This is a genomic window from Streptomyces sp. NPDC057702 (assembly GCF_042799315.1).
Taxonomy (GTDB): domain Bacteria; phylum Actinomycetota; class Actinomycetes; order Streptomycetales; family Streptomycetaceae; genus Streptomyces.
This window is the reverse complement of the sequence record NZ_JBHVJC010000003.1, coordinates 115,344-229,764: the sequence shown is the minus strand read 5'-3', so window position 1 is coordinate 229,764 and position 114,421 is coordinate 115,344. Positions and strand designations below refer to the sequence as shown.

Below are 114,421 nucleotides of genomic sequence, written 5' to 3'. Positions count from 1 at the left end.
GGCGCAGATGCGCCAGCCGCTGGGCGAACAGCGGGTCGGTCAGCACGCGGACCCCGGAGTCCACCACCGTCGCGGTGGCATGCCCCCACCAGGTGATCTCCACCGACACCCGGGCCTCCCGTCTCGCACGCTGACCGGCGTCAGCTCACCCGAGCGTAGTTCAGGCCCGGGGCGGCCCGTGGCCGGCTCCCGGGAGACCCCCGCCCCGGCGAGGGCCACACCCCGGGCCGGGCCCGACCCCGTCGCGGCTGGCCCGCGTGGCCCGCCCGGCCGGGCGGCGGTCGCGGGGTGCGCGGGCCGGGCGGTGGTCGCGGGCGTGTGGCCCCGCGCGGGCGGGGCGCCGGCTGTGCCCCGCGCGTCCCGGGGCGGGTGGGGCGCCGGTCGCGTCGTTCGAGGTGGGTGCGGCTGGGCGCCGGCCGCACGGTACGCCCCCGGGCCGGCCGGGCACTGGCCATGCCTCGCGCGCCTCGTCTCGCTGGCGCGTCGGCGTCGGCGTCGGGGCGCGGGCTGCGGGTCGTCGGCGGGTCAAGCGGGGGTCATGCGCGGGTCACGGGGCGGGCATGGGTGGGTGAATTCTGGGTCGGCCGGCGCCTGTGGGGGCGCGATGACCGTAAGGGGCGCAATGGCTAGGTTAGCCTTACCTAACTTGAGCCTCGGGGGTTGGTGGAAAGGGGAGGGCATGGCGCCGCGCGTCGTACAGCGGGTCTTCACCAGGGGCGGGACCTCGCGAGCTCCGGCAGGGCCCGGCGCGCGGGGCGACGCGCCGCCGTGGCTGCTGATGCTGCTGTCGTGTAGCGCGCAGTTCCTCGTCGTCCTCGACGCCACCATCGTCTCGGTGGCGCTGCCACCGATATCCGACGCGCTGGGCTTCGGCGGCACCTCGTCCGTCGGCTGGGTCGTCAACGCCTACACCCTGGCCTTCGCCGGCTTCCTGCTCCTCGGTGGCCGACTCGCCGATCTGGTCGGCACCCGCGTCGTCTTCCTCACCGGGCTCGGCGTCTTCACCGTGGCCAGCCTCGTCTGCGGTCTGGCCACCGCCCCCGCCCACCTGGTGATCGCCCGTGCGGTGCAGGGCGTCGGCGGCGCGCTGCTGATGCCCACCACGCTGACGATCGTCCACCTCGCCTACGCCGAACCCGCCCAGCGGGCCCGCGCGCTGGGCCTGTGGAGCATGGTCGGGGCGGTCGGCGCGGCGGCGGGCACCGTGTTCGGCGGGCTGCTGACCGACTCGCTCGGCTGGCGCTGGGTCTTCCTCGTCAAGGTGCCCATCGGCGTGGTGGTGCTCGTGGTCGCCTGGCGCGCGCTCGCCCCCCGGCCGCGTACGGACGCGCCGCGCGAGCCGCTGGACGTGGTCGGGGCGCTCCTGGTCACCGGCGGGCTCGCCGCCCTCGTCTACGGCGTCGTCGCCTTCGGCGAGCCGGACGGGGTGCCGCGCGCGGTGGCGTTCGTGGCCGCCGCCCTGCTGTCGCTCGCGCTGTTCGTGGTACGTCAGCACCGCTGGGCCCGCAGCCCGTTGATGCCGCTGCGGATCTTCGGGCGTCGCGCGGTCAGCAGCGCCAACGCCGTGATGTTCTGCCTGGGTGTCGGCTACCTCGCCAGCCCCGTGGTGCTCTCGCTCTACCTCCAGGAGGTGCTCGACTACTCGCCCTCCGACGCGGGCCTTGGCTTCCTGCCCACCGCGCTGGCGGTGATGGTCGGCGCGCGGGTCACCGGCTGGATGACCACCCACTGGGGCACCCGGCCCACCGCGTGCCTGGGGCTCGCGCTGGTCGCCGCGGGCTTCCTGCTGCTGGGCCGGATCGGCCCCGACACCGCGTACCTGCCCACCATCGTGGTGCCGCTGCTGCTGGTCGGCCTGGGCGCGGGCGTGGCGTTCACGCCGATCACCGTGGCGGCCACCAGCAGCGTCGAGCCGGCCCTGACCGGTCTGGCCTCCGGGCTGCTCAACACCACCCGCCAGGTCAGCACGGCACTGGGCATCGCGGTCCTGACCGCCGTGGCCAGCTCCCTGGGCGGAGCGCACGGGTACGGGGTGGCCTTCCTCATCGCCGGCCTCCTCGCCGTCCTCGCCACGGCCGGCGCGGCCACGCTCATGCCGCGAGGTCGCGGCTAGCGACGACCCCGACGTCGGGATGGGGCCGCGCCTCCCACCCTGATGTCGGGTGAGCCCCGCCTCACGCCCGCCCTGACGCCGGGTGAGCCCCGCGCCTCGCCTCCCGCGCCACCTCACGCCGGGTGAGCCCCGCGCCCGGTGCGCTCGCCCGCCGCGCGGGGCGCCCGCCCCGTACGCCCGTCCGCCGCCAAGCGCGCCGCCGCGTACCGCCGCCGCCGTACACCCCCACCCCGCTCCCCACCCCCGGGCGCGCTCCGCGCCTGTGCCGCCCCGCATCGGGCGCGCGCCCCGTGTCGGTCGCCGCGTCCGCCGTCGCGTGGGCCCGCCCGGTCGCCGGCGCGGGCGCCCGGTCCGGCGTCGGCCGACGCCGGCGGCTCCGACATGACAGGCTGGTCCGCGAGCCCGGGTACCAGGCGGGCGGGAACACGAGGTGGAAGCGCGTGCAGTGGCCCCGATGGAAGACCGTGGGCGGCACCCTGTTGCGGGTGACGGCGGTGTGGGCGGTCAGCACGCTGACCATGCTCGCCCTCGCCGGCATCCTGCCCGACTTCCGGCTCCAGTCCGCCGACGGTGACAGCGCTACCCGGATCAGCATCACCGCCGCCTCCGGGGCCGGCGCGTTCGGCCTGCTCAGCGCGCTGGTCTGGCCCGCTCTCGTGCGCGCGCTGCTGCTGGTGCCCGCCTTCGTCCTCGGCCTGCTCGTCTTCTTCCTCAACGGCTCGTTGCTGCTGGTCGCCCTCAGCCTGATACCCGACGGCCGGGGCTCGGTGGAACCGGAGACCGCCGTCGTGGTCGCCGCCGTCATGTCGGCCGCCTCCTCCGCGACCAGCACGGCCCTGGCCGTCCGCGACGACGGCGCCTACCGCCGCCGCCTGGCCCGCCTCGCCTACCGCAGGCACCGGCGCGGCGGCCTGGCCGGCGCCCCGCCCTGGCGCGGCCGGCCCGCGTCGGGCGCCAGCCGGCCGGGCGTCTCGGCCACCCCGCCCGGCACGGTCTTCCTCCAGCTCGACGGCATCGGCCACGACACGCTGCGGGCCGCCCTGCGCGACCGCCCCTCGGGCTGCCACGGCCGCACCCGGCCCCCGCTCATGGGCACCCTCGCCAGCTGGGAGGGCACCACCCACACCCTCACCCCGTGGCGTACGGACTGGTCCAGCCAGACCGGTTCCAGCCAGCTCGGCATCCTGCACGGCTCCAACGAGGACGTGCCCGCCTTCCGCTGGTACGAGAAGGACACCGGCGAGCTGATGATCAGCAACCGGCCCACCAGCGCCGCCGAACTCCAGCGCCGCGCCGCCGCCCGCGCCGGCCACCCGGGGCTGCTCGCCCAGGACGGCGCCAGCCGAGGCAACCTGTTCACCGGCGGCGCCGACCAGCTCGCGCTGGTCCTGTCCGTCGCCGGCCGGCGCGGCAAGCACAACCGCTCCCGGGCCGGTTACTTCGCCTACTTCTCCGACCCGGCCAACGCCAGCCGCACCGCCGGCTCCTTCGTCGCCGAGGTCTGCCGCGAGATCGGCCAGTCCACCCGCGCCAAGCTGCGCCGCGAGCGCCCCCGAGTGCGACGCGGCGGGCTCTACCCCTTCATCCGCGCCTTCGCCACCGTCGTCGAACGGGACGTGGTGGTGGCCGCCGTCATCGGCGACATGCTCGCCGGCCGCCGCGCCGTCTACGCCGACCTCGTCGCCTACGACGAGGTCGCCCACCACTCGGGACCGGCCAGCCGCGACACCCACCAGGTGCTGCGCCGGCTCGACCGCAGCATCAAGCTGATCGCCAAGGCCGCCCGGCACGCGCCCCGCGACTACCGCTTCGTCCTGCTCTCCGACCACGGCCAGACCCCGGGCGAGACCTTCGCGGCCCAGTACGGACTGACCCTGGAGGACCTGGTCCGCGCCGGCTGCGGACTGCCCGTCCCGCGCCGCGCCGAACGTACCCGCAGCGGCGCCGAGGCGCGGGCGGCGGCCCGCGTCGCCCTGCACCGGCCCGAGGAGACCCACGAACGCGAGCAGGCGCGCCCCGGCGCGAGCGCGGCCCGCTCCGGCCCGGCCACCCCGAGAGGGCACGGGCCCGCGCCCGGCGGGACCCGATCCGCGACCGACGTGACTTTCCGGGCGCCTTCCCGGGCGACCGCCGAGACGACCGCCGCTGCGCACGGCGGCACGGGCGCCACCTCGACGGCGACCCCGCCCGCCGAGCCGCAGCGCCGGCGCCGGCAGGGGCCCATCGTGCTCGGCTCCGGCAACCTGGGCCTGATCTCCTTCCCCGACGTGCCCCACCGGCTGACCCGCGAGGACATCGACCGACGCCACCCGGCCCTGTTGCACGCCCTGGCCGAACACCCGGGGATCGGGTTCCTGCTCGTCCGCTCGGCCGAGCACGGGGCGGTGGTGCTCGGCGCGCACGGCGGCGAACACCACCTGGAGACCGGACACGTCGTCGGCACCAGCCCGCTGACCCCCTTCGGCCCCGGCGCCGCCGAGGCCGTGCTGCGCACCGACGGCTTCCCGCACGCCGCCGACATCATGGTCAACTCCGCGTACGACCCGCGCACCGGTGAGGTGCACGCCTTCGAGGACCAGATCGGCTCGCACGGCGGGCTCGGTGGCGACCAGACCCACCCCTTCCTGCTGTGGCCCAGCGACCTGACCCCACCCACGGCCGACGGCGCCGAACTCGTCGGGGCCGAGCATGTGCACCGGGTACTCCGCCGCTGGCTCGACGAGGCGGACCGGTGTGCGCGACCCCTGGACGAATCGGTGGCCACACCGCAGGTGACCGGCGCTTTTTCCACCACAGAGCCCGTCGTACAGGACAAATCCCGCTGATTTGGTGTACCGCTCCCGGTCCCCGACCATATTGCGCGGTCCGCCCCGCCCGGCACCCTCGGGCGGCGGCGTGCGACCCGCACCCCGAGAGGCACACCCCCCATGCGCGACCGGCACTCCCGCCGCTTCGGCCTGCCCACGGCGACCGCCCTGGTCATGGGCAACATCATCGGCGGCGGCATCTTCCTGCTGCCCGCCCTGGTCGCCCCGTACGGCACGGTCAGCCTGGTCGCCTTCGTGGTGCTCAGCGCGGGCGCGCTCGCGCTGGCCCTGGTCTTCGGGCGGCTGGCCGAGCGCGACCCGCGCACCGGCGGGCCCTACGTGTACGCGCGGGCCGCCTTCGGTGACTTCGCCGGCTTCCTGGCCGCCTGGAGCTACTGGATCACCACCTGGGTCAGCAACGCGGCCCTCGCGGTCGCGGCCGTCGGCTACCTGGACGTCCTGGTCCCGGTGCACGGCGCGACCTGGCGTAGCGTGCTGGCCGCGCTGGTCGTCCTGTGGCTGCCCGCGCTCGCCAACCTGGCCGGCACCCGCTACGTCGGCGCGGTGCAACTCGTCTCGACCGTGCTCAAGTTCGCGCCACTGCTGCTGGTCGCCGTCGGCGGCCTCGTCTTCTTCGACCCGGCCAACCTCGGCCCCTTCCAGGCCCGTGACCAGGGCCTGACCGGTAGCGTCTCGGCCGCCGCCGCCATCTTGCTGTTCAGCTACCTGGGCGTGGAGTCGGCGGCGATGAGCGCCGGCGAGGTACGTGACCCGCGCCGCAACGTCGGCCGCGCCACCGTCCTCGGCACCCTCGGCGCGGCGCTGGTCTACCTGCTGGGCACGCTCGCCGTCTTCGGCACGGTCGCCCACGCGGACCTGGTGCACTCCACGGCGCCGTTCTCGGACGCGGTGGACGCCATGTTCGGCGGCGGTTGGGGCGGAGTGGCCATCGCCTGCGCCGCGCTGATCTCCATGACCGGCGCGCTCAACGGCTGGACGCTGATGAGCGCCCAGGCGCCGTACGCGGCGGCCCGCGACGGCCTCTTCCCGGCGGTGTTCCTCCGTAAGCGGCGCGGCGTACCGACGACGGGAGTGCTGGTCGGCACCGTACTGGCGTCCCTGCTCACCATCGCCGGCCACACCCTGGGCACCGGCGGCGCCTTCGAGACGCTGGTCCTGGTCACCACCTTCACGGCCACCGTCCCCTACCTCCTGGCGACCGCCGCCCAACTCTTCTTCCTCCTCTCCGGCCAGCGCGACCGCGTCCGCCCCGCCCGCCTGACCCGCGACGCGCTCCTGGCCCTGACCGCCTTCGGCTTCTCCCTGTGGCTGGTCGCCGGCGCCGGCTACGCGGCGGTCTACCAGGGCGTGCTGTTCCTGTTCGCCGGCGTCCTGGTGTACGTGTGGCTGGCGGCACGGCGGGAACGGGGGGTGGCACCGGTGGGCGGGGCCCCGGCCGAGGTGGGTTCGCCGGCCGGCGCCAGCGGGGGGCCCGCCGGCGCCGGCGTGGTGGCGGCCGGCGTGGGGCGGGCCGGCCCGCCCGCCCCGGCGACTCAGGCCGTGGAGCCGCCGTCCACGACCAGGTCCGCGCCGACCGTGGAGGCCGCGTCGTCGGAGGCGAGGTAGAGCACCGCGGCGGCGATCTCCTCGGTACGGGCCACGCGGCCGTTGGGCACCTGCTGGCGCATCCGCTCGGCCTTCGCCTCCGGGCTCTCGCCCGGCAGCGTGGACATCGGGGTGTCCGTCGAACCGGGGCTGACCGCGTTGATCCGAACGCCCTCGCCGATGTGGTCCAGCGCGGCGTTGCGGGTCAGCGCGCTGACGGCGGCCTTGCTGGCGACGTAGACGGCCATGTTGCGGCGGCGCGAGTGCGCGCCCAGCCGGGAGGCGATGTTGACGATGGCGCCGCCACCGTGCGCGCGCATGTGCAGCACCTCGTGCTTGAGGCTGAGCCAGACGCCCGTCAGGTTCACGTCCACGACCCGCCGCCAGTCCTCCTCGGCCAGGTCGGCGGCGGGCGTCGGGGGCAGGATGAGGCCGGCGTTGTTGACGGCGACGTGCAGCCCGTCGAACCGCTCCACCGTCTCCCGTACCAGCCGCTCCACGTCGGCCGCCCGTGTGACGTCCGCCGTGACGGCCGCGGCGGTGCCTCCCGTCTGCTCGACCAGGGCGACGGTCTCCTGGAGCGGCTGCGCCGAGCGGCCCGCGACCACCACCCGCGCCCCCTCGCGCGCCAGGCCCAGGGCGACGGCCCGCCCGATGCCGGTGCCGCCCCCCGTGACGAGCGCGGTCTTGCCGGCGAAGCGTGCGGTCATGAGATGACTCCTTCGTGAGGGTGTGCTCCGCGAGCACACCGTCAATTGCAGATCGATCGGTCTTGAATGAGGGTGTGTGAGAGTACGGCGCACGCGGGCGCCGGGCCTCGCGGTGGAGGTGGGGGCGCGGCGGTGGCCGTGGCGTGGGGGAGCCCGCGCGTCGACGGGGGTGGCCGCGTGGGGTGGCACGGCCGTGTCGGCGCTCGCCGCGTCGCGCGACGTCAGCTGGTCGTGGACTCCGCCGGGTCGAGCAGGGCCAGGGCCTGGGCCGCCGCGTCCGCGAGCCGGCCGGGTTGGTCGATGGACCGGCCCATCACCCGCAGCCCCTGGAGCAGTACCAGCAGCATGCGGGCGAGGGCGCGCGGATCGCGCTCAGGCGGCAACTCGCCCTGCGCCTTGGCCCGGATCAACGCCGAGGTCAGCGCCGTCTCGATGGAGTCCCAGCTCGCCCCCACCCGCCGGGCCATCGCCACGTCGTGCGGGGCCAGCTCGATCGCGGTGTTGGTGATGAAACACCCCCGTCGCTCGTCGTCGGTCGCCGCCTCGGCGGCGAACCGCCCCACCACCGCCCGCACGGCCGGCAGCGCGGGCCCCGGCTGGGACAACTCCTCCACCAGGTCCGGCCCGTGCTGCTCGCTGTACCGCTCCAGCGCCTTGGCGTACAGCTCGCGCTTGCCGCCGAAGGTCGCGTAGATGCTGGCCCGCGCGACGCCGAGGTGTGTCACGAGGTCGGCCATCGAGGTCGCCTCGTAACCCCGCCGCCAGAACAGCTCAAGCGCTGCCTGCAGCGCGGCATCCGGATCGAATTCCTTGGTCCTGGCCACGCGACGACCCTAGCCCGATCGAGAACGTTCGGTCAATAAAGGCCGAGGTCTGTGCGGGGCGGGCCTACGGTGATCGCCGACGTCCCTCCTCGGCCTGATCGCGGTGATCGACACGGAGCGGGGTGAGCTCGTCGTCCAGGTGTCGCCGTTCACGCGGGGAGAGGGTCGGCTGACGGGCGGACTGGGGGGCTCGTTCATGAAGATGTCTGGCTGCCCACTCCTCTGAGCCGTTCCCAGAGTCGTTGCATCTTCTCCACGCTGTCCCGTGGCTGTGTCCACTCGTTTCCCACGACCTCGACAGGGACGGCCGGGCACGAGCTCAGGAACTCCGCGAACTGGTCGTCACACCAACTCGGTACCCACCCACCAGAGCGGCAAAGGAAGACCGCGCTGAAGGTGGCCTCGGGCGCGTCGCCGGTGTCGATGCGCATGCTGACGGGAATCAGCGGTTCCTCGGTCGGCCGCGCCATGGACTCGCGCCACGGGGGGAAGTGGACGAAGACCTGTGAGCCGTTCCAGTAGTGGGCGAGTAACCAGTTCTCGGCGCTGATCCTCTTGCCCCCGGACAGGACCCCGATCTTCCAGTCCTCGAAGCTGCGGTCGTTCCGCTTGTACCCGCAGTCGTGGTGGGCGTCGTACAGGTGGATGCTCCGCCAGGGGCCGGAGCCGCCGAGGTCGGAGGGGAAGACCTGGGAGGCCCAGGCGTTCGAGTCGGCGTAGAAGACGGTGGCGTCGGGCGCGATGGTGAAGCGGTTCCAGAAGCCCTCGTACCGCTGGCATCGGGGGAGCGTGACTCCGGCATCCTCGAAGGCCCGGAGGCGTTTGAGCCAGATCGCCTCGACGTGCACCGCGTCTTCGCGTACTGGCCAGGCGTACAGCTCGGGGTGATCGCCAAGTGGCCCTCCGGCGGTGGGAGTCGGGAAGAAGTAGTCCCAGTCGACGACGAGCAGATCCATGGGGCGACCTATCTCCGGGTACGGACAGGCCCCCGGCCGCGACCGGGGGCCCATCAGGTGATTCAGCGGTCAGTGGCCGGGCGAGCCGCTGCCGCCCTTACCGTCACCGTCTTCGATGTCGGTGTTATCGGCGTCCTCGTCGCCGCCCTGCGCGGTAGCCTGACGGAGCAGTGCTTCCTTGAGAGTCACGGGCTTTCGCCTCCTCAAGCGCGGCCAAGGGTGCCTCCCTTGGCGGTCGTGCACCTGCGACCCGCCTCGGCCCTGGACCGGCCGGGGCGGGAATTCGTGTACGCGTGATCGCGTAGGCGAGGACGCACGTGAGGATGACGGCTGTTGCCAAACGCCCGGGGGTTGCTCACAGAGGGGCAGAAGGTTGTCCCCTGCCTGCACCGGCGGCGCGGCTCATGGGCTGGGGCGCGATCTCGGCCCGCGTAGCCGTGTCAGTACGGCCGATGAAGTGCGAGACCCTGGCCCCGTTGGGCCCCGACGTCATGCGCTACACGAGGTGCGGGCCCCGCCGGACTCGAAGAGGCCATCGACCTTCGCCTGGGAGGAGGGCGGAGACTCCACCGTGACGAGCGTCGCGGCTTCCCTGAGGGGGGTCCGCCGGGCTCGGGGGGCCGGGTCGTGCTTCCACTGATCGTCGCAGCCATCGCCTCGCCACCTTCAACAGTCGTCCGTGCGCTGTGATGTGAAGGTATGGAAGCGGGATGGCCCCGGTCCACGATGTTGCGAAGTGTTGCGAGCGACTTAGCCGAGGGAGTCAACCGCGGCACGAATGAGTGCCGCGGCGCGTGTGCCGTGGACGGCCTGTTGGGAAAGTTCCGCGAACGCGCGGGCATAGGTGGCGATGTCACTCGGCTGCGTCACGGTGACCTTGGCTGTCAGCAGCTCCACGACGACCCGCGTGTCATCGAACATCGTGAACGTCTCCTGGCCCCACACCGTGCGCCGGTCCGCCGCGCGAGGAACTACACCGAGCGAGACGTTCGGCAAGGGGAGTACATACAGGAGGTGCTCGAGCTGAGCAGCCATGGTGTCCCGACTGCCGTGGCGCTTGTAGAGAACGTCTTCCTCGATGACGAAGGCGAAGCTGCGACCGCCCTGGTACACCACCTGGGCGCGGTCCACTCGCGCTCGCGCGGCGTCTTCGGAGTCGTCGGGGATGCCTCGGAAGGTAGCGATCGTGGACATCAGCGCGCGGGCATAGTGCTGTGTCTGGAGAACTCCGGGCATGACGCGGGTGGCGTAGATCCGGAAGCGTCGAGTGCGCTCGTAGAGCGGCACCCCGGACTCCTGGAGGTGGCGTAGCCCGGTGCGCTGCAGCCGGCGCCACTCGACGTACATGGATTCCGCATCGCGAGAGGCGGCGATCAGGTCAGCGGTCTGCCCTGGTGCGCCGCAGGCGACGCACCAGATTCGGATGTCGGCGTCCTTCGGCGTTTGGTTCGCCGACTCGATCCGGGAGACCTTTGACTTGTTCCAGCCACACAGGTCGGCCAGCCCCTGCATCGTCAACTCCGCGTCTTTGCGCAGGTCGCGGAGCCGGTGAGAAACCGACTTCCTGGCGCCCTCGACGCTCGACAGGGGTGAGGAAGACATGGGCTGGCTGTGTATCCGTGCTTGCTACTTGACCTCGAACTCCTCGTGAGGAGTGGCTCGCTCCCACACGGCATCGAACGCGGACCTGCACAGCTCTACTACGGGAGGCTCGTCAACCACCTCGGGGCCGCCCGATCCGCCCTCGCCCGTGAAGTGGTTGAAGCGGACGATGCGATCATCGAACAGCCAGAAGTCGTTTCCCGGCAGAGGGATGTCCGAAGCCCGTCGCCTGGAGAGCCAGCGAATCTGTTCGCCGGCCTCGATGTTCAGGTGCGTTCCCGCGTGCTCGAACCGGATGTACTCCGACACGGGTTCCGAGACGACCCGCGCTCGCCGGAACCGCACGCCACGAGCAGTGGCGTTTCGCACCGTGCTGAGCCAGGCGCTACGACGCCCCGTACGGTCGTTTCGGCCACCGTCGTCACCTGCCTTCCACGCTTCGAACTCGTCCGCCTCAGCCGCGATGGCGTAAGCGTCGCGCATCTCTAGGTGAACGGCCGACTTGTGGCAGTCGGCCAGCATCTCAGTGAAGGTTGGCACTGAGTTGTTCTGCGGCATCGCACGCCTTTCGGATCTGCGGCACCATACGGGCCGGAAGGCGAATGATGCCCTCGGTGTCCGGCAGGTGTCCAAACTCCTGGGCCATGCCCCTGGTCTCCTCGTCACCCTTCCACCCCTGGAACACGAGATCAGCATTCCGATCATCCACCAGCACCGTCGGGCACTCGTCGCCATCTGTGTTGGGGTCCTTGCCGAAGAACAGTAGGGACATGGCTACCTCTCCCGCGTGGAGTCAGCTGCGACCTGTCGCACGAACATCGCCTCGGAGAGACACCGGCGTCAAGGGACCGACTGGTTTCAGCGCCATGATCAGGCCAGGACGCGAGGAAGCTCCCGCTCGAGCGATGGGCCCTTCGCCCATATCCGCCCATCGGAGGTCGGAGGGGAAGACCTGGGAGGCCCAGGCGTTCGAGTCGACGTAGAAGACGGTGGCGTCGGGCGCGATGGTGAAGCGGTTCCAGAAGCCCTCGTACCGCTGGCATCGGGGGAGCGTGACTCCGGCATCCTCGAAGGCCCGGAGGCGTTTGAGCCAGATCGCCTCGACGTGCACCGCGTCTTCCCGTACCGGCCAGGCGTACAGCTCGGGGTGATCGCCAAGTGGCCCTCCGGCGGTGGGAGTCGGGAAGAAGTAGTCCCAGTCGACGACGAGCAGATCCATGGGGCGACCTATCTCCGGGTACGGACAGGCCCCCGGCCGCGACCGGGGTTGCTGGCGGGGGGTGCGGAGGGAGTGTGGGGGCGGAGCGGGCTGGTGGGTTGTGGCCGCGTGAGTCGTCGTGCGTGGGCGCGCGAAGCGGGAAATCGGCGGCTGGTGGCGCGTGGTCGTCCGCCCCCGCTGTGCCTGGCCTCTCTCGGCCTCCCGACTTGTTTCGTCGCGTTGTTCGTCGCGCCACGCGACGTGTCATTTAGTGACCCGTGGTTCCCATTTCTCCGCGATCTCGGAACGCGCGCGTCTATGTCACTCGATCGGGCTAAGCGCCTTGCTGGGAAGGGATTTCCCGGTACGGTGACCACTCTTGCCGAAGAGACGTACTCGCGCACACATCACATGTCACCAACGGGCAACTGGTGACACGGATTTGGGGTTTTCATCAATGGAGCTGAACAACGAGGACGAGGGCAGACTCACACCTCAGGTCCTGATCGGGCGACGCCTGCGGCGCCTGCGCGAACGGGCGGGGGTCTCGCAACGCGCCCTGGCCAGCGCGGTGCACTATCCGCACTCGTACATCAGCCGAGTGGAGCGCGGCGAGCAACTGCCGTCGCAGACGCTGGCGGAGGCGTTGGACGCGTACTTCGACACGGATGAGTTGTTCGTCGAACTGCTCGCCACAGCAAGGGAACTCGCTATTCCCGACTACGGCAAAATGGTTGCGCGAGGCGAAGAAGTCGCTTCCCGTATCCAGGTGTTCAACAGCAGTCTGATTCCGGGGCTCCTGCAAACCGAGGATTACGCACAGGCACTCTTCCGTGCGTCACTTCCCGGGGAGTCGGCGGAGCAGATCGCAGCCTTGGTCGCCGCGCGCATGGCACGCAAGATGGTGTTCGAGAAGACGGAGAAGCCTTTCTACTGGGCCATCATGGACGAAGCCGCTCTTCGACGCCCGGTGGGAGGGTTTGGGTGTATGAGGAGCCAGCTTCACTCCGTGCTCACCGTTGCTCAGTCACCGCACGTCGCGGTGCAGGTGCTGCCGTTCACGCAGGGAGAGCATCCGTTGCTGGGTGGCAGTCTGAGCCTGCTGACGCTCGCCAACGGGACCACGATCGCGTATGTCGAGAGCTATGCCACGGGGCACCCCATCGAGTCGCCACAGCGCGTACTCGAACTCACCCAACGTTTCGACAAGGCACGCTCGCAGGCACTGCCCGAGGACGAATCTATCGACATGGTCCGCAGTTACCTGAAAGAGTATGAGCATGAACATGATTCCTGACGCGTCCGCCGTGTCGTGCTGGCGGAAGTCCAGTTACAGCAACGGCGAGCCCGGCGGTGAATGCGTCGAGGTCGCCGACGGCTACCCCGGTGCCGTACCGGTTCGTGATTCGAAGGACCCCAACGGTCCGGCGCTGGTCTTCGCCGCGCCGGCCTGGTCAGCGTTCGTCTCCGCCGTCAAAGCCGGAGCTTTCGTCAGCGGTTGAGGCCCCGACGTCAGCACGTACGCTCGGAAACCGCACGTGAGAGGCCCCCGTCTGGATGATGGGGGCCTTCGTCGTGCCCCGGTCCAGGCCCCCGCCGCCCGCCCGCCACGCACCCTGTGCCCGCCCGCCCCCTCGGCCTCACAATCGAGGAGCGGGGGCACCAGGGCCGCACACCGGCCGGCGACGGAAGGAATCCCCCATGGAGCGTGGGACCAAGGCCGAACGCGGCAAAGTCACCCGGCGCAGGCTGCTCGCCTACGGTGTCGCGGCCACCGGCACGGCCGCGACACACACCGCGCCCCTGCTCCCGTTCGCCCCGGCGAGCCTCGCGGCGGCGCACGCGTCAGCGCCCACAGCCGGCGGGCCCACCGGCCGGGCTGCGACCACCGCCGCCGCACGCGCGGAATCCCTGGAAGAGCGCGCCCTGGCGCTCACCCCGCCGGCGTTCCTGCTGGAGAGCGCCGTGCCGGAGGCGTTCACCGCCGGGCCCGGCAGCGTGTTGTCCATCGGCGGCGAGCACGGTTCGGTCTGCGGGCGACGCGCGTTGCGGTGGGACCACGGCCCCGGTGCCCAGTTCACCATCAGCGCCGACCTGGCCTGGGCCCCTGACCCGTACCGCGCCAAACCGCTCGCCGACCAGGCGTGGCAGGGCACCGTGGACACGTTCGCGGTGTGGATCCACAACGAGCGGGCCTCGGACGACGCGGTGCGGTTCGCGTTCGGGCGGGGCGAGCGGACGGACTGCTGGTTCGACTTCCGGCTGGACTTCACCGGCTGGCGTACGGCCTGGCCACGGTACGCCTACGACCTGCACGGCCGCCCGCGCCGGGACATGGACACCTGCCGGGTCACCGCCCCGCGCCGCGCCGGCACGCTCTGGCTCGACCAGATCCTGCTCAACGTCGCGCTGCGGCCCGACGCGCCCTGCCGTGACGCGCAGGTGGACCACATCGGGATCGAGGGCGACGGCTGGGACCAGCAGCACTGGCAGGCGCTCCACCTCTTCGACCGGCTGCTGACCCGCCACCCCATCGCCGCGCCGCCACCGACCGCCGCCGAACGCGCCGGGCTGCGTACCGTCCAACGCCGCTACCGCGACGACTACCTGTCCGGCGGGCCGCCGGTCACCGACGCGTACGTACGTCAACTCACCGACAGGGTCGTTGAGTTGACCGAGGGGCGGGCGGTGTTCTCCTTCCAGGGGCAGATCTACCCGCCCGAGATCGCCACCGATCTGACCGCCTACGTGGGCGCCGCCGACCTCAAGGAGGTCACCGGGCTGTTGCGGACGATCGCCCAGGCGCACGACGCGGCGGCCCCCGGGTCGGCGCACGCCGCCGCCCTTGGCGCGCTCTACGTACGCGTCGTGCGGCGGCTGCGCGAACTGGGTTGGACGTACGGCAGTTGCCAGGGCACCGTCCACCACCTCGGCTTCGCCGTGGTCGGCTACTACGACTCGGTCGTCCTGATGCGCGAGGTGCTGCGCGCGGCGGGCCTGCTGGCAGCGGTGCGGGCCGACCTGACCTGGCTGTCGGGCCTTGGACGGCTCCGCCGTGGCTTCGACTTCCGCAACGGGCACGGCTCCACGGCGGACATCCTCAACACCACCGTGCGCGGCATGTTCGCCGTGGCCCTGCTCCAGGAGGGTGAGGCCCGCCAGGTGGGCCATCTGCGCGCCCTCAGCGACTGGCTCAGCCGCTACCTGCTGCCCACCGACGGCATCCAGGACGGACTCAAGACCGACGGCACCACCTTTCACCACGTCGGCTTCTATCCCGACTACGCGCGCGACGGGTTCGCCGGCTGCGCGCCCATCGTCTACCTGCTCAGCCGTGGCCCGTTCCGCGTCACCACCGAGGCCCACCGGGCCCTGCGCCAGGCCGTGTTGACGCTGCGGATCGTCGCCAACACCCTGCACTGGCCGATCCCGCTCAGCGGTCGCAAGCCCGAGGGCACCACGGGCCTGGTCCCCACCCCGTACCAGTGGCTGGCCCTCGCCGGCACCCCCGACGGGCGCGAGGCCATCGACGCGGAGGTCGGCGCGGCCTTCCTGCGCCTGCTGCCCGCGCGCCCCACCGAGGCCCAGCGCGCGGTCGCCGCGCGCCTGACGGCGGCCGGCGTGCGCGCCGAGCCGGCGCCGTCGGGGGCGTGGGCGTACAACTACGCGGCGCTGGCCGTGCAGCGGCGGGACGACTGGCAGGTGGTGGTACGCGGCCACAACCGCTACCTGTGGTCGACCGAGGTGTACGAGGGCGCCAACTGGTACGGCCGCTACAACACCTACGGCCACATCCACGTGCTGCACCGGGGCGTTCCCGTCACCAACCGCGCCAGCGGTTTCCAGCAGGAGGGTTACGACTGGAACCGCCGCCCGGGCACCACCACGCAACACAAGCCGTGGGAGGCGCTGAAGGCCGACCTGACCGGCACCATCGAGGAGATGCTGCTCAGCGAGGAGGCGTTCGCCGGGGGGCACACCATCGACGGGCGCAACGCCCTGTTCGCCATGCGGCTGCGCGAACACCCCAAGCACGACGCGACCCACCGGGCCCGGATCTCCGTCTTCCTCTTCGACCACCGTGTCATCGCACTGGGCACCGGCATCGGCAACCAGGACCGCGAGCACGAGACCGAGACCACCCTCTTCCAGACCCACCTGGCCCACCCCGGGGCGCCCACCTACCTCGGCGACCCCGAACCGGTCACCGCCTTCCCCTACGAGCACCCCGACCGGCCGCTGGCCGCCGACACCTGGCTGGTGGACGACAAGGGCCTGGGCTACTACGTCCCGGCCGGTCAGCGCCTCGCGCTGACCCGCACCACCCAGCACTCCCGCCGGCACGGCAACGGGGCACCCACCCACGGCGACTTCGCGACCGCCTGGCTGCGCCACGGTCGGGCCCCGCACACCGCGCGCTACTCCTACGCCATGGTCGTCGGCGCCACCCCGCAGACCATGGCCGACTTCACCCGCCAGATGGCCCGCCCCGCCAGCGCCCCGTACACGGTGCGTCGCGCCGACGACGCCGCGCACGTCGTCACCGACCGGGCCACCGGCCTGACCGGCTACGCCGTCTTCACCCCCACCGACGGGCTGGACACCGACGGCGGTGTCGTACGCGCCGTGGACACCCCCGCGCTGCTGCTGTGCCGCGCCGACGGCCCCGACGCGCTCGCCCTGTCGGTCACCGACCCGGACCTGCGGCTGTACGAGGGCCGGGACCCGGACCAGTACGCGGGCGACCGGTACGTCGGGCACTGGAGCCCCTACTCCCGCCCCTGGCTCACCCACCCCAGCCGCGCCCACACCCTGCGGGTGCGGCTGCGCGGGCGGTGGCGCCTGGCGGCGGGGGAGTGGTCCCGGGCGCGCGTGCGGGGTGACGAGACGGTCCTCAGCGTGCGCACCGTGCACGGACGCCCGGTCCAGGTACGCCTGGAACCGGCCTGAGCCAGCGCGGGCCCTCGGGCCGCCGGCCACCTCCCGGGCCCCGGCTGGGCGCCAGCCGACCCACCCGGCCGATCTCGCGCCCACGCCGACCCAGACCCCGACCCAGACCCCGAGCCCCGCGCCCACGCCGACCCCCGACCGGCCCCGATCCCGGCCCCCGGCGGAGTCGGGCTAGCGTCCGCCGCGCGCCTCGACCAGCCCCGTCTCGTACGCGGCGATCACCGCCTGGGCCCGGTCGCGCACGTCGAGCTTGCCGAACACGCTGGTGATGTGGTTCTTCACGGTGGAGACGCTGATGTCCAGCGCCGCCGCGATCGCCGCGTTGTCCAGCCCCGTCGCGATCAGGCGCCACACCTCGCGCTCGCGCGGCGTCAGCTCGCCCACGGTCAGCGCGGGCGGCTCCGGGCGGTGCGGGGCCCGTACGTAGGTCGAGATCAGCCGGGTCAGCAGCCGGGGCGCCACCGCCGCCTCCCCGGTGTGCACCACGCGCACCGCCGTGACGAGTTCCTCCGGCGAGATGTCCTTGGGCAGGAACCCGTGCGCGCCGGCGCGCAGCGCGGCCACCACGTACTCGTCCATGTCGAAGGTGGACAGCGCCAGCACCCGGCAGGCGGGCAGCTCCCGGGCCAGCCGCTCGGTCGCGGCCACCCCGTCCAGGACCGGCATGCGGATGTCCATGACGACCACGTCGGGCCGCAGCTCGTGCGCCAGAGCCACCGCCTCGGCGCCGTCACCCGCCTCGCCCACCACCTCGAAGGCCGGGTCGGGCGTGAGGATCAGTGCCAACCCGCGCCGTACCAGCGGCTGGTCGTCGGTGATCAGCACCCTGATCGCCGGCTCGTGTCCACCCACGCTCATCGCAGCGCCCCCTCGTCCGCCGTCAGCGGCAGCCGTGCCCACACGCGAAATCCCCCCTCGTCGCCAGGCCCCGTCTCCAACGTCCCGCCGTGCAACACGACCCGCTCCCGCATGCCGACCAGGCCGTACCCGGACCCCGCCGGGTAGTCCGCGCCCACGCCCTCGCCGTCGTCCGCCACCTCCACCGCGACCCCGCCCGGCTCGTACGTCAGCCGCACCCGGGCCCGCGCGTCCCCCGCGTACTTGCGCGCGTTGGTCAGCGCCTCCTGGACGATGCGGAACACGGTCAGCCCCACGCTCGGCGGCAGCGGGCGCTCCGGGCCCCGCACGTCGAGCACGGCCGGCAACCCGGCCCGGCACGACTCGGCCACGACGCGCTCCAGGTCGCCGACGCCCGGCTGGGGCGCGGTCGGCTCCTCCTCCGCCTCGTCGCCGGCCCGCAGGACGTCCAGGAGCTGGCGCATCTCGCGCAGCGCCATCCGCCCCGAGCCCTCCAGGGTCACCAGCGCCTCCCGGACCACCTCCGGGTCCCGGCCCAGGTTGGCCCGCGCGCCGCCGGCCATGAGCTGCATGGTGGTGATGTGGTGCGCCACGATGTCGTGCAGCTCCCGGGCGATGCGCCGACGCTCCTCGGCCACCGCCCGGTCGGTGAGCGCCTGCCGGCGGGCCACCTGGTCGCGCTGCCAGTGGTTCATCACGGCCGCCGCGATCAGCACCAGCCCGCCGGCCGCCACGTTGGCCAGCGTGTCCACCAGGCTCGGACGCGGCCAGGTGTTGTGCGCGATCAGCGTCACCACCACGGTCACCGGCGCGGCGACCGCCGTCACCGCCGGCCGCCGGGCCCGTGCCACGGTGTAGAGGGCGATCGCGGCCGAGGCGTTGAAGTGCTGGGGGACCGGTACGGCGATGTTGAGGGTCAGCCCGATCAGCAGCACGGCCGCCAGCGTGAGCAGCGGGGCGCGGCGCCGTGCCAACAGCGGCACGGCGGCGCCCACCACCAGCAGACAGCCGAGCACCGGGACGCGCCCCAGGTCGGTCTGGGTGGTGATGGTGAACCCGAGCAGGTCGACCACGCCCACCGCGACGGCGACCAGGGCGTCGTTGCGCGTCCAGGGCAGGCCGTCGCCGCCCGGTGGCGCCGCCGGGGCGCCAAAGTCACGGCGTGCTGTCGACATGTCGCTCTTCCCTTCACAGGGCCCGGCCGACCTCGTTCGGTACGCCACGGCTGTGCTGTGTAGCCCATTTTGTCACCGGTCCCGGGGTCCTCGGCCGTCCGCCGAGCGGACCCCGCCCTGGGACCACGGTCCTGGTCAGCGGACCCGCCCGGCCCCCGCTCCCAGGTCGATTCTCGTCCCGTACTCGGACGATTCGGGCCCCGGGCGCTGGTGAGCTGGAGACGGCCGGGAGACCTCGGCACTTCCCTCACCATCGGAGGCCACCGTGATCCGGGCCCTGACCGGGTTCTCCACCCGCAACCCGTGGAAGGTCATCGCCCTGTGGGCGGTGGTCGGCATCTTCCTGACGTTGCTCAGCCAGGCGCTGATCTACCGCGTGACGCAGTCCCAGAGCGGCGACTTCCTGCCGGCGAAGTACGACTCGGCCGCGGCACTCAAGGTCGCCGAGGAGCGGTTCGACGTCAAGCCCGACGCCAACGCGGTGACCGTGCTCGTCGCCCGCACCGACGGCAAGCCCCTGACCGGCGCCGACGAGCGGCGCGTGGCGAGCGTCGCCAAGGAGCTGGCCGGCCGGCGCGTCGAGATGCCCGAGTCGTCGGACGGCCCCGCCTTCCTGGCCAAGGACTACACCCAGACGCCCCGGATCAGCCCCGCCATGGTCGCCCCCGACCGGGCCTTCGAGCTGCTGTCCGCGCAACTGACCGGCAACTCCACCGACCCCGGCATGCAGGACCTCTACCGCGCGTTCCGGGACGACACGAGGAAGGAGTTCGCCGAGGCCGGCCTGCGCACCGGCTTCACCGGCGGCCTCGCCGACCTGGTCGACACCGGCGAAGCCCAGGAGGACACCGAGAAGATCGTCGGCATGGTGATGATGGGCCTGATCGTCCTCATCAACGTGCTGGTCTTCCGCAGCGTGCTCGCCGCCTTCGTCCCGCTGCTCGCGGTCGTCATCGTGGGCGGCGCGGCGGCGGGCGCGGTCGTCGGCGCGGCGATGCTCACCGGCATCAAGCTCGACACCGGGACGCCCAGCATGATCGGCGTGGTGCTGATCGGCATCGGCATCGACTACTTCCTGTTCCTGCTCTTCCGCTTCCGCGAACAGCTGCGCGCCCATCCCGACCTGCCGGCCCGGGCCGTCGCCGGGGACGTCAGCGCCCGGGTGGGCACCGCGATCACCTCGGCCGCCCTGACCATCGTGGCCGCCTTCGCGACGCTGGCCGTCGCCAGCTTCGGACAGTTCCGGGTGCTCGGCCCCTCCATCGCCGTCTCCGTCCTGGTCATGCTGCTGGCCAGCCTCACGCTGATGCCCGCGCTGCTCGCGGTGTGCGGGCGCAAGATGTTCTGGCCCTCCCGGGCGCTGAAGCGCGAGCCGCGCGCGGGGCTCTCCGCGCGCGTCGGCGACCTCGTCGCCCGCCGCCCGCTGGCCCTGGTGCTGGCCTCCGTCGCGCTGCTGGGCGCGCTCTCGGCCGGGCTGGTCGGCATCCGGATGGACTTCGACACCAGCGGCGGGGACCAGGACACCCCGGCTGCCGTCACCGCCAAGGAGGTCTCCCGCGCCCTGCCGGCCGGCGTCTCCGACCCGACCACGGTCTACGTCACCGTGCCCGAGGGCCAGCGCCTGACGCCCGAGCGGATCGCCGCGCTGCCCCGGGCGCTGGCCAAGGTCGAGGGCGTCGGCCAGGTCGGCAGGACCGAGCTGAACAAGGAGCGCGACGCCGCCCGCCTCGATCTGTACCTCACCGTCGACACCCAGAGCCAGCAGGCCCGCGACCTGGTCTCGGGGCCGGTGCGCGACGCCGTCGCCCAGCACACCCCGAAGGGGCTGGAAGCCCACGTCGGCGGCACGGCGGCGATCTTCGCGGACGTCTCCACCGCCGTCGACCACGACCTGCGGATCGTCTTCCCGGTCGCGGCCGTGCTGATCTCCCTGATCCTGCTCATGCTGCTGCGCAGCCTGCTCGCGCCGGCCATGCTGATGCTCGCCGTCGGCCTCGGCTTCGCCGCCACCCTGGGCGCCTCCACGCTCTTCTTCCAGCACCTGCTCGACAAGCCGGGCGTCAACTTCGTCCTGCCGCTGGTGCTGTTCCTGTTCGTGGTCGCCCTGGGCACCGACTACAACATCCTCATCAGCGACCGCATCCGTGAGGAGATGGACCGCCCCGGCCCGGCCCGCGCCGCCGTGGCCCGCGCCGTGCGACACACCGCGCCCGCCATCGCCACCGCCGGCGTCGTCCTGGCCGCCTCCTTCGGCAGCCTGGCCGTCAACGCGGTGCCCTCCACCCAGCAGATCGGCTTCGCCACGGCCCTGGGCATCATGCTCTCCGCGTTCGTCCTCTCCATCGTGCTGGTGCCGGCGCTCGCCGCGCTCCTGGGCCGCGGCACCTGGTGGCCCGCCCGCTCGGGCCGGGGCCGAGGGCACGACCACACCGCCCCCGCCGCCCCGCCGTACGCCCACGCCCCGCACCAGCCGTACGCGCACCAGCCGCAGCCGTACCAGGCCCACCCGTACGAACCCGAGCGGTACGCGTACCCGTCGACGGCGGACCAGCCCTACGCGCCCCCGTCGCGGCCCGACCCCTCGTCCACGTACCAGCGGCCGACCCAACCGCCCCACGACGACGCGCACGCGCGCTGAGAACGGCCGGGCGCCCGGCCGAAGCCCCTTCACGGGCCTCGGCCGGGCGCCCTGGTCGCGGCCCCGCCGGTCTCACACGCGTTCGCGCACCGGGCGCTCGGTGCCCGCCAGCGACTCCTGACCGGCGACCTGGCCGGCGCTGACGGCCAGCGCCCGCTCCGGGGCCACCTCGCCCGCCTCCGCCGCCCGGCCGCTCTCGCCCGCCGCGGGCCGGTCGGCCTCGCCGGTCGTCGGGCGCGGGGCCGAGTAGCGCCGCATGTCGTCGATGCCCCGGCGCATCGCCCCGCGCAGCCACCTGCCCAGCGGCCGTTCGACCAGGCGGTGCAGCGCGTACGCGGCCACCAGCATCACCAGCACCACCGCGAGCACGATGTAGGGCGCCGGCAGCAGCCCGCGCAGCCAGTGGATCAGGGTGAGGCCGATGTACATGTGCACCAGGTACAGCGGGTACGTCAGCGCCCCGGCCGTGGCCAGCCAGCGCCAGCGCACCCGGTCGAAGGCGCCGAGCGCGATCAGCGCCATCACCCCGAAGGCGGCCAGCACGATCAGGTGCGCGGGCCAGTGCGCGATCGGGTGCTCGGGGTTGGCCAGGTTGTCGGAGATCCGCTCGCTGAGGTGGTGGTGGGCCAGCAGCAGCGAGACCAGCACGATGCCCCACAGCAGCGCCGTGGGCCGGAAGCGGTGCATCAGGTAGAAGGCGATGCCGGCCACGAAGTACGGCGAGTACAGCGGCATGGCCCACATGTCGAGCAGCGTGTTGTCCGCCGTCGGCGCGATCACGGCCGCCGCCGTCCAGATACCGCAGAACATGACGCACTTGCGGTACGTCACACCGGTGGCCACCACCACCGCGAACAGCGCGTAGAACTTGAGCTCGATGAACAGCGTCCAGTACACGCCGTCCACGTCGGAGACGCCCAGGCCCTGTTGGAGCATGGTCAGGTTGGTGAACACCTCGCTCCACCCGTCCACGTCGCGCACCTGCGGCCACACCGTGACGACGGCGGCGGTCAGCAGCACCGCCGCCCAGTACGCGGGGTAGACGCGCGAGACCCGGGAGACCACGAAGTCACCGAGCGAGCGCCCCCAGGTACTCATGCAGATCACGAACCCGCTGATCAGGAAGAAGACCTCGACGCCGAGCCAGCCGTAGCGGGCGTAGGAGTGCAGCGAGGGGAAGACCGCGCGCGGGTTGTTCTCCCAGCCGCCGTACAGCGCGACGTAGTGGAAGAGGACGACCATGAGAGCCGCGACGAGCCGCAGCCCGTCGAGGACGTAGAGTCTGGGCGCCGACCGCGGGTGGTGGGTCGCCCCGCCATCAATGTCGCCTCGGTCGGCGTGGCGCATAACGTCTTCCCCTCCTCGAAGCCCGGTCCGCCGGACGCGGAATCCCTTCCGGGCATGCTGACATGCCGGGCGCCTGGTCCGCCGCAGCCGGTCCGGAAGTCAGACATCCGATGTCGGGTGAGGTCGCCAGATCCATGGCGCGGCGCCTGCCCCCATGCCGGCCACGCACACCTGCTGATCCGCACCGGTCACCACCGCGCTCGCGCCCACCGCCGGTGGCCCCGCCGGCGCGCGCAGCGGCGCCGCCCCGCCCGTCAGGCCGCGCTGCGCCTGCACCCGGCCGTCCTCGGCCCGCCCGACCAGCACGACGGTGTCCCGGTGACCGCGCGCGGCCACCGCGTGGGCGTCGATCGACCCGTAGCCGGCGAACTGGCGCAACGGCGTGGCGCGTAGCGCGGTGGCGTCCACGGCCGAGCGGCGGGCCGCCGCCCCGGTGGGCGGCGTGAAGCGGTAGGCCACCGGGCGCGACGCGGCCGGCGCGCGGTAGACCACGGTCAGCGAGCCGTCGGGGGCCGCCGCGACACCCGGCTGGTGGCTCGGCTGCGGCAGCCCGATCAGTGGCTGGAAATACAGGGGCTCGCCGGGGGCGTCCTGCGTCCAGTGGTGGACGGTGTCCTGCCCCGCCGCGAAGACGTGCACCCGGTGCCGCGCGTCCACGACGGCGGACAGCCCGTCCTGTACGCCGTTGCCGCCCAGGTCCCGCCAGGGCCCCCACCGGCCGGCCGCCGAGCGCACCCGCGTCGCCAGGCCCTTGGTCGCCGTCCGCGCGAACAGGTGCACCCGCCCGTCGGGCGTGGCGACCGCGGTCGGCGTACCGACCCGGCGCCCGCGCACCGGGCGCTGCTCGGGCGTGCCCAGGCTGGTCCACCGCTCCCACCCGCCGCCGGGCGCGCGCTCCTGGCGGACGACGATCTCGCGGGTGTTGGCGCCGCCCTGGCCCTCCAGGCGCGCGAAGCGCAGCCCGACCAGGACCGCGCGCCCGGCCGCGTCGGTGACCTGCGTCAGGGCCGGCGCCAGCGGCCCGCCCCCCAGGTTGTCCGGCGCCGACCAGCGCCCGCTGCCCGGCGCCGTCTCCCGCCAGCGGGCGGCCTGGGTGCCGAGGACGCCGTAGGCCGTCAGCCGGCCCGAGCGGTCGGTGCTGAGCGCGAGCTGCGGGCCCGGGTAGCGGTGGTGGGTGGAGCGGATCCACGCCTTGCGGCTGCGCAGCGCCCGGCCGCCGCCCTGGCCGTAGTCGCCGCAGCCGGCCGTGTTGCCGCAGTCCCAGTGCGGGTCGCCGCCGTAGGCGTCCACCAGCCGCACCTTGCGCTCGACGACGCTCGGCGGCAGGTTGTACGGCCAGCGCTGGTTGTAGTAGCCACGGAAGGCGAGCGTGGTGAAGCCGGGCGCCCGGCGGTCGCGGCGGGTGGCGTCGGCCGCCCACTGGGACATGGCCTTCCAGGTGAACAGCGCGGTCGGGGTGTGGTCGCGGTGGTCGGAGCAGGAGCCGTAGTCGTTGTCCTTGGGGTGGGCGGCGTCGTGCGCCTGGAACTCGGGGTCGGGGTCCATCGTGTGGATCACCGTGGGCCGACAGCCGTCCATGATCGCGGCCAGGACGTCGACGAGCGTGTCGTGGTGGTAGGTGCTGACCTCCCGGCACGGTGAGCCGGCGGCCACCAGGGTGCGCATGACCGCCCCCGGGTCGGACCACAGCGCGGGGACGCGCACCTTCCCCGGCGAGAGCATCGCGATGTTCAGGAAGATCAGTTGAGCCCGGCGGTCGCCGCCCAACAGCACGTTGGACTCGGCCCGCACACCGCCGGGCAGGTCGAGCACCGACGCCCGCCAGGGGGTGAACGGGTCGAGGCCGAGCATGGTGGCGTACGCCTGGCGCAGCCCCTGGTGGCGGGCGGCGGAGTAGGCGGCCTTGTCCAGCACCGGCTTGGGCATGCCGGGCACCCAGTTCTTGCCGATCGCCTCGCCGGCCGTGACGTACACCGAGACCACCGGCACCCCCGCGCGCACGAGCTGTTCGGCGTCGGGGTTCATGAAGTACAGGTCGTCGTCCGGATGGGCCATGACCTGGAGCAACACGGGCTTGCCGGCGCTCGCGTACGCGTCGGTCGAGGTGGGGTCCACGGCCCGCACCGGCCGGTGGGCGGGGCGCGGCGTCGGCGAGCCGCCCCCCGCGCACCCGGCGACGGCGGCGCTGGCGGCGACCGCGGCGAAGCCGGCCAGCGCCGAGCGTCGCGCTATGCCCGTACGTGAGGAGTTATGCACCTGAGCGGCCCCGCGTCGTTCCGCGGTGGCCACCGCGCGGCCACCCTGACGTGTAGAGAGATGTCTCAGCGCACAACGGGGTTGCCTGCCCGGGGTCCCGTGGCGGTCACGTTTCGAATTCACGTGCGAGTGGGTGTGGGGCGGGGCACACTTCTCGGCAGTGTCGCGGCGCGGGGTGTGCGGCGGACGTGGCGGCCGGGAAGAAGCGGGGCGCCCGTGGTCGGCCCGTGGCCCGTGGCGCACCCCCACCGAGCGGAAGGCCCCGACATGACCAGTAAGTTCACCGAGTTGGCGATCGACTGCGCCGAGCCTCGCGCGCTCGCCCGGTTCTGGTGCGCGGTCCTCGGCTACGAGGTGCGCCGGGCGGACGAGGAGGTCGTCACCATCGGCTCGCCGGCGGCGCCGGAGGGCCGCGACCGGCCCGGCCCCGTCCCGCCCGTCCTGACCTTCGCGCGCGTGCCCGAGGGCAAGGCCGTCAAGAACCGGCTGCACCTCGACATCAACCCCACCGACCGGGACCAGGACGCGGAGGTCAGCCGCCTGCTCGGACTGGGCGCCCGGCACGTCGACGTCGGCCAGACCGGCGAGGAGAGCTGGGTCTGCCTGCTGGACCCCGAGGACAACGAGTTCTGCGTCCTGGCCACCCGCTGCCCCTGACACGACCCGCCCCGACCGCCCCACCCGTGGGCGGCCGGTGGGGCGTCGTACGCGCGGATGCCGGTGGCCCCCGACGCTCGTCGGGGGCCACCGGCATCCGGGGGCGGGGGGAGGTCAGCCGCGCAGGGCGCTCTTGGCCTGCCAGTCGGCCCAGCTCAGGTTCCACTGGCCGAACCCGTTGTTGGGCGCGATCAGCCCCTTGGTCTCCTGACCCTTGATCTCGAACGGGTCGCCCACGCGCACCTGCCCGTAGAGCGAGGCGGCGTCGGCGTCGCTCATGCCGATGCAGCCGGAACTGTGGTTGGCCCGGCCGAAGTAGGCGGCGTTCCACGGCGCGGCGTGCGCGTACGTACCCGACCAGCTCAGCCGCATCGAGTAGTCGACCATCTTGTTGTACGAGTTGCCCAGGCCCACCGTCTCGGAGTTCATGTTGATCGTGCCCTCCTTGGACATGAGCACCGTGGTGCCCCGCCAGGACGCCTTGTCGCCGCCCGGCGTGCCGCCCGAGATCGGGATCGTCCGCACCGGCTGGCCGCCCCGGGTGAGGGTGAGCTGCTTGGAGTCCAGGTCGACCGAGACCACCTGGCGCTCGCCGATCGTGAAGTCGGTGGCGTAGTCGCGGACGAACCAGCCGCCGCCCGCACCCGAGTTCACGCCCGCCAGTCGCGCCGACAGCTTCACCTTGGTGCCCGGCTGCCAGTACTCCCGGGGCCGCCAGTCCACCCGGTCCTTGCCCGACCAGTCCCGCATCCAGCCCCAGGAGCCCTCGGTGTTGTTCGACGTCTCCACCGCCAGCTGCTTCTCCACCTCGGCCTTGTTCTTCACCGGGTTGTCGAAGACCAGCGATATGGGCTGGGCGACGCCGACGGTGGCCTTCGCGCCGGGCCGCCAGTCCAACTTGTTGACCTTGTCGGCGGCCACCGTGCGGAACGTCGAGGTCTTCGCGCTCCGCTCGCCGCCGTCCCCCTTGGCGCGCACGGCGACGGTGTACTGGGCGCCCGGCGTGGTCCCGCGGTCCGAGGTCCACGAGCCGCCGTCCTTGGCCAGCCGCCCGGTCAGCTCGCCGCCCTTGGCGTCGGAGACCCGCACGTCGGTCAGCTTGCCGTTGCGGGCCGTGACCTTGACCTGCTCGCCGGCCGCGACCTGGGAGCCGGAGAGGTTGACCGTGACGGTGGCGGGCTTGTCGGAGGCGGTGTCGGCGTCCGCGCTGGAGCAGGCGGTCAGGGCGGCGGCAGCCAGCGCGGCCGTGCCGGCCAGGGCCGCGGTGCGGCGACCGTGGCGTGAGACGCGAGGCTGCGGGACTCGGGTGTGAAGCATGGGGTTCCTCCGTGCGCTGGCTGTCGAGGGGGAAGAGCGGATAGCGACAGCGACGGTTGCCAATCCGCCCGGAAAACTCCGTAACACCTCTGTGACAGCCATCGCGGGGCAAGCTCCGCGAATCGACCGCCGCCGGTCCATGCGGTACTCGACCAGAACCACCGCCCCCCGTCCGCTCGCCACGCCCAACCACCCGCCCCCACCGGCCGTTTCCGGGCAGCACTGACGGAGGGGGCAGCGCGGAAAGTGCATATAACTACCGTCCGTGCGGGCGAGCTCGCGAAACCGGCCGCGTGGCCCGTGGCCGCGCACGGGCGCGGCCCCCGGCGGGGGAACCGGGGGCCGCGGGCGCGGGCGGGCTTGGGGGAGCGCGGCACCCGCGGGAGGGGGTGGCGTGGGCGCGGGCGCTAGCGCGAGGTGAGCAGCCCGCGGTGGAGCCGGGTGATGATGCGCGACAGGAGTCGGGAGACGTGCATCTGCGAGATCCCGAGCCGCTCACCGATCTGGGCCTGGGTGAGCTCCTCGACGAACCGCAGGTGCAGGATGCGCCGCTCACGCTCGTCGAGCCCGGCGATCAGCGGGGCCAGCGACTGGAAGTCCTCGATCAGCTCCATGGCCGGGTCGTCGACACCGATGAAGTCGGCCAGGGCCGCCGCGCTGTCCTGGTCGTCGCCGTTGATGGCGGCGTCCAGGGACGCCGAGTGGTAGCCGTTGGCCGCCACCCGGGCCTCGATCACCTCCTCCTCGGTCATCGAGAGCACCTCGGCGAGCTCGCCGACCGTCGGCGAGCGCCCCAGCCGACCGCTGAGCTCCTCCGACGCCTTGGCCAGCTCGATGCGGGCCTCCTGAAGCCGTCGCGGCACGTGCACCGACCAACTCGTGTCGCGGAAGAACCGCTTGATCTCCCCCACGATGTACGGAACGGCGAAGGTGGGGAACTCCACCTCACGGGACAGCTCGAACCGGTCGATGGCCTTGATGAGGCCGATCATCCCGACCTGGACGATGTCCTCCATCTCGTCGGCACGATGGCTGAACCGCTTCGCGACGTACCGCACGAGCGACATGTTGATCTCGATAAGCGTGTTGCGCGCGTACTGGTAGCTGGCGGTGCCTTCCTCCAGCGTGGTCAGCCGGTCGAAGAACAGCTTGGAAAGTGACCGCGCGTCCTTCGGCGCCAGCTTGTGCGGCTCGGCGAGTTCCGGTAGACCCGCGTCCACGGCCGGGGCGTTCTTGCTGGTAGCCGTGGTCGGCATGGGCTCAACCGGTGCCGTGTTGATCGCTTTGGCCATGACCTGCGTCGTCATGAGTCCTCCCCGAAAATCCGCTGACGCTGGCCGCCGTTGTCGGCAGCGAGCGTCGCCTACCCAGCCGTAACCGAGTCATGCGCCCCGTTTTCACGATCATCTGTGCCGGCCCTCCGACGGCCGGAGAACCAGGGGACGACCAGGCGCGCGGGGCCCGGCGCGAGGCCGTCGCGGCGGCGCGGCGCGTGCGCGGTCCCGCACCGGAACCGGGATCGTCCTGATTGCGTCGGGCACACGAGGGCAATCGCACAACAACGGAAACAACGTGTGAGTTCGGGGGTGACGGTGTGGATGCCACACGAAGCAGGCTGACGGGGCCTCCCGCCCGCAGTCGGTTCGCCATTCCGCGCAGTGCCAGCGAGGCGCGGCACCTGGTCGAGGACCTGGTACGCGCGGAGTTCCCAGCCGGCTCGGAGGCCGAGCCCGCCGCCGAGACCATGGCCGACGTCCTGTTGGTGACCTCGGAACTGGCCACCAACGCGATCCGGCACGGCGGCGGCATCGTCGGCCTGTGGGCCAGGGTCGACGCCGACGGGCTACGGCTCGGGGTCCGCGATCGCAGCGACACCGTGCCCCACGACAGACCCCGCGCGGCCGGAGACGCGGTCCCCCTCGGCGGCTACGGATGGCCGCTGGTCCGGCGGCTGGTCAGCGAACTCACCGTCACCCGGTGTCCGGGCGGCGGCAAGGAGATCCGCATCACCCTCCCGCTGTCCTGACCGCGCGCGGCCCCCGCCCGCAGGCGCCTTCCCGCGTGGAAGCGACGCGCGACCGGGCCACCGCCCAGGGCGCACGCCCCACCGCGAACCCAGGGCCGGCACCCGCGCCCCGAGGGCCGCGCCCCGCCGCGGCTCGCCGCGACCCGTGCGGAGCCGGCGGTACACGGCGGCCCGGTCCCGTCCGCCCCAGTCGCCGCGTACGCCACCCACGGCACACCTCAGACGGGCAAGGGTGGACGCGAGGCGAGCACGGTCGCACTCTCCGCGGTCAGTTCCGAGCATCTGCCGTACGCGTCCCGAGACCCGGGGGCATGCTGAGGGCATGGCGGAGATGGGCGAGAACGTACCCGCGTACCGGATGATCAAGGTCACCGGGCCGCAGGGACCGGTAGAGGCCGTGGTGGACGTCGAGGCGTGGCGGGCACGCGCCTCGTATCCCGACATTCTCGGGCTCGGCGGCCCGGTGTTCGGCGTGTGCCGGGAGCACGAGGCGGGCGGCTGGGAACTGCTCGACGCGTTCTCCGGACTGGCCCCGCAGGAGAGCCGCGACGACATGGGCGCGGTGCTGCGCCTGCGCGGCAAGGAGGTGCGCGCGGCGGGGGACGTCGCGGGCCACGACGAGTGCCTGCGCGCGGCCGACCGCCTGGAGTGGGAGCGACTGGACGAGCTGACCGTCCTGGGCACGCGCTACCGCGTGGTGCGGGCCGAGCGCTTCATCCGCACGGGCCCCGACGGCCCGGAGCCGCCGCGCCCCTCCGACCCCGACCCCGCCGGACCCGGCGAGCACTACCGGGCCGACTGGGACGAGAACGGGTACATCATCGACCCGGCCCAGCCCACGGCCGCCGCCGAGGGCGCGCTGAAGATCGAACTGCTCTCCCTCATCTGCACGGCCGACGCCGTGCCGCCCGACGTGCGCCAGGACTCCGTGCGTGCCGCCACCACCCACCCGGGCGGCGTGCTGCTGCCCGCCACGTTCATGACGGCCGAGCGGACCGGTGGGCGCTGGGTGCCGGACTCCGCCGGCGTCGAGACCACCCCTCAGCAGGCCCGGGACGGCCTGGCCATGGGACTGCGCGTGATGATCCCCTGGCGCCTGGGGCTGACCGAGGAGGAGCGCGAGCCGTACCTGCGCGCGGCCGACCGCCTCGACGAGACCCGCGCCGACGAACTGGACGTCCTCGGGCGGCGCTTCCGGGTGGTGCGCGTCGAGCGGCTGGTGCGCGTCGGCCCCGACGGGCCCGAGGGCCCCCGCCCCTCCGACCGCGACCCGTACCCCCCGGTGGGTCTGCTGGGCGAGCCGGAGAGCGAGGCCGCCGCGAGCCAGCCCATCGAGCTCGACGAGGACACGCAGCGGCTGAGCGACATGCTCGACACCGAGCGGGCCCGCGACCGCACGCGGCGCGGCAACCGCACGAAGCGCCGCAAGCGCTGACCCCCGCGCCGGCGGCCCCCGCTGCCGGCCCGCCCCCCGCCGCCGGCAGCCCCGCGCGGGCCGCGTACCCGGTCTCGCACCCCGAGGGTGCCCACGAGGTCACCCCCCGGCGGCGTACGCCCGTCACGCGCCCGCCGTACGCCTGTCACACTCCCGTCGCACGCGGGGCCGGCGCTGTCGGGGCGGCCCGGACGGCCCGCGTGGCGTTCCGGCGGAACAGGTCACGAAGTGTGCCGTGGGTGGCCGGGCAAGTCAGAGCCGTTGAACATTACAGAAGAGCGACATACGCTCGCTGTCCCGACAACAACGTGGAACAGCCACCCGTGGACGGCGCCCGGGCGGCGCGGTCGCCGCTTTGCCGGCACACTCGTAAGCAACACGGCGGCCTGGGCGCGATGGGAGGCCAGCACGGTGAACGACGGCAGCCGCACTCGGCGTCTGACCAGTCGGCTGGCCACGCAGAGCGCCGCCCGTGGTCGGGGCGCGGCGCGCCGGCGCGTGCGCGTGAGCCAGGACCAGCGCGGGGCCGCCAGCCAGTTCACCACCCGCAGCAAGCTGGCCTGGCTCAGCTCGGCCAGCACCCGCATCGGCACCACCCTCGACCTGCAGCGCACCGCCCAGGAGCTCGCGGAGTTCGTCGTCCCCCGGTTGGCCGACGCGGTGGCCGTGGACCTGCTGGAAGTGGTGCTGCGCGGCGAGGAGGGCGACCCCGCCGCCGAGGGCGTCAAGCTCGCCACCCGGCGGGCGATGGCCGTGCGCGCCGTGGACGCCCTGACCAACCTGGAGCCGGACCCGGTCGGCGAGATCATCGTCCGCGACGAGAAGCACCGCGACACCCTGCTGACCAGCGTGTGTCTGGCCAAGCGGCAGTCCGTACTGGTCTCGCGGATGACCGACCGCGACTTCGCGCGCGTCGCCTCGACCGACAGCGCCGCGGACAAGATGCGGCGCGGCAGCGTCCACAGCTACATGGCCGTCCCGCTGATCGCCCGTGGGCTGCTCCTGGGCAGCGCCGACTTCGTCCGCGCCGGCGACAGCCCGCCCTTCACCCCCACCGACCTCGTCCTGGCCGAACAGCTCGCCTCCAAGGCCGCGGTCTTCATCGACAACGCCCGGCTCTACGGGCGCGAACGCGAACACGTGGTCTCGCTCCAGCGCAGCCTGCTGCCCCGCGCCGCCCCCCACACCCCGGGCCTGGCCGTGCACACCAGTTACGCGCCGGCGGCCGACGCCCGGGGGGTGGGCGGCGACTGGTACGACGTGATGGCGCTGCCCGGTGGGCGGACCGCGCTGGTGGTCGGCGACGTGATGGGGCACGGGGTGTCGGCGGCGGCCACCATGGGCCGGCTGCGCACCGTGGCGCGCACCCTGATGATGCTCGACACCGCGCCCGACCGCGTCCTGGCCCGGCTCGACCTGGCCACCCGCGACCTGGAGGACGACCAGGTCGCCACCTGCCTGTGCGCCGTCTACGACCTGGCCGACTCCACGTACACGCTGGCCAGCGCCGGCCACCCGCGCCCGCTGCTGGTCGACGGTGACGGCAAGCCCAGCTACGTGGACGTGCCCGCCGGCGCGCCGCTGGGCGCGGGCGTCATCCCGTACGACGCGCTGCGCGTGCGGGTCTCGCCCGGCAGTCGGCTGATCTGCTACACCGACGGGCTGATCAAGACCCGGGACGACGACCCGGACACGCAGTTCGGGCGGCTCCTGGAGACGGTGGCGCAGATGCCGCCGGGCCGTCTGGACGACGGGAGCCTGCTGACCGCGTTGCCCGGCAGCGACCGGCGCTTCGACGAGGTGGTCCTGCTGGCGGCGGCGGCCGACGCGGAGACGCCGATGCGGCTGAGCGTGTGGGACCTGCCGCCCGACGGCACCTCCGCGTCCAAGGCCCGGCGGCACGTGCGGGAACAGCTCGACCAGTGGGACCTGTCGGCGCTGGCCGACGTCGCCGAGCTCATCGTCAGCGAACTGGTGGGCAACGCCCTGCGTTACGGCCAGGGCCCGGGTCGGCTGCGGCTCCTGCTGGGCGAGCGGCTCATGATCGAGGTGTCCGACACGGGGCCCGACCTACCGCAGATCCAGCACGCCGACGTCAGCGACGAGGGCGGGCGCGGCCTCCAGCTCATCAACATGCTCTGTCGCCGCTGGGGTTCCTGTCGCACCTCCACCGGAAAGATCGTCTGGGCCGAGCAGGACATCCCGCGCTGACCCGGCCCACACGCCCCGCCGCACGTCCGCGTACCGCCGAGCCGCCCGCACGCCCGGTCGCCCCGCGAACGACCCGCACCACCCCAGGTCGTGGCCGCGCCGCGCGCCTCGGCCATGACCTCCGGGGTAATCGCCCCGACGGGCGCCGCCCGGCAGAGTGAGGGCAACGGGGCCGGGTCCGGCGCACTCCGGACCGGGCCCCGTGCCACCCCGAAGTCACTCAGGAGGACCGCCATGTCCCAGGCCGCGCAGACCACTCCGACCACCTCCGCCGCACAGCCGGCCACCGACCCGGGCGACGTCGCCTACGAGGCCGCCGTCGCTCGCTACTTCGCCGCCTGGAACGCCACCGACCCCACCGAGCGGGCGCACGCGGTGGCCGCCGCCTGGACCGAGGACGGCTCCTACACCGACCCGCTGGCCGACGTCAGCGGCCACGCCCAGCTCGCGGCCGTGATAGCCGGCGCCCAGGAACAGTTCCCGGGCTACGCCTTCCGCCTGGTGGGCACCGTCGACGGACACCACCACACCGCCCGCTTCCGCTGGGAGCTGGTCTCCACCGCCGACGGGTCGGCCCCGGTGGCCGGCTCCGACGTGCTGACGCTGGCCGAGGACGGCCGAGCCAGCGCCGTCTTCGGCTTCCTCGACCGGGTGCCCACCGCCTGAGGCCCCCCGGACGTGGGCGCGGCCCGACCGCTAGGGCCACGTCTGGTGCAGGAACCGGGCCGTCTCCGAGTCGGCGGGCAGGAAGGTCTCCACCGCCAGCTCGGAGACGGTCACGTCCATGGGCGTGTTGAACGTCGTGACCGTCGAGATGAAGGACAGGGCGCGCCCCTCGTGCTCGATGACCATCGGCAGCGCGAAGGGCGCGTGCACCTCCTCGGGCGTGGCGAGCTGGTCGCGCTCCGCCGGCAACGGATAGGCGCTGACCTCCTCGTACAGGACGCGCAGCGGCTCCGAACGGAGCAGCGCCAGCTGACGCTCCATCTGCTCCAGCAGGTGCTCGCGCCACTGCCGGTAGTTGAGGATGCGCCGCGCGATGCCCTCCGGGTGCATCGTCACGCGCATCGCGTTGACCGGCGCGCGCGTCAGGTGCTCGGGCAGGCCCGCCAGCAGCATCGCGGTGCCGGCGTTGGCGGCCACCACCTCGTACCGGGCGTTCATCACCAACGCCGGATACGGCTCGTAGGCGGTCAGCAGCCGCTCCAACCCTTCGCGCAGCCCCGACAGCGAGGGGTCGTCCAGGGAGGACTCCGGGTAGTGCGGCGCGTAGCCCGCCGCCACGAGCAGCGCGTTGCGCTCCCGTACGGGAATGTCGAGATGGTCCGCGAGGCGCAGCACCATCTCCTGGCTCGGGCGGGACCGGCCGGTCTCGATGAAGCTGATGTGGCGGGCGGACGAGTCGGCCCGCGACGCCAGCTCCAACTGGCTGACGCGGCGTCGGCTGCGCCAACTCCGCAGGAGGGCGCCCACGCCCGAACCAGCTATGGCAGTCGTCATCCCCAGACCGTAACCCGCGACGTGGCAGGCTGGTGCTCCGGTACTCCGCGTCCGCGCACCCGCGCGCCCACGCACCGGCAGTGACGAAGGGGAACGCCCGCATGGCCGCACAACCGCTGTCCCGGCAGGAGATCGACGAGCGCCTGGGCGAGCTGCCCGGCTGGAGCACCGACGGCGAGCGCATCACGCGCACCTACGCCTTCCCCGGCCACCCGCAGGGCGCCGCGATGGTCGTCCACGTCGCCCAGCTCCAGGAGGAGCTGAACCACCACGCGGACCTGCTGCTCAGCTACGACAAGCTGACGGTCACGGTGAACACGCACAGCGTCGGCGGCAAGGTCACCGACCTCGATCTCGAACTGGCCCGCCGCCTGGAGGCCATCGCCCCCGGCCACCGCGCCCACTGACCCGCGTCACCCCGCCCGACCCCCGCCCCCCCGCCGAGGTCCCGGACCCCTGTCCCCGGTCCGGGGCCTCGACGGCGTGCGGGCTCCCGCCGAGCCGTCGCCGAGTCGCCCGCCACGCTCGCCGAACCACCCGGCGCCCCACCCTGCCGCGCCCCCGCTCGCCCCGCCGCGCGCCGGAGCGCGCCGGGTCTGCCGCGCACCCCGTTCCGTACCTCCGCCCGTCCCCGGGACGTCACGCGAACGCCGGACCTCTGCCCCAGGATGTGCGCACCGTGGCGTGATCCAGGCCACGCGTGAGGGGTGAGCCGCCGCCGTGTCGAACCCGCAGAGCGGTGCGTGAGATAGCAGGCTGTAGCGGTATGGGACGGAGAGGAGCCAATGCGTGCCCGAACCCAGCGACAAGCTGCTGGCCGTACGGGCCGGGGAAGGCGACGAGGCGGCGTTCGAGGTGCTGGTACGCCGGCACAGCGGGCAGCTGCTCAGTCTCGCCACCCGGCTCCTCGGCAGTCGGGCGGACGCGGAGGACGCCGTGCAGGACGCGTTCGTGAGTGCCTGGCGAAGACTTCCGGAGTTCCGCGCCGACGCGGCCTTCTCCACCTGGATGTACCGCATCGTCACCAACCGGTGCCTGAACCTGCTCCGCGCGCGTCGGCCCACCCAGGACCTCAGCACGGTCCCCGAGCTGAGCGCGCCCGAGCACGCGGCGTCACCGGTACGGGCGGCCGAGTCCACCGAGGTGGTGCGGGCGCTCTCGGACGCGCTGGGCGGGCTGACCCCCGAGCAGCGCGCCTGCTGGGTGCTGCGGGAACTGCACGGCCTGTCGTACGAGGAGATCGCCGAGGTGACCCATATCAGCCAGCAGGCCGTACGCGGCCGGATCTTCCGAGCACGGCGCTACCTGACGGAGGCGATGGGCGCATGGCGGTAGACATGACCCCGGGTTCGCCCGGCGACGGGCCGGACCGGGACCACGAGAACCCCGAGCCGCACACGGACGAGGACGAGACCCTGCTGTGCGGGCGCTCGCTGTCGGCCGTCTGGGAGGCCGAGGAGGCGGACGAGCACACCGCCACCTGCCCTTACTGCCGCGAGGCGCTGGCCGGCCTCGGCGTGCTCGACCGGTACGTCCGGGAGGCCCGCGCGGAGCGGGAGCCGCCAGCGGAGGCCATAACGGATCGGGTGATGAACCTGGTCAGAGCCGAGCTGCGGCCCGGTCGGATGCTGCCGTTGGGCGAGCCCGTGGACGACGCGTGGATCGCCGAGGTCGCGGCGGCCAAGGTGTTCCGGGAGACGGCGGAGTCATTGCCCGGCGTGTTCGCGGGCAGTTGCAAGGTCATGCCGATCGACCCCGCGGCGGCCCGCCGCGCACTGCTCCCCGGGGCCCCGCGACACCGCGGCCCGATGCGCGTGTCGCTGGAGCTCACGGCGGCGCTGGAGTGGACGGTGCCGGACCTGGCCGCGCGCGTCCGCCAGTTGGTCGCCGACGCGGCGCGGGACGTGGTCGGCATGGACATCGCGGAGATCGACGTGTCCGTCGTGGACGTCCTGGGGGACGACCTCGGTGACGTACGGGACGGTGAACCGCCGCTCTCCGGTGACACCCGCGAAAGGAGAGAGTGGTGATCCCCTCGCACGAAGAGGCCAAGGAGCACACCGGCGTCCTAGAGGCCGCCGCCGACGCCGCCCGACGCACGCCCGGCGTCGCCTACCTGCGCCCGGGGTTCGGCGATCTGGTACGCGGCGCGGCGGTGCGCTACCGCTCGCGCGGAGCGGGCGCGCCGCCCGCGAGCCGGATAGCGGGCGTCCGCGCGCAGCGCACCGGACCCCCGCACGGCTGGAGCCTGCGCATTCACCTCGCGGTCGCCCGGGGGCACCGCGCGCTCGACGTCACCCGCGCGGTGCGCGCGGCGGTCACCACGGCCGTCCGCGAGCTCCCGACGGCGGGCGGCGCGCCCGCACCGCAGGTGAGCGTGACCATCACGGTCACCGACATCGTGTAAGGGCGTCCGGCCCGCCCCGCCCGACGAGCGCGTCCCGTACGGCGGGCCCGCCCCGGGCACCGGCGCCCGGCTCGACCGGCGCGCTCTGACCGTCCAGCGCACCTCGCTTCCGACGCGGACCGTCCGACGCGACGCGACCCTGTCCCCGGCTCGACCGGCCCACCTGCCGCGATCCGTCGGCGCCGACCCGCCGCTGGGACGCGACCGGTGCGGCCCCGCCGGCGGGGGTGGCCCGCTCGGCGCGGCCGGCCACTTCTCCCGGCGGGCGCGGCCCGTCGAGGTCGGCTTGGTCGCCGGTCGCTGACCGGTGGGGACCCGCCGTGGCACCACGTGGGCCCCTTCCGTGTGGGGGCCGGCGAACCCGTGGAGCCCCGGCCGGGTGGCGGCCCGCGCCGCCCGCCCTCGGGTGCGGGCCGTCCCGCCTACCCCTGCCGCGAGAGGTGGGCCCGGCGGTCGGGCCGGGGCGACGGGGGGCGTCGCTCCGGGCTGGTCGGCCGGCGATCGGGTGGCTCCCGGTCCCGAAGGGGCGACCCTGGACAAGTAGTTGACGCGTCATATAGAAAGATGACGCGTCAACCAGGTGAGGGGGGCGCGCCCGCACTCCTTGAGGAGATCTCTATGAGCACGTCGCCGAAGACCGGCCTCGAAGCCCTGCTGACCCCCGAGGAGAGCGTCCTGGTGCTGATCGACCACCAGCCGTACCAGTTCGCCAACCTGCACAGCCACGAGCCGACGATGGTCACCAACAACGTCGTGGGCCTGGCCAGGGCGGCCAAGGGCTACGGCGTCCCGACGATCCTGACCACGGTCGTGGAAGACCGCGGCGGCCTGCTGATCCAGCCGTTGCGGGACGTCTTCCCGGACCAGAAGCCGATCAACAGGACCTCCATCAACCCCTGGGAGGACCAGGTCGTGGTGGACGCCGTGAAGGCCACCGGACGTCGGAAGCTGATCATCGCCGGCCTGTGGACGGAGATCTGCGTGGCCATGCCCGCCATCCAGGCGGTGGGCGAGGGTTTCGACGTCTACGCCGTCACCGACGCGTCCGGGGGCGTGACCGTCGAGGCGCACGACATGGCGGTGCGGCGCATGATCCAGGCCGGGGTCGTACCGATCACCTGGCTGGCCGTGATGGGCGAGTGGCAGCGCGACTGGGCCCGGACGGACCGCATCACGCCGCAGGACCAGATGGCGGCCCTGGCGCACGCGGGCGCCACCGGGATCGCGACGGTCTGGGAGCAGCAACTCCTGAACACCCCGGTCGCCGAGACGGCCGGGGCGTAACCGGGGGGAGCGCCGGGGCGACCTCGTCGGAGCGTCGCCCCCGCTCCGCCCGTCACGGGACGGTCCGCGCGACGCCCGGCCGTCACGCGACGGTACGACGCCCAGTCGCCACCCGGTGGGGAGCCGGGACGTCCTGGGGCTGCCCCCCCCGGGGGGCGCGTCGCGCCGGTGGCCGGGACGCCCGGCCGGGCCGGTGACGCGTCAACCAGTTCACTACACTCGACCTCGTGACTGACGGGGTGAACTGGCTGACGGCGGAGGAACAGCACGCGTGGAGGAGCTTCGTCCGGCTGCATGAGCGGCTCATCGGCCGTCTGGCGCACCTGCTCCAGACGGAGTCCCAGCTGGCGGCGGCGGACTACGCGGTCCTGGTCAACCTGACGGACGTGCCCGAGGGACGCCGGCGGTACCAGGACCTCGCGCGGGCGCTGGAGTGGGAGAAGAGCCGGATGTCCCACCACATCACGCGGATGATCGGGCGGGGGCTGGTGACGCGCGAGGAGTCCCCCGACGACGGGCGAGCCGCCTTCGCCGTGATCACCGAAGCGGGACGCGAGGCCATCGCGGCGGCGGCCCCGCTGCACGTGCGGGCCGTCCGGTCCCTCTTCCTGGACCACCTCACCCCGGCGGAACTGCGCACCCTGGCCGAGATCTCCGCCCGCGTGGTAGGGAAACTGGACGAGGACGCCTGAACGAAGCGCGCCCGCCTGCCCGGCGGACACCCGCGCGCCCCGCCGACGGGGCGGCTTCTCGCCGATCCCGCGCTCGCTGCCCCAGGGCGCCCCGCCCGCCACCTCACCCGACACCCGGAGCGACATCCGGCCCCCGCGCGTTGCCGAACCGGCAACGATGTTTGCCGGCCGGGTGGGTGTGGAGGCAGGCTCGCCCCGGGTGGCCGCGCGAGGCCGCCGCACCGCGAGAACCGTGACGAGCCGAAGGCGGCGACATGACCCAGGCGCACTCCCACCCCCACGCCCACCCGCACACGGGCCAGCCGCACGGGCACACCCACCACGCGGACCTGGACTGGGCGACGGAGGGCCCGCGCCTGGTGCGCGAGGCCGAGGTCTACCAGCCGCTCACCGAGCAGGTGATCACCTGGCTGCACGAGCGCCTGGCCGCCACCGGCACCCGACCCGACGCGGTACGCCGGGTGCTCGACATCGGCAGCGGCGCCGGCATCGTCACCTGCCTGCTGACCGAGGCGTTCCCGCGCGCCGAGGTCGTCGCGGTGGACGCCGCCCAGCCGCTGCTGGACCTGACCGCCGACCGCGCCGCCCGGCACGGCGTCGGCGACCGCGTCAGCACGTTGCTGGCCGACCTCCCGGACGGAGTCGCGCGCGGCGCGAACGGCGACGCGGCCACCACCGACCCGGCGCCGGCCACCGACGCGGCGGGCCGGCCGGTCGTGGCCGGCATCGGCGAGGCCGACGTCATCTGGTCCCGCAAGGTCCTGCACCACGTCGGTGACCAGCGCGACGTGGTGAACCGGCTGGCCCGCGCGCTGCGCCCCGGCGGCCTGATCGCCCTGACCGAGGGCGGACTGCCGTCCCGCTTCCTGCCCCGCGACCTCGGCTTCGGCCGGCCCGGCCTGCAGGCCCGACTGAACGTGGCCACCGAGGAGCGGTTCGAGGGGATGCGGGCCGGGCTGCCGGGCGCCACGCGGGAGCGCGAGGACTGGGCCGGGATGCTCGCCGGGGCCGGGCTGCGCGAGGCCACCAGCCGTGGCTTCCTGCTGGATCTGCCGGCCCCGCTCGGCCAGGACGGGCGTGCCTACCTCGCCTCCGTCCTGTCCCGCTTCACGGAACACGCCCCGGAGCTGGTGGACGCGGCGGACCACGCCACGCTGGCGAAGCTGCTCGACCCCACCGACCCGGAGAGCCTCGCCCAGCGCGCCGACGTCTTCCTGCTGACGGCCGAGACCGTCCACACGGCGTACGCCTGACGCCCGGCCTACGCCGCCGGGTAGGGCCCGCGCGCGGACCCGGCCGGGCGAGAGCGGCACGGCACGCGGCGGCGGGGCGGCGGCCCGGCGCGCCCCTGACGTGCGGCCGTCGGGTGGCGCGGGCGTACGCCGCCCGGCGTGGGCCCGGACCCGCGTCGGGAGCCCATGCGATGCGCCCGGGGTGCGGTGCGGCGTGGGCCCGCCGCGCGGGCTTCGGCGGCCGGGCGCGGTGCGCGCACGCCAGGCGCCGCCGCCCCGGTGGGGGGCGACGGCGCCGGTGGGTCAGGGGACGAGCGGCGCGCGCGTGGGTCGCGTGCGCTGGGTGGTGCGAGGGCCGGTGCGCTGGCACCGGCCCCCGGTCGTACGGGGGCCGTCCGGTGGGCCGGTCGGCCGGTGCGGGCGGCGCGGGCCGCTGGGACGGCGCCGCCCGCCGGATCAGCCGGTGACCAGCGTCAGGCCGTACGCGCTGAGCAGCGGGTTGATGGGCTGGTGGTACGTGGTGCCACCGCTGCTGCAGTTGCCGGAGCCACCGGAGGTGACGCCCTGCGCCTGGCTGCCGGAGATGTACGAGCCGCCGGAGTCACCGGGCTCGGCGCAGACGCTGGTGCGCGTCACGCCGGAGACGGTGCCCTGCGGGTAGCTGACGCTGGTGTTGTGCTGCTGCACGGTGCCGCAGTGCCAGCCCGTGGTCGAGCCGGAACGGCAGATGGAACCGCCGACGGCCGTCTGCTGCGAGCCGGAGACGGTCACGTTGCCACTCTGGCCCTTCACCCACGGGCGGGCCGTCCACTGGCTGTTGACGGCGACCCAGGCGGTGTCGGCGCCGGGGAAGCGGGACGCCTGGAAGGAGCCCTGCGCCACCCGGTTGAAGCCGGTGGTGCTCTGGCCGGCGGTGCCGCAGTGGCCGGCAGTGGCGAAGCCGCTCTGGCTGCCCTTCTTCACCGAGAAGCCGACGGAGCAACGCGAGCCGCTGCCGATGTAGTACGCGTCGCCGCCACGGACGTCGTAGAACGTCTGCGGCTGCTCGGCGGACTTCACCACGCGCACCAGCGCGCTGTCGGCACCGCTCCTGGCGATCAGGGCGCGGGCGGCGGCCGGGTCGGAGGCGCGGACCACGACGCTGTTGGACTTGACGTCCACGTACCACACCGGCGCGGCCTGCGTGGAGTTGGTGCGGGCGGCCCGGTCCAGCGCGCTCTTGGCGGCGTCCAGTTCCTTCAGGCTGTGCTTGACGACCTGGGCCTTGGCGCCGGCCGCGGCGATGGGGGCGCTGTCGGCCGGGTCGGTGGTGGCGATGACCAGGCGCGCACGGTCGCCGGTCAGCCAGGAGCCGCCGAAGTCGGCGCCGACGGTGCCGCGCAGGTCGCTCTCCAGCGTGGCGGCCCGGTACTCGTTGGCGATGCGCTCCTTGGCCTCAGCGGGGGACAGGCCAAGGTCGCGCTCCATGGCCTTGAGCATGCCGGCCGGCAGCTCCGACACGGCGGCCGAGGACACGGGGGAGGCGGGGCCGTTGTCGGCCACCGCCGGGAGGGTGGTCAGGGAGAAGGCGCTCATAGCGATGGCGCAACCGGCGATCAAGCCACGTCTGCGGAGCATCTGGTGTTCTCCTCATGTCGGGGGTGGCGTCACCGTAATCCGGACGGCACTCGTCGTGGACCTGTCAAGTAACCCATATCGCGGCGCTATGGCATCGATCACGCCGCGGGGCCGTATCGGCCCCATCGCGCGACATGGGTGTCCGCGATGCCGGCCTGGCCGTGGCGGTGCGGCGACGGTGACGGGGTGATGGGGGCATAACGGTCGACCCGTGCCCCGGAGGCGGGGCACTAGGCGGTCGCGGGTCCGGCCGCGACCGTGCCGAAGTCCGAGGTACATCGCGCGTGGGACTCCAGCCACGTCGCGTACGTCTGGCTGCGCCGCACCGCGTCCGCGTGCGCCGCCCTGGCGTGCCCCGCGACGGCGGGGGCGGTGTCGGCGGCCGGCGCGCCCGGGTGGTAGCCGACCATGTGCCGCCAGCTCAGCGGCGCCCCCGCCAGCGGTCGTACGACCACCCCCGGGGTGGGCGGGAAGGTGGCCCGGCACAGGCCCACGGCGCGGCCCACCTGGACCAGGTGCACGCACGAGGCCGTGTCCGTCTCGAAGACGGACACGGGGGTGAAGCCGGCGCGCGTGCACGCGGTCGCGAAGCAGTCCCCGAAACATCCGTCGCCGGGTACGTTGGTCCACGACTCCGAGGCCAGCGCGCTGAGCTTCAGCTCCACCTCGCCGGCCAGCGGGTGATCCTCCACGAGCATCACGAACACCGGGTCGGTGCCGATGAGTTGCCAGGTCAGCTGGTCGTTGACGGGCGGCGCGCTCTGCCCGCACACGCCGATGAGCGCGTAGTCCAGCCGCCCTTCGACGACCATGGTGCTCAATTCCTGTACGGACCAGGACGTATAGGTGCTGACCGGGGCGGACGGGTGGGCGGTGGCGAGTCGGTCGATCAGGCCGCCGAGGAGCGGCCCGTGGGTGCCTCCGATACGGAAACGTTGGATGTGCGCCCACGCGTTCGCGAACCGTACGGCCTCCTCCTGGAGCTCGCGCACCGCGGGCAGCAGCACCCGGGCCCGGTCCAGGACCAGTTCGCCCAGCGGGGTCGGTCTGGCCCCCGTGCGGTCCCGGATGAACAGTGGCCCGCCCAGCGCCCGCTCAATCCGCTTGAGTTGGGTGCTGAGGGCGGGCTGGGCGAGTCCGAGTGAGGCTGCGGCCTTGGTCAACGAGCCCGTGTCGGCTATCGCGCGTATCGCTCTGAGGTGCCGCAACTCAAGCTCCATATGCGAAAGCTATGGCGGCTTTCGCGCGGCAGCAATACACGTGCCTGACCTTCTCGCGTAACCTTCCCCGCCGCCGACGCGCCGCGCGGGGGCGTCGACGGGACGGGGAATTTATGCGCCCCTTCCCCTAGTTGGCACCTGCGAACCCTGATCACGGGGGTGGGCGGCCCCCGCGCGGGGGCGTGTCGACCCCTCGCGCCACCGCCGAAAGGACATCGATGTCAACCTCAGGCACGACCCCACCCGCCTTCACGTCACCGCTCGCCGGCCGTACCGTCGTCATCCTCGGCGGCGGCTCGGGCATGGGACGCGCGGTGGCCCGCCGCGCGGTGGCGGCCGGGGCCACGGTGGTGCTCGGCGGACGCACGGCCGACCGACTGGCCGCCGTGGCGGAGGAGTTGGGCCAGGCGGTGAGCTGGCGCACGGTGGACACCACCGACCAGGAGTCGCTGGCCGCCTTCTTCGCCCCGCTGGAGCGCGTGGACCACCTGTTCACACCGGCCGCCTCGTACCAGACCGGCCCCATGCTGGAGCTGGACGACGAGGCGGCGGAGAGCCCCTTCACCTCGAAGTTCTGGGGCCAGTACTACGCGGTCAAGCACGCCGCGCCCAAGCTGGCCCGCGACGGTTCGGTGGTGCTGGTCTCGGGCGCGGCGAGCGTACGCCCCTTCGGTTCGGCCCCGGCCTACGTCGCGTGCAACGCCGCCGTCGAGGGCCTGGCCCGTGGTCTGGCCGTCGAGCTGGCTCCGGTGCGGGTCAACGTGGTCTCGCCGGGGGCCATCGACGGCGACCTGTGGGGGCGCCGTCCGGCCGAGGTGCGTGAGGAGGGCTTCACCCGCTACCGCGAGGCGACCGTGCTGGGCCGGATCGGCACCGAGGACGAGGTGGCCGACAGCGTGGTGTTCCTGTTCGGCAACGGCAACATGACGGGCTCCACGCTCTACCCCGACGGTGGCTACGCGCTGCGCTGACGTCTGACGGGGCGGCAAGCGACGCCCCGGCCGAGACGCGGAAGCCGTCGTCGCCCGCCCCACGCGGGGCCGGGCGGCGACGGCGGTGTCCGACGGGCGTGCCGGCCGGCGGCACGCGTCTCACCCGCTCCGCGCGGAGCGGGGCGGGTGGGCGGTCAACAGCGGGCGGGTCAGCCCACGTTGAAGGTGTCCGGGTCGGGGCCGGTACGCCGACCCGCGTCCAGGGTGGCGAGCGTCGCCAGGTCGTCGGCGTCCAGCTCGAAGTCGAACACCTCGATGTTCTCGCGGATGCGCGAGGGGGTCACCGACTTGGGAATGACGACGTTCCCGAGCTGGAGGTGCCAGCGCAGCACGACCTGGGCCGGCGACTTGCCGTGCTTGGTGGCGATGGCGCCGATCTTCGGGTCGTCCAGGAGGCCCTTGCCGGAGCCGAGCGGGGACCACGCCTCGGTGGCGATGCCGTGTGCGGCGTGGAAGGCGCGCAGGGGGCCCTGCTGGAGCTGCGGGTGCAGTTCGATCTGGTTGATCGCCGGGACCACGGAGGTCTCGGCCAGCAGCCGCTCCAGGTGGACCTGGTGGAAGTTGGACACGCCGATCGCCTTGGCGCGGCCCTCGGCGTGAATCTTCTCCAGCGCCTTGTAGGTGTCCACGTACGCGTCCTTGGCGGGCGCGGGCCAGTGGATCAGGTACAGGTCCACGTAGTCGAGGCCGAGCTTGGTCAGCGAGGAGTCGAAGGCGCGCAGCGTCGCGTCGTACCCCTGCTTGTCGTTCCAGACCTTGGTCGTGACGAACAGTTCCTCGCGGGGGATGCCCGACTCGGCGATCGCCTTGCCCGTGCCCTCTTCGTTGTCGTACGCGGCGGCGGTGTCCACACTGCGGTAGCCGGCCTCAAGGGCGGTGCTCACGGCGGCCGTGGCCGCGGCGTTCTCCACCTGCCACACGCCGAAGCCGAGCTGCGGAATGGCGGTGCCGGAGTTGAGAGTGATGGAGGGGATCTTGCTCACGAGCAGTCGATCCTTAGGTTGGAGGTTGCGGTACTCCAGCCTCAACCATCTGGCCGCTGATCGCATTCCCACCGCTGGAGACTTTCCGCTTTCGCTGGCCATCGCCTCCCACCCGCCAAGCGGGTCGGTGAAGTGCCAGGTCAGGTGTGATAGAGGGCTTCGACCTCGCTCGCGTACGCCTGGGTGATGGCCTTCCGCTTCAGCTTGAGGGAGGGGGTGAGCAGCCCCTCCTCCTCGGTGAACCGGGTGGCCAGTATCCGGAACGTGCGAATCGACTCGGGCTGGGAGACCAGCGTGTTGGCCGCCACCACGGCCCGCCGGATCTCGGCCTCCAGCTCGGGGTCGCGGACCAGCTCCGGCGGTGGCAGGTCGGGCTTGCCGCGCATCCGGAGCCAGTGGGCCACCGCGTCCGGATCGAGGGTGACCAGCGCGGCGACGAAAGGGCGGTCGTCGCCGACCACGACGCACTGCGCGACCAGCGGATGGCCGCGCACCCGCTCCTCCAGGGGCATCGGGGAGACCGTCTTGCCACCGGAGGTCACCAGCACCTCCTTCTTGCGACCGGTGATCGTCAGATAGCCGTCCTCGTCGAAGGCGCCCAGGTCGCCGGTGGCCAGCCAGCCGTCGCGCAGGACGGCCTCGGTGGCCCGCGGGTCGCCCAGGTAGCCGGCGAAGACCTGCCCGCCGCGCACCAGCACCTCGCCGTCGTCGGCCAGGCGCACCGTGGTGCCGGGGATCGGCACCCCGACAGTGCCGAAGCGGGTCCGCTCCGGGGGGTTGGCGGTGGCCGCCGCCGTGGTCTCGGTCAGGCCGTACCCCTCGAAGACGGTGATGCCCGCCCCCGCGAAGAACAGGCCCAGCCGCCGCTCCATGCCCGAGCCGCCCGACATCGCGTACCGGATGCGCCCGCCCATGGCCCCGCGCACCTTGGCGTAGACGAGCTTGTCGTAGAGCTGGTGCTGGACGCGCAGCGAGGCCCCGGGCCCGGCGCCGGTGCCAAACGCCCGACGCTCGCCGGCCTCCGCGTGCCGCACCGCCACCTCGTACGCCTTGTCGAAGGGGCCCGCCTTGCCGGCGGCCTCGGCGCTGCGGCGGGCGGCGGCCAGAACCCGTTCGAAGATGTGGGGAACCGCCAGGATGAACGTGGGCCGGAACGCGCGCAGATCCGGCAGCAGCGCGGTGGCGGACAGCTCGGGCTGGTGGGCCAGCTTGACCCGGTACCGCACGGCGGCGACCTGCACCATCCGCCCGAAGACGTGAGCCAGCGGCAGGAACAGCAGGGTGCTCGCCTCGTCGCCGGGCCGGGAGTGGAAGACCGGCTCGTAGCGCGCGACGATGTTGTCGGTTTCGGCCATGAAGTTGGCGTGGGTGAGCACGCAGCCCTTGGGGCGGCCGGTGGTGCCCGAGGTGTAGATGACCGTCGCGGTCGAGTCGGGTGTCAGCGCGAGCCGGTGGCGGTGCACCACGTCGTCGTCCAGCTCCCGCCCGCTGGCGAGCAGGCTCTCCAGCGCGCCGGCGTCCAGCTGCCACAGCCGGTCCAGCCGGGGGAGCCGGTCGACGACGGAGCCGACCGTCATGGCGTGGTCCTCGTGCTCGACCACACACGCGCGCACCTGCGCGTCGTGCAGCGTCCACAGCACCTGCTCGGCCGAGGAGGTCGGGTACAGCGGCACGGACTGGGCCCCGACCGACCACAGGGCGAAGTCGAAGAGGGTCCACTCGTACCGCGTGCGGCACATGATCGCGACCCGGTCGCCGAACCGCACGCCCTGCGCGAGCAGTCCCTTGGCCAGCGCCAGGACCTCGTCCCGGAACTCGCCCGAGGTCACGTCGCGCCAGCGGCCGGCCACCTTGCGCGCGAACACCACCCGTCCCGGATCGTCGGCGGCGTGGTCGAACACGACATCCGCCAGCCCCCCGACCTGGGGCGCCGTCGCCAGGGGTGGGACGGTGAACTCGCGCAACTGCTCACTCCTCGGGCTCCGTACGGCGCCGCGACCGTACCCGATGCCGGGTCCGTCGGGCAGCGGCGTTCCGTATCCGGTGACGATGACAAAGGCGCTGGTCAACAGGGTGGGAACGGGCCTATTCGTAGCTTCCGTGCGGCAGGTCGGGGCGGTGGCGCGATCCGTGTGGCCGGTTTCTGCACCGAATCTTTCCGAACGCGGCACCCGGGCTCTACACCCGCGCACCGGCTTTCTGTGGCCCGGCGCGAAGGCGGGGGCCGGTCGGGCTCGCGCGGGACGCCGTGGCGCGGTCGAACGTGAGCTGGCCCCTGGTGTCGGTGGGCCCCGGGTGGGGCGCGGCGCCCACGTGGCGCGGTGGTCACGGCCCTCGACGCCACGCTGGCGCCTGCATGGCGCAGGACGGGGCTTGCCATGGCGCCACATTGGCGCCATGATGGCGCTATGGACCTCGCACCGTATGTCGACAACCTCCGACACGAACTGGCGGTGGCCGCGGCGGCGGGTGGCGACGAAGCCCGCGCGCTGGCGGAGCGGCTCACCGCCCCCCTGGAGTCGGCCACCCGCCTCACCCTGCTGAACGCGCTGTCCGCGGCCGTCGACGAGATCACCCGCGAGCTGGCGCCGGGCTCCGTCGACGTCCGGCTGCGCGGTCTGGACCCGGAGTTCGTGGTGACGGCGCCACCCGAGACGGAGGCGTACGAGCGGGGTCGGGAGCCCGAGGCCGCGCCCGGCGGCGTCCCGGCGTCCGTGCCCGTCGCCGTGTCGGAGGGCGAGGACGGCGGGACGGCGCGGATCAACTTCCGACTGCCCGCCCACCTCAAGACCCGGATCGAGGACGCCGCGAGCCAGGAGGGGCTGTCGGTCAACGCCTGGCTGGTGCGGGCCGCCGCCACCGCCCTGGAGCCCGACGCGGCGGCGCGTGGCCAAGGTCGCGGTCGCCGCCGTGGCCAGAGCTACACCGGCTGGGTGCGCTAGCCACCTCCGTCGGGCCTCACCCGGCCACCGTCGTACGACAGCGGCAGTCGTCACCGTACGGGCGGCCTCCCAGCTCCCTCCCACTCGACCCGCACCGGCCCTCAGCCGAGCCCCAGGACGGAACCGTCATGCCTGAATTCGACACACCCGAACCCATCTCCGTCACCCTCGAAGGCGACTTCGGCACCGCCCGTGTCATCGCCGGCGAGCGCGCCGTGACCGTGGTCGAGGTCCTGCCGGACAACGGCGCCGAGGACGACGACGTACGCGCCGCCCAGCAGACCAAGGTCACCTACGCGAACGGCGCCCTGCTGGTCAAGGGCCCCAGGAAGCGGTCGCTCTTCGGTCGGACCGGGTCCCTGGACGTGACCGTCGAGGTCCCCGCCGGCTCGCACGTACACGGCGGCATGGCCGTCGGGGACGTCATCTGCGAAGGCCGCTTCGGCCGCTGCGACCTGAAGGTCTCGGTCGGCGACATCCGCGTCGGCGAGGCCGAGCGGGCCAGTCTCCGGACGGGCCTCGGCGACATCAGCGTGGACCGGGTGGCCGGCGACGCCGAACTCACCGGGTCGGGCCGGGTCACCGCCGGCAGCCTGGGCGGCGCGGCCACGGTCAGGAACCTCAACGGCGAGACCACCCTCGGCGAGGTCGCCGGCGACCTGCGGGTCAACTCCTCCAACGGCCGCATCTCCGTCGGCGTCGCGCACGGCGGGGTCGACGCCCGATCCGCCCACAGCGGCATCCGCGTCGGCGAGGTCGTCCGGGGCGCGATCACCCTCCAGACCGGCACCGGCGACCTGGAGATCGGGGTCCGCGAGTCCGTCGCCGTCTGGCTCGACGCCCACTCCGGACTGGGGGCGGTACGCAACACGCTGGGCCCCATCGACGCGCCCGCCGCCTCGGACCAGACCGTCCAGGTCCGCGCCCGCACCCGTCTCGGCGACATCCTCCTGCACCGCGCCTGACCCCGCGCCCCCCAGCCACCACACCGGACCACACCCACCGTCCCGCACCTCTCCCGCCCACCACACGGTTCCCGTACGCCGCGTTCGCGCCGTACCCCCACCGCGCCGTCCGTACACCGCGCCGTAGACCGCCGCAGGCCGCGCGCCCCCGTACGTCCTGACCTCCCGCGCGCCCCGGCCCTCCGCGCGCGCCCGCTCCTTCGGACCGCCGCGACCGCCCCCCCCCGCGCGTCCACCACTTCCGCGCGCCCCGCCGTCCCGTCCCGCCGCGTGGGCCCGCCCCGCGCGCGGCGGCGCGGTGACGTCCCGCTCGCCGGCGTCCGTGCCCTGACGCCGCTCCCGCGCCCGCTCGCCCCGCGTGACCGGTCACCCCACGCGCCATCTGACGCACCATCCGATCCATCGGCCGGCCGCCGGGGCGGGCCGCCGTGTCCGCCGCGACGGTCGCCGAAACAGCGACCACCCCCCTCGCGCGTCCATCAACTTCCCTGCAAGTAAACGAAGTTGACACTCCGTCACTATTCGGCTGTGACCCCGTACCCGTACCGCGCCGCATCCAACGACACCCCTGACGACACAACCGACGACACACCCGACGTCACCACCCAAGGAAGAGGCTCTGATCGTCATGTCCGCTACCCACTCCGGGGCGCCGCGCCTCGCGCCCGCGGCGATATCCGCCGTCGGGCTGCGCAAGTCCTACGGCGACAAGCTGGTCCTCGACGGCATCGACCTGCGCATCGCCGAAGGCACCGTCTTCGCGCTGCTCGGGCCGAACGGCGCCGGCAAGACCACCACCGTGGAAATCCTGTCGACGCTCATCGCCGCGGACGCCGGGACCGCCCAGATCGCCGGCCACGACCTGGGCCGCGAGGCCGACGGCGTACGCCGCGCGATCGGCGTCACCGGCCAGTTCGCCGCCGTGGACGGCCTGTTGACGGCCGAGGAGAACCTGATCCTGATGGCGGACCTGCACCACCTGGGTCGGGCCCAGGGGCGCCACCGCGCCGCGGACCTGCTGCGCCGCTTCGACCTGACCGAGGCCGCCCGCAAGCCGGTCGCCACCTTCTCGGGCGGCATGCGGCGCAAGCTCGACCTGGCGATGACGCTGGTCGGCAACCCGCGGATCATCTTCCTCGACGAGCCGACCACCGGGCTCGACCCCCGCAGCCGCCGCACCATGTGGGAGATCATCCGCGCCCTGGTCGCCGACGACGGCGTCACCATCTTCCTCACCACGCAGTACCTGGAGGAGGCGGACCAGCTCGCCGACCGGATCGCGGTCCTGGACCAGGGCAGGCTGGTCGCCGAGGGCACCGCCGACGAGCTCAAGCGGCGTATCCCCGGCGGGCACATCCGCCTCTCCTTCACCGACCCGCGCCGCTTCGAGGTGGCCGCCGACCTCTTCCAGACGGCCGCGCGCGACGCCGAGACCCTCGCGCTGCGGATTCCCAGCGACGGCGGCATCGCCACCGTGCGGGCCGTGCTCGACGTCCTGGACGCCGCCGAACTGGAGGCCGACGCGCTCACCGTGCACACCCCCGACCTCGATGACGTCTTCCTGACCCTGACCGGCCCCGGCTACGCCCCCACCACCCAACGGAGCGCGTCATGAGCACCGCCACCCACGCCGTCACCGACTCGATGACCATGCTGCGGCGCAACCTGCGGCACGCCCTGCGCTACCCGTCCATGACCATCTCCGTCGTGGCCCTGCCGGTCATGATGCTGCTGCTGTTCAACTACGTCTTCGGAGACGCCCTGGGCACCGGTATCGCGGGCGCGCCGGCCGGTGACGGGGAGTACATCGACTACGTCGCCCCCGGCATCATCCTGATGGCGGCGACCGCCGGTTCGGTGGCCACCGCCGTGGGTGTCTGTGTGGACATGACCGAGGGCATCGTGAGCCGCTTTCGGACCATGGCCATCTCCCGGGGCGCGATCCTGGCCGGGCACGTGGTGGGCACCGCGATCCAGACCATGATCAGCGTCGGGCTCGTCATCGGCATCGCCCTGGCCGTGGGCTTCCGACCCAACGCCAACCCCGTGGAGTGGCTCGCCGCCATCGGACTGCTGGCGCTGGTGACGATAGCGCTGTCGTGGCTGGCCGCCGCCATGGGGATGGTGGCCAAGAACGTGGAGACGGCCAGCAACGCCCCGATGCCGCTCCAGTTCCTGCCGTTCATCGGCAGCGCCATCGTCCCGCCGGAGTCGATGCCCTCCGGGGTGCGCTGGTTCGCCGACTACCAGCCGTTCACCCCCGTCATCGAGACGCTACGCGGCCTGCTGCTCGGCACCGAGATCGGCCACAGCGGCCTCGTCGCGATCGCCTGGTGCCTCGGCCTGACCCTGGTCGGCTACCTGTGGGCGCGGCTGTCGTTCAACCGGGTGGTACGCCGGTAGCGGCGGCGCCCCGCGCCCGGGCCGGCGCCGTCGAGTCGGGCGCGGCGAGCAGGAGGACGGTGGGCCGGGCCCGGTCCGGCCCACCCGTGAGAGGGCGTCCCCGCCGCGCCGGGCGCCGTCCCGCCGCGAGGGCCCGGGCCCCGTGGTGGTCAGCCGCCCCGGTGCAGTCGGTCGCCGCCCGCGAGGATCGCCGAGGCCAGCGCGTCCACGCCGCCGTGGGCGGCTCCCGCGCCCTCGCCGCGCAGCAGCGCGAACTCGACCGCGCCCAGGTCCGGCAGGCCCGCCCGGTCCGGCACCCGCACCAGGCCGGGCGGGATCATGCCCCGGGTGTGCGCCATGACGCCGAGCCCCGCGCGGGCCGCCGCGACCAGGCCGTTGAGGCTGCCGCTGGTGCACGCGATCCGCCAGGCCCGGCCGTCGGCCTCCAGCACCTCCAGCGCGCGGGCCCGGGTCAGGCCCGGCGGCGGGAAGACGATCAGTGGCACCGGGCGGTCCGGCTCGATCCGCAGCCGGTCACCGCTGATCCACACCAGCCGGTCCCGCCACACGAGCTGGCCCCCGGGCCGCTCGGGCGAGCGCTTGGCCAGGATCAGGTCGAGCCGCCCGGCCTCCAACAGCGCGTGCAGCGTCCCGGACAGCTCCACGGTCAGCTCCAGGTCCACCCTCGGGTGGTCGCGGCGGAAGCCGGCCAGGATCTCCGGCAGCCGGGTGAGCACGAAGTCCTCGGAGGCCCCGAACCGCAGCCGGCCGCGTGGCCGCTCGCCCGCGAACCAGCTCGCCGCCCGCTCGTTCGCCGCCAGGATCGTCCGGGCGAAGCCCAGCATCGCCTCGCCGTCCTCGGTCAGCTCCACGTTGTGCGTGTCCCGGAGGAACAGCTGTCGCCCGGCCGCCGCCTCCAGCCGGCGCACCTGCTGACTGACGGTGGACTGCCGCAGCCCGAGCCGCTGGGCGGCCTGCGTGAAGCTGAGGGTCTGCGCGACCGTGCGGAAGGTGTGCAACTGCGTCGGGTCGAACATGCCGCCACCGTAGCCCGTCATCGCGACTCGTGATGACAGTGAGTGCGGTGAGCGGCTTTCCCGATGAGCGTGCGGTGCGGCAGGGTGGCCGGGTCAGCCCCTCGCACGTCGCGGGGCCCGAGGCACGCCGAAGGTCCCCACGACCTCCGACGCCCCGGGCAGCCGAGCCCGTGCACCCGCCCGGAACGGCGGAAGCCGCCTCCGAACAGGAACGCCGCCCGCGCGGTGGGCCCGCCCGCGGCGGGGGACCCGCCCGGAAAGGGAGTCCATGCGTCGCCCCGCCCTCGCCCGCCCCGCCTGGTTGCCGATCGACGGGTTCCTCCTGGCGCTGGTCGCCACCGTCGCCCTCGCGGCCCTGCTGCCGGCGACCGGAGCGGCGGCCACGGTCGCGGACGACTCCACCACGCTCGCCGTCGCCGGTCTGTTCTTCCTCTACGGCGCCCGCCTCTCGGCCCGCGAGACGATGGCGGGGCTGCGCCACTGGCGGCTCCACCTGACCGTCCTCGCCTGCACCTTCGCCGTCTTCCCGGTGCTCGGCCTGGCCGCCCGTCCGCTGGTGCCGCTGGTCCTGACACACCAGCTCTACACCGGCCTGCTCTTCCTGTGCCTGGTGCCCTCCACCATCCAGTCGTCCATCGCCTTCACCTCGGTGGCCCGGGGCAACGTCGCCGCGGCCATCTGCGCGGGCTCCTTCTCCAGCCTGGTCGGCGTGGTCGCGACGCCGCTGCTGGCCGGGCTCCTGCTGGGAGCCAGTGGCGGGTTCTCGGCCCACTCGCTGCTGGCCATCGCCCTGCAACTGCTCGCCCCCTTCCTGGCCGGGCAGGCGCTACGCCGCTGGGTCGGCGGCTTCGTCACCCGACACCGCCGCGTCCTCGGCTACGCCGACCGTGGCTCGATCCTGCTGGTCGTCTACACCGCCTTCAGCCACGGCATGGCCGAGGGCGTCTGGCACCAGGTCACCTGGGCCCGGCTGCTGGCGCTGCTCGGCGTGGAGGCCGTCCTGCTCGCCGCCATGCTCGGCCTGACCTCCTACGGCGCCCGCCGCCTCGGCTTCGGGTACGCCGACCGGGTCGCGATCACCTTCGCCGGTTCGAAGAAGAGCCTGGCGGCGGGGCTGCCCATGGCCAGTGTGCTGTTCGGCGCGGGGGCCGGCCTCGCGGTGCTGCCGCTGATGCTCTTCCACCAGCTACAGCTCATGGTGTGCGCGGTCCTCGCCAGGCGCTACGCCGCCCGCGCCCCCCACGACCCGCCACCCGCCGGCCCCACCACGCCCGAGCCCCTGCCGACCACGGGAACCCGGACCCCGACGCCGTGACCCGGCACGGGCTGGGGGGTCACCCCGGCCGACACTCCCACCCCGGCCGACACCCACGCCGCACGCCGACGCGGCCCACCCCTCGTCAGCCCGTGGCGCGGTCCTCGCCCCACGCCACGGCCCTGCGACGCGCGCCCGGCCCCCGCAACGCCAGGAGGCCGAGGCCGCCACCGGCGACCCCGGCCCGCTGGCGTCCCCGTACCGGCCACCGCCTCCACACCACGTCACGCGTCCACCACCCCGCGCGCCCCGCCCGAGACCTCCCGGCGGGCACCCGCACCCGCTCAGGAGTCGGCGGACGGGCCGCGCCGGGGACGGCGGGCGGCGCGGTCCGGGTCACGAGCGCACGACGCGGTCCAACGGCAGCCACACGACCGCGCCGTCGTTGGCGACGCCCTGGGCCGAGGACGTGCCCAGTCGGTCGATCGCCGCGTCGGACAGGGCGCGGTCCACGACCAGCACCTCGTCCAGCGCGCCCGCCAGGTGCGAGCGGCTGTCCACCTTCTGCCCGACGTGGACGCCGAAGACCGAGTTGCGGCTCACCGAGCCGTCCGGGGCGTCCACACCGATCGGTGCGCCATCCACGAAGAGGGTGAGTTCACCCGCGCCCCGCCGCAGCGCCAGATGGTGCCAGCGCCCGTCGTTGTGCGCGCGGGGGGCGCGCACCGTCGTGGTGACCGGCGGCGCCGCGCCGTCCACCGTCAGCATCGACGCGGTGATCCGGTCGCTGCCGGGCTCACCCCGCACCGCCACCTGGGGTGACTTGTTGCCGACCCCGCCCATCCACAGGAAGGGCTGTTCACCGCCGGTGGCCTGGTAGCGGAACCACAGGCTGACGGTGAAGTCGCGCTCCCCGAGCGGCAGCGTCCTACGGAAGGGCAGGCGTACCGCGTCATTGGCGCCGTCGAACTCCAACGCCTGGCCGAACCGGCCCTGCCCCGTGCGTGCCCCGCCCAGCACCGTGGCCGGATGCGCGCCGTCGCCACCGTCCGCCGTCGTCGGGTCGGGGCCCCGGCGCCGCCCGAGCCAGTCCTCGGTGAAGCGCGCGAAGCGGATCTCGTCCCGGGCGTCCACGGCCCCGCCCTCGTAGAGCAACCCGATCGACCCGCCGGACAGGGTGACCAGATCCGAGTAGCCCGACCAGTCGGTGGTCACCACCGCGCCCCGGTCCACGCCCTCCCAGGTGCCGCCCCCGTCGTAGGAGGAGCGGATCATCATGGTCCGCCGCCGGTCCGGGTCGGCCGGTGCGGACAGCAGCAGCCGACCGGGACCGCGCTCGCCGTCGCCCGCGCCGCCCACGCGGGTCAACGCCCCCTGCACCATGGGGGAGTACAGGTCGGGCAGCGCGCGGAACGGGGCCTGGAAGCTCTCCCCGCCGTCCCGGCTCACGGCGGCGTCGCGGTGGCCCAGGTCCGTGCCCTCCTGCTCGCGCCCGTTGACGTAGACGCCCCCGTCCGCGCGCTCCACCAGCGTCAGCTCGGACGGCTTCTGCCGGAACGTGCCGTCCGTGGCGAGCGGCCAACTGTCCCGCGCGCCGAGCCGCCAGGAGTTCCCGCCGTCGTCGCTCAGGGCCAGCGCGGCGTGGTTGTCGGTGATGCGATCGGCGCCGTAGCTCTCCGCGTTGACGCCGAACACCAGCCGCCCCGCGTGCTTGCCCCGGGTGAGCTGGATGCCGTGCACCGGCCCGGTGGCGTACCAGGCGTCCCAGCGGGGGTCGCGGATGTCGGCGCTGATGTCACGCGGCGTGGACCAGGTGGCACCGTCGTCGTCGCTGTGCTGGAGGTGCGGCCGGCGGTCGCAGGGCACCTGGCAGTTCTGCGCGTCGGCACGGCCCTTGTTGTACGTGGTGGCCAGCACGACGCGGCCGGTTCGACGGTCCACGACCGGCGCCGGGTTGCCGTGCGTGTCGCCCTGCCCCTCGTCGATCACCTGGAGCCGACCCCAGGTGCGCCCGCCGTCGAAAGAGCGCTTGAGGACGAGGTCTATGTCACCCGCGTCGCCACAGTTGTCCACCCGGCCCTCGGCGAACGCCAGCAGCGTCTTGTCGCGACTCTCGACGATCGCGGGAATCCGGAAGCAGGCGTAGTCGCCGTCCTGGGACGCCTTGAAGAGCACCTGCTGCTCGAAGTCCGCACGGTCCGCCGCCACGGCACGGCCCGGGATGGCGGCCCGTACGGGAGCGGGCAGCAGGGCGATCAACAGGAGGGCCCAGAGCGTCGTACGGCTGGCCTGACGCAGCCGCGTGGCGCGCCGACCGCGCGACGCGCCGCCGCCCGGACGGGTGGCGGCGGACGCGGAGCGCGGGGCACCCCGCTGACGGGAGCCGTGCGGGGTGCCGGGTGGACGCGCCGCGTACGGGCGCTGAGCGGATCGGAGCCGATGCGATCTACCGCCTCTGGCGGGGTCTGCGTGAAGTTCTGACGCCATACTCGGACCTGCCCTTCGAAGGCATCTGGACATCAAGACATCCCACGTCCCATATGCGCTGCGCAGAAGGTACTTGTCTCCTTGCCACCCCTACAAGAACCGCGCGCCGCACGCGCTTCACTCGCTCAGGGGAACCAAGAACACATGATCGACGACGTGCCACGGCACCGCGCCGCCCGGTCGTGACGCCGCGCCACATCCCTCACGACGGATGTGCCCGCACGCCGCGGCGGCCAAGCGCGCGCCGGCCCGTTGACCGCCGCGCCGGCGGTCCGCCGCACGCCGGCGGCGAGCTGACGCCCCGTCGGCACGCTCCCGGGCGCGGCCCCCACCCGTGCGGGGCCCGCACCGCCGCCGCGGACCGCGACGCACGACTACCCGGTCGGCGCCGCCCGGGCGTGTCGCACCACCGGCCGCCACGTCTCGCGACGGGCGGCGCGCGTCCTGTGGCGGGCGGGCCCCGGAGGGTTGGGTGTATCGGGTGGGGCGCGCCCGGAGGTATGTGGCGTGACGTCGACCGGCGGCGGATCGCCCGATATGGAGGACGGGTCGCGGCACGGCGCGCCCGCCGTGCCCGTGTGCGCCGCCCGTGCGCTCGGCCCTTGGGGTGGCGGCACCCCGCGACGGGCACGGCGCGGCCCCCGTATCCATCTGTCGCGCGGCGCTGTCAGCTCAGTGCGACCCCGCGCACAGCGCCCGGTCGACCAGGCCCTTGACCGCGGCGTCCGTACGGTCCTGCCGCTCCGTGTCGGCCGCGTCGTAGCTGTTGACCGCGACGGTGACGGCCCGGCGCCCGTCGGTGGTCACACCGTTCTCGCTGGCGTAGCCGAGCGCGTTGCCGCCGTGGTGCCAGTAGAACCCGCCGCAGGTCAGCGGCGTCGTCTCGATGCCCAGGCCGTAACCGCGCCCCGGCTCGTCCGGCATCGGGCGTACCGTGCGCATCTCGGCCAGCTCGGCCGGCCGCAGCACCCGCCCGCCGATCAGCGCGGTGAAGAAGGTGTTGATGTCGGCGGGTGTGCTGACCACCGCCCCCGCGGCGTCCGCGGACGAGGGGTGCATGACGGTGGTGTCCACCCGCCGCCCCGGCCCCCGGCCGTCGAGGGGCGCGAAGGTGTGATAGCCGTGGGCGTACGGATGGTCGAGGTACGGGTCGCGGCTGGGCACCCGGGTCTGGCGCAAGCCGAGCGGCGCGATGATCCGCCGGGTGACCTCCCGCTGCCAGGGGCGGCCCGTGACCCGCTCGACGATCATCCCGAGCAGCAGGTAGTTGGTGTTGCTGTAGCGCCAGTTGGTGCCCGGTGCGAAGTCCGGCGGGTACCGCAGGGCGCCGGCGACCAGCCGCTCGACGGGGACCCGGTCGTAGCGGTGCGCGGAGTAACCCTCGGCGGAGTAGCCGGCCGGGAACAGCTTCGGGTCCCTGGTGTAGTTGGGCAGGCCGCTGGTGTGCTGGAGGAGTTGGCGCACGGTGACGCGGCGGCCGTCGTGGCCGTGCCCCTCGACGACACCGGGCAACCAGGACGCCACGCTGTCCGACAACGCCAACTCGCCCTCCCCGACGAGTTGCAGGACGACGGCCGCCACGAACGTCTTGGTCGTGCTGCCCGTCCGGTAGTGCCCGTCACCGCGGACCGGCCTTCCGGTGCCGATCTCGGACTCGCCGGCGCTGGCGACGCTGGTCCCGGCCGGCGTGGTGAGCGTGGCCGTGACGCCGACGGCCCCGGTGCCCCGGACGGCGGCCACGTCCCGCGCCAGCGCCGACCCACCGGGCGCGGCGGCCGAGCGCCCGGCCACCGGCGCCCCGGCGGCCGGCCCCGCGCCGGCCATCCCGGCGACGACGGCGGCACACACCAGGGCGGCCACGCTCCCCAGGCCACCGCGCGACCGGCGCGGCCCGGGCATCGGGCGCGAGGGCGTCGACGGAACACGAACCAACGAGGGCACACGCATACGAGGTGATCCTCCCCAGAGGCGACGGCGCGCGCCGCGCGGTGTGAACGCCCCGCTCGCTGCCGAGCGGGCGGCGGGCCGTGGCATACGCACCGCGCACACCAGCCCCGACCAGCGCGTACGCCGACCGCCGCCCGGGGCTGTGGGTCGACGGCCGGCGTACGCCACCACTGTGCTGGCGCGCCACACCCTGGCGCGATCAAGCAGCCCCCCGACCGCACCGGGGGATACCCCCACCCCTCCCACCCGCCGGCCGCGCCCACCCCAGACGCGTCGACCCACCCGGGCCGACCCACCCACACGTGCCCACCCACACGCCCCGAGTGGCTGGCGGCTGTCCTCCTCAGCAGCCCGGCGCCCCGACACGCTCAGCGCCCCAGCGTCCCGACACGGTGGCCGGCGCCGCGTCCGTGCGCGGCGGCCCAGGCGAGGACGACGTGGCCGCCGCTACTCCTCCCAGGCCACCCGTTCCGTGCCCGCGTACACGTTCATGTCCGCGCCGCGCAGGAAACCGATCAGGGTCAGACCCGTCTCCTCGGCCAGGTCCACCGCCAGCGACGAGGGTGCCGAGACCGCCGCGAGCACCGGGATGCCCGCCATCACCGCCTTCTGCGCCAGCTCGAACGACGCGCGCCCCGACACCAGCAGCACACTCGACGACAGCGGCAGCCGGCCCTGTTGGAGGGCGCGCCCGACGAGCTTGTCCACCGCGTTGTGTCGCCCCACGTCCTCCCGCACGTCCACCAGCTCACCCTCCGCCGTGAACAGCGCGGCGGCGTGCAACCCACCGGTGCGGTCGAAGACCCGCTGCGCCGCGCGCAACCGGTCGGGCAGCGCGGCGAGCACGTCGGGGGAGAGGGTGACCGGGGTGGCCGGGTCACCCACGGGCCAGCGCGCGGTGGTCCGCACCGCGTCCAGGCTGGCCTTGCCACACAGTCCGCACGACGAGGTGGTGTAGACGTTGCGCTCCAGCGTCATGTCGGGCAGCGGCACTCCGGGTGCGAGGTGCACGTCGACCACGTTGTACGTGTTGGCCCCCCGCGCTCCGGCCGCCCCCCGCGCCACGGGCAGCGCCCCGCCGCCTCGGCCCCCGCCACCCGACAGCCCCGCGCCCGCGACGACCGGTACCGGCGCCCACGCCAGGGGCGCCCCGTCGTCGTCCGTCTCCTCGAACGGCGCGACCGCCCCGGCGCAGTACGCGATGGTGGCCAGCTCCTCGCCGAGCGCCAGCACACCCTCGCTGACCAGGAACCCGGTGGCCAGCGCGAAGTCGTCGCCCGGCGTACGCATGGTGATCGCGAGCGGCTTGCCGTTGAGCCGGATCTCCAGCGGTTCCTCGGCCACGAGCGTGTCGGGCCGTGTGCTGACCTTGCCGTTACGGATACGTACCACGCGCCGTCGCTCGGTGACCCGTCCCATGGTGTCGATCCATCCTGGTCGTCGCCGTGCCGTCGGCCAACCGTCGTACGCGTCGGCCCTGACCCTCGTATTGTCACCCAACCCCGCACGCCGCCGACCGGCCGACCCGCGCGGGCCCGGGTGACCACACCAGCCTCCGCCATCCCCCAGCCACCCTGGCCAACCTGGTCAGGGTGGGAGAAACCCCGGGGACTCCCACACCCGGCTGTCCCACCCACACCCCGCCGTCCCACCCCGCCCCCACACCCCAGTCACCCTCACCCACCACTCCGGACAGCCACCCCAAAACCGTCACGCTCCGTGCCCGCCCCGTGCCGACAACGCCGTCACCCACCCCCCTCCCGAGCCCCTCGCGAGGCGCGGATACGCAGGTGAAACGCACTGCGAATCCTTGGTATCGTTATCCATGTCGCTGCGGGCAACCGCAGAGCGCACCTGGTCCGGGTGGCGGAATGGCAGACGCGCTAGCTTGAGGTGCTAGTGCCCTTTATCGGGCGTGGGGGTTCAAGTCCCCCCTCGGACACCGACGGGTAGCCCACGGGAGCCCAGAGAGTGCTGGTTGAGATCGATCTCAACCAGCACTTTGTGTTTCCCGGAGCGTAGGTGAGTCGCAGGTCAGTCGTAGCGCGAGTTACGTGTGGACCTCGGCCTTGTCCGTGGGGCCGACAACCCCGACAGGGACCACGCGTCCGTGGGCCTGCGCCGGGTGCCTGGCAGACAGCGGTACGGCATCCACAGGCAAGGAGCGGTGCACTTCCCGACAACCGGTGGCGCGATGTCCGACATAGCGTGAGCGAGTCCCCTTCACCCCCCTGACTCGTAAGCGAGGAAGCACGACGTGCCGTACATCACCGTGGGCCAAGAGAACTCCACCAACATCGACCTGTACTACGAGGACCACGGAACCGGGCAGCCGGTCGTCCTCATCCACGGCTTCCCGCTCGACGGGCACTCCTGGGAGCGGCAGAGCGCCGTGCTGCTCGACGCCGGCTACCGCGTGGTCACGTACGACCGCCGCGGTTTCGGGCAGTCCAGCCAGCCGACGACCGGATACGACTACGACACCTTCGCGGCCGACCTGCACACCGTGATGGAGACCCTCGACCTGACCGACGCCGTCCTCGTCGGGTTCTCGATGGGCACCGGCGAGGTCGCCCGATACGTCTCCCGCTACGGTTCCGCCAGGGTCGCCAAGGTCGCCTTCCTGGCCTCGCTGGAGCCCTGCCTGCTCAAGAGCGACGACAACCCGGACGGGGTGGCCCCCAAGGAGTTCTTCGACGGTGTCGTCGCGGCTGTCAAGGCGGACCGCTACGCCTACTACACCACCTTCTACAAGGACTTCTACAACCTCGACGAGAACCTTGGCACCCGCATCAGCGAAGAGGCCGTCCGCAACAGTTGGAACGTCGCGGCGGGTGGCGGCTTCTACGCGGCGGCAGCCGCGCCGTCGACCTGGTACACCGACTTCCGCGCCGACATCCCGGCCATCGACGTGCCCGCCCTGATCCTGCACGGCACGGGCGACCGCATCCTGCCCATCGAGGGGACGGCGCGGCCGTTCCACAAGGTGCTCCCGTCCGCCGACTACGTGGAGATCGAGGGCGCCCCGCACGGCCTGCTGTGGACCCACGCGGAGGAGGTCAACGTCGCGCTCCTCACCTTCCTGGGGAAGTAACCGAACGGGAGCCGGGTCGCCTCGAAGGCGGCCCGGCTCCCGCGCGTTCGGCGACCCACCCTGACGCGAGCCCGGTACGACAGGGAGAGGCCGATGCGGATCGGGGGAGAGGGAAGGGCCGATTCGACGGGTAGGGGAGTCACCCATCTCGCTCTTCTTCCCGAGGCACTGTCTGGTGCGCTCCTCGGCACGGCACGCGCATCGCCCGATCCAGGTCATCGCGTAGAGAACCCCTCCCGAGAAACCCATAAGCGGGGCACGCATGCACAGACCTTTTCCCTCTGCCGCTGACGACGTCAAGATCAGCCACGAGATAACGGTGTACGTCGCCGTCGCGGACCATCCGCCCACGGGGTTGCCCGCACGGTTGCGCTACCACAGGAAGGACCCCTACGCGGTGTGCCTCTCCCTCGGAGGGACGGCGACCGGAACGGTCGACTGGGTGTTCGCCCGTGCCCTTCTGTCGGAGGGGCTGGGTAACCCGGTGGGCGTAGGAGACGTGCTGGTGAGACCCCAGCGTCGCGGCCACCGGCACTGGGTGCGCGTCATCGTCAGATCCACCGCGGGATATGCCCTGCTCGACATCGCGACCACGGCGGTTCGCGCATTCCTGGATCAGACCGAACTCCTCGTACCAACGGGCGCGGAAGGACGCCATATCGACCTGGACCGTCTCATCGCCGAGCTCGTCACGGGGAACGCGTGAGGGGGAACCGCCCGTCCGGAGAGCCGGTCGGGCGGTTCGCGTATCCGCGCTGAACCCGCGCCGTACCCGCGCCCGTGATCTGCCCCGTTGTGGGCTCGCGGTTCGCCTCACTCACCCAGCGCCGCACACGTGCCGGGCCGCGGAACGGCGCCCCTCCCCTTCATCAGAGCCCAGGCAGGGCACTGATGGGCAAGCTCCTCTGCACGCACGGGCATGGCGACCTTTCCACGGGTGCCTACATTTCTGGAAACTCCCCTACCGCTGGAACGAAGAGGTCCTCATGCAGTTCGGAATTTTCTCGGTCGGGGACGTGACCCCCGACCCGACCAACGGCCGTACCCCGTCAGAACACGAACGCATCAAGGCGATGGTCGCCATCGCGTTGAAGGCGGAGGAGGTCGGCCTGGACGTCTTCGCGACCGGCGAGCACCACAACCCGCCGTTCGTGCCGTCGTCCCCGACCACCATGCTCGGCTACATCGCCGCCCGTACCGAGAAGCTGATCCTCTCCACCGCGACGACCCTGATCACCACCAACGACCCGGTGCGGATCGCCGAGGACTACGCGATGCTCCAGCACCTGGCCGACGGCCGGGTCGACCTGATGATGGGCCGCGGCAACACCGGCCCCGTCTACCCCTGGTTCGGGCAGGACATCCGGCAGGGCATCAACCTCGCCAAGGAGAACTACTCGCTGCTGCGCCGGCTGTGGCGGGAGGACGTCGTCGACTGGGAGGGCACGTTCCGTACGCCCTTGCAGGGGTTCACGTCCACGCCCCGGCCGCTCGACGGCGTGCCGCCGTTCGTGTGGCACGGCTCCATACGCTCACCCGAGATCGCCGAACAGGCGGCCTTCTACGGTGACGGCTTCTTCCACAACAACATCTTCTGGCCCGCCGACCACACCAGGCGAATGATCCAGCTGTACCGGCGGCGGTACGCCTTCCACGGTCACGGCCGGCCCGACGAGGCCATCGTGGGTCTCGGCGGGCAGGCGTTCATACGGAAGAATTCCCAGGACGCCGTACGGGAGTTCCGCCCCTACTTCGACAACGCGCCCGTCTACGGACACGGGCCGTCGCTGGAGGAGTTCACCGAGCAGACCCCGCTGACCGTGGGCTCGCCACAGCAGGTCATCGAGCGGACGCTGGCGTTCCGTGAGACCGTCGGCGACTACCAGCGGCAGCTGTTCCTGATGGACCACGCGGGGCTGCCCCTGAAGACCGTTCTGGAACAGCTCGACATCCTTGGCGAAGAGGTGGTGCCCGTGCTGCGCGAGGAGTTCAGGGTCGGCCGCCCGGCCAACGTGCCGGACGCTCCCACCCACCCGTCGTCGCGGGTCGTCCAGGAGGTGGCCGCCGCATGAGACTCGTCGCCGTCTCCGCGGGGCTGAGCTCCCCTTCCTCCACCCGTCTACTCGCTGACCGTCTCGCCGGGTCCGCCCGCGACGGTCTCGCTGCCGCGGGGCACGACGTGGAGACGGAGGTCATCGAGCTGCGGGAGCTGGCCGTTGCCGTCGCCAACCATCTCGTGACCGGGTTTCCCCCGCCCCCACTAGCCACCGCCATCGACGCGGTGACGCGCGCCGACGGGCTGATCGCCGTGAGCCCCGTCTTCACCGCCTCCTACAGCGGGCTGTTCAAGTCCTTCTTCGACCTGATCGACCCGGACGCCCTCACCGGAAAGCCGGTGCTCATCGCGGCCACCGGCGGCACGGCCCGCCACTCCCTGGTCCTCGAACACGCACTGCGCCCGCTCTTCGCGTACCTGCGCGCCACCGTCGCCCCCACCACGGTGTACGCGGCGTCCGAGGACTGGGGCACCGGCGGCGACGAGTACACCGCGGGCCTGCCCTCCCGCGTCCGGCGGGCGGCTGGCGAGCTGGCCGCCCTGATGGCCGCGCGACCGGCCCGGGAGACGCCGCTGGACGACGTCACCGCGCTCGAACGGCAGCTTTCCGACCTGCGCTTCGACTGAGACGAACCGGGCCGCCGGGCGTGCACATCCCCCCGCCTTGAGCGCGGACGTGGCCACCCGTCCGCCCTGGGGACCGAAGAGAGGGTCTCACCGCACCACGAGGACAGGTCCGGCCGGGCCGGGGGCGGGCGCTCACCGCCCCCGGCCCGGTCCACCAGGCGCGCACGGGTGACGCCGGCGAGACGCCTCGCGTACGGCCCCGCCCCCCCTGGCGGCGAGCAACCCTCACTCAGCCGGGCGCCGTTCGCCGGGCAGGCCGTGCAGCTGCCACTCGCGGGGCGATATGCCGTAAGCGGCACGGAACACACGACTGAAGTGGCTGGGGCTCAGGAAACCCCAGCGACGAGCGACGGCCGCCACCCCGGGCCCCTGGGCCGGGGACCGAAGAAGGTCCCGCCGGCACCGCTCCAGGCGCTGCGTGCGGATCCACTCCCCGGCGGTGGTCCCCTCCGACTGGAACAACTTGTGCAGGTAGCGCACCGAGATGAAGTGGGCGGCGGCGATCGCGGTGGGCGACAGGTCCGGGTTGGAGAGATTGCGCAGAACGTGGTCCTTCACCCGCACCATCATGGCCGCGGCCGTGTCGGGTGCCTGGGGCCTGGAGCGACCGCTCTGCTCGTCGATGAACAGTGCCAGCAGGTCAAGCCCGGTGGCGACAGCTTGACGGCCGATGGAGGCGTCGAAACCCGCTGCTTCGCGCGCCATGGACGTGAAATAGGTCGACACCAGAGCGGCGCTGCCGCCCTGGCCCGAGAACGACCTCGCGGTCAGCGCCCGGAGGTCCTCGTCCCTCACCCGAAGCTCCGTACGAGGGAACTGAAAGGAGGTGAAGCAGAAATCGCTGTGCACTTTCTTTCTGAACACGCGAGACGAATCGGAAACGGAGAACTCTCCCGGCTGTATGTGGCACTCTCTCCCGTCCTGTTCCTTGACGGCGCTGCCCCGGCGCTGAAGGGTGAGGATGACGAACTCCTTCCCGTCCCGCGCTATCAGGCGCTTGCTGCGCACCACCTCCTGTGAACCGGCCTGGACGTTCGACACCTGTGTGGAACCCCACTGGTAGGTGACGATGCGTCCCGGTGACGGCTCCGTCTCCAGGGTTTTGAAATCGAGCGGTATGAAGGTCTGGGACACCGCCTCATGCCAGCGCTCTACGCGGTCGGCCGCGGACAGCGACGCGGTGGAAAGGACGATGGACATCTGTCTCCCTTGGCATCCTGATCGACAGGCGTTTCGGACCCACCGGACGGCCCGATCGCGACAAGCCGGTGTGCTTCCAGAACACCGTGCCAGCCGGCTTGGGCCGGCACATCGCGTGAATCCGCTAGATCAGGAACGGCGGGCGGGCTCGCCCCGCGGGCGAGGGCTCCGCCGACGGCGCCCACGGCGACGTAACGCCGCCCCTGGTCAGGGCAGCGCGCGGAGCGGCGTGGGCACCTCATCCGCTCGCTCGACAGAGCGACCGGTCGCCGACCGGTCGCCGTCCTCCTCAGATGGACCGTCGCGACCGGTCGTCGCCGCCGTGACCGGTGCCCTGTGCCGTGGCTTCCCGGATCATCGCGGCCACGGCGTCGGGCTGGGACAGGACGACGGCGTGTGAGCCGTCCAGCACGTGTTCGGTGGCCGCCATGCGTTGTGCCATGAAGCGCTGAGCGGTGGGGCTGAGCATCCGGTCGGCGGTCGCGATGGCGTACCAGGACGGTTTGGAGGCCCATGCCGGCGGGCCGGATCTGCCGGTCAGCGCGCGGTGGGCGATCGGGCGCTGCGCCACGGACATCACGTTCCTCACGTGGAGCGGCAGATCGGCGGCGTACACCTGGGGGAACCGTCCCTCGCTGATGTGGACCTCGCTGTCCGGGCCGCCCACACGGTGCGCCGGCGAGTCGACGGTGCACGTCGCGTCGGCCGCCGGCGTGGGCGGAAATCGGCTCGTGATGTCCAGAACGCACTCGCCGGCGTCGAGGCCGAACGCCGCGACGTAACACAGCGCCACGACGTTGTCGGCGTCGGTGGCGGCGTGTGTGATGACCGCGCCGCCGTAGCCATGGCCCACCAGTACGACGGGCTCGTCGAGAGCGCGCACCACGTTCATGAGGGCGGCGGCGTCATGGGCCAGACCGCGCAGTGGGTTCGCCGGGGCGCGCACGGTGGAACCGGCGGCGTGCAGGAGGCTGCTGACCCCCGCCCAGGACGAGGCGTCGGTGAACGCCCCGTGCACGAGCACGATGGTGGGCGGTGGGGAGAGAGATGGCATGGCGGCGCCCTCCTAGTGGGTTCGCCGACCCAGCCAAGTGGGTCCGGGCACGGAGAGGCATCGCGTGAACGTACCAATCACTCACCGGTTCGCTCGGCGTCGGGCAGGGCCATGACCAGGTGGGCGAGCTGGACCCGGGAGTTGACCCCCAGCTTGCGGAAGGCGGAGGTCAGGTGGGTGTTGACGGTGTGCGGGGAGACGAAGAGCAGATCGGCGGCCGACCGGTTGGTGTGACCCTCGGCGATCAGACGCGCCACCTTCCTCTCCGAGGCCGTGAGGGCGTGCCATCCCTGGACGGGGCGCCGCTTGGCCACCCCCCGGCCGCCGCCGGCCCCCGCCCCGTCCAGGTCACGTTGCAGGCGGGCCGCCGCGGCGTGAGCGCCTGACTCGGCGAACATGCCCCGGGCCCGTGTCAGGGCGGCCACCGCCTGGCTGCCGCGATCCGCCGCCAGGAGTGCCTGTCCGAGATCGGCGTAGGCGGCGGCCTGGACCAGGGGGCGCGGGCTCGCCCTGAGCAGCGCCACGGACTCCTCCAGCAGGGCGAGGTCGTTTCTGACGAGCCCGAGGGCCTGCGCCGCGATGCCCGTGGCGGTCGGCACGGCAGGGTTACGCGCGGCGTGCGTCCGCGCCTGCGTGGCCAGGTCCTCGGCGAGTTCGTGGTCCGCTCCGCGCAGGGCCATGCGTACAGCGGACTCGACCCAGTCGCGCAACAGCCGCCAGCGCATGAAGGCACCCTGCTCCTGTACCTCTCGGAGCTTGTCGACGGCAAGCCGGATGTCCCCGTCGCTCTCGGCGTGGACGGCTTCCAGGAAGCGCACCGCGGCCGTGTTGCCCGGGTTCGGTTTGGCCTCCAGCCTCTGCCGCGCCGCGACCAGGTGCTCCCGCGCCGCTTCCCGGTCGCCGCGCAGCAGGGCGATCCGGGAGCGGATCACCCGAGCGTTGACCTGCTGGACGGGGACCTGTACGTCGTTCTCCAGGCGCTCCATGGTGGCGAAGTCGGCGTCGGCGTCGTCGAGCCGGCCGAGCCCCAGATCGTGTTGGCCCTGTGCCCACGACATCATCGCCTGACGCGTCGTCCCGGCGTTGTCCGCGGCGTGTAGGAGCAGCCGCCCGCCGGACGCGAAGTCGTCCATGTGCAGGTGCGCGACGATCTCCTCGGGGAGGAAAGCGGAATCGATGGTGCTGAGCCCGGCGAAGCGCTCCAGCGCGACGGCGTTCTCACCCGCGTTCTGCGCGATCTCACCGAGCCCGGACAGGGCCAGGACATGTGCCTCCCGGTCACCGATGGCGATGGCGGCCCGTAGCGCGGTCTCGCCGGCCTCACGCGCCGCGACCAGGTCATGCCCCCGGGACAGAGCCAGCGCCCGCAGGGCGGCCAGCCGCGCCGCGGCCTCTGGGTCGGCGCCCTCGATGGCGAGGGCGGCTTCGGTCCGGCGGCGCAGTTCCTCGGCGAGATCCATGTTCCACAGCGCACCGCCGAGGGCGGCCTGCAGCCGGCTGAGCACGTCCAGCGGGGGTCGCCAGGCCAACAGCCGGTCGCCGGTCGACAGCGCTTCTCGACTTCTGCCGGCCCGGGTCAGGTAGAGGATCAACTCTTCACCCACCTCGAACCGCAGCGGCGCGGCGGGCGGCACCAGCTCCAGGGCACGCGTCATCAGGTCGGCCGCCAGCCCCGGCGTGACCGGCAACACGTCCTCAGCCGCTCGCCGTAGCAGCGTCACGCACTCCTCGTCCCCGGGCTCGGCACCCCTGAGGATGTGCGGCACCGCGTCGATCGGCCGGCGGCCCGCGGCCACAAGGCGGCTGGCGGCCTCCCGGTGGAGGACCTTCCGGGCCGACGGTGTGATGTCGACGTAGACGGCTTGGCGCAGCAGATCATGCCGGAAGACGAGACCGTCACCGTCGTCGTCCAGAAGTCCGGCGCGCATCGCCTCTTCCAGCGCCGAGAGCAACGTGGCGGGCGGCTGGCCGCACAGAGCGGCGGCGTCGTAGAGGCTGAACCTGCGCCCGAGCACGGCTCCCATCTGCAGGAAGCGCAGGGTGCCGGGTTGCAGCGATCTGAGCCTGCCGCGCACCCCCACCACGAGCTTGGGGGGCACGAGATCACCCGGGGCATCGGCGTTACCCAGTCCCGCGAGCATCTCGACCGCGAGGAACGGGTTTCCGCCGGCCCCGTCGAGCAGGTCCCGTACCCGCTCGTCGACGACGGTCCCCAGGGTGTCGTCAGCCAGTTGACGGATGGCGGCGCCGGACAGCGGCCCCAGGGGCACGGTGACCGTCGGGAACGCCTCGGGCGTGGCCGCGAGGATCTCTTCCGCCGGGCCGGCGGGGTCCGGTCGCCCAGCCAGCAGCCACAGCACCGGCGAGGTCCGCAGCCGTGCCGGAAGCTGCCTCAGAACGAAGCGACTGAGCGGGTCCGCCCACTGCACGTCGTCCAGACCGATCAACAGCGGCGCACTGCCGGCCCTGGCTTCGATCGCCTCCGCCAGCCGTTCCACCAGCCAGATCCGCTGATCCTGATTCCGCGCGAGATCGGCGAAGGCATCGCCGGACAGCAACGGCCGCTCGCCGTGCAGGACGCAGGCGGCCAACGACGAGAGGGGAACGATGTGGTGCAGCTCATCAGCCTTGCCGAGGCCGACGGAGAAGCCCGCCGCCCTGGCCATGGTGACGGCCTCGGCGAGCAGCGTGGTCTTGCCGATGCCAGGTTCCCCCTGGATCAGGGCCAACCCGCCGCTTCCGGTACGGGGCACCGTGGTGATCAGTGCGTGAAGTTCCGCGAGTTCTCTCTCCCGGCCGCGCAGACCGCTACGGGTCAGCGATGCGCCCGACCCCACCACTCATGCACCTTTCCCACCCGCACCGTCCGTCGGAGCCGGGCCCACTCCATGCCGCCGAGTGACCGCACCCGTCGGTAGCAGACTGCCTCCCCCGAAGCGGCGATCCTGCCGAGGAACATCGGTCGCGCGCATCACAGGTGTTCGGCCGCCCGCGAGGGTGGCACGGCGCACGAGCCGGTCCCCCCTCGTGCGCGCGGACGACTGCCACGTGGGCGGCTTCGATCCGGGAGACGAGGCCGAGTGCGTGGCTGGGAGGAGGCGGACCGCGGAGGACCAGGTGAGTGGCGCCACAGCGGGCCATGGTACTTCACCCGCAAAACGACACCGTGCGTCGGTCGAGAGGTCTCCCGCGCACGGCGAGCCCGGTTGGCCACGGCCTGCCGGACACCAGCCAGCGTGACGGGCTCGCGGTATCCGGCCGCGCCACCGCGCACCCGCCACCCGGGCAGGCGCGGGGCGTGCCGTTCACCGCCAGACACCGCCGCGGTCCCCTCTGTGACCGACCCGGGCGCGGGGGCCCCGTCCCGTGCGCTTAGTCTGACCGGGTTGTCCCGGGACCCGGCCACCTGTCGGCTCCCGAGACGGACACACAGCTCACGCAAGCCGTTCGGGAACAGGCGCCACCATGATCTTTCCGGCCAGACCGCCGGCGCGGCGGCTCACCGCCCTCATCGCACTCGTCGCCCTGGCCCTGGCCGCGGGCGGATGCGGGGACGGAACCGACGACGGCTCCGGCACGGGCGAGGTCACGTCGATCACCGCACTCGACTACTACACCGACGAAGTCGAACACGCCCAGTGGAGCGCGCGGCTCAGCGAGTGCGGCGAGACCGTCGGCGTCAAGGTCAGGCACTCCAGCGTCCCCGGTCCGTCGCTCGTCCCCACGGTCCTGCGGCAGGCGTCGTCGCGGACCCTCCCCGACCTGTTGATGCTGGACAACCCGGACCTGCGGCAGATCGCGCAGACCGGTGCGCTGACCCCGCTGGACCAGTACGGCATCGACTCCAGCGGCTTCGCCGAAGGCATCCTCTCGGCCGGCACGCACGAGGGCAGGGTGTACGGGTTGGCGCCCACCGTCAGCACGATCGCCCTCGTCTACAACAAGGACATGCTCTCCGAGGCCGGTGTCGCGGTACCGAGGACCTGGGAGGAGCTCAGGGCGGCGGCGGCCAAGCTGACCCGCCCGGGGCGCTACGGCATGGCGGTCGACGCGAACGCCACCTTCGAGGGCAGCTGGCAGTTCCTGCCCTTCCTGTGGTCCAACGGCGGGGACGAGCGAGATCTGGACACCCCGCAGGCCGCGCGGGCACTCCAGCTGTGGGTCGACCTGGTCGAGAGCGGCTCGATGTCAAGGTCGGTGCTGAACTGGAACCAGGCCGATCTCCACGACCAGTTCGTCGCCGGCAGGGCGGCCATGATGCTCAACGGCCCCTGGCGGATCCCGGCCATGAACGAGACCGAGGGCCTGGACTGGGGAGTGGCCCCCGTCCCCGTTCCCCGGGCGGGGCAGACCCCCGTCACGCCGCTCGGCGGCGAGGTGTGGACCGTCCCGCGGAACACTTCCATGGCGAAGCAGAGGAAGGCCGCGCAGGTGGTCGCCTGTCTCAACGACCCCGCGAACATGCTCGCGCAGGCCGAGCAGAGGTTCACCGTGCCGTCCCGCGCCGCGGTGGCCGCCCGGTACGCCCAGCGGGTCCCGTCGATGGCGGCGTTCGTCAGAAGCGTCGAAAAGGCCCGGTCCCGGACCGGCGAGCTCGGCGTCACCTGGCCCAGGGCGGCGACCGGGATATACACCGCGATCCAGTCGGCGCTGACGGGCGAGCGGACACCGCGGGAGGCGCTGAGGCATGCCCAGCAGATCGCGACCGGTTCCTGAGAGGGGCGTGGGCGGCACCAGCCGGAGTGCCGCCCGCGCACGCCTGTGGGAGTCGTTCACGCGGTGGATGTTCATCGCGCCCGCCGGGGCGTACCTGCTGCTGTTCTTCGGTTACCCGGTCGTCAAGAACGTCGTGATGAGCTTCCAGCGGTACACGACCACGACCTTCTACACCGGTGCCGCGCCGTTCGTGGGACTGCGGAACTACGCGACGATCCTGTCGTCGGACCTGTTCTCCCAGACCCTGGTGACGACGGTCCTGTTCACGGCTGGCTCGATCACCGGGCAGTTCGTGCTCGGCCTGGCCCTGGCCCTCTTCTTCCAGCGCTGTTTTCCGCTCAGTGGCGTTCTGCGGTCGCTCCTGCTGCTGCCCTGGCTGTTGCCCCTGGTCGTCTCCGCCACGACGTGGAAGTGGATGCTCGACACCGACACGGGAGTCGTCAACGACGCACTGACCCGACTCCACCTCCTGTCGTCCGGCGTCCCGTGGCTCACCGGCACCTCCGAGGCGCTGGTGTCGGTGATCCTTGTCAACATCTGGGTGGGTGTCCCCTTCAACACCGCGATCCTGTACGGCGGACTGCGGGACATCCCGACCCATCTGTACGAGGCGGCGAAGCTGGACGGCGCGGGACCGGTGGCCTTGTTCCGCTACGTCACCTGGCCACTCCTGCGCCCTGTGGTCAACGTCGTGCTGGTGCTGGGTGTGGTCTACACGCTCAAGGTGCTGGACATCATCCTCGTGGTGACGGGGGGAGGACCGGCCGACGCCACCGAGACCCTCGCCACCCAGTCCTACGACCTGTCCTTCCAGCAGTTCGACTTCGGGCGCGGGGCTGCGATGAGCAACGTCCTCATCGTCATCTCGCTCGTTTTCGCCCTCGTCTACCTGCGCGCCCACCGGCGCGCCCAGCACACCTGAGGAGGAGTCCGTGAAGCGGGCACCGAGCCGTGGCTGGCCGTCCACGATCATCGGGATCCTCCTGCTCGCGGTGATGCTGTTTCCCGTCTACTGGATGGTGAACGCCTCCCTGCAGCCGGCGGGGAACACCCTGCGGGGAGGCTGGTTCCCCCTCCACCCGGACCTCAGCGGTTACGCCACCGCGCTGCGCGGTCAAGGCACCAACCTCGTCACCAGCCTGGTGGTGGCGCTCGGCAGTGTGGCACTCAGCCTCGGCCTGGCCGCGCCGGCGGCCTACGCGCTGGCCCACTTCCCCGTGCGAGGTACCAACCTCGTCCTCTTCGGCGTCCTGGTCACCCAGATGGTGCCAGGCATCGTCGTGGCGAACGCGCTCTACGGCGCCTACAACGACCTGGGGTTGCTGAACTCCTACCTCGGACTGATCCTCGCCGACTCGACCGCGGGGGTTCCCTTCGCGATCCTCCTCCTCCGTCCGTCCATGCACAGCATCCCGAAGGAGATCATCGAGGCCGCGCGGATCGACGGTGCGGGCAGGTGGCGTGCGTTCCGCTCCGTGGTGCTCCCGGTCAGCGCGAACTCGTTGATCACTGCCGGCGTCTTCACCTTTCTCTTCGCCTGGGGCGACTTCCTCTTCGCCCTCACGCTGACCACGACGGACACGGTGCGGCCAGTCACCCTGGGCATCTATCAGTACATCGGTGCGCACACGAACCGGTGGAACGCGGTGATGGCCACCGCGGTCCTGGCGTCCGCCCCGGCGGCCGTGCTGCTCGGCGTCGCTCAGCGCTACGTCGCCGCCGGAGCCACCAGTGGGGCCGTCAAGTGAGACGCGGGAAGACGCTCACACCGAGGGCCTCGGTCGTGACTCCAACTCCGTCTCCAGCCATCGCAGGGCCTCCGGGGTGACCGGGTCGGTGATGTCGTCGTACTCCTCGTGACGGGTCAGGTACGTGGCCACGTAGGGGCAGACCGGCACGACGCGCCTGCCCGTCGCGCGTACGTCGTCGAGTGCCTCCCGGACCAGTCGCGCGGCCAGGCCCTGGCCGGCGAAGGCGTCGTCGATCTCCGTGTGGAAGAAGACCCGCTGCTCACCGCGGTCGCGGTAGGCGGTCAGACCGACGCGTTGTCCGTCGACGAGGATGACGTACCGGTGCCGGTCGTCCACGCGCTCGACGGTGGGAGGGGCGGAAGGCTGGGTCATCGGGGTCCTTTCGGGTGGGTGCGGGTCAGCGGCGCGGTGGGTTCGCGCGCGGTGCGATGACGGCGTTCGGCAGGGCCGGGGCGGGGAGACGGCCGCCGTCGTAGCCCTCGACCGTGCCGAACCGGTCGGAGGCGTTCTGCCAGTCCTCCCGGGCCCGCACGATGTCCTGGTGGCTGCGGCCGATGAAGTTCCACCACATGACGATCCGTTCCTCGAACGGTGCCCCGCCGAGCAGGACGGCCCGAGCTGGGCCGTCCGATGCGTTGGTCAACGTCAGGGTGTCATCTCCCGGGCCGGCGTACCCCAGCTCCGCGGGTCGCAGGAGCGTGTCGGCCATGCGGACCGGTCCTGTGTCGACGAGCAGGCCGTGCTCGAAGCCGCGCTCGACGGCGAGCGTGACGGTCGCTCTGGGCCGTAGGGCGATCTCGGCACCGAGCAGGGGGGTGAAGGTCCGCACGGGGGACACGTCCCCGGCCAGGGAGCCCAGGAACACCCGGATCTCGGCCCCGGCGACGCGCACCGGTTCGGGCACGTGGTGCTGGAAGTCGCGTTCGGTGTGGCGGTGTCGTTCGGGCAGCGCCACCCACAGCTGCACGCCGTGCAGGATCGTGCCGCGCGCGGTCGAGACCTCCGAGTGACTGATGCCGTACCCGCCCGTCATGAGGTTCAGCTCACCCGGTCGTACGAGCGCGTGGCTGCCGAGGCTGTCCCGGTGCTCGATCTCGCCGCTGAACAGCCAGCTCACGGTCTGCAGCCCGGTGTGCGGGTGCGGGGCGACATCCATGCCGCCCGTGTCGGCGACATCGTCGGGGCCGTAGTGGTCGGCGAAGCACCAGGCGCCGATCAGGGTCCGGGCGCGCTGCGGCAGTGTGCGCCGTACCCGCATCGCCCGCGGGCCGCCGAGGGGGACGTCGCGTGGGGCGAGTACGTCGATGTGCGGGGCTCTCGTGCTGCGTCCGCCTTCGACCGGTACTCCGCCGTGTCGCTCGCTCGGCTCTGTTCCGACGTCGCTCACCGGGCGTCGTCTCCTCTCACCAGCTGGTTCGTTGTCCGCTCATCATGGCCCCCCACGCCACCCCGGCGCCCCGGGCCCGGCATCACGTGACCGTGTCTTCCGGAACGACCGGGCCCGAGGACGTGTCGAAGGCGTGAGTGACGTCCGGCGGGGTGCCGGGGACGAGGAGGCGGCGTGCCCGCTCCTCGTGCCGGCGGTCGGTGACGGTGAGCCGGTCACTGTGCTGGGCGAGATGCTCGGCCCAGGAGGCGACGAGGTAGCTCTCGATGAAGTGCCCGCCGTCCTGGCCGTCCTGGTACAGGCCCCAGGTGAGGGCTCCGGTGCGCCGTCGGGAACGGGCGACGTGCCGCATGCGCTCGCTGAAGGCGGTCACGTTTCCCGGGGCGACGCGGTAGGAGACGGTGACGAGCACGGGACCGGTGGTCGGTCCCGGTTCGAAGACCAGAGGGGGCACCGGCCAGTGCTCGGAAGGAGAGGGATCGACCCCCTCCGCTCCGTGCAGCGGCCAGCGACGCAGGCTGAGGGCGCTGATCAGCAGCAGCCCACTGCCGGCCAGCAGTGGGACGGCGAGTCCCAGCCGGTCGGCGAGGGCGCCCCACAGCGGTGCCGCCAGCCCCTGGCCACCCTGGAAGACGAGGAGGTAGACGGCGAGACCGCGGGCCCTGACCCAGCCGGGGAGCCGCGTCTGCATGGCCGTGTTGAGGGTGGACAGGACACCGATCCACGCGACCCCCGCGAACAGCAGCACCACCGCCACCAGCCAGGTGTTCCGTACGGTGACCAGGACCACCAGGACACCCGCGAAGACCAGGGCCCCGCTGGCCAGGGTGCCGTTGGCCCCGAGTACCCGGTTGCTGTGGGGCATGACGAACGCGCCCGCGACCGCTCCGGCGCCGACGGCGCCCAGGAGCAGTCCATAGCCGCCGGAGCCCAGGTGCAGGGAGCGGCTCGCGACGAGCGGCAGCAGCGCCCACAGGGCGGCGCCACCGGGGATGAACAGGGCCACACGCAGCAGGACCCGGCGGACGCCCGGTGCGTACCACACGTAGCGGCGACCCGCGTCGAGGGCGGTCAGCAGTTTCTCGTTGCCTGTCGCGGCGGTGACCGTCCGGGGGTGTCGCCAGAGCAGCAGGACGGCGGCGATGCCGAGGTAGGAGGCCGTGTTGAAGGCGAAGACCCACCCGGCGCCCGCCGCGGCCACGACCACCCCGCCAAGGGCCGGCCCGACGGCGCGGGCCAGGTTCATGTTCACGCCGCCGAGCGCGGCGGCCTGGCCCAGCTGGTGACGTTCCACCAGCTCCGGCTGGATCGCCTGCCAGGCCGGGCCCATCAGCGCGGTGCCGCACCCCAGCAGGAAGGTGAGGAGGAGTAGCGGCACCGGGGTGAGAGCGCCGGCGAACGCCAGCGCCGTCAGCGTGCCGGAGACCGCGAGCATGGCGAACTGCGCGGCCAGCAGCACGCTCCGACGCTCGTAACGGTCGGCGACCACGCCCGAGGGCAGGGCCAGGAGCACGACGGGCAGACTGGAGGCCGTCTGGATCAGCGTCACCAGTGCCGCGTCGTGCCCGATCAGCAGCCACTGGGCCCCGATCATCTGCATCCAGCTGCCGATGTTGGAGACCAGCTGGGCGATCCACAGGGCTCGGAAGAGACGTGTCGCCAGCGGCGCCCACGCTGAGCTCGACCTGGAGGGCCGTGGGGGCGGGGAGGGGGGTACGGGGCTCATGCTGGTCCATGCGGGGTGAGTGCGGACGCGTCGACTCCGGCAGGCGGCGCGGTGTGTCAGGCGGCTGTTGTCGTGGTCGAGCCGGGACCGGACCACCGGTGGCCGTCGCCTCTGGGCACACCGACATGGTCCGCGTCGGTACGGCCGGCCACCGGTGGCCCTCTACCGGGACTCGCGGCCCGCGGGGGTCGGGCGGTGCAGCACCCCGCGGGTGAGCAGGCCACTGGCCGGACCCATGACGATGGCGGCGACGCAGACCCACACCGGCCAGGGGGTGACGGTCAGCGCGTGGTCCACGGACCACCGCCCGGGCCCGGTGAGAGTCACCGCGGCGGAGGCGACGACCAGGACGAGGGGGTACTCGAAGCCGTCGTTCTGCACCCACAGCCCCTTGGGCCACTTGACGGTGCCGGCGACCGTCATCACGCCCATAGCGGCCATCGCGGCCAGGGGCGTGAGCAGGCCGGCGGCCAGGAACAGGCCGGAACCGATCTGGCTGGCTCCCGCGACGACGGCGGTCAGCCGACCGCCGCGGAACCCGTCGTGGCGGAACTCCTCGGTCCCGCCCGCGAGGCCGTTGCCCCCGAGCCGGAAGCTCACCTTCTGCACCCCGTGCCCGGCGATGAGCAGTCCCACCACCAGCCGGAGAACCAACAGTCCAGCGTCCATCGTTCCCACCTGTTCCTGACGTTCGCTTACCGGTACGTAGGTCAGCCGGCGGCGTGGGCGCCGATGACGGCCTGCGCGTAGACCATCCCGAGGCCGTAGGTGCCGCCGTGCGCCTTGACCACGTCGCCCACGGCCGCGTAGGTCTCTGTCCGGGCCCAGTCGCGCTGGAGCTCCAGCAGCACCTGCACCCAGGTGACCGGGACGGCCCCGGCCTGGATCATGCGCTGGACGGCGTGCTCGTGAGCCTGCGGACTGACACCACCGGACGCGTCGGTGACGACGTAGACCTCGTAGCCCTGGGCGATGGCGGACAGCGCGGGCAGCACGACGCAGACCTCGGTCCACAGACCCGCGATGACGAGCTTCTGACGGCCGGTCGCCTTGACCGCCTCGACGAAGTTCTCGTCCTCCCAGGCGTTCATCGTGCTGCGGTCCACGATTTGCTGCTCGGGGAAGACCTCGGCCAGCTGCGGCAGGAGCGGGCCGGAGAAGGTCTCGGCGGCCACGGTGCTCAGCACGACCGGCACGTCGAACGCCTTCGCGGACTTCGCCAGCCCCACGGTGGAGTTGATGATGGCGGTGCGGTCGCCGCTGCCGGTGCCGAAGAACATCTGCGGCTGGTGGTCGACGAACAGCACCGCGCAGTTGTCCGGGGTGAGCAGGTCGGGACTGGGGGCAGCGGTGACCTCTGCGATGTTGACCATGGTGGTGAGCCTTTCTCGGTAAGGGTGGCGCGGACCGCTGTCCGTGCCGTGGTGGGAAGAACCGTCCGTCGGGACGGAGTTGGTGGGTGGCGTCCCGGAAGGGGCGGTGTCCGTACCCTGCGGGGGGATCACAGGTCGAAGCAGGGATCGAAGGGGGTGCTCGTGGCCTCGGGGGCCAGGCCGCGCGCGACGCGCCACTGGCGGTGCCGCTCCGACTCGGCGACCGCCTGACCGAGCGACTCCGCTTGGCCGGCGCCGGAGAGGGCCCTTCGGCGGGGGGCCTGGTAGCCGCCGAAGTGCGCCACGGGGCTCCACGCGGGGCTGACGGGCGGAAGTTCCTCGTCGAGCCCCTCGTACTCGGCGGCGGCGTACACGATCCGGCCGCCGACCACCGTCAGCAGTGACTCGATGTGCGCGATGTCCGGCTCCGGCACGCTGAAGAAGTCCTCGGACAGCACCGCCAGATCCGCGTAACAGCCCGGCTTGAGAACGCCCTTGACCTTCTCCTCGCCGGTCAGTGCGGCGCCGGCGCGCGTGAACATCGCCAGCGCGGTCCCCCGGTCGACACGGTTCGCCGGCGGGCGCAGTGTCAGGTCACCGACCGAGCGACCGCTGACGAGCCAGTGCAGGGCGACCCAGGGGTTGTAGGAGGAGACCCGGGTGGCGTCGGTGCCGGCGCCCACGGTCAACCCCCGGTCCACCATGGCGCGTATCGGCGGGGCGTCCGCGGCGGCTCCGGGGCCGTAGCGTCGCAGAAACGCCTCGCCCTGGAAGGACAGTCGGTTCTGCACGGACATCGCCCCGCCGAGCGCGGCGACACGGTCGAGGCTGTCCGCGGAAACGGTCTCGGCATGGTCGAACAGCCACCGGTTCCCGGCCGGGAAGAGCCCTTCCGCGGCGAGCCTCTCGAACACCGCGAGGTCACGGCGGATGGTCTCGTCGTAGGTGGCGTGCAGCCGGAACACCCACCCGTTCTCCATGAGGAGGCGCACCGCCTTCGCGAACTCGACCTCGTAGTCCGAGGCGAGTTCCGGACGCGGTTCGGCGAAGTTCTCGAAATCGGCCGCTGACCAGGTGAGGTTCTCGCCCGCGCCGTTCAGCCGCAGCCACTCGTCCCCGTCCTCGGGGCGGGCCGTTTCGATCCAGCGGGTGAGATCGTCGATCTCCTGCCCCGGAGTCTGGGGAAAGAGGTGGTAGGCGATACGCAAGGACAGCTGACCGGCCTTGGCGAGTTCGACGACGGTCGCGTAGTTGTCGGGGAAGTTCTGGAATCCGCCGGCGGCGTCGATCGCCGAGGTGAGACCGAACCTGTTCAGCTCGCGCAGGAAGTGCCGTGTGGAGGTCTTCCTGTCCTCCTCGCTCGGCAGCACCGGCGCCTTGGCCAGGGTCGAGTAGAGGACGAGGGCGCTGGGCGCGGCCAGCAGCATGCCGGTGGGCTGTCCGTCCCGGCCCCGCACGATCTGCCCTCCCTTGGGGTCGGGCGTGTCCCTGGCGAAGCCGGCGGCCTTCAGCGCCGCCCGGTTCAGCACGGCCGACTGGTACAGGTGCAGGACGAACACCGGCGTGTCCGGGGCGGCGGCGTTCAGCTCGGCGACGGTCGGCAGCCGACGCTCGGCGAACTGCTCCGCCGACCAGCCCCCCACCACCCGCACCCACTGACCCTTCGGAGTGCGAGCGGCTTGCTCACGCAGCATCGCCAACGCCTGACGCAGGCTGCGCACCCCGTCCCAGCGCAGCTCCAGTACGTAGTTCAGGCCGCCTCGAATCACGTGCAGGTGGGTGTCGTTGAGGCCCGGGACCACCCGCCGCCCGAGCGCGTCGACCACCCTGGTGCCCGGGCCGATGTGCTCGGCCACATCCCTGTCGTCACCCACGACCGTGATGACGCTGTCGCGGACGGCCAGCGCCTCGGCATACGGGCGGCCCGGGTCCCCTGTGTGGATCTTCGCGTTGCGGACGACGAGGTCCGCGGCATTGTCGACGGCATGCGGGGCCAGCCCACCGACGGGCATTGTTGACATCTCGTGAGACTCTCTCTGGGAAGACGACTTCGATCCACGTCGCGAGCCGGAAGCTGGCGAACTCCGGCGATTCAGCCACGCTTGGATGCCCCGTGACCCGAAGGGAATCGAGTGGTCTTTCACCGGCATCGTCGCGCCTGGGAACGATGGCGGACTCTCTTCGCGAGGGGTCCTCGGTTGCTTCGCCATCACGATAGGCACGACGGACGCGCACCCTTATCCCGTCAGCGCACAGGACTTTGCCTCACCGCGCACCCACGCCGAGCGCTCGATCGCCACAGCGAACACCCGCACATGGCGGTGCGCCGTGAGGCCAGTGACGGTGCGCCCGCGGACCACGGCCGCGCGCCCGGGCGGCGGTCGTAGCGTCGCGGGGAGTGACGTCGGACGCCCTTCGCGCCGCCTTCGCCGCGGCCACCACCCATCCGCCCTACCTGTTCGAACTGCCCCCGGCGGAAGGCCGCGAGGCCGTCGACGAGGTACAGGCCGACGCGAGCACCGAGCCGGCGGTGGACTCCGCGCGGCGGTGTCGCCACCTCAGCGTCGCGCCCGCCCGGCCCGGTCGACCACCGTGACGACCACGACCAGGGCTGCCGCTGACAGACCGGCCACCAGAGCCGGTGCCGGGGAGAAGGCGGCCACCAGGACGGCGACCGCGCCGACGGGAATCGCGAACCGTGCGATCCCGCTCTGCCGATGCGGCCGGACATGTACGGCCCACACGGTCATCAGGAAGACCGCCAGCGGCAGGGTGACCGCCACACCCGCTGCCACCGACGGGGCATCGGCGCTCCGCGTGACCAACCCGGCGTACGCTGCCAGGCCGGCTCCCTCGGCTCCTGCCGAGGCGAAGACCAGGTAGTGGCCGTAGGCCCAGGTGAACCGCCTGCGATGGCCCTGGTGCGTGGTGGTGAGCAGGGTGTACGCCGGCCTGGCGAAGTACAGCCACCACATGGCGAAGACCATGAGCAGGCCGCCCGCGGCCAGCAGGTACAGCGCACCCGCGTGGTGGCCCTGGTCGAAGGCGCTGCGGACCGCCGCCGCGGCGGCGGCGACGGACTCACCGAGCACGATGAGGGTGAACAGCTCGTACCGTTCCGCGATGTGGTGGGGATGCCACGGGGTCATTCCGGCGGACTGCGCCCACACTGGGACGGAGATCTCGGTGACGATCAACACGATGATGGCCGGCAGTTGGGCCGGCTCGGGCAGCAGGAGCACCCCGATCCAGCCCAGCTGACAACCCGTCACCCCGGCGGCGAAGCGCAGTGCCGTCCGCCGTCGACCGGGGTCCGACCGCGCGGCACGCAGCCACAGGAAGGCCAGGGCCGAGCGCAGTACGGCGTATCCCAACGTGATGACACGCAGGTCACCTTCCTCGAACGCGCGGGGTACGCCGGCGGCGAGGATGAGGGAGCCCGTGATCTGGATCAGCACCACCAGCCGGTAGGGGATGTCGTCCGGGTCGTAGGCCGAGGCGAACCACGTGAAGTTCATCCACGCCCACCAGATGGTGAAGAACACCAGCGCGAAGCGTAGGAGGCCACTGACGTACTGCCCCTCGGTCACCGCCGTGCTCAGGCTCGCGGACACCTGCGCCACCGCTATGACGACGCACAGGTCGAAGAGGAGCTCCAGGGACGTGGCGGTCCTGTGCGGTTCACCGGGGTCCCGCCCCGGCATGCCGCCCCCCGGCCTCCTCTGCCATCGTCCGGGTCCCCGTACGCCTCGGGGCGAGTGATGGCCCGGTGCGGGGCCTACCGACTCCGTCTCGGTCCTTGCCGCGCACAGCCCGGCTCCGGCCAGCCGACCCTTCGCGTACGCGCCTCCGTGCCCCAGGCCGGGGATGGCCACGGCGCCCCGCTCGCTCACCTTCATGACATCTCCCTGCCGCTCGCCGGCTCACGCCGTCCGCGAGAGGCTAGAGGCGGCGAGGCACCGGGACGTGCCCGTCAGCGCACGCGGACTTGCCCGGGAACGAACCACGGGGCGCGGCCCCGTCCACTGTGCGCTGCCGCGCACCATCACATGCGCTCCCGGGCAACGAGACCTCCGCATCGGCGCCTAGCGTCATCCGCGCAGACAGAGACCAGATCGCAGGAGGCGCGGAACATGACCACCAGCTCGCGACACGGGAGCAGCCAGCCACGCTCGCATCAGAAGGGCGAGATCATCCAGGAGTTCGGGACGGTCAAGCAGTTCCCGCTCGGCCTGTCCCACGAAGCGCGTATGTACTCCTGTCAGCGGCTCAACAAGGTCCTGGCCGACACACAGATCCTCTACGGCCTCTACAAGAAGCACCACTGGTTGATGCGCGGGGCGACCTTCTACCAACTGCACCTGGTGCTGGACAAGCACGCGGGGGAGCAGCTGGAACTCGTCGACACCCTCGCCGAACGGGTCCAGACCCTGGGTGGTGTGGCGGTCGGGGACCCCCGGCACGTCGCCGAGATCACCTCGATTCCCCGGGCCCCGGACAGCGTGGAGGAGGTGCCCGCCATGCTCTCCCGGCTGCTGCGGGCCCATGAGGCCATCCTCGTCGAGGCCCACGAATCGGCCGAGCGCGTGGGGAAGTTGGGCGACGACGGCACCAACGATCTGCTGGTCTCCCAGGTGATCCGGACCGGCGAACTCCAGGCGTGGTTCCTGGCCGAGCACCTGGTGGACACTCCTTTGGTTCGTGCCTGAACAGGCATGAAGCGCGGTGCCGGCGGCCGCGATCGCGGCGGTGTGGCCACGGCTCAGCGTGAGCGAGACCGTGCCGAGCCGTCGCACGGCGGGTGCCCGCGGTGGGGGGAAGCCGCCCTCCCGGTGCCACAGCCCCTCGGTCTGGCAGGCCGGGTGCCGGATCTCCCTCGACGGCGCCACATCACCCCTCGCGACGCGTGCGTGTGGTGCGGGTGACGGGCGCTGCCAGCGGCTACGTCGACGGCACACGGAGCGGGCTGGACCACGCGAGGGAACGCCGGGCCACCGACCGGAAGAACACCGACGATGCCCCCGAGCGCCGCATGCCGGCTGTCGCGAGGATCGACGACCGCTCCCTTACGAGAACGACTGACAGGAGAGTCCACCATGCCAAGCAGTCCCGAGCCGCCTGCGGAGCAGGGCGTGCCGACAGGCCCGCACTTCGAACCGTCCCTGCGCCCGATGACACGCATCAACCTCCACCCCATCGCCTCCCCGATGCCGGTGGGCTTCTTCGCCGTGGCGATCGCCTCCGTCATCGTCGCCTGCCTCCAGTTGGGCTTCCTGGGCGACGAGGCTCATCGCGCCGTCGCCTTGACGATATTTCCGGCGTTCATCCTGCAACTGATCGTCAGCATCCTGGCGTTCGGAGCGCGGGACGTCCTCGCGGCGACACTCATGGCCTGTTTCTCCGGAACCTGGCTGGCGAGTTCCCTGGTGCTGGCCGTCGATCCGCCGTCGGGCTCGGAGGTGCTTGGCGTGCTCAACCTCGTGTTCGCCGTCTTCGCCCTGATGATGGCGACCGTCGCGACCCGCAAGCGCGTGATGTGGGTCGTGCTCTGCGTGGCGGTACCCCGCTTCGCCGTGGCCTCGCTCTCCAATCTCACCGGTGCCACATGGCTCGGCTACACGTCCGGAGCCTTCGGGCTGCTCCTCGCGGGGGTGGCCATGTACGCCGCGTTCGCGCTCCTGCTGGAGGACATGAGGGGCGAGGAGGTACTCCCGCTGGGACGTCGAGGCCCAGCCCACGACGCCGTGGTGGGGGACCTCTCGGTCCAGCTGAACAACCTCGAACGTCAGGCGGGCGTGAGACGGACCCTGTGAGCCGCCGAACGGGCCGGGGCGGGACGCGGTGAACAGTCGCGCGCGGAAGGCCGAACTCCCGGCGGAGACCGGCCTTCCCCTGGCCTCCCGCACGGCCCCGCCGATCCGTGTGCCCCTGCCCGGACACAACCGGACCGCCCGCGTCACCGACGACTCGCGGGACGTGCCCCTCGCATGGGTCCCCGGCTGCCAGACCAGGATGGAGAAGCCCGGAGCCACCGTCGTCGATGGCTGGCTCCCGGACCCGGTCGTGGCGGACGAGGTGGCCAACCTGGCGGATGAACGCGGCCTGACGGTCACGGGCTGAGCTGTCGGGCCACCGGGCGGGTGTCTCAGTGGCGCGCGCGACCGCGCGGGTTGATGTCATAGCGCGCCACTGGGCCACAGCCACGCGGTGTGACAAGCCCGCGGTCCTCAACGGGTAGCTGTGACCAGCACGTTCACAACGGGCCCTGGTCTGTGGTGAGGGTGGCCGTCAAGCGGGTCAGTAGCGTGGCGAGGTGCGCCGCTTCCTCGTCGCTGAGTCCGGCCAGGAGGTGGCGTTGGTTGGCCAGATGGGCGGTGATGAGGTCGTCGACCAGAGTGACGCCCTCGGCGGTGAGGGCGATGCGGCGGCTACGGGAGTCGCTCGCGGCGACGGACCGGCTGACCAGGCCGCGGGCTTCGAGGCGGTCGACCCGTTTGGTGATCGCGCCGGTGGTGACCAGCAGGGTGCGGCTGAGTTCGCCGGCGGGTAGCGCGTAGGGCTCGCCGGATCGGCGCAGCGCCGCGAGGACGTCGAAGTCGCCGTTGCCCAGGCCCGCGTCGGCGAAGGGCGGGCGCAGCCGCTCGTCGAGGAGGCCCGTGAGGCGGAAGAGGCGGCCGATGACCAGCATCGGTGTGGCGTCCAGGTCGGGGCGCTCGTGCTTCCACTGGTCGACGATGGCGGCGATGGCGTCGGTCTGCATGGCATTGATTCTATCTTCCGTGGAAGCTATCTTTCCCTTCCGTGGAAGATAAATTGTTGGTGCGACCCGCGCCGGTCGCCTGGCGTGTGGCTGAGGCGTGCCCCGCCGCCCGGAACGTCCCCCGAGGGCGGGCGGCGGGCACCCTGCCACCCCAGGCCGGGCAGGCTCGGGCCGAGCGCACTTCGGTCAGGGTGGCTCAGGTCGGGGTGGCGCGTCGCGTCGCGGGGCCCCGGGGGCTCACGTACGGGCGAGGTGCGCGTGTCGTCCGCTGAGGTCGGGAAGTCCACCGGCGTCGCGGAGTCCGCCGGCGTCGCGGCGCCCGTACGCCGCCGACTCATCTCCGCGAGCCTGGTCAGCTCGCTGGGCGACGGCATCTACGTCCCGCTGACCATGCTGTTCGTCCATACGCTCACCGGTCTGTCGCTGACGGAGATCGGTGCCGGCCTCACCGTCGCCGGGCTGTGCGCGCTGGCGGTGATGCCGGTCGTGGGTGTGGCCGTCGACCGGTGCGGGGCCAAGCCGGTCGTCGTCGCCTCGCTGCTGCTGCGGGCGGTGGGGTTCGCGGGGTACCTCGTCGCCGACTCCTATCCCGCGTTCCTGGCCGTCGCCCTGGTGGTGGCGGTGGGCATGTGGGCGTCCGCCCCCGGCCAGCAGGCGCTCATCGGCGAGATCGCCACGGGGGCGGCGCGTGACCGGCTCCTGGCCTGGGATCGCAGTCTGCGGAACGGGGGGATGGGCGCGGGCAGTCTGGCGGCGGCGGGCCTCCTCGCGCTGGGGGGCGGCGCCGGATTCGTCGCCGCCGCGGTGACGCTGGCCGTGCTGTTCGCCCTCGCCGCGGCGCTGGCGGCCGGCATCCCGACCGCGCGGGGCGACAGCGCGCCGCCGGACGCGGTGGGCGCGGGAGGCCGACGGGGCGCGGCGGCCGGGCGCGGCGCGGGAGGCGTGGGGAGGCAGGGTTACCGCCACGTGCTCGCCGACCGGCCCTACCTGCTCATCACCCTGGCCAACTTCCTGATCGCCTTCGGCTACACCACCCAGGCCATGGCCCTGCCGGTCTACCTCACCCGCGATGTCGGGCTTCCCGACGCCCTGGCGGGGGCGGTGTTCGCGCTCAACACCGTCCTGGTCGCCGCGCTCGGGGTGCCCGTCGCCCGGCTCACCCTGCGGGGCAGCCGCCCCCGCACCGCCGCGCTCGGCGCGGCCGTCTTCGCGCTCTCCTTCGCGGCCTTCGCCGTGCTGCCCCACCTGGTCAGCGACGCGTACGCACTGGCCGCCACGCTGGCCGTCGCGGTGCTCTACACCGCCGGCGAACTGGTGCACTCCGGGCCCGCGCAGAGCCTGTCGGTCCAGGCGGCGCCCGACCACCTGCGCGGGCGCTACCTGTCGGTCTACCAACTGTCCTGGTCGCTGTGCCGCACCGTCGCGCCGCTGCTGCTCGGCCTCCTGCTGGAGGCCGGGAGCTGGCCACTGTGGGCGGTGCTCGCGGTGCTGATGCTCGCCGGTGCGGCGGCCCTGTTGCGCGCCGGACCGGCGCTGCCGCCGCACGCCAGCCACGGCGGGACCGTGCCGGCGACCACCGGCGGTGCGGCACGTCCGCCGACGACCGGCCCCGAGCCGGCGCGGGGGCTGCCGCGCGCGAGGTCGTAGGGCGGGTCGGCGAGGTGTCGAGCGGACGGCCCGCAGGGCGAGGCGGACGGTCCTCGGACGCGGTGGCCTCGCCGCCACGGTCACGGCCGGGCGCGGCCGGGCCGCCCGCGCGCGGCGTGCCACCGGCCGGCTGCGGGCAGGGCGCCCCGTCCGCCGACGCGGCGGGCCCAGGTCAGCGCGCGGCGCTGGTGGTCGGCGCGTCGTCCCAGGCCAGTGAGGACATCCGCCAACCAGCCGGAGTGCGCAGGAACTGGGTGGTCTTGTGGCCGGAGCCCTCGAACCACGTGCCGTGGTGGTAGCCGGACTTGCGGTACTGGCTGAACCGGTGCGCGATCGAGCCGAAGATCTCGGTCCGCTCGGCCACCTCCCACTCGCGGAACTCGGTCAGCGTCCCGTCCGTGAGCATGCGCTGCCGGGGCTCGATGAACGCGTCCAGGTCGTAGATCACGGGCTCGTCCCCGACGTTCGCGATGATCCTGCCGCGCGGGACGAAGACGTCCCGGATGACCCCGAGGTCCGGCACGTGGGCGCCGGTGTTGTCGAAGGCGCCGACGAACACACCCATCAGGCGGTCGAGTTCGGCCTGGACGCCGGCCCGGGAGGCCGCCTCCTCGCCCGGCGGCCACTCGTCGGCGAGGACCGACCAGATCTCACTGTCCTGCCGTACGCCCCGGTGCGGGCGACGTTGCCGCAGTACGCCGTCCCGGACCATGCCCAACCGGCGCGCGGCGGCGACGCTACGGGCGTTGCCCGTCGCGGCCCACCACTCGACGCGACTCATCCCGCGCTCGCGGAACGCCCAGTCGATCAGCGCCCGACAGGCCCGGGTCACCAGGCCCCGGCCCTCGGCGGCCGGCTCCAGCCAGCAGCCGATCTCGCACACCCCGGACGCGCTGTCGAAGTGGGTGAACATCACACCGCCGACCAGGGTGTCCGCCAGCCAGATCCCGTAGATCCGACCGCCGTCCCCGGCGAGCCGGTCGGCGTAACCCTGGAGGGTGGCCGTGGCCGACGCGAGGTCGGTGCTGTAGGACGCCCACGGTATCCACACGTCCACCGAGGTGCGGGAGCGGTCGATGTGGGCGAGGAACTCCTCGGCCCGCCAGGGCTCCAGGGGACGGAGTTGGGCGTCGTCGCCGAGTGACAGGGTGAACACAGGTATCTCGCTCTCCGGGTGCATAACAAGCGTTCGGTACGTAGGCTGGCAGTATGCCGCCCGCACCCGGAGACCGTGAAGCCCGCCGCGAGGACGTGTCCGAGGCGGTGTGGCGCGTGCTCGCCGACCGGGGGTTCGGCGGGTTGACCCTGCGGGCCGTGGCCGCCGCGATGGGTGTCTCGACCGGGATGCTCACGCACTACTTCCCGTCCAAGCGGGCCCTGCTCACCCACGCCCTGGACCTGCTGGAGAAGCGCACCGCCGAGCGACCCCGCCGCGCGCGTCCCGCGCCGGGCCTGGCCACCGTGCGCGCCATGCTCCTGGACATCCTGCCGCTGACGCCGGGTGACACCGCCCGCAACCGCGTCTGGGTCAGCTCCTGGGACCTCTCGCTCGCCGACGACGGGCTGACCTCGGCACAGGCCGACCGCTACACGCGGCTGCGCGCGACACTCCGCCCCCACCTCGCCGACGCCCGCGACCTCGGCGAACTCCCCCCGGCCGCCGACCCGGACCAGCTCGCCGCCGGGGCCGTCGCCTTCACCCACGGCCTCGTCGTCCAGGCCCTGTTCGACCCCGACCGGTTCCCCCACGACGTACAGACCACCCTGCTGGATGACTTCCTCGCCTCGGTCGCGCTGCCGCGACCCGAGCGCGACGGCCGGCCGGCCCCCGGGACCGGCATACGGTCGTACTGACCGCGCACACCGGCCAAGGCGGTCGCCCGGGAGGACGCCCCCCGACTTCTCCCGAGCCCGCCCGGGTTCCGAACGAGGGAAAGCAGGAAGCAGTCGCATGCAGGACAACGCCCCCGCCGACGGGTACGACCTGTTGGTCGTCGGATCGGCCAACGCCGACCTGGTGATCGGTGTCGAGCGCCGCCCCGCGCCCGGCGAGACGGTCCTCGGTTCCGACCTGGCCGTCCACCCGGGCGGCAAGGGCGCCAACCAGGCGCTGGCCGCCGCCCGCCTCGGCGCGCGCACGGCGCTCCTGGCCCGGGTGGGCGACGACGAGCACGGACGGCTGCTGCTGGCCAGCCAGCGCGCGGCGGGCGTGGACACCGCCGGCGTGCTGGTCGGCGGGGCGCCCACGGGCGTCGCGCTGATCACCGTCGACCCCTCAGGTGACAACAGCATCGTGGTCTCGCCCGGTGCCAACGGGCGCCTGACCCCCGAGGACGTCCGGGCGGCGGCCCCGCTACTGGCCGCCGCCCGGGTCGTCTCCGTACAGCTGGAGATCCCGCTGGAGACGGTGGCCGAGACGGTACGCGGCCGGGCGCCGGGTGCCCGGCTGGTCCTCAACCCGTCCCCACCGGCCCCGCTCCCCGCCGAGGTGCTCGCCGCCTGCGATCCGCTGGTGGTCAACGAGCACGAGGCGCGGTACGTCCTGGGCGCGGACGCGGGCCGGACCCCGCGCGACTGGGCCCCGGCGCTGCTGGCGCTGGGCCCGCGCTCGGTCGTGATCACACTCGGCGCGCGGGGCGCCCTGGTGGCCGACAGCCGCACGGGCTCCCTGGAGCGTCTGGCCAGCCCCGAGGTCGACGCGGTGGACACCACCGGTGCCGGCGACGCGTTCACCGCGGCCCTGGCCTGGCGGCTGGGACGCGGTGACGACCTGCGCGCGGCGGCGGCGTTCGCGGTCCGGGTGGGCGCGGCGGCGGTCACGGCCCGTGGGGCGCAGGAGTCGTATCCGACGCTGGAGCGGGTCGCGGCGCTGTAAGGACGCGCGGGGCGCGCTGTCCGCCGCCCGTCGGGACTGCGGGACGGCGCGGTCGTCGGACGCGCCAGGGGCCCGGCGGCCCTCGCGGGCTGCCGGGCCCCTGACACGGTCGGTGGTCACGCGCGGTCGGCGCCTACCCGCGCCGCCCGTGGTTCACAGCCCGGCGAGCCGTTCGAAGGGGAACGGCGGCTGGGCCAGCGGGCGTACCGCGAGCCGGGTCAGCGGCAGGGCGTTGTCGTCGCCCGCCGTGCGGTTGGCGTGCAGGACACCACAGCCGGTGCAGCGGTGGATGATCACCCACTCGCCGTCCCCGCGCACGGTGATGGCCAGCGGTTCCATCCGGGCCCCGCAGTCGGCCGCCCGGTCGCCCGGGGTGGTGTCGAGGTGACGGCTCCACAGGCAGTGCGGACAGTGGTTGCGGTGGCTGGTACCCACGGCGCTGACGGGAATGTCGAGCCCGCAGTGCAGGCAGCGGAACGAGGTGGTGTTTCGGGCGCGGCCGGGTGTGGCGCGCTCCCGCTTGTTGGGGCGGGTCATCTGAGAAGGACTCCAGGCCAGATACGTCGCGTGCGGAGCGGGCCGTGCGCGCCGAAGCGCGACACGACACGAACGCGGACCGGTCCGGCCACGTCCGGCGGGTCTCGGGGACAGCGGTACGCCACGTCGGGCGGCGCCGTGCCGAAGATCGCCGGGTGTGACGCGTGATCGGGTCCGCCGGGCGGCCCAGGGGCCGCTACGGGGTACGCCGCTCGCGTACGGGGAGTCCGACGGGGCCGGTCAGCCGCGAAAGGACCGCGTGTGTCGGTCGTTCCGGAGCGTCACCGGTGCGGAGCGTCCTCGTACGCGAGATCCGTTCCGCCATGCCGTGGGCATACAACACCACCTCTTCGACCGGCCCGACCTGGTGTCGGCGCCGTTTCCCGCGCCCATGGAATCCGCTCCACCGCCCGGGCACAACCGAAATTCCGCGCGGTGGCCGGTCGGGGGCGCGCGCGGGCGGACCGGCACCCGGTCGGGCGCCGCCCTCGCGCCGACACAACCCCGTACGTGGTGGGGGCAGTTGGGCTCCCAGCCGTTACGCTCACTGCCACCGCCGGGCCGGGGGGCCGGGCGCGTGGTGCGCGCGACGGCGCACGCGGGTTGGGGGAGAAGCCGTGAAGGACGAGCACGAGGCCGCTGTGGCACGGGTGCTGACCATGGTCGACGCGTCGGCCGCCGTGGTGGCACCGGAGGAGCGGGACGACCTCTTCGACGAGTTCGCCGAGGACATGCGGGAGAGCGGGCGCGTACCGGGGGAGGACAGCGCCTGGGACGACGGCGCCGACGCGGACATCGCCGACGCACAGGTGTTCCTCGGCATCGGACTGACCCTCCTGGGCCAGATCGCGGTCAAGGTCGTCTCCGTGGCCACCGACATGGCGCTGGAGCGCGGCGTCCGGGACGCGGCCCGGTACGTGGTCGGGCTGGCCCGTGGCGAGCGCGACGGCGACGACGAGGACGCGACCCAGACCCCGGCGCCCACGGGCACGGCCCCACCCCCGCCCGACACACCCGCGACGGCCGGCACACCCCCTGTGACGGGCACACCCCAGGTGACTGGCGCGCCCGCCCACCCCGACGTGCCCTCGGTGACCGGCACACCCTCGAACGCCGGCCCGCCCGCCGTGGCCGGCACACCCCCCGACCCCGGCCCACCCTCCGACCCCGGCACACTCCCCGCGGCCGGCACACCCTCGGCCTCCGTCGGTGACCCCCCGGCGCCCTCCGTCGGGGCAGGTGCCGACGCGCCCCCGCCCGGCTCCGACACACCCCCGGTCGCGGCCGGCGCCGTACCCGCCGGGCAGCCCCGCGCGCTGGACGGGGAGTCCGTGCGGGCGATCGCGGACGCCGTGGCGAGCCGGTTGGCCCTGCCGGCCGACGTCGACCCCCAGACGCTCCGCGTCATCGTGGGCCTACAGCTCGCGGCCTGGGTCCGCGCCGAGGACCCGCGACCCGGGGCGCGGTAGGCGTCGTGTCGGCGCCGGGCGGCGGTCCGGGTGCGGCGTTCGGCGCGGTGCGCGCGGAACGGCTGCGTGTCCTCGGGCGCGCGCACCGCGTGTTGTGGGGCGTGGTGCTGGCCCCCTTCGCCCTGGTGGCGTTCGCCGTGGTGAGCATCGGCCACCTCGCCGACCCCGACACCCACCTGGGCTTCCTGCTGCTGGGCGGGACCCTGGTGGCCGCCGTGCCCCTGCTGTTCGTGCTGGGCCTGGCCGTCCAGAGCTGGGCCGAGCGCTCGTACGCGTACCGCCACAGCGGCACCAAGCTCCGCCCGGTGGACTGGTGTGACCCGGCGTGGGCCCAGGTGCGGGCGGCCTTCGTCGCCGCCGGCCTGGACCCGACCCGGCTCCACGCGGTCACCGTCTGGGACCGGGGCAACCTGCGCGCCCGGCACCTCGCCCGCCCCACCTCGCACCGGCTGATGCGACTGGGCGACCTGGCCGTGCCCCGGCAGCGGAAGCTGCTGGCCGTCGGCGGCACGCTCGGGCTCACGGCCGGTGTGTTCTCCGACCACCTGGCCACGGTCACCGACACGACGGCCTTCGCGGTGTTCGCGTGTGTGGTGCTCGCCGGGCTGTTCCCGGTCGCCTGGCACAACGGCACCCGGCAGATCCAGCTCAACCTGCGCGACCCCGACACGGTGCTGCTGATCCCCGCGCACTGGCGGCCCAGGCTGCGCCGCGACCCCGCCGCCACCGTGCAGCTGCTGCACGAGATCTCCCACATCCGCCACCAGGACCCCGGCCACCGACGACTGCTGGCCCTGTGCCCCGACATCGGACAGGCCCTGGCCTTCTTCGCCGCCGCCCCCGTGATGGCCGTCGCCGGACCGCCGTGGCCGGTCCTGGCGGCCTTCGTCGCCGTGGTGGCGCTCGGGGTGCTGGCCCTGCGGCGTGCCGTGCGGCTCATCCCCGTCGTCCACGAGGTACGCGCGGACGCGGAGGCGTGCCTGGACGCCGCCGCCACCGCTCACCTGCGGGAGTTCCTGACGGTGCTCCAGCGCACCGCGCCCACCCCGGAAAAGGAGCTGCGTCTGGCGTCGCTGGCGGGCGGCCCGACCCCGGCCGCCCTGCGCCGGGAGCTGACGCTGGCCACGGTCATGATGGCGGGCTACGTGCTGGCCGTCGCGGGCGTGGCGGTGGGCGCGCTGGTCGGCCTCGTGCCGGCGTCGGTCTGAGACCCCACCGCACCGCTCCGGCGTCGACCGTGCCCCGGCCTCCTCGCCGACCGGGGGACGGGTCACGCGCGGGCGCCCTTTGCCCTGGACGCACCTCCTTCCGTAGTGTGTAGCAGGTGAATACTGATACTGACCCTTACTCGCTGCGCTTCGGTCCGCCGTCCGTCGAGACCTACCTCCGACTGCGGGTGGCCTCGGGGCTGAGCGCGAGGACCGTGGCGGGAGCCGAGGCGGGCCTGCCGAACACCTGGCACGGCGTGACGGTGCTCCACGGTGACGAGCCGATCGGGATGGGCCGGGTCATCGGGGACGGCGGCTGCGTCTTCCAGGTGGTTGACATCTGCGTCACCCCCGAGCACCAGGGGCGGGGCCTGGGCAAGCGGATCATGGCGGAGCTGGTGGACGAGCTGGAGCGGCGGGCACCGGCCGGCGCCTATGTCTCGCTGATCGCCGACGGAGACGCGCGGTTCCTGTACGAGAAGTTCGGGTTCCGGCAGACGGCCCCGGCGTCGGTGGGCATGCACCGCACCGTCTGAGCCGCCCGCACCGTGCGAGCGGGCTGAGCCGACCGCGCGGACGGGCCGGTTGGGTGGGCCGGACCCGGTGGGGGCGCGGACGACACCGGCCCGCCGGGGTGCCGCTGCCCGGCGAGCCGATGTGCGGGGAGGAGGCGGGGGTTACCGCGTGCGGTAGGCCTCGTGGAGAGTCTGGTTCACCGTGTTGCCCTGCCTGTCGGTGGCCCGCGCCCGGAACGAGACGCTCCCGCCCGGTCCGGGGTTCTTCACCGATACCTTGCCGGCGGTGATGGCCAGCTTCTTCCAGTGCGCGCCGTTGTCGTCACTGACGTGCACGGTGAGGGACTTCAGGTTGTCGCCCGCGGCTGAGCCCCACACGGTGACCGGGACGCTGATCGTGGTTCCCGCCGTGGCGGTGCTGTCGGGCGCCAGGGTGGGGGTGAACCGCACCACCGAGGCCGGCAGCCGCACCTCGCCGGTGGTCCGTCGCGAGGAGAAGGTCCAGTCCGCGGTGACCCGGGTGGAGACACCGGCGGCCCTGGTGCGGCGGACGGTGGCGCTCAGCCGGTACTTCGCCGCCTCGGCGGGTACGGTGAACACTCCCTCGCCGGTCAGCGGGTCGGTGTTGGTGCCCAGCTGCTTGCCGTCGCGGTAGAGAGTGGTCCGTACGGCCTCGAACGTCGAGAAGCCGGAGTTGTTCGCGCCGTCCGCGACGAGCGGGAGCGAGCCGTACAGGGTGTCGCCGTCGCGGAAGACGCCGTCCCACGCGCCCAGCTTGGGGCCGAACACCCCGACGTTGAACCGCTGGGTGGAGGACGCGCCGGGCTTCAGGCGCAGTTCGTCGGTCTGGTAGCCGGCTTCGAGATCGCCCCGGTCGTCGTACTGCTCGAAGTCCAGCAGCCAGCGGGGGTCCTTGGCGCTGACGTAGAGCGTCGTGGTGTGCGGCAGCTCGCTGGGGACGCCGATCGTTCCGCTTCCCAGGTCGGCGATGCGGGGGAAGGCGTACAGGCCGCCGGTCTTCTTGGGCGCCGAGGCACCCAGCGTGGCGGTGACCTTGGCGAGGTCGGCGGGCTTGGCGTGCCGCACGAAGCCGGTGGGCGCCTTGGTGGTGGAGCCGCCGTAGGCCAGGTGGTACGAAGGGTGGTCGCCGGCGCGTTGGAGGACGTGGGTGAACTGCTGGAACAGCTCACCGGTCGAGACGGCCGGGCCGAGGTGCCCGATCCGGAACCCCTTGAAGGAGTCCAGTATCCAACCGTAGCCGACGGACCAGTCCTTGTTGGCGAGAGTGATGTCGGCACCGGCGGTCAGCGAGGTCGCCTTGGGGTCCGGGGCCGTCAGGTCGACCGGCTTCGTGGTGCGCGCGTCGACCGTCACCGTGGCCTTCCTGTCGACGACCAGCTTGGGTTGGACGACCCAGTCGGTGCTTCCGTCGTCGCCCTCGAACGAGCCGCTGAGCAGGTAGTGCCCCTTGGGAAGGCGGAGCTTGCCGTCCTTGCTGGTCTCGTCGACGCCCAGGTACTGGCCCTGGGCGGGGCCGCTGAACCCGACGATCCCACTGCTGAAGGTGCGCGCGGGCTTGCCGTCCCGGCCCAGGTGGCGGAACGTCACGTCGTACGACTCGACCTCGCGTTCCACGGCGGCGGCGGTCCGCACGGTCTGCCCGCCGGCTGTCGCGGTCACCTGTGCGCTGTACGCGCCGTCGAGGGTGCCGCCCCGTCGTGTGTCGACGGTGACCGAGGTGCTGGCCGTGCCGCCCGCCGGAACGGTGAGCCGCTGGTCGGCGGTGGTGAAGAAGCCGGCGGGGGCCGGCTTGCCGGTCGGGCCGGTGCCGGTCAGTGCCACCGTCACGGTGACGGGTTGGGTGCCCAGGTTGCGGTAGGTGAGGGTCCTGGTCTGTGGCGTGTCGTCGGTGTGCGGCCACAACTGCTTGTCGAAGGAGAGCGAGGCCGGTTCGGCGACCACGGTCTGGGTGATGGCCTGGCGCAGGTCGATGCGACCGGTGCCCTGCTCGAAGGCGGAGTAGGGGCCAGGGGTCGCCGAGGCGATCAGGGCGGCCTTGAGGCGCGCGCCGCTCCAGTCCGGGTGCCGCTGGGCCAGGATGGCGGCGGCGCCCGCGGCGTGGGGGGTGGCCATGGAGGTGCCGGAGATCGCCACGTAGCCGTCGGCGACGGGGGTGCCGGATTCCGCGACCTGGCTGCCGGGCGCGGCGGCGGCGCCGATGTCCACACCGGGGCCGGTGAGGTCGGGCTTGAGCGCTCCGTCGCCCACGCGGGGGCCCCTGCTGGAGAAGTCGGCCAGCTTGTCCGACGTGTCGACGGCGCCCACGGTCAGGGCGGCGTCCGCGCTGCCGGGGGAGCTGATGCTGCCGGGGCCGAGGATGCCCTCGTTGCCGGCCGCGATCGCGAAGAGGGTGCCGTGGTCGGCTGAGAGCTTGTTGACCGCGGCTTCCAGGGGGTCGATGTCGGGTGCGTCGCTCCCGCCCAGGCTGAGGTTGACCACGTTGGCCTTCTGGGCCACGGCCCACTGCGCGCCGGCGATGATGTCGGACTCCTGCCCGAAGCCGTCATCGTCCAGGACCTTGCCGTCCAGGATCCTGGCACCGGAGGCCACGCCCCGGTACCTGCCGCCGGACTTGGCGCCGGTGCCGGCCGCGATGGAGGCCACATGGGTGCCGTGCCCCACCCGGTCCCTGGCGTCGGGGGCCTGGGAGAAGTTCTTCTCGGCGATCTGCTGGCCGGCCAGGTCGGGGTGCGTCTGGTCGACACCGGTGTCCAACACCGCGATCCTGGCGCCCTTGCCGTCCAAGCCCGCCTGCCAGGCCGCGGGCGCACCGATCTGCGGCACGCTCCTGTCCAGGGTGGCCCTCCGCACACCGTCCAGCCAGACCCGGGCCACACCGGTGGCGGCCCGACGGTGCGCGGCATCGCGGGGTGCGTCGGTGAGCGCCTCCCAGGCGGCCTGGGCGTGTTCGCGCGGCGTCGTCACCGCGTCGGCCCCCAGCACCGGGAGCGTACGGCGCAGCGTCAGCCCCTCAGCGGCGCGAAGCTTCCCCCGGGCGGCGGGGCGCTCGCCCTGGTAGGCGACGATGAACCGCAACCCCGCACGCTGGCTGGCCACGTACTCCGGCCGGCTCAGCTCGGTCACGTCGAACAACCGCCGATCCACCACACCCCGGGCGACCAGGCGCCGCGCGTCACGCGGAATCACGTACGCCCGCGTGCCGCGACGCTCCACCTGTACGGGGATGTGCTCGCGACCCTTGGCCGGCCGGAAGGCCGCGGGGGGTGGCCCTTGGCGTCCACCGAGACCCGGTCACCGGTGATCAGGGTGACCCAGACACGGGCCGCGCCGGCCCGGTGGGTGTGCTCCGCGCGCTGGGTGTCGGCCGTGGCGCTGGGATGTTCCTGGGTCGCGACGGACGGGGTGGTCAGGCTCGCCACGAGCGCGGTGGCCGCGGTGACGGCCACGCCAGCGACTCGTAATGCCTGTCTGGCTGTACGCAACTTTCCCCCCAATGAGGACAGTTCACGAGAGGGGCCTCACGGGCCCCTCGCCTGCCGTGCGTGCGCGGAAAGTATGTGTCGACCCACGCTGCGCATCCAAGAGGGCTGGCAGGAACGTGAAGTCCCGTGAGAGCAGGGCAACTTGGGGGAGTTGGTACGCGTCGGGCGCGCTCGCCCCCCCGCCACGGCCCGCGCGGCGTCACGGGAGGGGCGGGCCGAGGTCGTCCGTTTCCGGGGGAGGCCACGGGCCGGGGGAGGCCGGCGGCCCGGGTGGGACCGGCCAACCCATCTCGACTCCCCCCGGCCGCCCGGGGCGAGCGCCCCCGCCCCGAGGGCCGCCGTGGCCGCCCCCGCCGCCGTCACCCCGGGTCGCGGTCGAACCGCGCGGTCGCCCAGCGGTGGCCGAGCGCGCTCAGGCCGGCGCACCAGGCGAGCGCGAGCCAGCCGTGGTGACCGATCCCGGTACCCAGCAGGAGGCCGCGAAGGGTCTCGATGGCGGGGGTGAAGGGTTGGTACTCGGCGATCGGCCGGAACCAGCCCGGCATCGTGTCGGCCGGGATGAACGCGCTGGAGACGAGGGGCAACAGGATCAGCGGCATGGCCGTGTTGCCGGCCGCCTCGGGGTTCGGGCTGGCCGCGCCCATCCCCACCGCGACCCAGGTCAGCGCCAGGGCGAACAGGGTGACCAGCCCGAGGGCCGCGACCCACTCCAACGCGCCGGCGTCCCTGGACCGGAAGCCCATGGCCACCCCGACGGCCCCGACCAGGACCACACTGGCCACGCACCGCAGCACACCACCGACGACATGGCCGACGAGCAGGGAACCCCGGTGGATGGCCATCGTGCGGAAGCGGGCGGTGAGGCCCTGGGTCAGGTCCGCGCACACGGAGACGGCGGTCCCAATCACGGTGCTGCCGACGGTCATCAGCAGCAGTCCGGGGACGAGGTAGGCGACGTAGTCGGAGCGGTCCGCGTCGTTGCCGCCGATGCCCGTGCTCATCACGTCGCCGAAGACGTAGACGAAGAGCAGCAGCATCATGATCGGCGTCAGGAGCAGGTTCAGGGTCGCGGACGGGTAGCGCCACGCGTGCAGGAGGTTGCGGCGCAGCATCGTGCGCGCGTCACGTACGGCGAGGGGCAGGGAGCTCATCGGGCGCTCTCCTTCGACGGGCGGGAAGTACGGGCTGGGCTGGTCAGGGCGAGGAACACGTCGTCGAGGTCGGGGGTGTGGACGGTCAGTTCGTCCGCCTCGACGCCAACGGAGTCGAGCCAGTCGAGAACAGAGCGCAGTGCGCGCTGACTGCCGTCGCTGGGGACGGTCAGCGACAGGGTGTCGTCGTCCCGGGTGGTCTCGCGCGGCGCGTCGGCGGCGCGCCGGTAGGCGACCGGATCGGTGAAGCGGAGCCGGACGTGCCCGCCCGGGACGAGCCGCTTGAGCTCCTCCACGGTCCCCTCGGCGACGATCCGGCCGTCGTCCAACACCGCCACCCGGTCCGCGAGTTCCTCGGCCTCGTCCAGGTACTGGGTAGTGAGCAGGACGGTGACGCCGTCGGCGACGAGGTCCCGGACGATGCCCCACATGGTGTGGCGGCTGCGGGGGTCGAGCCCGGTGGTGGGCTCGTCGAGGAAGATGATCCGAGGGCTGCCGACCAGCGTCATCGCGAGGTCGAGACGGCGTCTCATGCCGCCGGAGTAGGACGCGGCGGGCTTCTTCGCGGCGGTCACCAGGTCGAAGCGCTCCAGGAGTTCGGCGCTGACCCGCCGTCCCTCGTTCCGCGACAGGTGGTGCAGGTCAGCCATTAGGCGCATGTTCTCCTCGCCCGTGAGCAGTCCGTCGACGGCGGAGAACTGTCCGGTGACGCCGATGGCGGCGCGCACCGCCCGTGGGTCGGTGGCCACGTCGTGTCCGGCGACGCGCAGGTCACCGGCGTCGGGGTGGACGAGTGTGGAGAGGATCCTGACGGTGGTGGTCTTGCCGGCGCCGTTCGGACCGAGCAGCGCGAACACCGACCCGGCCGGAACGCGCAGGTCGACGCCGTCCAGGACGCGCTTGTCGCCGTAGGACTTGCGTAGTCCACGGACCTGGACGGCGCTGGGCGCGCTACGACTGTCACCGCGCCTGGATGTGGGCATGACAGATGAAGGCATGACGGCTTCCTTACGGAGACATGGGGAGGGCAGGGCCGGGGCGCGCCGGCCCGACCGGAGGGGAGCCTGTCCGCGCGGCGGACGCGTCGTCCGGGGGCGGTGGCGAACGGCCCGTCGCCGGCGGCCCGCACGGCGGAGCCGTGAGTGGGCCGGGGGCGTGAGTGGGCCGGGGGCGTGAGTGGGCCCGGGCGCGAGTGGGCCGGCGGTGTAGCGGGCCGGGGGCGCGGGGAGTTCAGGCGGGGCGGGCGGGGCGGGCCGGAGTGGGCGCGCCTCGGGTGGTCGGGTGCGCGGTGGTTGGCCGGGCGGTGGGGCGTGCCGTGCCGGGCGGGAGGGGGCCGCGCGTGCGGGGCGGCACGCCCGCCGCGCGAGCGGGGGTTACGGCGCGGTCGGGCCGGCCTTCGGGTTGGCGGACTCCTGGTAGCGGTCCGCGTAGGTGGGGGTGTCCTTGATCAGGTTGTCGCAGAACGCGGCGACGTCGTCGCCGACGAGCTCCAGGACACCCCTGCCCGTGGCGGCACCCTCCTCGAAGAAGTCGACGATCCCGGGCAGCAGGGGCCCGTCGTGCAGGTCGATCGGGCCGACCTTGAACAGGTACGTGCGCATCTCCTTGTAGACGATCTGGTAGTCCGGCGGGAGCGCCCTGACCCGGGCCTGGTGGGCCCGCCACTGCTTCTTGCCCTCGATGATGTCCCGGATTCCCATGTCAGCCTCCCAGCCCGTTCAGTTTCCTGGCCACGTTCCTGTTCAACTGCTCGCGCCACCGGTCGCGGTAGGTCCGGGCCTCCTTGCCGCCGGCCAGCGCCGTGCAGAAGCCCCGGACGTCGTCGCCGAGTACCTCGTGGGCGCTCTGCCCGTCCGCCGCCGTCTCCTCCAGCAGCCCCAGGGCGGCGTCCAGGATCGGGGTCAGGTTGCGGCCGGTGAAGTCGCCGTGGGGCATCAGGTGGACCTTGATCTGCTCCCATGCCGCCCGGTGGTCGTCCGGCAGGGCCTGGGCCCGTACCTCGAACGCCTTCCATTCCCGGGTGAGATCGCTGCCGGTGATGGTCTCCCAGAAGTTCATCTCCCGCCCTTCCTGAGTGTGTCGATGCGTGATGAGACGTACTGCCACTTCGTCCAGAACCGCGCGAGTTCCTGGCGTCCGGCGTCGTTGAGCGCGTAGAACTTGCGCGGCGGGCCGACACCGGAGGGGCGCTTCGTCACCTGGACGAGCTTGTTCCGCTCCAGCCGCAGCAAGATGGTGTACACCGTCCCCTCGACGACGTCGGCGAAGCCGAGTTCGTTGAGTCGGCGGGTGATGGCGTAGCCGTAGGTTTCCTCGTTGTCGATGATTTCGAGCACGCACCCTTCGAGCGTGCCCTTCAGCATCTCCGTCAGGTCGTCCATCGGGAGTTCTCCTCGGTCCTCGCGGTACTGCGTGGTGCTGAGTACCACTATACGGTATCACCGAGTAGTGGCGACAGTCCGTGCGACGGCCCCGCCTGCCGGGGTTTGGAGTGAGCCCCGCCGCACCACCCTGAACAAGAGGGGGACGTGTCGTGGGCGGGGCCTGTCGGTGGCGGCCACGGCGGTGTCCCGGACGGTCAGGGCCTCGCACCGGGGAGACAGGGAGCGGCTGACGCATGGGTGAGCACCGGTCGGAGAGTGGGGCGTGGCCCCGTCCCGCGACGTACGGGGGCCTCGAACGCCCGTCACCCGACGCGGCGGGGCGCCAGGGTGTGCCGGCTCCCCGCCCCGCGCCCGCCGTGCTGCCCGTGGCCTTGCGCGGGTGGCTCGGGCTGGTCGCGGCCCTGGCCGCGCTGGTGGTCGGCGGGCTCGGGGTCGGGTACGCCGGGGACGGCGAGCCGGGCGGGGCGGACGCGCGGAGCTGGGTGGCGGCGGAGGACGGCTCGCCGTGGCGCTCGCTCGCCCTGGCCACGGACTTCTGGGGGGAGCCCGTCGGCGCGGCGACGCTGGTCGCGGTGGTGGTGGCGGGGTGCCTGCTGCTGCGACGGCCGCGCGCGGTGGTCTTCGTGGTGGCCGGCACCGGCCTGCCGGTGGGGGTGACGATGCTGCTCAAGCCGCTGGTGGGACGCACCATTCACGATGGCAGCCTGTCCTACCCGAGCGGGCACACCGCCTTCCTGACCGCGCTGGCTCTGGCGGTGGCGCTGCTCGTGGCCGGCCGGCTCGACCTCGGTCGGGCGGCCGGCGCGTCCCTGACGTTCACCGTGGCGCTGGTCGCCGGCGCCGCCATGGCGTGGGCCCAGGTGGCCCTGGACGCGCACTACCCGACAGACACCCTGGGCGGCTGGTGCACGGCGCTGGCGGTGGTGCCGGCGACCGGCTGGCTGGTCGACCGCACGGCCGACCGCGCCACCCGCCGGTTGGTCAACTCGCCTGATGCAAAGCATCATTGACGGGGGCTCACGACCTCTCACGCCCGGCGACGGAAGACGGGCTTGACCGGTCGACCCGCCAGCCAGTGCGTGGGGTCGCCGGCGTCCAGCGCCTTGCGGTACACCGCGCACGCCTGGGCCACCACCTCGACGGTCTGGTCGATGTCGGTGTCCGTCAGCGCACTGCTGACCACGAACGAGGGGGCCAGCACCCCGCCCGCCAGCAGCTGGCGCAGGAACAGGGTGCGGTAGGGCTGTGACGGGCGTCGGTGCTCGTCGAGGGTGGCGAAGACCAGGTTGCTGGCCCGGCCCCGGACCAGGACGTGGTCGCCGACGCCCGCACCGTCCGCCGCCGCCCGGACGCCGACGGCCAGCCGCTCCCCGAGGGTGTGCAGCCGGGCGGTGATCCCCTCCTCGACGTACGTGTCGAGCACGGCCATCGCGGCGGCCAGCGAGTGGGTCTCCGCGCCGTGTGTGGTGGACAGCAGGAACACCCGGTCGTGGGCGTGGCGCAGCCCGCCGCGCTCCATCAGGTCGCGGCGGCCGGCCAGCGCGGAGACGGCACACCCGTTGCCCAGTGCCTTGCCGAACGTGGAGAGGTCGGGGCTGACGCCGTACAGACCCTGGGCCCCCGCCTCGGACCAGCGGAAACCGGTGATCATCTCGTCGAAGACCAGGACACAGCCGTGTCGGTGGGCCAGCGCGCGCAGTCCGGCGAGGTACGCGGACGTGGGGTCGTCCCCGCCGGCCGGATGCCCTCCGGCCACGGGGCGGGGGAGGGGAGCGGGCTGGGTGGGGCCGACCGGTTCGAGGATCAGACAGGCGATCTCCCCCGGGTACCGGCGGAACATCTCCTCGGTGGCGGCCAGGTCGCCGTACGGGAACGTCACGGTGAGGTCGGTGGTCGCCGTCGGGACGCCGGCCGACATCGGCGTGGTGCCGATGAACCAGTCGTCCACGGAGAAGAACGGGTGGTCGGCGCAGAGGGCCACCCGTGGCCGCCCGGTGACGGCGCGGGCCAGGCGCACGGCGGCGGTGGTGGCGTCGGAGCCGTTCTTCGCGAACTTCACCATCTCGGCGGTCGGCACCGTGGCCAGGAAGCGCTCCGCCGCCTGGAGCTCCACGACGGACGGGCGGACGAAGTTGGCGCCCCGGTCGAGTTCGCGCCGCACCGCCTCGGTCACGCGCGGGTGGGCGTGGCCCAGGCTGACCGACCGCAGGCCGGAACCGTACTCGAGGTACCGGTTGCCGTCGACGTCCCAGACATGGGCGCCCCGGCCGTGGCTGATGACCGGGGCCAGGTGCTCGGGGTACTGGTCGTCGCCCTTGGCGTAGGTGTGGGCGCCGCCGGGGATCAGGGCGTGCAGCCGCTCGTTGGCCGCGCGCGAGCGGGGCAGGCGGAACTCTCCGGTCTCTTCGGTGGGCACGCTGATGTCAGCTCTCCTTCTGCTTCAGCGCCTCGGCGAGTCCGGGCGCCTCCCGGTCCCGCCGGGACATCGCGGTGGCCGGCAGCGGCCACGGGACGGCCAACTCCGGGTCGTCGAAGGCGATCGTCACGTCCTCGGTCGGGTCGTGCGGCCGGTCGATGCGGTACGACACGTCGGCGGGTTCGGTCAGCGCCTGGAAGCCGTGCGCACACCCCGCCGGGACGTACAGGGTCGTCTGCGTCTGCCCGGACAGCTCGAAGGTGGCCACGTTGCGGTAGGTGGGCGAGTCGGCCCGCAGGTCCACGACCACGTCGAAGACCCTGCCGTACGAGCAGCGCACCAGCTTGGCCTCGCCGGCCCCCGCGCGCAGGTGCAGCCCGCGCAGCACGCCCCGGGCCGAGCGGGAGAGGCTGTCCTGGGCGAAGGCGTGCGGGTCCAGGCCCACCGAGCGGAGCACGTCGGCGTCGAAGGTGCGGCAGAAGAAGCCGCGTTCGTCGACGTGGGGGGTGGGCACGAACAGGTACGCGCCGGCGATCGCCGGGACGTCGGTCACCTTCACGGAGCCTCCCGCAGGGTGTGGGTGTGAGTGTGAGTGGGGTCGGTCGCCGGGAACAGGGCCCGGGTCAGGGCGGCGAACTGGTGCTCCAGACGTCGGGCGACGACCTGGTTGCGCTCGGCCAGGGTGTGGCGCACCCGGACCGCATCGCGCTCCAACGCCCGGAACTGGTCCAGCAGACGGTCCGCGTCCACCTCGCGGGCCGGGTGGCGGTACGCGGCCAGGCCCATGTGCGCCATGAGGGTGTCGCTCTTGGGGGCGTAGCTGAGGGCGAGGGTGGGTGTGCCGACCTTCAGCGCGCAGACCAGGTTGTGGTAGCGGGTGGCCACCACGGCGTCGGCAGCGGCCATCTCGCGCATCAGGTCGGCCAGCGAATCCGTCCGAGCGGCGGTGACCAGCGGCGAGTTCACCGCCGCGCGGATAGCCGCGACAACCGGCGCGTCGACCCCGTCGCCGGTCAGCAGCCGCACCGGCCGTCCGTCGGCGACCAGGGCGCGCACGAAGCGGATCGTCCCGGCCAGGTAGCGCCGGTGGATCTCCTCGGCTCTGGCCCGGTCGTCGTCGCCGCCGTGGAAGGCCATCACCCCCACGCAGACGGTGCCCGGCGCACCGGCGGGGGCGCTCGCCGGGGGGCGTGGCGTCGGCAGGGCGAACGCGAGGTCGGGGTAGACCTCGTCGCGCGCGGACTCCACGCCCATCGCCCGCATCGCCTCGCGCGAGGGCTCGTCGCGGTACGACCGGTAGTCGGCCCACCGCGCCGCCCAGCGCACCAGGGTCCGGGTGGGGCGGCTGGTGATCGCGCCGGCGCCGACGCTGACCAGCGCGACCCGGGTGCGCGAGAGCCGGCCACCCACGCCGAGCAGGAACAACGCGTACGGGAAGCCCCACGGCCGCAGCGGCAACGTGGCTTCCAGGACGCCCATGCCCGGCACGATCACCACGTCGTGCCGGCGCGCCCAGGCCACGGTGCGGAAGGCGTCGACGAGTTTGCCGAGCCCCTTCGCGGCGATCGCGCCCGCCCGCGAGGCGGTCCGGTACTCCCCCCGGTACCAGTGCAGCCGGGTCGCGGGGATGCCGTACCGGGCCGTGACGACCTCCGGGCCGCCGCACCGCGCGTCCACCACCGCCTCCGGGTGCGTGGCACGCAGGTACCCGAGCACGGCTTCCAGGGACCCGTCGTTGCCGAGGTTGCCGGAGCCGAGCAGGCCGAACACCCCGACACGCACCGGGGCGTGGCCGCCCCGCGTCACGCCCGTCGCCCCTCGCGGCCGGCGACCAGGTCGTCCACGGAGACGGTGAGCTGGGCCGGGTCGACCGGGGCGCGGTCCTCGACCCGCTCGCCGGCGCCCGGCCGGGAGCGGCTGGCCAGCCACGCGGACAGGTGCCCGTAGCACGCGCGCCGGTCGGCCGCGGACAACGGGGCCCGCCGGATGGCCGCGACGAAGCCCCACACGTACTCGGCCAGCAGCCTGGGCGTCGGGTGCAGCGGGCCCGCCCGGCGCGGGTCGAGGTTGACACACCGCGAGCGCTTGGAGGGGTTGGCCCGCTCGGCCCGAGTGGGGTGGTCGCGGCGGAAGTACAGCAGCTCCGGCACCTGGTGGAAGGGCCCGTGCAGGCCGATCTCGGCGACGAACGTGCGGTCCGCGTGGTGGTAGCTGTCGTGCGGCCTGACCCGGCGCAGCACCTCGGCCCGGATCACGCCGTAGAAGTCGTCGCCGCCGGGCTCGAAGAGCATGCTGCGAAAGCGCACCGGCGCCTGGGGCGAGGCGGTGGCCAGGCCGTACTCGTACGGGACCGTCACCTGGCCCGCCCCGTCGATGACGGCCTGGTCGGCGTGGGCCAGGATGACCTCCGGCCGCTCGTCCAGCGCCTCGACGCAGCGGCGCAACAGGTCCCGGGCGTACAGGTCGTCGTGCGAGGCCCACTTGAAGAGTTCGCCCCGGCACTGCCTGAACACGTGGTTGTGGTTGGGGGCGGCGCCGATGTTGCGCGGCAGCCGCAGGTAGCGCACGCGCGGGTCCCGCGCGACGTAGCGGCGGCAGATGTCGCGGGTGCCGTCGGTCGAGGCGTTGTCGGAGATGACCAGCTCGAAGTCCTCGTAGGTCTGGCCCAGCAGCGCGTCGAGCGCCTCGGCCAGGTACTCCTCGCCGTTGTACACGGGCAGTCCGATGCTCAGCCGGGGTTGGCGGCGGGATGCGGTCACGGTGTCCTCACTTCGGGCAGGGGGCGGTGGTGGTGCTCGCGCAGGGCGGCGTGCAGCTCCAGCCACCACACGGCCGAGCTGGCGAGAGTCGCGGCGGCGACGCCCCAGGCCGAGCCGACCGTGCCGGCCACGGCCGCCCCGCCGAGCCCGCCGCCGACATAGCAGGTGGAGGCGATGAGTTGGCAGCGCAGGCTGCGCCGGGCGGCGGCCAGCGCGCGCAGCCCGGCCGCCGCGCCGACGCCCAGGCTGGCGCCCGCGACACCGAGGGTGGCGGGCACGACGAGCCGCGACGCCTGGTGCCAGACGTCGCCGAGCACGAGCGCGCCGGCCCGGTCGGGCACCAGCAGTAGCGCCGCGCCCCACACCAGCGCGCCGACGGCCTGGCCGCCGCCGAGCAGGAGACAGAAGGACCGCAGCCGGTGCGGGGCCTGCCGTAGGACCCGGGCGGCCTCGGCGACGGTGACCAGCGACAGGCCCATCAGCACGGCGAGGAAGGGGCCGAGCAGCAGTTCGGCGCCCCGGACCACGCCCACCGCGCCGACCCCGACGATCACACCGAGCCCGTAGGCCCGCAGTTGGGCCGCGCCGCTGACGCCGACGTTCTCGACCAGGTACCGGTAGCCCAGGTCGCGGTGTTCGCGCAGCCAGGTGCGCGCCCCCCGTACCCGGGGCCGGATGCCGGACTGGAGGCAGCCGTAGCCGGCGGCTACCGCCGCCGCCGAACCCCAGGCCAGGACGAAGACGGCCACACCGCCCACCCGGGCCGCCACCACCATGGCCGGGACGAGCGCCAGGCCCCCCAACAGGTCGTTGACGAACGCCTTGCGCCCGGCGCCGGCGGCGAAGAACGAGAACCGCCAGGCGTCCTGGAGCAGCAGCCCCGGCAGCACCACGCCCAGGCCCGCGAACGCGGACCCCACCTGACCGCCGAGCGCGAGGCCGACCAGCACGGACACTGTGCCGACGACGGTCGCGACGCCGAGCGCGGTGCCCGTCGAACGGGCCGCCGCCGCGCGCCAGGACGCCTCCGGTACGCCGCTGAAACGCACCACCAGCGGGTCGGTGGCCAGCCCACGGGAGACGCCGAGCACCACGCCGTACGTCACCCAGACCAGGCTGAACACACCGAAGGCGGCCAACCCCAGCGAGCGGGCCACGTAGACGCCCACCGCGAAGTTGGTCATGCTGCACACCGCCTGGTCGGCCAGGCCCCAGGAGAGCCGGCCGAGCATGGACCGGGTCGCCGCGCGACCGGCGCCCTCGGTGTCGGGCGCCGGCTCCCTCGCCCTCTCCCGCTCGGTGGTCACCGGCCTCACGCCCCCAGCAGGTCGGCGTCGCGCAGGGCGTCGGCCGCGGCGACCACGGCCGAGAACGGCAGCCCGGAGCGCTCGGCGACGTCCAACAGGCTGTGGTCGCCGTCGGCGAGACTGAGCACCCACAACATGGCCATCTCGGCCTGTTTCGCGTCGCTGCGCCCGCCGAGCGAGTCGTACAACCCCCGCCGGCCCAGCTGCGGTTCGCCGTACGGGCTGAGGTTGACGTAGCGCCGGTTGCCGTCCAGGACGGTGAACGCCTCCCGGCACAGCGCGAGGGTGTCCGCCATCGCCTCCGGGGAGACGAAGTCCAGGTCGTCCGCCGAGGTGTGGTACTCGGGATAGCCGGCGTAGGGGGTGCGGCTGAGCGAGCCCACGCCGAGGTCGAACCCGGGGGAGCAGTACTGTCGCTCGTCGTACCCGTACGGGGTGAACTCGGTGACGCGGTGCGGGCGCCCGGAGGCGGTCAGCACGTGCCGCAGTACCCGGTCGATCTCCGCGTCGCCACGCCTGCTCCGCTTGTACGTCACCTGGCCCGGGTCGCCGGCACAGGCCAGCACGAGCCCGTGCCGCACCCGCTGGACCCGTTCCGCGTTACGCGCCAGCCAGGTGATCGCGCCGATGGTGCCGGGCGCGTAGATGAACCGGTAGGTGTAGTACGGCCGCTGCTCGGCCAGCGACCGGGCCAGGAAGGTGGCCACCGCGATGCCGGCCAGGTTGTCGTTGGCCAGCGACGGGTGACAGGTGTGGCAGGAGACGATCACCTCGTCGCTGACCTGCCCGGGGACCACGTGCTCGGCGTAGGTCAGGTGCCCGTCGGTCAGCGTGGAGTCGATCCGCACCTGGTAGTCGCCCTCGGGCAGCGCGTCCAGGGTCTCCTGGGCCAGGCAGAAGCCCCACCGGGGCGTGTAGTAGCTGGTGCGGTACGGCACCAGGGACGGCTGGTCGGGCAGGGTGTACAGGTGCTCGCGCAGCTCGCTCAGCGGCAGGGTCGCCGACACCGGCACGCTGTAGCCGAGCACGTGCAGGTTGGAGTCGGCGAAGTCGACCACCCGGTTGCCGGCGGCGTCGGCGACGTACGCGTCGCGGATGTTCCACTCCTGGGGCACCGTCCAGTCCAGCACCGGGGTCCCGGTGGGCACCTCGTGTGTCTGGAGCGGCAGGTACTCCCCGATGATCCGCAGGGTCTCGCGCACCCCGTCGCCGGTGATGCTCCGGCACACCGGGTACAGCCGCTCCACCAGCTCGTACATCTGCTTGCCGAGGTCGGTCACCCTCGCCGCCGCAGGGTCTCGTCGACGGTGCCGGCCTCGGACGCCGCGCGCAGCACGGCCAGCCGGGTGAAGCGCCGCTCGAAGTTCTCCCGGGTCAGCCCGTGTTGCCGGTAGGCGTCGGCGAGTTCGAGGGCGCCCCGCTTGAGCGTCCACGCGATGTCGAAGCCGGGAATCGCGGCACGGAAGCGGGAGAAGTCCACCCGGTAGGAGCGCGGGTCGGCGCCGGTCTCGCCGGTGATCACCACGCGCGAGCCGGGCACCGCCTCGGCGACCTGCCCGGCGATCTCGGCGACCGTCACGTTGTTGGCCTCGCCACCGATGTTGAACGCCTGCTCGTGCACCGCCTCGCGCGGGGCGACCAGCGCGGCGGCGAAGGCCCGGGCGATGTCGGCGGCGTGCACCAGCGGGCGCCAGGGTGTGCCGTCGGACAGGACCAGGACCTGGCCGGACAGCAGCGCGTGGCCCACCAGGTTGTTGAGCACGATGTCGGCGCGCAGCCGCGGCGAGTAGCCGAAGGCGGTGGCGTTGCGCAGGAACACCGGGCTGAAGTCGTCGTCGGCCAGCGCGCGCAGGTCGTCCTCCACCCGCACCTTGGACTCCGCGTAGGGCGTCACCGGGCGCAGCGGGGCGTCCTCGGACACCAGGTCGTCCCCGCCGGCGGCGCCGTAGACCGAGCACGTCGAGGCGTACAGGAAGCGTGTGACCCCGGCGTCGCGGGCCAGTTGGGCCAGGCGGACGGACGCGTGGTGATTGATGTCGTAGGTCAGGTCCGGGGCCAGCGCGCCCAGCGGGTCGTTGGAGAGCGCGGCCAGGTGGATCACGGCGTCCACGCCGGCCACGTGCTCGGCCGTGACGTCGCGCAGGTCCACGCGGTGGCCGCGCGGGTCGGTGGGCGGCGGGCCCAGGACGCAGTCGGCGAACAGGCCCGAGTCCAGGCCGACGACCTCGTGTCCGGCGTCGGCGAGCACCGGGGCCATGACCGTGCCCAGATAGCCCTGGTGTCCGGTCAGCAGTACGCGCACGGTTCATTCCCCCAGGTCGAGAGTGAGTTTGGTGACGGCGAACGCCTCGGCGTACCGCGCGTGGCATTCGATTCCGCGAATACGGGCCAGGCCCAGGAACGCCTCCCGGTCGTACCAGGGCCGGTGCCGCTGGGAGGGGTAGTGCTCCGCCAGCAGCCGCACCTTCTCCTCGGCGACGTGCGGCGACAGCGGCTGGTAGGCGACCGGGCGGCCCAGGTCGCCGTCCCACTTGACGATCTCGTAGCCCAGGACGAGGTGGTCGCGGAAGGCGGTGGAGACCAGCTTCGCCAGGCCACGGTGGTCCTGGTGGGCGTCCTCGGAGCGCGGGGCCAGCACCAGGTCCGGCTCCGTGCGCCCGCGCAGCTCCTCGATCGCGGACTTGGCCTCCTCCCACCGCGCGGGCAGCCGGCCGTCCGGCAGTTTCAGGACGGTCAGCCGCAGGTCGGCACCCGGGCAGAAGGCGGCCAGCGCGGCCCGCTCCTCGCGCTCGCGCTCACCGCCACCGCCGGAGAGCACCAGCGCGTCCACCCGCAGGCCCGGCCGGGCCGCGCAGGCCGTCAGCAGGGTGCCGCCGGCGCCGATGGCGATGTCGTCACAGTGCGCGCCCACCGCCACCAGGCGCTCCAGCGGGCCGGTCCCGAGCCGGATCACGCGGACCCCGCCCCGGCCGCGACGCCGCCCGCCGGCACGCCGTCCCGCTCCCACAGGGCCCACGGGCGCTCGCCCCGGACGTAGGCGGCGTCCAGCGCGGCCCGCTCCTTGACGGTGTCGGTCGGTTTCCAGAAGCCCCGGTGCTGGTGGGCCACCAGCCGGCCACGCTTGGCCAGCTCGGCGCAGCCGTCGGCGACCAGGTCGCCGCCCTCGGGTATGTGGTCGAAGATCTCCTGCCGGAGCACGAAGTAGCCGCCGTTCTCCCACAGCGGCAGCTCGCTGACCGCCGTGATGCCGCCCACCAGGCCGTCCTCGCCCAGGTCCACGCAGTGGAACGAGGACTGCGGCGGCACCACCATCATCGACGCCCCGGCGTCCCGCCGCGCGAAGGAGTCGATCATCTGCGGCAGTGGGGCGTCGGTGAGCACGTCGGCGTAGTTGGCCAGGAACATCTCGTCGCCGTCCAGGTGGTGTCGCACCCGGCGCAGCCGTTCCCCGATCGGCGACTCGATGCCGGTCTGCGCGAACGTGATGGTCCAGTCGGCGATGTCGGTGGACAGCAGCTCGGTCCGCCCGCCCCGCAGCACGAAGTCGTTGGACGTCGTCTCCTCGTAGTGCAGGAAGAAGTCCTTGATGTGGTGGGCCCCGTACCCCAGGCACAGGATGAACTCGGTGTGCCCGAAGTGCGCGTAGTAGCGCATGACGTGCCAGATCAGCGGCCGGGGGCCGACCATCGCCATCGGCTTGGGCAGGTCGTCGGAGGCGCCGCTGCGCATCCGCAGGCCGTAGCCGCCGCAGAACAGTACGACCTTCATGACTTGACCTCGACAATGCTCAGTTCGGGGATGGGGAAGACCAGCCGGCCGCCCCACTCGTGGATGAAGGAGAGCTGTTCGACCAGCTCGGCCCGCAGGTTCCAGGGCAGCACCAGGACGTAGTCCGGCCGGTCGGCGGCGATCCGCTCGGGCGCCAGGATCGGGACGCGGGTGCCCGGGGTGAACCTGCCGTGCTTGTAGGGGTTGCGGTCGACCGTGTACGCGAGCAGGTCGGGCCGGATGCCGCAGTGGTTGAGCAGGGTGTTGCCCTTGCCGGGGGCGCCGTAGCCGACGACCCGCTCGCCGCGCTCGGCCGCCCCCACCAGGAACGCCAGGAGGTCGCGGCGCACCGTGGCCACCCGGGCGGAGAACTCCGCGTACCCGGACAGCTCCCGCAGCCCGGCGGCCTTCTCCCGGTCCAGCAGGTCCGCCACCCGCTGGGAGGGCTCGCCGGCCGCCTCGGCGGGCCGGGCCCACAGCCGGATCGAGCCACCGTGGGTGGGCAGCGACTCGACGTCCACCAGGGCGAGCCCGCCGCTGGCCAGCGCCCGGATCGCCGAGGCGACCGTGTAGTACTGGAAGTGCTCGTGGTAGATCGTGTCGTACTGGTTGTGCTCGATCAGTGTCAGCAGGTGCTGCACCTCGATGGAGACCCAGCCGTCGTCGGCGACCAGGGCCCGCAGCCCCCGCGTGAAGCCGACCACGTCGGGGATGTGCGCGTACACGTTGTTGGCCACCACCAGGTCGGCCGGGCCGTGCTCGGCGCGCACGGCCGCGCCGGTGTCCGGGTCCAGGAACGCGGTGTGCGTGGGCACCCCCGCCTCCCGCGCCGCCGCGCCGACGTTGACCGACGGCTCGATGCCCAGGCAGCGCATCCCCCGGTCCACCACGTGCCGCAACAGGTAGCCGTCGTTGCTGGCCACCTCCACCACGAAGGAGTCGGGGCCCAGCGCCAGCCGCCGCGTGGCGTCGGAGACGAAGGCGCGCGCGTGTTCCACCCAGGACGTCGAGAACGAGGAGAAGTACGCGTACTCGCTGAACGTCTCCTCCGGCGTGATCAGCGGCGGGATCTGCGCGAGCCAGCAGTCGACGCACACCCGCAGGTGCAGCGGGTACGTCGGCTCCGGCTCGTCCAGTTGGTCCGCGGCGAGAAAGCTCTCACACGGCGGGGTCGCCCCCAGGTCGACGACGCTCGCCAGCGCCGTCGAGCCGCAGAGTCGGCAACGTGTCATCTACTGCCCCCATCCCCGCTCGCGCGGGCGTCCCGCCGCGAGCCGGTGCGTTGATCCCCGACCGGCGGCGGGCCGTCCCCGCCGCCGGGACCGCCCGCGATCGCGGAGCGGTACTCCTCCACCAGGCGCCTCAGCCCGACCCTCGGGCTGAAGTCCCGTTCGTAACGGCGCCGGCCCGCCCGCCCCATCTCCCGGTTGCGCCCCGGATCGGCGGTGACCTGGCGCACGCGGGCCGCGAGGGAGGTCGCGTCGCCCGGCCGGTGCAGCAGGCCGCTCACCCCGTCCTCGACCAGTTCGACGAAGGCCCCGTGCCCGGCGGCCACCGTCGGCACCCCGGCCGCCATCGCCTCCACCACCACCAGGCCGAACGTCTCCAGCGACAGGGAGGGAGCCACCACGGCCACCGCCCGCGCGATGGCCCGCTCGCACTGGGCCGGGTCGTACAGGCCGACGTAGCGCACGTCGTCCCGACCCGCCGCCCAGGCCGCCACCTCCCGCTCCAACGGCCCCGCCCCGGCGAGCACCAGCGGCACCCCCACCCCGCCGCTCGCGGCCAGTTCGTCCCACGCGGCCATCAGCAGCCGCACGCCCTTGGTCTCCGCGAGCCGGCCCAGGAACAGCACGTGCTCGCCCTCGCCCACCCGGCGCGCCGACGGTTCGGGGACGAAGTTGTGCTTGACCGCCAGCCGCTCGGCGGGCATGCCGGAGCGCACCAGGACATCGCGCTGTGCGGCGGAGATGCAGAAGAAGCGCCGCACCCCGGACCACCACCGCCGCCGGTTGACCGCCAGGCTCAGGGCGAGCGGCACCGTCGCCAGCCGCGAGTCCCGGTAGCAGCCGTGCCGCACGGCGGGCAGCGGCAGCGCCGGGCCGACGCACTCGGTGCACAGGTGACCGTCGCGCTGCAACGTGCCCGGCGGGCAGACCTGCGTGTAGTTGTGCAGCGTGGCCACGGCCGGCACCCCGGCGTCGGCACAGGCGGCCAGCACCGCGGGCGACAACAGGGGGAAGACGTTGTGGACGTGCACCACGTCCGGCCGCTCGGCCCGCAGCCGGGCGGCCAGCTCCCGGCGCACCGCCGGGTTCCACGGCACCAGCACCGGCACCGTGGCCTTGCCCCACAGCGGCCGGGCGGCGATGTCGTCGCTGCGCCGCTCGAAGACCTCGACCCGGTGGCCGGCCGCGCGCAACAGCTCCACCTCCTGGTCGACGACCCTGTTCTCGCCACTCGGCTGCGCCGACGAGTAGCGGTTGTGCACCACGAGGACGTGCATGCGGTTGGTCACCTCCGGTCCTGGGCCCAGCTCGGAACGCGCCGGCGCACGCGCGCGGGCGACAGGGGGGACGGGGCCGTGGCGGGCGCCGTCAACAGCGAGGCGGCCACGGCCAGGTGCAGCAGATAGGGCGAGGCGTCACCCAGCCCGGCCTCGGTGTACGAGGAGATCGCGCAGTAGCTGATCAGGAAGATCGCGCAGGCCCTCGGCAGCGACGGAGGCCGCAGCAGCGCGACGCCGCCGAGCACCAACAGGATCGCCGCCACCAGCACGATGCCGGTCAGTCCCTGCTCGTGGTAGACGGCCAGCCAGCTGTTGTCGATGGGCAGCCCGCCGAACGACTTGTCACCCAGGCCCGTGCCCAGCGCCCGCTCGGTCGTCGAGCGCGGCTGCGCCAGCAGGGCGTCCCACACCTTGGCCCGGCCGGTGAGGCTGGAGAAGTTCTCCTGGCTCTGCCCGCGCAGGAACCAGGCCCGCAGCGCGGGCGCGAACCCCACCGCCGCCACCGTGGCGCACACCACCGCCCAGGTGAAGAAGCGGCGGGCGGCGGCGCTGGTCAGCACGAGCGAGCCGATCGCCAGTGCCAACCCGATGAGCAGGCCGATGGTGGCCGTACGGGTGTGGGTCAGCGCGAGCAGCACGAGCGTGGGCACGATGACCAGCGCCGCGCTGCCGCCGGTGGTGTGCCGGCCCAGCACGAGCAGCACGGTCAGTCCGATGACCACGGCGGCGTACTGGCCGATCTGCGGCGGGGTCAGCGGCCACAGCGCGCCGACCAGCCGCCCGCCGTACAACTCGGGCATGGCCGCGCCGGGCGAGATGGCCAGCCCGGCCGCCGCCGTCCCCAACACCGCGAAGTACAGCCGGATATGGCTGCGGACGAACGCGAGGCCGCCGTCCCACCAGCGGCTGAGCAGCCACAGCGTGCCGACGAAGAGGCCCAGCCGGGTGCAGCGGAACAGCGCGCCCAGCCCCGGCCCCGCCTGCACGCTGGCGATCAGGCTCGGCACCAGCAGCAGCGTGAGTAGCAGCAGGAAGGCGCTGGCGCGCACGCGCAGCCGCGGGTTGAGCGCCAGGGCCAGCGCGAACGCGGCGACCAGCGCGCCCATGGTCACCATCTGGATCAGGGAACGGGGCAGCGGGAGGATGGTCTTCGCGCCGGCGGAGCCGAGCGTGTTGAGGACCAGCAACCCCCACACGACGCCGACGAGCCTGGGTGTGCCGGCGGTGCCGGCGCCGGCCTGGGCGTCGGGTCCCGTCGCTCCGCCGGGCGGCGCGCTCTCACGCGGGTCAGCGTCCACCGTCACCACCGGCCCGGGTGTCCAGGGTGCTGCCCGCGTCCTGCTCGTAGGGCGCGCCCCGCCACCGCGCGAAGTCCAGCACCCGGCTCGTGTCGTGGGCGACGAACCGCCACGGGCCCAGGTAGGCGTTGTCGTGCCAGCGGTTGCCCTGCCGGTGGGTGATCGCCTGGGCCACCCGCTGCCCCTGGTACGGGGACCAGTCCGGGTAGGTGCCGTAGTTGGCCAACACCGCCATCCGGTCGCACCCCCGCTCGCACCGCAGGACGGAGGGGTCGAGCACGAAGCGGTTGTCGTGGATGTCCACCCGCTGGGTGCGCCACCGGCAGTCGGCGTACAGCGGCGCGGAGGCGATGCCCGGCCGCGCGCAGCGCTCGGTGCGCGGCACCAGCAGCGTGCAGTCGCCGAAGGAGGTGTTGGCCGGGCTGTTGCAGAACCGGTCGGCGTTCTCCCACAGGGTGATGCCGGACCAGTTGTTCTCCAGCACGTTCCGGGAGACCTCGACCTTGTCCGTGCGGGCCCGGACCCGTGGTTCGCCGCCGGACTCGGACAGGTAGAGCGTCCCGTACGGGAAGTCGTCGCCACGCTCGGCCCCCCGACGGCCCTCGACCCAGTTGTTGCGCCGGATCGTGTTGCCCCGGATGACCGCGTTGTAGCTGGTCTCGTAGATCAGCGCGGCGCCGTCGTTGGCGTCGAGCACGTTGCCCTCGATGCGGAAGTCGTTGTTGTTGGTGTCCGCCCACAGGCCGGTTCCCCGGTTGTCGTGCACCCAGTTGCCCCGGATGTCGGCGCCGTCCACGGCCCAGAACTTGGCGCCGCCGGTGCAGCCGCAGCCCGGCCGCCGCCGCTCCCAGTCGTCGGTGTTGTTGCCCACGATCTCGTTGCCCTCGACCACCAGGTCCCGGATGGAGTCACCGGCCTTGTACGCGTTGAGCCCGTACTGCCCGTTGGCCCGCAGACAGGTGGCGCGCACCCGCTGGCGGGCGCCGGCCATCAGCCCGGCACCGGAGTTGTGCTCGACTCTCGCGTGCTCGATCACCCACCCGTCCGCCGAGTCGTGGTTGACCACACCCTCGTCGTGCGGCGCGACGAAACGCCGCACGGTCAGATGGCCGATGGTGACGTCACGGGCGGTGCCGCCGAACGCGTACTGGTTGGTCCGACGCCCGTCCAGCACCGCGCCCGGCGCGCCCAGATAGCGGTTCCCCTCCTTGGGCACCACCTGGGCGTAGCGGTGCGGTTCGAGCCGGTGGGTGCCCGGACGCAGCCAGAACGTGGTGTGCGGCGGGCTGTTCCGGGTCTTGGCGGCCAGGTCGTCCACCACCGCGGGATCCACGGTCACCGCGCCCGCCGGCGCCTTCGCCGGCCCGGCCACCGGCCGCGCGCACACCCGGGCCAGGGACCCGGGCGCGGTCGGCGACGGCGCGCCGGTCGGTTCCGCCGGAGCGTCGGAGGTGCCCACACAGCCGGCGGTCAGCAGGCCCAGCGCCACCAGTGGCACGGCCCGACTTCGCCAGGTGATCCCCACGCGACCCCCTAGCCGTGGAACCTGAGCACGGTGGTGAACCCGCCCGACAGCGCGGCGCCACCGGTCAGGCCGGTGCCGACCAGGGTGGTGGCGGGTTCCTTGCGCCCGAAGCCGGCGGAGTACCAGCCCAGCGGCGGGTCGCTCTCGCCACGGTGCGCCCGCCAGCTCAGCTGTGCCGG

Annotated in this window: 99 protein-coding genes and 1 tRNA gene (2 of these 100 only partly in view); 44 read left to right on the top strand and 56 right to left on the bottom strand. The window is 73.0% G+C overall.

All coding sequences use genetic code 11. The features are described from left to right. Window positions 1–109, bottom strand: the start of a protein-coding gene (locus tag ACFVFR_RS03305) for an MBL fold metallo-hydrolase (protein WP_383697619.1). It extends 674 nt beyond the left edge of the window; 109 of the gene's 783 nt are visible here — the first part of the coding sequence; the start codon lies at window positions 107–109; its stop codon lies off the left edge, out of view. Between the two features lie 570 nt (window positions 110–679). Here ACFVFR_RS03305 and ACFVFR_RS03300 point away from each other — a divergent pair. The 3 genes from ACFVFR_RS03300 (at window position 680) to ACFVFR_RS03290 (ending at window position 6,546) form a co-directional block, all read left to right on the top strand. Continuing rightward, the gene (locus tag ACFVFR_RS03300) at window positions 680–2,113 is read left to right on the top strand and encodes an MFS transporter (RefSeq protein WP_383697617.1); all 1,434 of its coding nucleotides are present in this window, start codon (window positions 680–682) and stop codon (window positions 2,111–2,113) included. A 440-nt stretch (window positions 2,114–2,553) separates the two neighbouring features. After that, a complete protein-coding gene (locus ACFVFR_RS03295; protein WP_383697615.1) occupies window positions 2,554–4,938 on the top strand; it encodes an alkaline phosphatase family protein in 2,385 nt (794 codons plus the stop codon). Between the two features lie 102 nt (window positions 4,939–5,040). Further along, window positions 5,041–6,546, top strand: coding sequence for an amino acid permease (locus ACFVFR_RS03290; RefSeq protein WP_383697613.1), 1,506 nt, complete (start codon window positions 5,041–5,043; stop codon window positions 6,544–6,546). Here ACFVFR_RS03290 and ACFVFR_RS03285 read toward each other — a convergent pair. The 7 genes from ACFVFR_RS03285 to ACFVFR_RS03255 all read right to left on the bottom strand — a co-directional run bounded on the left by ACFVFR_RS03285 (window position 6,474) and on the right by ACFVFR_RS03255 (window position 11,836). After that, window positions 6,474–7,235: an SDR family NAD(P)-dependent oxidoreductase gene (locus ACFVFR_RS03285; RefSeq protein WP_383697611.1), complete on the bottom strand. Its 762-nt coding sequence runs from the start codon at window positions 7,233–7,235 to the stop codon at window positions 6,474–6,476. The two genes, ACFVFR_RS03290 and ACFVFR_RS03285, sit on opposite strands and share 73 nt — an antisense overlap. A 221-nt stretch (window positions 7,236–7,456) precedes the next feature. Continuing rightward, window positions 7,457–8,059 (bottom strand): TetR/AcrR family transcriptional regulator, encoded by a 603-nt coding sequence (locus ACFVFR_RS03280; RefSeq protein WP_383697609.1) that lies wholly within the window; start codon window positions 8,057–8,059, stop codon window positions 7,457–7,459. 194 nt (window positions 8,060–8,253) lie between these two features. Next, the gene (locus ACFVFR_RS03275) at window positions 8,254–9,015 is read right to left on the bottom strand and encodes a hypothetical protein (RefSeq protein ID WP_383697607.1); all 762 of its coding nucleotides are present in this window, start codon (window positions 9,013–9,015) and stop codon (window positions 8,254–8,256) included. 750 nt (window positions 9,016–9,765) lie between these two features. After that, a complete protein-coding gene (locus tag ACFVFR_RS03270; protein ID WP_383697605.1) occupies window positions 9,766–10,617 on the bottom strand; it encodes a helix-turn-helix domain-containing protein in 852 nt (283 codons plus the stop codon). Between the two features lie 24 nt (window positions 10,618–10,641). After that, entirely contained in the window at window positions 10,642–11,175 is a 534-nt protein-coding gene (locus ACFVFR_RS03265) for a DUF6879 family protein (RefSeq protein ID WP_383697603.1), read from the bottom strand. Beyond that, entirely contained in the window at window positions 11,141–11,389 is a 249-nt protein-coding gene (locus ACFVFR_RS03260; protein WP_383697601.1) for a hypothetical protein, read from the bottom strand. The genes ACFVFR_RS03265 and ACFVFR_RS03260 overlap by 35 nt, the downstream gene beginning before the upstream one ends. Before the next feature lie 21 nt (window positions 11,390–11,410). Continuing rightward, window positions 11,411–11,836, bottom strand: coding sequence for a hypothetical protein (locus tag ACFVFR_RS03255; protein WP_383697600.1), 426 nt, complete (start codon window positions 11,834–11,836; stop codon window positions 11,411–11,413). Between the two features lie 436 nt (window positions 11,837–12,272). Between ACFVFR_RS03255 and ACFVFR_RS03250 the strand changes: the two genes are divergently transcribed. The 3 genes from ACFVFR_RS03250 to ACFVFR_RS03240 all read left to right on the top strand — a co-directional run bounded on the left by ACFVFR_RS03250 (window position 12,273) and on the right by ACFVFR_RS03240 (window position 16,765). Beyond that, the gene (locus ACFVFR_RS03250) at window positions 12,273–13,112 is read left to right on the top strand and encodes a helix-turn-helix domain-containing protein (RefSeq protein ID WP_383697598.1); all 840 of its coding nucleotides are present in this window, start codon (window positions 12,273–12,275) and stop codon (window positions 13,110–13,112) included. Continuing rightward, on the top strand, window positions 13,090–13,317 hold the full coding sequence (locus ACFVFR_RS03245; RefSeq protein ID WP_383697596.1) for a DUF397 domain-containing protein: 228 nt from the start codon (window positions 13,090–13,092) through the stop codon (window positions 13,315–13,317). Before ACFVFR_RS03250 ends, ACFVFR_RS03245 begins: the two co-directional genes overlap by 23 nt. 199 nt (window positions 13,318–13,516) lie before the next feature. Then, complete coding sequence (locus ACFVFR_RS03240) at window positions 13,517–16,765, top strand: chondroitinase family polysaccharide lyase (protein ID WP_383697594.1); 3,249 nt, start codon at window positions 13,517–13,519, stop codon at window positions 16,763–16,765. Between the two features lie 171 nt (window positions 16,766–16,936). Here the strand turns inward: ACFVFR_RS03240 and ACFVFR_RS03235 are convergent, their stop codons facing one another. Then, window positions 16,937–17,623 (bottom strand): response regulator, encoded by a 687-nt coding sequence (locus ACFVFR_RS03235; RefSeq protein WP_383697592.1) that lies wholly within the window; start codon window positions 17,621–17,623, stop codon window positions 16,937–16,939. Beyond that, entirely contained in the window at window positions 17,620–18,798 is a 1,179-nt protein-coding gene (locus ACFVFR_RS03230) for a sensor histidine kinase (RefSeq protein ID WP_383697590.1), read from the bottom strand. Before ACFVFR_RS03230 ends, ACFVFR_RS03235 begins: the two co-directional genes overlap by 4 nt. A 265-nt stretch (window positions 18,799–19,063) precedes the next feature. Between ACFVFR_RS03230 and ACFVFR_RS03225 the strand changes: the two genes are divergently transcribed. Further along, on the top strand, window positions 19,064–21,436 hold the full coding sequence (locus tag ACFVFR_RS03225) for an MMPL family transporter (protein WP_383697588.1): 2,373 nt from the start codon (window positions 19,064–19,066) through the stop codon (window positions 21,434–21,436). Between the two features lie 72 nt (window positions 21,437–21,508). On the opposite strand, the gene ACFVFR_RS03220 is transcribed toward ACFVFR_RS03225, so the two are convergent. Continuing rightward, window positions 21,509–22,783 carry an acyltransferase family protein gene (locus ACFVFR_RS03220; protein ID WP_383697586.1) on the bottom strand — a complete coding sequence of 425 codons (1,275 nt, stop codon included), beginning with the start codon at window positions 22,781–22,783 and terminating at the stop codon, window positions 21,509–21,511. Between the two features lie 99 nt (window positions 22,784–22,882). Continuing rightward, window positions 22,883–25,072: a PIG-L family deacetylase gene (locus tag ACFVFR_RS03215; RefSeq protein WP_383697584.1), complete on the bottom strand. Its 2,190-nt coding sequence runs from the start codon at window positions 25,070–25,072 to the stop codon at window positions 22,883–22,885. 234 nt (window positions 25,073–25,306) lie between these two features. On the opposite strand from ACFVFR_RS03215, the gene ACFVFR_RS03210 reads away from it, so the two are divergent. Continuing rightward, window positions 25,307–25,696 carry a VOC family protein gene (locus ACFVFR_RS03210; protein WP_383697582.1) on the top strand — a complete coding sequence of 130 codons (390 nt, stop codon included), beginning with the start codon at window positions 25,307–25,309 and terminating at the stop codon, window positions 25,694–25,696. 114 nt (window positions 25,697–25,810) lie between these two features. Here the strand turns inward: ACFVFR_RS03210 and ACFVFR_RS03205 are convergent, their stop codons facing one another. Then, the gene (locus ACFVFR_RS03205; protein ID WP_383697580.1) at window positions 25,811–27,013 is read right to left on the bottom strand and encodes an Ig-like domain-containing protein; all 1,203 of its coding nucleotides are present in this window, start codon (window positions 27,011–27,013) and stop codon (window positions 25,811–25,813) included. Window positions 27,014–27,420: 407 nt separating this feature from the next. Beyond that, window positions 27,421–28,269, bottom strand: coding sequence for an RNA polymerase sigma factor SigF (locus ACFVFR_RS03200; protein WP_383697726.1), 849 nt, complete (start codon window positions 28,267–28,269; stop codon window positions 27,421–27,423). Window positions 28,270–28,607: 338 nt separating this feature from the next. Between ACFVFR_RS03200 and ACFVFR_RS03195 the strand changes: the two genes are divergently transcribed. The 4 genes from ACFVFR_RS03195 to ACFVFR_RS03180 all read left to right on the top strand — a co-directional run bounded on the left by ACFVFR_RS03195 (window position 28,608) and on the right by ACFVFR_RS03180 (window position 33,351). Then, window positions 28,608–29,039 carry an ATP-binding protein gene (locus tag ACFVFR_RS03195; RefSeq protein WP_383697579.1) on the top strand — a complete coding sequence of 144 codons (432 nt, stop codon included), beginning with the start codon at window positions 28,608–28,610 and terminating at the stop codon, window positions 29,037–29,039. A gap of 322 nt (window positions 29,040–29,361) precedes the next feature. Further along, window positions 29,362–30,474, top strand: a complete 1,113-nt coding sequence (locus ACFVFR_RS03190; RefSeq protein ID WP_383697577.1) for a DUF5954 family protein — start codon at window positions 29,362–29,364, stop codon at window positions 30,472–30,474. Between the two features lie 411 nt (window positions 30,475–30,885). Further along, window positions 30,886–32,685 (top strand): SpoIIE family protein phosphatase, encoded by a 1,800-nt coding sequence (locus ACFVFR_RS03185; RefSeq protein WP_383697575.1) that lies wholly within the window; start codon window positions 30,886–30,888, stop codon window positions 32,683–32,685. 234 nt (window positions 32,686–32,919) lie between these two features. Next, complete coding sequence (locus tag ACFVFR_RS03180) at window positions 32,920–33,351, top strand: nuclear transport factor 2 family protein (RefSeq protein ID WP_383697573.1); 432 nt, start codon at window positions 32,920–32,922, stop codon at window positions 33,349–33,351. A gap of 30 nt (window positions 33,352–33,381) precedes the next feature. On the opposite strand, the gene ACFVFR_RS03175 is transcribed toward ACFVFR_RS03180, so the two are convergent. Further along, the gene (locus ACFVFR_RS03175) at window positions 33,382–34,185 is read right to left on the bottom strand and encodes a helix-turn-helix domain-containing protein (protein ID WP_383697571.1); all 804 of its coding nucleotides are present in this window, start codon (window positions 34,183–34,185) and stop codon (window positions 33,382–33,384) included. A 101-nt stretch (window positions 34,186–34,286) separates the two neighbouring features. Here ACFVFR_RS03175 and ACFVFR_RS03170 point away from each other — a divergent pair, with 101 nt between their 5' ends. The 7 genes from ACFVFR_RS03170 (at window position 34,287) to ACFVFR_RS03140 (ending at window position 39,821) form a co-directional block, all read left to right on the top strand. After that, on the top strand, window positions 34,287–34,592 hold the full coding sequence (locus tag ACFVFR_RS03170) for a 4a-hydroxytetrahydrobiopterin dehydratase (RefSeq protein ID WP_383697570.1): 306 nt from the start codon (window positions 34,287–34,289) through the stop codon (window positions 34,590–34,592). Between the two features lie 382 nt (window positions 34,593–34,974). Continuing rightward, complete coding sequence (locus tag ACFVFR_RS03165) at window positions 34,975–35,520, top strand: RNA polymerase sigma factor (protein ID WP_383697568.1); 546 nt, start codon at window positions 34,975–34,977, stop codon at window positions 35,518–35,520. Further along, entirely contained in the window at window positions 35,511–36,215 is a 705-nt protein-coding gene (locus ACFVFR_RS03160) for a hypothetical protein (protein ID WP_383697567.1), read from the top strand. The genes ACFVFR_RS03165 and ACFVFR_RS03160 overlap by 10 nt, the downstream gene beginning before the upstream one ends. Further along, window positions 36,212–36,592, top strand: coding sequence for a hypothetical protein (locus ACFVFR_RS03155; RefSeq protein WP_383697565.1), 381 nt, complete (start codon window positions 36,212–36,214; stop codon window positions 36,590–36,592). Before ACFVFR_RS03160 ends, ACFVFR_RS03155 begins: the two co-directional genes overlap by 4 nt. Window positions 36,593–37,210: 618 nt before the next feature. Then, window positions 37,211–37,876 carry a hydrolase gene (locus ACFVFR_RS03150; RefSeq protein WP_383697564.1) on the top strand — a complete coding sequence of 222 codons (666 nt, stop codon included), beginning with the start codon at window positions 37,211–37,213 and terminating at the stop codon, window positions 37,874–37,876. A 227-nt stretch (window positions 37,877–38,103) separates the two neighbouring features. Next, window positions 38,104–38,568, top strand: coding sequence for a MarR family winged helix-turn-helix transcriptional regulator (locus ACFVFR_RS03145; RefSeq protein WP_383697562.1), 465 nt, complete (start codon window positions 38,104–38,106; stop codon window positions 38,566–38,568). 254 nt (window positions 38,569–38,822) lie between these two features. Continuing rightward, the gene (locus ACFVFR_RS03140) at window positions 38,823–39,821 is read left to right on the top strand and encodes a class I SAM-dependent methyltransferase (protein ID WP_383697561.1); all 999 of its coding nucleotides are present in this window, start codon (window positions 38,823–38,825) and stop codon (window positions 39,819–39,821) included. Window positions 39,822–40,256: 435 nt separating this feature from the next. Here the strand turns inward: ACFVFR_RS03140 and ACFVFR_RS03135 are convergent, their stop codons facing one another. Both ACFVFR_RS03135 and ACFVFR_RS03130 read right to left on the bottom strand, forming a co-directional pair. After that, window positions 40,257–41,417 (bottom strand): S1 family peptidase, encoded by a 1,161-nt coding sequence (locus ACFVFR_RS03135; protein ID WP_383697559.1) that lies wholly within the window; start codon window positions 41,415–41,417, stop codon window positions 40,257–40,259. A 230-nt stretch (window positions 41,418–41,647) separates the two neighbouring features. Further along, the gene (locus tag ACFVFR_RS03130) at window positions 41,648–42,637 is read right to left on the bottom strand and encodes a LysR family transcriptional regulator (RefSeq protein WP_383697558.1); all 990 of its coding nucleotides are present in this window, start codon (window positions 42,635–42,637) and stop codon (window positions 41,648–41,650) included. A 218-nt stretch (window positions 42,638–42,855) separates the two neighbouring features. Between ACFVFR_RS03130 and ACFVFR_RS03125 the strand changes: the two genes are divergently transcribed. Then, the gene (locus ACFVFR_RS03125) at window positions 42,856–43,608 is read left to right on the top strand and encodes an SDR family oxidoreductase (protein ID WP_383697556.1); all 753 of its coding nucleotides are present in this window, start codon (window positions 42,856–42,858) and stop codon (window positions 43,606–43,608) included. A gap of 170 nt (window positions 43,609–43,778) precedes the next feature. Here the strand turns inward: ACFVFR_RS03125 and ACFVFR_RS03120 are convergent, their stop codons facing one another. Together ACFVFR_RS03120 and ACFVFR_RS03115 are read right to left on the bottom strand one after the other, a co-directional pair. Then, window positions 43,779–44,612 carry an aldo/keto reductase gene (locus tag ACFVFR_RS03120; protein ID WP_383697555.1) on the bottom strand — a complete coding sequence of 278 codons (834 nt, stop codon included), beginning with the start codon at window positions 44,610–44,612 and terminating at the stop codon, window positions 43,779–43,781. Between the two features lie 140 nt (window positions 44,613–44,752). Beyond that, the gene (locus ACFVFR_RS03115; protein WP_383697724.1) at window positions 44,753–46,576 is read right to left on the bottom strand and encodes an AMP-dependent synthetase/ligase; all 1,824 of its coding nucleotides are present in this window, start codon (window positions 46,574–46,576) and stop codon (window positions 44,753–44,755) included. 444 nt (window positions 46,577–47,020) lie between these two features. Here ACFVFR_RS03115 and ACFVFR_RS03110 point away from each other — a divergent pair, with 444 nt between their 5' ends. The 4 genes from ACFVFR_RS03110 (at window position 47,021) to ACFVFR_RS03095 (ending at window position 50,922) form a co-directional block, all read left to right on the top strand. Then, a complete protein-coding gene (locus ACFVFR_RS03110) occupies window positions 47,021–47,554 on the top strand; it encodes a hypothetical protein (RefSeq protein ID WP_383697553.1) in 534 nt (177 codons plus the stop codon). A gap of 128 nt (window positions 47,555–47,682) precedes the next feature. Next, window positions 47,683–48,519 carry a DUF4097 domain-containing protein gene (locus ACFVFR_RS03105; RefSeq protein WP_383697552.1) on the top strand — a complete coding sequence of 279 codons (837 nt, stop codon included), beginning with the start codon at window positions 47,683–47,685 and terminating at the stop codon, window positions 48,517–48,519. A 628-nt stretch (window positions 48,520–49,147) separates the two neighbouring features. Continuing rightward, on the top strand, window positions 49,148–50,134 hold the full coding sequence (locus tag ACFVFR_RS03100; protein WP_383697551.1) for an ATP-binding cassette domain-containing protein: 987 nt from the start codon (window positions 49,148–49,150) through the stop codon (window positions 50,132–50,134). Continuing rightward, window positions 50,131–50,922 carry an ABC transporter permease gene (locus tag ACFVFR_RS03095; RefSeq protein ID WP_383697549.1) on the top strand — a complete coding sequence of 264 codons (792 nt, stop codon included), beginning with the start codon at window positions 50,131–50,133 and terminating at the stop codon, window positions 50,920–50,922. The genes ACFVFR_RS03100 and ACFVFR_RS03095 overlap by 4 nt, the downstream gene beginning before the upstream one ends. A 149-nt stretch (window positions 50,923–51,071) precedes the next feature. Here ACFVFR_RS03095 and ACFVFR_RS03090 read toward each other — a convergent pair whose 3' ends face one another. Next, window positions 51,072–51,938: a LysR substrate-binding domain-containing protein gene (locus ACFVFR_RS03090; protein ID WP_383697547.1), complete on the bottom strand. Its 867-nt coding sequence runs from the start codon at window positions 51,936–51,938 to the stop codon at window positions 51,072–51,074. Between the two features lie 268 nt (window positions 51,939–52,206). Here ACFVFR_RS03090 and ACFVFR_RS03085 point away from each other — a divergent pair, with 268 nt between their 5' ends. Beyond that, window positions 52,207–53,253, top strand: a complete 1,047-nt coding sequence (locus tag ACFVFR_RS03085) for a bile acid:sodium symporter family protein (RefSeq protein ID WP_383697545.1) — start codon at window positions 52,207–52,209, stop codon at window positions 53,251–53,253. Between the two features lie 336 nt (window positions 53,254–53,589). Here the strand turns inward: ACFVFR_RS03085 and ACFVFR_RS03080 are convergent, their stop codons facing one another. The 3 genes from ACFVFR_RS03080 to fdhD form a co-directional block, all read right to left on the bottom strand. Continuing rightward, window positions 53,590–55,452: an exo-alpha-sialidase gene (locus ACFVFR_RS03080; RefSeq protein ID WP_383697543.1), complete on the bottom strand. Its 1,863-nt coding sequence runs from the start codon at window positions 55,450–55,452 to the stop codon at window positions 53,590–53,592. Between the two features lie 900 nt (window positions 55,453–56,352). Then, a complete protein-coding gene (locus ACFVFR_RS03075) occupies window positions 56,353–57,540 on the bottom strand; it encodes a serine hydrolase domain-containing protein (protein WP_383697541.1) in 1,188 nt (395 codons plus the stop codon). A 534-nt stretch (window positions 57,541–58,074) separates the two neighbouring features. After that, window positions 58,075–59,046 carry a formate dehydrogenase accessory sulfurtransferase FdhD gene (gene fdhD / locus ACFVFR_RS03070; protein WP_383697540.1) on the bottom strand — a complete coding sequence of 324 codons (972 nt, stop codon included), beginning with the start codon at window positions 59,044–59,046 and terminating at the stop codon, window positions 58,075–58,077. A gap of 438 nt (window positions 59,047–59,484) precedes the next feature. Between fdhD and ACFVFR_RS03065 the strand changes: the two genes are divergently transcribed. The 5 genes from ACFVFR_RS03065 to ACFVFR_RS03045 all read left to right on the top strand — a co-directional run bounded on the left by ACFVFR_RS03065 (window position 59,485) and on the right by ACFVFR_RS03045 (window position 63,404). Continuing rightward, window positions 59,485–59,569 (top strand) — tRNA-Leu (locus ACFVFR_RS03065). Between the two features lie 315 nt (window positions 59,570–59,884). Further along, a complete protein-coding gene (locus ACFVFR_RS03060) occupies window positions 59,885–60,721 on the top strand; it encodes an alpha/beta fold hydrolase (protein ID WP_383697538.1) in 837 nt (278 codons plus the stop codon). A 262-nt stretch (window positions 60,722–60,983) separates the two neighbouring features. After that, window positions 60,984–61,427, top strand: coding sequence for an SsgA family sporulation/cell division regulator (locus ACFVFR_RS03055; protein ID WP_383697536.1), 444 nt, complete (start codon window positions 60,984–60,986; stop codon window positions 61,425–61,427). Between the two features lie 280 nt (window positions 61,428–61,707). Next, window positions 61,708–62,793, top strand: coding sequence for an LLM class flavin-dependent oxidoreductase (locus ACFVFR_RS03050; protein ID WP_383697534.1), 1,086 nt, complete (start codon window positions 61,708–61,710; stop codon window positions 62,791–62,793). Continuing rightward, entirely contained in the window at window positions 62,790–63,404 is a 615-nt protein-coding gene (locus tag ACFVFR_RS03045) for an FMN reductase (RefSeq protein ID WP_383697532.1), read from the top strand. Before ACFVFR_RS03050 ends, ACFVFR_RS03045 begins: the two co-directional genes overlap by 4 nt. 225 nt (window positions 63,405–63,629) lie before the next feature. Here ACFVFR_RS03045 and ACFVFR_RS03040 read toward each other — a convergent pair whose 3' ends face one another. From ACFVFR_RS03040 to ACFVFR_RS03030, 3 genes are all read right to left on the bottom strand, one after another. After that, the gene (locus tag ACFVFR_RS03040) at window positions 63,630–64,604 is read right to left on the bottom strand and encodes a helix-turn-helix domain-containing protein (protein ID WP_383697530.1); all 975 of its coding nucleotides are present in this window, start codon (window positions 64,602–64,604) and stop codon (window positions 63,630–63,632) included. Window positions 64,605–64,893: 289 nt separating this feature from the next. After that, complete coding sequence (locus ACFVFR_RS03035; protein WP_383697528.1) at window positions 64,894–65,658, bottom strand: alpha/beta fold hydrolase; 765 nt, start codon at window positions 65,656–65,658, stop codon at window positions 64,894–64,896. A gap of 77 nt (window positions 65,659–65,735) precedes the next feature. Continuing rightward, window positions 65,736–68,495, bottom strand: coding sequence for an AAA family ATPase (locus tag ACFVFR_RS03030; RefSeq protein WP_383697526.1), 2,760 nt, complete (start codon window positions 68,493–68,495; stop codon window positions 65,736–65,738). A gap of 628 nt (window positions 68,496–69,123) precedes the next feature. Here ACFVFR_RS03030 and ACFVFR_RS03025 point away from each other — a divergent pair. The 3 genes from ACFVFR_RS03025 to ACFVFR_RS03015 are packed head-to-tail and all read left to right on the top strand — an operon-like array spanning window position 69,124 to window position 72,122. Then, complete coding sequence (locus tag ACFVFR_RS03025; RefSeq protein WP_383697524.1) at window positions 69,124–70,374, top strand: ABC transporter substrate-binding protein; 1,251 nt, start codon at window positions 69,124–69,126, stop codon at window positions 70,372–70,374. After that, window positions 70,346–71,296 carry a carbohydrate ABC transporter permease gene (locus ACFVFR_RS03020; protein WP_383697523.1) on the top strand — a complete coding sequence of 317 codons (951 nt, stop codon included), beginning with the start codon at window positions 70,346–70,348 and terminating at the stop codon, window positions 71,294–71,296. Before ACFVFR_RS03025 ends, ACFVFR_RS03020 begins: the two co-directional genes overlap by 29 nt. A 10-nt stretch (window positions 71,297–71,306) precedes the next feature. Next, window positions 71,307–72,122 (top strand): carbohydrate ABC transporter permease, encoded by an 816-nt coding sequence (locus ACFVFR_RS03015; protein WP_383697521.1) that lies wholly within the window; start codon window positions 71,307–71,309, stop codon window positions 72,120–72,122. A gap of 15 nt (window positions 72,123–72,137) precedes the next feature. Here ACFVFR_RS03015 and ACFVFR_RS03010 read toward each other — a convergent pair whose 3' ends face one another. The 6 genes from ACFVFR_RS03010 to ACFVFR_RS02985 all read right to left on the bottom strand — a co-directional run bounded on the left by ACFVFR_RS03010 (window position 72,138) and on the right by ACFVFR_RS02985 (window position 78,632). Then, entirely contained in the window at window positions 72,138–72,497 is a 360-nt protein-coding gene (locus ACFVFR_RS03010; RefSeq protein WP_383697519.1) for a GNAT family N-acetyltransferase, read from the bottom strand. 25 nt (window positions 72,498–72,522) lie between these two features. Further along, the gene (locus ACFVFR_RS03005; RefSeq protein ID WP_383697517.1) at window positions 72,523–73,512 is read right to left on the bottom strand and encodes a pirin family protein; all 990 of its coding nucleotides are present in this window, start codon (window positions 73,510–73,512) and stop codon (window positions 72,523–72,525) included. Between the two features lie 82 nt (window positions 73,513–73,594). Then, a complete protein-coding gene (locus tag ACFVFR_RS03000) occupies window positions 73,595–75,238 on the bottom strand; it encodes an MFS transporter (protein WP_383697516.1) in 1,644 nt (547 codons plus the stop codon). Window positions 75,239–75,400: 162 nt separating this feature from the next. Next, window positions 75,401–75,907: a DoxX family protein gene (locus ACFVFR_RS02995; RefSeq protein WP_383697515.1), complete on the bottom strand. Its 507-nt coding sequence runs from the start codon at window positions 75,905–75,907 to the stop codon at window positions 75,401–75,403. A gap of 41 nt (window positions 75,908–75,948) precedes the next feature. Next, a complete protein-coding gene (locus ACFVFR_RS02990; protein WP_383697513.1) occupies window positions 75,949–76,611 on the bottom strand; it encodes a hydrolase in 663 nt (220 codons plus the stop codon). Between the two features lie 128 nt (window positions 76,612–76,739). Next, the gene (locus ACFVFR_RS02985) at window positions 76,740–78,632 is read right to left on the bottom strand and encodes an amidohydrolase (RefSeq protein ID WP_383697512.1); all 1,893 of its coding nucleotides are present in this window, start codon (window positions 78,630–78,632) and stop codon (window positions 76,740–76,742) included. Window positions 78,633–79,009: 377 nt separating this feature from the next. Here ACFVFR_RS02985 and ACFVFR_RS02980 point away from each other — a divergent pair, with 377 nt between their 5' ends. Beyond that, window positions 79,010–79,207 (top strand): hypothetical protein, encoded by a 198-nt coding sequence (locus ACFVFR_RS02980; RefSeq protein ID WP_383697511.1) that lies wholly within the window; start codon window positions 79,010–79,012, stop codon window positions 79,205–79,207. Here the strand turns inward: ACFVFR_RS02980 and ACFVFR_RS02975 are convergent. Then, window positions 79,170–80,315, bottom strand: a complete 1,146-nt coding sequence (locus ACFVFR_RS02975; RefSeq protein WP_383697509.1) for a low temperature requirement protein A — start codon at window positions 80,313–80,315, stop codon at window positions 79,170–79,172. The genes ACFVFR_RS02980 and ACFVFR_RS02975 overlap by 38 nt on opposite strands. Before the next feature lie 429 nt (window positions 80,316–80,744). Here ACFVFR_RS02975 and ACFVFR_RS02970 point away from each other — a divergent pair, with 429 nt between their 5' ends. The 3 genes from ACFVFR_RS02970 to ACFVFR_RS02960 all read left to right on the top strand — a co-directional run bounded on the left by ACFVFR_RS02970 (window position 80,745) and on the right by ACFVFR_RS02960 (window position 82,731). Next, window positions 80,745–81,320: a Dps family protein gene (locus tag ACFVFR_RS02970; protein ID WP_383697507.1), complete on the top strand. Its 576-nt coding sequence runs from the start codon at window positions 80,745–80,747 to the stop codon at window positions 81,318–81,320. A gap of 387 nt (window positions 81,321–81,707) precedes the next feature. Continuing rightward, window positions 81,708–82,424, top strand: a complete 717-nt coding sequence (locus ACFVFR_RS02965; RefSeq protein ID WP_383697505.1) for an acetate uptake transporter family protein — start codon at window positions 81,708–81,710, stop codon at window positions 82,422–82,424. A 28-nt stretch (window positions 82,425–82,452) separates the two neighbouring features. Then, on the top strand, window positions 82,453–82,731 hold the full coding sequence (locus ACFVFR_RS02960; RefSeq protein WP_383697503.1) for a hypothetical protein: 279 nt from the start codon (window positions 82,453–82,455) through the stop codon (window positions 82,729–82,731). Between the two features lie 133 nt (window positions 82,732–82,864). On the opposite strand, the gene ACFVFR_RS02955 is transcribed toward ACFVFR_RS02960, so the two are convergent. Beyond that, the gene (locus ACFVFR_RS02955; protein ID WP_383697501.1) at window positions 82,865–83,371 is read right to left on the bottom strand and encodes a MarR family winged helix-turn-helix transcriptional regulator; all 507 of its coding nucleotides are present in this window, start codon (window positions 83,369–83,371) and stop codon (window positions 82,865–82,867) included. Window positions 83,372–83,629: 258 nt separating this feature from the next. Between ACFVFR_RS02955 and ACFVFR_RS02950 the strand changes: the two genes are divergently transcribed. Beyond that, window positions 83,630–85,018 carry an MFS transporter gene (locus ACFVFR_RS02950; RefSeq protein WP_383697499.1) on the top strand — a complete coding sequence of 463 codons (1,389 nt, stop codon included), beginning with the start codon at window positions 83,630–83,632 and terminating at the stop codon, window positions 85,016–85,018. A 172-nt stretch (window positions 85,019–85,190) separates the two neighbouring features. On the opposite strand, the gene ACFVFR_RS02945 is transcribed toward ACFVFR_RS02950, so the two are convergent. Further along, window positions 85,191–86,174 carry a GNAT family N-acetyltransferase gene (locus ACFVFR_RS02945; RefSeq protein WP_383697497.1) on the bottom strand — a complete coding sequence of 328 codons (984 nt, stop codon included), beginning with the start codon at window positions 86,172–86,174 and terminating at the stop codon, window positions 85,191–85,193. A 53-nt stretch (window positions 86,175–86,227) separates the two neighbouring features. Between ACFVFR_RS02945 and ACFVFR_RS02940 the strand changes: the two genes are divergently transcribed. Both ACFVFR_RS02940 and ACFVFR_RS02935 read left to right on the top strand, forming a co-directional pair. Beyond that, complete coding sequence (locus ACFVFR_RS02940) at window positions 86,228–86,872, top strand: TetR/AcrR family transcriptional regulator (protein ID WP_383697495.1); 645 nt, start codon at window positions 86,228–86,230, stop codon at window positions 86,870–86,872. 97 nt (window positions 86,873–86,969) lie between these two features. Then, the gene (locus tag ACFVFR_RS02935) at window positions 86,970–87,893 is read left to right on the top strand and encodes a ribokinase (protein ID WP_383697493.1); all 924 of its coding nucleotides are present in this window, start codon (window positions 86,970–86,972) and stop codon (window positions 87,891–87,893) included. 153 nt (window positions 87,894–88,046) lie between these two features. Here ACFVFR_RS02935 and ACFVFR_RS02930 read toward each other — a convergent pair whose 3' ends face one another. Next, window positions 88,047–88,430: an RNHCP domain-containing protein gene (locus tag ACFVFR_RS02930; RefSeq protein WP_383697491.1), complete on the bottom strand. Its 384-nt coding sequence runs from the start codon at window positions 88,428–88,430 to the stop codon at window positions 88,047–88,049. A 617-nt stretch (window positions 88,431–89,047) separates the two neighbouring features. Here ACFVFR_RS02930 and ACFVFR_RS02925 point away from each other — a divergent pair. From ACFVFR_RS02925 to ACFVFR_RS02915, 3 genes are all read left to right on the top strand, one after another. Next, window positions 89,048–89,899, top strand: a complete 852-nt coding sequence (locus tag ACFVFR_RS02925; RefSeq protein ID WP_383697489.1) for a hypothetical protein — start codon at window positions 89,048–89,050, stop codon at window positions 89,897–89,899. Window positions 89,900–89,904: 5 nt separating this feature from the next. Continuing rightward, the gene (locus ACFVFR_RS02920) at window positions 89,905–91,107 is read left to right on the top strand and encodes a hypothetical protein (RefSeq protein WP_383697488.1); all 1,203 of its coding nucleotides are present in this window, start codon (window positions 89,905–89,907) and stop codon (window positions 91,105–91,107) included. 116 nt (window positions 91,108–91,223) lie between these two features. Further along, window positions 91,224–91,643, top strand: a complete 420-nt coding sequence (locus tag ACFVFR_RS02915; RefSeq protein WP_383697486.1) for a GNAT family N-acetyltransferase — start codon at window positions 91,224–91,226, stop codon at window positions 91,641–91,643. Between the two features lie 141 nt (window positions 91,644–91,784). Here ACFVFR_RS02915 and ACFVFR_RS02910 read toward each other — a convergent pair whose 3' ends face one another. The 6 genes from ACFVFR_RS02910 to ACFVFR_RS02885 form a co-directional block, all read right to left on the bottom strand. Beyond that, entirely contained in the window at window positions 91,785–94,766 is a 2,982-nt protein-coding gene (locus ACFVFR_RS02910; protein ID WP_383697722.1) for a S8 family serine peptidase, read from the bottom strand. Between the two features lie 718 nt (window positions 94,767–95,484). Beyond that, window positions 95,485–96,276 carry an ABC transporter permease gene (locus ACFVFR_RS02905; RefSeq protein WP_383697484.1) on the bottom strand — a complete coding sequence of 264 codons (792 nt, stop codon included), beginning with the start codon at window positions 96,274–96,276 and terminating at the stop codon, window positions 95,485–95,487. Then, on the bottom strand, window positions 96,273–97,274 hold the full coding sequence (locus ACFVFR_RS02900; protein ID WP_383697483.1) for an ATP-binding cassette domain-containing protein: 1,002 nt from the start codon (window positions 97,272–97,274) through the stop codon (window positions 96,273–96,275). The genes ACFVFR_RS02905 and ACFVFR_RS02900 overlap by 4 nt, the downstream gene beginning before the upstream one ends. 375 nt (window positions 97,275–97,649) lie before the next feature. Beyond that, on the bottom strand, window positions 97,650–97,976 hold the full coding sequence (locus ACFVFR_RS02895; protein WP_383697481.1) for a DUF1048 domain-containing protein: 327 nt from the start codon (window positions 97,974–97,976) through the stop codon (window positions 97,650–97,652). Window position 97,977: 1 nt separating this feature from the next. Then, window positions 97,978–98,334, bottom strand: a complete 357-nt coding sequence (locus ACFVFR_RS02890; RefSeq protein WP_383697479.1) for a DUF1048 domain-containing protein — start codon at window positions 98,332–98,334, stop codon at window positions 97,978–97,980. Beyond that, window positions 98,331–98,657: a PadR family transcriptional regulator gene (locus ACFVFR_RS02885; RefSeq protein ID WP_383697721.1), complete on the bottom strand. Its 327-nt coding sequence runs from the start codon at window positions 98,655–98,657 to the stop codon at window positions 98,331–98,333. Before ACFVFR_RS02885 ends, ACFVFR_RS02890 begins: the two co-directional genes overlap by 4 nt. Before the next feature lie 236 nt (window positions 98,658–98,893). On the opposite strand from ACFVFR_RS02885, the gene ACFVFR_RS02880 reads away from it, so the two are divergent. Then, complete coding sequence (locus ACFVFR_RS02880; protein ID WP_383697478.1) at window positions 98,894–99,670, top strand: phosphatase PAP2 family protein; 777 nt, start codon at window positions 98,894–98,896, stop codon at window positions 99,668–99,670. A 17-nt stretch (window positions 99,671–99,687) separates the two neighbouring features. On the opposite strand, the gene ACFVFR_RS02875 is transcribed toward ACFVFR_RS02880, so the two are convergent. The 14 genes in view from ACFVFR_RS02875 to ACFVFR_RS02810 are tightly spaced (at most 17 nt apart) and all read right to left on the bottom strand, a layout consistent with a single transcriptional unit that may run on beyond the window. After that, window positions 99,688–101,076 (bottom strand): glutamate-1-semialdehyde 2,1-aminomutase, encoded by a 1,389-nt coding sequence (locus ACFVFR_RS02875; RefSeq protein WP_383697476.1) that lies wholly within the window; start codon window positions 101,074–101,076, stop codon window positions 99,688–99,690. 7 nt (window positions 101,077–101,083) lie between these two features. After that, on the bottom strand, window positions 101,084–101,635 hold the full coding sequence (locus ACFVFR_RS02870) for a dTDP-4-dehydrorhamnose 3,5-epimerase family protein (RefSeq protein WP_383697474.1): 552 nt from the start codon (window positions 101,633–101,635) through the stop codon (window positions 101,084–101,086). Continuing rightward, complete coding sequence (locus tag ACFVFR_RS02865; RefSeq protein ID WP_383697472.1) at window positions 101,632–102,882, bottom strand: polysaccharide pyruvyl transferase family protein; 1,251 nt, start codon at window positions 102,880–102,882, stop codon at window positions 101,632–101,634. Before ACFVFR_RS02865 ends, ACFVFR_RS02870 begins: the two co-directional genes overlap by 4 nt. Next, on the bottom strand, window positions 102,879–103,835 hold the full coding sequence (locus ACFVFR_RS02860) for a glycosyltransferase family 2 protein (RefSeq protein WP_383697470.1): 957 nt from the start codon (window positions 103,833–103,835) through the stop codon (window positions 102,879–102,881). Before ACFVFR_RS02860 ends, ACFVFR_RS02865 begins: the two co-directional genes overlap by 4 nt. Further along, complete coding sequence (locus ACFVFR_RS02855) at window positions 103,832–105,151, bottom strand: hypothetical protein (protein ID WP_383697469.1); 1,320 nt, start codon at window positions 105,149–105,151, stop codon at window positions 103,832–103,834. The genes ACFVFR_RS02860 and ACFVFR_RS02855 overlap by 4 nt, the downstream gene beginning before the upstream one ends. Then, a complete protein-coding gene (locus ACFVFR_RS02850) occupies window positions 105,148–106,401 on the bottom strand; it encodes a DUF4910 domain-containing protein (protein ID WP_383697720.1) in 1,254 nt (417 codons plus the stop codon). Before ACFVFR_RS02850 ends, ACFVFR_RS02855 begins: the two co-directional genes overlap by 4 nt. Before the next feature lie 17 nt (window positions 106,402–106,418). Then, window positions 106,419–107,444, bottom strand: coding sequence for an NAD-dependent epimerase/dehydratase family protein (locus tag ACFVFR_RS02845; RefSeq protein WP_383697467.1), 1,026 nt, complete (start codon window positions 107,442–107,444; stop codon window positions 106,419–106,421). Window positions 107,445–107,447: 3 nt separating this feature from the next. Beyond that, complete coding sequence (locus ACFVFR_RS02840; protein WP_383697465.1) at window positions 107,448–108,095, bottom strand: PIG-L deacetylase family protein; 648 nt, start codon at window positions 108,093–108,095, stop codon at window positions 107,448–107,450. Beyond that, window positions 108,092–108,910 carry a glucose-1-phosphate cytidylyltransferase gene (locus tag ACFVFR_RS02835; RefSeq protein WP_383697463.1) on the bottom strand — a complete coding sequence of 273 codons (819 nt, stop codon included), beginning with the start codon at window positions 108,908–108,910 and terminating at the stop codon, window positions 108,092–108,094. Before ACFVFR_RS02835 ends, ACFVFR_RS02840 begins: the two co-directional genes overlap by 4 nt. Then, window positions 108,907–110,142 carry a class I SAM-dependent methyltransferase gene (locus ACFVFR_RS02830; RefSeq protein ID WP_383697462.1) on the bottom strand — a complete coding sequence of 412 codons (1,236 nt, stop codon included), beginning with the start codon at window positions 110,140–110,142 and terminating at the stop codon, window positions 108,907–108,909. The genes ACFVFR_RS02835 and ACFVFR_RS02830 overlap by 4 nt, the downstream gene beginning before the upstream one ends. After that, a complete protein-coding gene (locus tag ACFVFR_RS02825; RefSeq protein WP_383697719.1) occupies window positions 110,139–111,416 on the bottom strand; it encodes a glycosyltransferase in 1,278 nt (425 codons plus the stop codon). Before ACFVFR_RS02825 ends, ACFVFR_RS02830 begins: the two co-directional genes overlap by 4 nt. Before the next feature lie 8 nt (window positions 111,417–111,424). Next, window positions 111,425–112,726 carry an O-antigen ligase domain-containing protein gene (locus tag ACFVFR_RS02820; protein WP_383697460.1) on the bottom strand — a complete coding sequence of 434 codons (1,302 nt, stop codon included), beginning with the start codon at window positions 112,724–112,726 and terminating at the stop codon, window positions 111,425–111,427. Next, window positions 112,707–114,242, bottom strand: a complete 1,536-nt coding sequence (locus ACFVFR_RS02815) for a right-handed parallel beta-helix repeat-containing protein (protein WP_383697458.1) — start codon at window positions 114,240–114,242, stop codon at window positions 112,707–112,709. Before ACFVFR_RS02815 ends, ACFVFR_RS02820 begins: the two co-directional genes overlap by 20 nt. Window positions 114,243–114,250: 8 nt before the next feature. Next, window positions 114,251–114,421, bottom strand: the 3' portion of a protein-coding gene (locus tag ACFVFR_RS02810; protein WP_383697457.1) for an alginate lyase family protein. The gene runs 1,815 nt beyond the window's last position; 171 of the gene's 1,986 nt are visible here — the last part of the coding sequence; its start codon lies beyond the right edge, outside the window; it ends in the stop codon at window positions 114,251–114,253.

Coding starts and splice junctions, on each gene's coding strand:
- ACFVFR_RS02835 (WP_383697463.1), bottom strand. CDS start 108,910: ATGAAGGTCGTACTGTTCTGCGGCGGCTACGGCCTGCGGATGCGCAGC.
- ACFVFR_RS02885 (WP_383697721.1), bottom strand. CDS start 98,657: ATGGACGACCTGACGGAGATGCTGAAGGGCACGCTCGAAGGGTGCGTG.
- ACFVFR_RS02940 (WP_383697495.1), top strand. CDS start 86,228: ATGCCGCCCGCACCCGGAGACCGTGAAGCCCGCCGCGAGGACGTGTCC.
- ACFVFR_RS02935 (WP_383697493.1), top strand. CDS start 86,970: ATGCAGGACAACGCCCCCGCCGACGGGTACGACCTGTTGGTCGTCGGA.
- ACFVFR_RS02900 (WP_383697483.1), bottom strand. CDS start 97,274: ATGCCTTCATCTGTCATGCCCACATCCAGGCGCGGTGACAGTCGTAGC.
- ACFVFR_RS02905 (WP_383697484.1), bottom strand. CDS start 96,276: ATGAGCTCCCTGCCCCTCGCCGTACGTGACGCGCGCACGATGCTGCGC.
- ACFVFR_RS03085 (WP_383697545.1), top strand. CDS start 52,207: ATGCGTCGCCCCGCCCTCGCCCGCCCCGCCTGGTTGCCGATCGACGGG.
- ACFVFR_RS03255 (WP_383697600.1), bottom strand. CDS start 11,836: ATGGATCTGCTCGTCGTCGACTGGGACTACTTCTTCCCGACTCCCACC.
- ACFVFR_RS02930 (WP_383697491.1), bottom strand. CDS start 88,430: ATGACCCGCCCCAACAAGCGGGAGCGCGCCACACCCGGCCGCGCCCGA.
- ACFVFR_RS03040 (WP_383697530.1), bottom strand. CDS start 64,604: ATGTCCATCGTCCTTTCCACCGCGTCGCTGTCCGCGGCCGACCGCGTA.
- ACFVFR_RS03245 (WP_383697596.1), top strand. CDS start 13,090: ATGAGCATGAACATGATTCCTGACGCGTCCGCCGTGTCGTGCTGGCGG.
- ACFVFR_RS03180 (WP_383697573.1), top strand. CDS start 32,920: ATGTCCCAGGCCGCGCAGACCACTCCGACCACCTCCGCCGCACAGCCG.
- ACFVFR_RS03045 (WP_383697532.1), top strand. CDS start 62,790: ATGAGACTCGTCGCCGTCTCCGCGGGGCTGAGCTCCCCTTCCTCCACC.
- ACFVFR_RS03150 (WP_383697564.1), top strand. CDS start 37,211: ATGAGCACGTCGCCGAAGACCGGCCTCGAAGCCCTGCTGACCCCCGAG.
- ACFVFR_RS02825 (WP_383697719.1), bottom strand. CDS start 111,416: ATGCACGTCCTCGTGGTGCACAACCGCTACTCGTCGGCGCAGCCGAGT.
- ACFVFR_RS03160 (WP_383697567.1), top strand. CDS start 35,511: ATGGCGGTAGACATGACCCCGGGTTCGCCCGGCGACGGGCCGGACCGG.
- ACFVFR_RS03265 (WP_383697603.1), bottom strand. CDS start 11,175: ATGCCGCAGAACAACTCAGTGCCAACCTTCACTGAGATGCTGGCCGAC.
- ACFVFR_RS03190 (WP_383697577.1), top strand. CDS start 29,362: ATGGCGGAGATGGGCGAGAACGTACCCGCGTACCGGATGATCAAGGTC.
- ACFVFR_RS03010 (WP_383697519.1), bottom strand. CDS start 72,497: ATGACCCAGCCTTCCGCCCCTCCCACCGTCGAGCGCGTGGACGACCGG.
- ACFVFR_RS02965 (WP_383697505.1), top strand. CDS start 81,708: ATGCCAAGCAGTCCCGAGCCGCCTGCGGAGCAGGGCGTGCCGACAGGC.
- ACFVFR_RS03240 (WP_383697594.1), top strand. CDS start 13,517: ATGGAGCGTGGGACCAAGGCCGAACGCGGCAAAGTCACCCGGCGCAGG.
- ACFVFR_RS03000 (WP_383697516.1), bottom strand. CDS start 75,238: ATGAGCCCCGTACCCCCCTCCCCGCCCCCACGGCCCTCCAGGTCGAGC.
- ACFVFR_RS03205 (WP_383697580.1), bottom strand. CDS start 27,013: ATGCTTCACACCCGAGTCCCGCAGCCTCGCGTCTCACGCCACGGTCGC.
- ACFVFR_RS02895 (WP_383697481.1), bottom strand. CDS start 97,976: ATGGGAATCCGGGACATCATCGAGGGCAAGAAGCAGTGGCGGGCCCAC.
- ACFVFR_RS02990 (WP_383697513.1), bottom strand. CDS start 76,611: ATGGTCAACATCGCAGAGGTCACCGCTGCCCCCAGTCCCGACCTGCTC.
- ACFVFR_RS02970 (WP_383697507.1), top strand. CDS start 80,745: ATGACCACCAGCTCGCGACACGGGAGCAGCCAGCCACGCTCGCATCAG.
- ACFVFR_RS03025 (WP_383697524.1), top strand. CDS start 69,124: ATGATCTTTCCGGCCAGACCGCCGGCGCGGCGGCTCACCGCCCTCATC.
- ACFVFR_RS03275 (WP_383697607.1), bottom strand. CDS start 9,015: ATGGATCTGCTCGTCGTCGACTGGGACTACTTCTTCCCGACTCCCACC.
- ACFVFR_RS03260 (WP_383697601.1), bottom strand. CDS start 11,389: ATGTCCCTACTGTTCTTCGGCAAGGACCCCAACACAGATGGCGACGAG.
- ACFVFR_RS03290 (WP_383697613.1), top strand. CDS start 5,041: ATGCGCGACCGGCACTCCCGCCGCTTCGGCCTGCCCACGGCGACCGCC.
- ACFVFR_RS03270 (WP_383697605.1), bottom strand. CDS start 10,617: ATGTCTTCCTCACCCCTGTCGAGCGTCGAGGGCGCCAGGAAGTCGGTT.
- ACFVFR_RS03090 (WP_383697547.1), bottom strand. CDS start 51,938: ATGTTCGACCCGACGCAGTTGCACACCTTCCGCACGGTCGCGCAGACC.
- ACFVFR_RS03105 (WP_383697552.1), top strand. CDS start 47,683: ATGCCTGAATTCGACACACCCGAACCCATCTCCGTCACCCTCGAAGGC.
- ACFVFR_RS02880 (WP_383697478.1), top strand. CDS start 98,894: ATGGGTGAGCACCGGTCGGAGAGTGGGGCGTGGCCCCGTCCCGCGACG.
- ACFVFR_RS03250 (WP_383697598.1), top strand. CDS start 12,273: ATGGAGCTGAACAACGAGGACGAGGGCAGACTCACACCTCAGGTCCTG.
- ACFVFR_RS03170 (WP_383697570.1), top strand. CDS start 34,287: ATGGCCGCACAACCGCTGTCCCGGCAGGAGATCGACGAGCGCCTGGGC.
- ACFVFR_RS03230 (WP_383697590.1), bottom strand. CDS start 18,798: ATGTCGACAGCACGCCGTGACTTTGGCGCCCCGGCGGCGCCACCGGGC.
- ACFVFR_RS02975 (WP_383697509.1), bottom strand. CDS start 80,315: ATGCCGGGGCGGGACCCCGGTGAACCGCACAGGACCGCCACGTCCCTG.
- ACFVFR_RS03050 (WP_383697534.1), top strand. CDS start 61,708: ATGCAGTTCGGAATTTTCTCGGTCGGGGACGTGACCCCCGACCCGACC.
- ACFVFR_RS03110 (WP_383697553.1), top strand. CDS start 47,021: ATGGACCTCGCACCGTATGTCGACAACCTCCGACACGAACTGGCGGTG.
- ACFVFR_RS03285 (WP_383697611.1), bottom strand. CDS start 7,235: ATGACCGCACGCTTCGCCGGCAAGACCGCGCTCGTCACGGGGGGCGGC.
- ACFVFR_RS03095 (WP_383697549.1), top strand. CDS start 50,131: ATGAGCACCGCCACCCACGCCGTCACCGACTCGATGACCATGCTGCGG.
- ACFVFR_RS02830 (WP_383697462.1), bottom strand. CDS start 110,142: ATGACACGTTGCCGACTCTGCGGCTCGACGGCGCTGGCGAGCGTCGTC.
- ACFVFR_RS03125 (WP_383697556.1), top strand. CDS start 42,856: ATGTCAACCTCAGGCACGACCCCACCCGCCTTCACGTCACCGCTCGCC.
- ACFVFR_RS02890 (WP_383697479.1), bottom strand. CDS start 98,334: ATGAACTTCTGGGAGACCATCACCGGCAGCGATCTCACCCGGGAATGG.
- ACFVFR_RS03300 (WP_383697617.1), top strand. CDS start 680: ATGGCGCCGCGCGTCGTACAGCGGGTCTTCACCAGGGGCGGGACCTCG.
- ACFVFR_RS03130 (WP_383697558.1), bottom strand. CDS start 42,637: ATGGAGCTTGAGTTGCGGCACCTCAGAGCGATACGCGCGATAGCCGAC.
- ACFVFR_RS03055 (WP_383697536.1), top strand. CDS start 60,984: ATGCACAGACCTTTTCCCTCTGCCGCTGACGACGTCAAGATCAGCCAC.
- ACFVFR_RS02850 (WP_383697720.1), bottom strand. CDS start 106,401: ATGTACGAGCTGGTGGAGCGGCTGTACCCGGTGTGCCGGAGCATCACC.
- ACFVFR_RS03235 (WP_383697592.1), bottom strand. CDS start 17,623: ATGAGCGTGGGTGGACACGAGCCGGCGATCAGGGTGCTGATCACCGAC.
- ACFVFR_RS03200 (WP_383697726.1), bottom strand. CDS start 28,269: ATGCCGACCACGGCTACCAGCAAGAACGCCCCGGCCGTGGACGCGGGT.
- ACFVFR_RS02955 (WP_383697501.1), bottom strand. CDS start 83,371: ATGCAGACCGACGCCATCGCCGCCATCGTCGACCAGTGGAAGCACGAG.
- ACFVFR_RS03210 (WP_383697582.1), top strand. CDS start 25,307: ATGACCAGTAAGTTCACCGAGTTGGCGATCGACTGCGCCGAGCCTCGC.
- ACFVFR_RS02995 (WP_383697515.1), bottom strand. CDS start 75,907: ATGGACGCTGGACTGTTGGTTCTCCGGCTGGTGGTGGGACTGCTCATC.
- ACFVFR_RS03020 (WP_383697523.1), top strand. CDS start 70,346: ATGCCCAGCAGATCGCGACCGGTTCCTGAGAGGGGCGTGGGCGGCACC.
- ACFVFR_RS03140 (WP_383697561.1), top strand. CDS start 38,823: ATGACCCAGGCGCACTCCCACCCCCACGCCCACCCGCACACGGGCCAG.
- ACFVFR_RS03100 (WP_383697551.1), top strand. CDS start 49,148: ATGTCCGCTACCCACTCCGGGGCGCCGCGCCTCGCGCCCGCGGCGATA.
- ACFVFR_RS03135 (WP_383697559.1), bottom strand. CDS start 41,417: ATGCTCCGCAGACGTGGCTTGATCGCCGGTTGCGCCATCGCTATGAGC.
- ACFVFR_RS02985 (WP_383697512.1), bottom strand. CDS start 78,632: ATGTCAACAATGCCCGTCGGTGGGCTGGCCCCGCATGCCGTCGACAAT.
- ACFVFR_RS03175 (WP_383697571.1), bottom strand. CDS start 34,185: ATGACGACTGCCATAGCTGGTTCGGGCGTGGGCGCCCTCCTGCGGAGT.
- ACFVFR_RS03035 (WP_383697528.1), bottom strand. CDS start 65,658: ATGCCATCTCTCTCCCCACCGCCCACCATCGTGCTCGTGCACGGGGCG.
- fdhD (WP_383697540.1), bottom strand. CDS start 59,046: ATGGGACGGGTCACCGAGCGACGGCGCGTGGTACGTATCCGTAACGGC.
- ACFVFR_RS03220 (WP_383697586.1), bottom strand. CDS start 22,783: ATGCGCCACGCCGACCGAGGCGACATTGATGGCGGGGCGACCCACCAC.